This is a genomic window from Agrococcus sp. SGAir0287 (genome assembly GCF_005484985.1).
GTDB lineage: Bacteria > Actinomycetota > Actinomycetes > Actinomycetales > Microbacteriaceae > Agrococcus.
This window is the reverse complement of sequence record NZ_CP027942.1, coordinates 1,064,951-1,176,792: the sequence shown is the minus strand read 5'-3', so window position 1 is coordinate 1,176,792 and position 111,842 is coordinate 1,064,951. Positions and strand designations below refer to the sequence as shown.

The 111,842-nt window shown below is 73.0% G+C and carries 103 protein-coding genes, 2 tRNA genes, 1 other RNA gene and 2 pseudogenes (1 of these 108 cut by a window edge); 51 read left to right on the top strand and 57 right to left on the bottom strand.

From position 1 onward, the window contains the following. Positions 1–95, bottom strand: partial view of an LLM class F420-dependent oxidoreductase gene (locus tag C1N71_RS05540; RefSeq protein WP_137755499.1) — the start only. 721 nt of this gene lie to the left of the window's left edge; only the first 95 of its 816 coding nucleotides appear in the window; its start codon is at positions 93–95; its stop codon lies off the left edge, out of view. Between the two features lie 43 nt (positions 96–138). Between C1N71_RS05540 and C1N71_RS05535 the strand changes: the two genes are divergently transcribed. Beyond that, entirely contained in the window at positions 139–786 is a 648-nt protein-coding gene (locus C1N71_RS05535) for a CatA-like O-acetyltransferase (RefSeq protein ID WP_137755498.1), read from the top strand. On the opposite strand, the pseudogene ffh reads toward C1N71_RS05535, so the two are convergent. Beyond that, a pseudogene (gene ffh / locus C1N71_RS05530) lies at positions 783–2,332 on the bottom strand (signal recognition particle protein). The gene C1N71_RS05535 and the pseudogene ffh overlap by 4 nt on opposite strands. Positions 2,333–2,384: 52 nt before the next feature. Between ffh and C1N71_RS05525 the strand changes: the two are divergent. After that, on the top strand, positions 2,385–3,533 hold the full coding sequence (locus tag C1N71_RS05525) for a class I adenylate-forming enzyme family protein (RefSeq protein WP_175414117.1): 1,149 nt from the start codon (positions 2,385–2,387) through the stop codon (positions 3,531–3,533). A 23-nt stretch (positions 3,534–3,556) separates the two neighbouring features. Here the strand turns inward: C1N71_RS05525 and ftsY are convergent, their stop codons facing one another. Next, positions 3,557–4,426, bottom strand: coding sequence for a signal recognition particle-docking protein FtsY (gene ftsY / locus C1N71_RS05520; RefSeq protein ID WP_137755496.1), 870 nt, complete (start codon positions 4,424–4,426; stop codon positions 3,557–3,559). A gap of 250 nt (positions 4,427–4,676) precedes the next feature. Between ftsY and C1N71_RS05515 the strand changes: the two are divergent. From C1N71_RS05515 to C1N71_RS05505, 3 genes and pseudogenes are all read left to right on the top strand, one after another. Then, positions 4,677–5,606: pseudogene (locus C1N71_RS05515) on the top strand (TerC/Alx family metal homeostasis membrane protein); the annotation flags it as partial. Positions 5,607–5,950: 344 nt separating this feature from the next. Then, positions 5,951–6,778 carry a DNA-3-methyladenine glycosylase family protein gene (locus C1N71_RS05510; protein ID WP_137755495.1) on the top strand — a complete coding sequence of 276 codons (828 nt, stop codon included), beginning with the start codon at positions 5,951–5,953 and terminating at the stop codon, positions 6,776–6,778. 42 nt (positions 6,779–6,820) lie between these two features. Further along, on the top strand, positions 6,821–7,243 hold the full coding sequence (locus tag C1N71_RS05505) for an NAD(+)--rifampin ADP-ribosyltransferase (RefSeq protein ID WP_137755494.1): 423 nt from the start codon (positions 6,821–6,823) through the stop codon (positions 7,241–7,243). A gap of 132 nt (positions 7,244–7,375) precedes the next feature. On the opposite strand, the gene C1N71_RS05500 is transcribed toward C1N71_RS05505, so the two are convergent. After that, entirely contained in the window at positions 7,376–8,302 is a 927-nt protein-coding gene (locus C1N71_RS05500; protein WP_254678112.1) for a DUF817 domain-containing protein, read from the bottom strand. Beyond that, entirely contained in the window at positions 8,295–9,392 is a 1,098-nt protein-coding gene (locus tag C1N71_RS05495) for a class I SAM-dependent methyltransferase (RefSeq protein WP_137755493.1), read from the bottom strand. Before C1N71_RS05495 ends, C1N71_RS05500 begins: the two co-directional genes overlap by 8 nt. Positions 9,393–9,435: 43 nt before the next feature. Here C1N71_RS05495 and C1N71_RS05490 point away from each other — a divergent pair, with 43 nt between their 5' ends. From C1N71_RS05490 to C1N71_RS05480, 3 genes are all read left to right on the top strand, one after another. Beyond that, entirely contained in the window at positions 9,436–10,764 is a 1,329-nt protein-coding gene (locus C1N71_RS05490) for an FAD-binding oxidoreductase (RefSeq protein ID WP_137755492.1), read from the top strand. Between the two features lie 91 nt (positions 10,765–10,855). Next, a complete protein-coding gene (locus tag C1N71_RS05485) occupies positions 10,856–11,539 on the top strand; it encodes a hypothetical protein (RefSeq protein ID WP_137755491.1) in 684 nt (227 codons plus the stop codon). A 41-nt stretch (positions 11,540–11,580) separates the two neighbouring features. Next, positions 11,581–12,237, top strand: a complete 657-nt coding sequence (locus tag C1N71_RS05480; RefSeq protein ID WP_137755490.1) for a hypothetical protein — start codon at positions 11,581–11,583, stop codon at positions 12,235–12,237. 9 nt (positions 12,238–12,246) lie between these two features. Here the strand turns inward: C1N71_RS05480 and C1N71_RS05475 are convergent, their stop codons facing one another. Together C1N71_RS05475 and smc are read right to left on the bottom strand one after the other, a co-directional pair. Beyond that, complete coding sequence (locus C1N71_RS05475) at positions 12,247–12,492, bottom strand: DUF3072 domain-containing protein (protein ID WP_137755489.1); 246 nt, start codon at positions 12,490–12,492, stop codon at positions 12,247–12,249. A gap of 51 nt (positions 12,493–12,543) precedes the next feature. After that, positions 12,544–16,029 carry a chromosome segregation protein SMC gene (gene smc / locus C1N71_RS05470; RefSeq protein ID WP_137755488.1) on the bottom strand — a complete coding sequence of 1,162 codons (3,486 nt, stop codon included), beginning with the start codon at positions 16,027–16,029 and terminating at the stop codon, positions 12,544–12,546. 119 nt (positions 16,030–16,148) lie between these two features. Between smc and C1N71_RS05465 the strand changes: the two genes are divergently transcribed. The 3 genes from C1N71_RS05465 to C1N71_RS05455 all read left to right on the top strand — a co-directional run bounded on the left by C1N71_RS05465 (position 16,149) and on the right by C1N71_RS05455 (position 19,790). Next, positions 16,149–17,234, top strand: coding sequence for a GNAT family N-acetyltransferase (locus tag C1N71_RS05465; protein ID WP_137755487.1), 1,086 nt, complete (start codon positions 16,149–16,151; stop codon positions 17,232–17,234). A gap of 68 nt (positions 17,235–17,302) precedes the next feature. Continuing rightward, positions 17,303–18,709 carry an aldehyde dehydrogenase family protein gene (locus C1N71_RS05460; protein WP_137755486.1) on the top strand — a complete coding sequence of 469 codons (1,407 nt, stop codon included), beginning with the start codon at positions 17,303–17,305 and terminating at the stop codon, positions 18,707–18,709. A gap of 55 nt (positions 18,710–18,764) precedes the next feature. Beyond that, positions 18,765–19,790, top strand: coding sequence for an acyltransferase family protein (locus C1N71_RS05455; protein WP_137755485.1), 1,026 nt, complete (start codon positions 18,765–18,767; stop codon positions 19,788–19,790). A gap of 21 nt (positions 19,791–19,811) precedes the next feature. On the opposite strand, the gene mutM is transcribed toward C1N71_RS05455, so the two are convergent. From mutM to C1N71_RS05435, 4 genes are read right to left on the bottom strand one after another with little or no spacing between them, the layout of a single operon-like run. Continuing rightward, positions 19,812–20,672 carry a bifunctional DNA-formamidopyrimidine glycosylase/DNA-(apurinic or apyrimidinic site) lyase gene (gene mutM / locus C1N71_RS05450; protein WP_137755484.1) on the bottom strand — a complete coding sequence of 287 codons (861 nt, stop codon included), beginning with the start codon at positions 20,670–20,672 and terminating at the stop codon, positions 19,812–19,814. A gap of 3 nt (positions 20,673–20,675) precedes the next feature. Beyond that, on the bottom strand, positions 20,676–21,398 hold the full coding sequence (gene rnc / locus C1N71_RS05445; RefSeq protein WP_137755483.1) for a ribonuclease III: 723 nt from the start codon (positions 21,396–21,398) through the stop codon (positions 20,676–20,678). Beyond that, positions 21,398–21,601: a 50S ribosomal protein L32 gene (gene rpmF, locus C1N71_RS05440; protein ID WP_092506169.1), complete on the bottom strand. Its 204-nt coding sequence runs from the start codon at positions 21,599–21,601 to the stop codon at positions 21,398–21,400. The genes rnc and rpmF overlap by 1 nt, the downstream gene beginning before the upstream one ends. Positions 21,602–21,603: 2 nt before the next feature. Then, complete coding sequence (locus tag C1N71_RS05435; RefSeq protein WP_254678111.1) at positions 21,604–22,155, bottom strand: YceD family protein; 552 nt, start codon at positions 22,153–22,155, stop codon at positions 21,604–21,606. A gap of 67 nt (positions 22,156–22,222) precedes the next feature. On the opposite strand from C1N71_RS05435, the gene C1N71_RS05430 reads away from it, so the two are divergent. Further along, positions 22,223–23,707 carry an MFS transporter gene (locus C1N71_RS05430; RefSeq protein ID WP_137755481.1) on the top strand — a complete coding sequence of 495 codons (1,485 nt, stop codon included), beginning with the start codon at positions 22,223–22,225 and terminating at the stop codon, positions 23,705–23,707. Between the two features lie 20 nt (positions 23,708–23,727). On the opposite strand, the gene C1N71_RS05425 is transcribed toward C1N71_RS05430, so the two are convergent. Together C1N71_RS05425 and C1N71_RS05420 are read right to left on the bottom strand one after the other, a co-directional pair. Further along, positions 23,728–24,639: a DMT family transporter gene (locus C1N71_RS05425; protein WP_217496037.1), complete on the bottom strand. Its 912-nt coding sequence runs from the start codon at positions 24,637–24,639 to the stop codon at positions 23,728–23,730. Positions 24,640–24,666: 27 nt separating this feature from the next. Beyond that, on the bottom strand, positions 24,667–25,455 hold the full coding sequence (locus C1N71_RS05420) for an SDR family NAD(P)-dependent oxidoreductase (protein ID WP_175414116.1): 789 nt from the start codon (positions 25,453–25,455) through the stop codon (positions 24,667–24,669). Positions 25,456–25,520: 65 nt separating this feature from the next. Here C1N71_RS05420 and C1N71_RS05415 point away from each other — a divergent pair, with 65 nt between their 5' ends. The 3 genes from C1N71_RS05415 (at position 25,521) to metX (ending at position 29,332) form a co-directional block, all read left to right on the top strand. Next, entirely contained in the window at positions 25,521–26,678 is a 1,158-nt protein-coding gene (locus tag C1N71_RS05415; protein WP_254678110.1) for an acyltransferase family protein, read from the top strand. Between the two features lie 57 nt (positions 26,679–26,735). Next, complete coding sequence (locus C1N71_RS05410) at positions 26,736–28,043, top strand: bifunctional o-acetylhomoserine/o-acetylserine sulfhydrylase (protein ID WP_137755480.1); 1,308 nt, start codon at positions 26,736–26,738, stop codon at positions 28,041–28,043. 92 nt (positions 28,044–28,135) lie between these two features. Further along, complete coding sequence (gene metX, locus C1N71_RS05405) at positions 28,136–29,332, top strand: homoserine O-acetyltransferase MetX (RefSeq protein WP_137755479.1); 1,197 nt, start codon at positions 28,136–28,138, stop codon at positions 29,330–29,332. 385 nt (positions 29,333–29,717) lie between these two features. Here metX and C1N71_RS05400 read toward each other — a convergent pair whose 3' ends face one another. From C1N71_RS05400 to C1N71_RS05380, 5 genes are all read right to left on the bottom strand, one after another. Next, positions 29,718–30,878, bottom strand: a complete 1,161-nt coding sequence (locus C1N71_RS05400) for a glycosyltransferase 87 family protein (protein WP_137755478.1) — start codon at positions 30,876–30,878, stop codon at positions 29,718–29,720. 11 nt (positions 30,879–30,889) lie between these two features. Continuing rightward, a complete protein-coding gene (locus C1N71_RS05395; protein WP_137755477.1) occupies positions 30,890–31,927 on the bottom strand; it encodes a hemolysin family protein in 1,038 nt (345 codons plus the stop codon). Beyond that, complete coding sequence (locus C1N71_RS05390) at positions 31,924–33,246, bottom strand: hemolysin family protein (protein WP_137755476.1); 1,323 nt, start codon at positions 33,244–33,246, stop codon at positions 31,924–31,926. Before C1N71_RS05390 ends, C1N71_RS05395 begins: the two co-directional genes overlap by 4 nt. A 135-nt stretch (positions 33,247–33,381) precedes the next feature. Then, complete coding sequence (locus C1N71_RS05385; protein ID WP_137755475.1) at positions 33,382–34,815, bottom strand: GuaB1 family IMP dehydrogenase-related protein; 1,434 nt, start codon at positions 34,813–34,815, stop codon at positions 33,382–33,384. Positions 34,816–34,880: 65 nt separating this feature from the next. After that, positions 34,881–36,431 carry a bifunctional 3'-5' exonuclease/DNA polymerase gene (locus C1N71_RS05380; RefSeq protein WP_137755474.1) on the bottom strand — a complete coding sequence of 517 codons (1,551 nt, stop codon included), beginning with the start codon at positions 36,429–36,431 and terminating at the stop codon, positions 34,881–34,883. 138 nt (positions 36,432–36,569) lie between these two features. Between C1N71_RS05380 and C1N71_RS05375 the strand changes: the two genes are divergently transcribed. Further along, the gene (locus C1N71_RS05375; protein WP_137755473.1) at positions 36,570–37,076 is read left to right on the top strand and encodes an HNH endonuclease; all 507 of its coding nucleotides are present in this window, start codon (positions 36,570–36,572) and stop codon (positions 37,074–37,076) included. A gap of 109 nt (positions 37,077–37,185) precedes the next feature. Further along, a complete protein-coding gene (locus C1N71_RS05370) occupies positions 37,186–40,962 on the top strand; it encodes a multifunctional oxoglutarate decarboxylase/oxoglutarate dehydrogenase thiamine pyrophosphate-binding subunit/dihydrolipoyllysine-residue succinyltransferase subunit (protein WP_137755472.1) in 3,777 nt (1,258 codons plus the stop codon). A 367-nt stretch (positions 40,963–41,329) separates the two neighbouring features. Here C1N71_RS05370 and C1N71_RS05365 read toward each other — a convergent pair whose 3' ends face one another. The 3 genes from C1N71_RS05365 to C1N71_RS05355 form a co-directional block, all read right to left on the bottom strand. Next, the gene (locus tag C1N71_RS05365; RefSeq protein ID WP_137755471.1) at positions 41,330–42,031 is read right to left on the bottom strand and encodes a hypothetical protein; all 702 of its coding nucleotides are present in this window, start codon (positions 42,029–42,031) and stop codon (positions 41,330–41,332) included. A gap of 468 nt (positions 42,032–42,499) precedes the next feature. Beyond that, the gene (locus C1N71_RS05360) at positions 42,500–42,745 is read right to left on the bottom strand and encodes a zf-HC2 domain-containing protein (RefSeq protein ID WP_137755470.1); all 246 of its coding nucleotides are present in this window, start codon (positions 42,743–42,745) and stop codon (positions 42,500–42,502) included. After that, a complete protein-coding gene (locus C1N71_RS05355) occupies positions 42,745–43,314 on the bottom strand; it encodes a sigma-70 family RNA polymerase sigma factor (RefSeq protein WP_254678109.1) in 570 nt (189 codons plus the stop codon). Before C1N71_RS05355 ends, C1N71_RS05360 begins: the two co-directional genes overlap by 1 nt. A 70-nt stretch (positions 43,315–43,384) precedes the next feature. Between C1N71_RS05355 and aroA the strand changes: the two genes are divergently transcribed. From aroA to C1N71_RS05325, 6 genes are read left to right on the top strand one after another with little or no spacing between them, the layout of a single operon-like run. Next, positions 43,385–44,698 carry a 3-phosphoshikimate 1-carboxyvinyltransferase gene (gene aroA / locus C1N71_RS05350; protein ID WP_137755468.1) on the top strand — a complete coding sequence of 438 codons (1,314 nt, stop codon included), beginning with the start codon at positions 43,385–43,387 and terminating at the stop codon, positions 44,696–44,698. A gap of 10 nt (positions 44,699–44,708) precedes the next feature. Then, positions 44,709–45,740, top strand: coding sequence for a ribosome small subunit-dependent GTPase A (gene rsgA / locus C1N71_RS05345; RefSeq protein ID WP_137755467.1), 1,032 nt, complete (start codon positions 44,709–44,711; stop codon positions 45,738–45,740). Further along, the gene (locus C1N71_RS05340; RefSeq protein WP_175414113.1) at positions 45,737–46,180 is read left to right on the top strand and encodes a MarR family winged helix-turn-helix transcriptional regulator; all 444 of its coding nucleotides are present in this window, start codon (positions 45,737–45,739) and stop codon (positions 46,178–46,180) included. Before rsgA ends, C1N71_RS05340 begins: the two co-directional genes overlap by 4 nt. A 4-nt stretch (positions 46,181–46,184) precedes the next feature. Then, the gene (locus C1N71_RS05335) at positions 46,185–46,676 is read left to right on the top strand and encodes a DUF3817 domain-containing protein (protein ID WP_137755466.1); all 492 of its coding nucleotides are present in this window, start codon (positions 46,185–46,187) and stop codon (positions 46,674–46,676) included. Between the two features lie 21 nt (positions 46,677–46,697). Continuing rightward, positions 46,698–47,468 carry an inositol monophosphatase family protein gene (locus tag C1N71_RS05330; protein ID WP_137755465.1) on the top strand — a complete coding sequence of 257 codons (771 nt, stop codon included), beginning with the start codon at positions 46,698–46,700 and terminating at the stop codon, positions 47,466–47,468. Position 47,469: 1 nt separating this feature from the next. Next, positions 47,470–48,186 carry an SDR family NAD(P)-dependent oxidoreductase gene (locus C1N71_RS05325; RefSeq protein WP_137755464.1) on the top strand — a complete coding sequence of 239 codons (717 nt, stop codon included), beginning with the start codon at positions 47,470–47,472 and terminating at the stop codon, positions 48,184–48,186. On the opposite strand, the gene C1N71_RS05320 is transcribed toward C1N71_RS05325, so the two are convergent. Beyond that, on the bottom strand, positions 48,183–48,662 hold the full coding sequence (locus C1N71_RS05320) for a VOC family protein (protein WP_137755463.1): 480 nt from the start codon (positions 48,660–48,662) through the stop codon (positions 48,183–48,185). The two genes, C1N71_RS05325 and C1N71_RS05320, sit on opposite strands and share 4 nt — an antisense overlap. 65 nt (positions 48,663–48,727) lie before the next feature. On the opposite strand from C1N71_RS05320, the gene C1N71_RS05315 reads away from it, so the two are divergent. Further along, positions 48,728–49,018 carry a rhodanese-like domain-containing protein gene (locus tag C1N71_RS05315; protein ID WP_137755462.1) on the top strand — a complete coding sequence of 97 codons (291 nt, stop codon included), beginning with the start codon at positions 48,728–48,730 and terminating at the stop codon, positions 49,016–49,018. 94 nt (positions 49,019–49,112) lie between these two features. Here C1N71_RS05315 and ssrA read toward each other — a convergent pair. Both ssrA and C1N71_RS05305 read right to left on the bottom strand, forming a co-directional pair. Beyond that, positions 49,113–49,484, bottom strand: a transfer-messenger RNA (tmRNA) gene (gene ssrA / locus C1N71_RS05310). Positions 49,485–49,729: 245 nt separating this feature from the next. After that, a complete protein-coding gene (locus C1N71_RS05305) occupies positions 49,730–50,758 on the bottom strand; it encodes a 6-phosphofructokinase (RefSeq protein ID WP_137755461.1) in 1,029 nt (342 codons plus the stop codon). Between the two features lie 143 nt (positions 50,759–50,901). Here C1N71_RS05305 and C1N71_RS14925 point away from each other — a divergent pair, with 143 nt between their 5' ends. Beyond that, on the top strand, positions 50,902–52,338 hold the full coding sequence (locus tag C1N71_RS14925) for a hypothetical protein (protein ID WP_175414112.1): 1,437 nt from the start codon (positions 50,902–50,904) through the stop codon (positions 52,336–52,338). Between the two features lie 10 nt (positions 52,339–52,348). Here the strand turns inward: C1N71_RS14925 and smpB are convergent, their stop codons facing one another. From smpB to prfB, 5 genes are all read right to left on the bottom strand, one after another. Then, positions 52,349–52,825 (bottom strand): SsrA-binding protein SmpB, encoded by a 477-nt coding sequence (smpB, locus tag C1N71_RS05295; RefSeq protein WP_137755460.1) that lies wholly within the window; start codon positions 52,823–52,825, stop codon positions 52,349–52,351. A 70-nt stretch (positions 52,826–52,895) separates the two neighbouring features. Beyond that, positions 52,896–53,810, bottom strand: coding sequence for a permease-like cell division protein FtsX (gene ftsX / locus C1N71_RS05290; RefSeq protein WP_137755459.1), 915 nt, complete (start codon positions 53,808–53,810; stop codon positions 52,896–52,898). Next, the gene (gene ftsE / locus C1N71_RS05285) at positions 53,807–54,541 is read right to left on the bottom strand and encodes a cell division ATP-binding protein FtsE (protein ID WP_137755458.1); all 735 of its coding nucleotides are present in this window, start codon (positions 54,539–54,541) and stop codon (positions 53,807–53,809) included. The genes ftsX and ftsE overlap by 4 nt, the downstream gene beginning before the upstream one ends. Positions 54,542–54,605: 64 nt before the next feature. After that, complete coding sequence (locus C1N71_RS05280) at positions 54,606–56,021, bottom strand: 4-hydroxyphenylacetate 3-hydroxylase N-terminal domain-containing protein (protein WP_175414111.1); 1,416 nt, start codon at positions 56,019–56,021, stop codon at positions 54,606–54,608. Continuing rightward, positions 56,018–57,139, bottom strand: coding sequence for a peptide chain release factor 2 (gene prfB / locus C1N71_RS05275; protein WP_137755456.1), 1,122 nt, complete (start codon positions 57,137–57,139; stop codon positions 56,018–56,020). The genes C1N71_RS05280 and prfB overlap by 4 nt, the downstream gene beginning before the upstream one ends. A 183-nt stretch (positions 57,140–57,322) precedes the next feature. Here prfB and mvk point away from each other — a divergent pair, with 183 nt between their 5' ends. The 8 genes from mvk to C1N71_RS05235 all read left to right on the top strand — a co-directional run bounded on the left by mvk (position 57,323) and on the right by C1N71_RS05235 (position 65,316). Next, the gene (gene mvk / locus C1N71_RS05270; protein WP_175414110.1) at positions 57,323–58,273 is read left to right on the top strand and encodes a mevalonate kinase; all 951 of its coding nucleotides are present in this window, start codon (positions 57,323–57,325) and stop codon (positions 58,271–58,273) included. Beyond that, positions 58,270–59,238 (top strand): diphosphomevalonate decarboxylase, encoded by a 969-nt coding sequence (gene mvaD / locus C1N71_RS05265; protein WP_137755454.1) that lies wholly within the window; start codon positions 58,270–58,272, stop codon positions 59,236–59,238. The genes mvk and mvaD overlap by 4 nt, the downstream gene beginning before the upstream one ends. Then, on the top strand, positions 59,235–60,320 hold the full coding sequence (locus C1N71_RS05260; protein ID WP_137755453.1) for a phosphomevalonate kinase: 1,086 nt from the start codon (positions 59,235–59,237) through the stop codon (positions 60,318–60,320). Before mvaD ends, C1N71_RS05260 begins: the two co-directional genes overlap by 4 nt. Beyond that, entirely contained in the window at positions 60,313–61,383 is a 1,071-nt protein-coding gene (gene fni, locus C1N71_RS05255; RefSeq protein ID WP_137755452.1) for a type 2 isopentenyl-diphosphate Delta-isomerase, read from the top strand. Before C1N71_RS05260 ends, fni begins: the two co-directional genes overlap by 8 nt. Further along, positions 61,380–62,429, top strand: a complete 1,050-nt coding sequence (locus tag C1N71_RS05250) for a hydroxymethylglutaryl-CoA reductase (RefSeq protein ID WP_137755451.1) — start codon at positions 61,380–61,382, stop codon at positions 62,427–62,429. Before fni ends, C1N71_RS05250 begins: the two co-directional genes overlap by 4 nt. Next, positions 62,426–63,562 (top strand): hydroxymethylglutaryl-CoA synthase, encoded by a 1,137-nt coding sequence (locus tag C1N71_RS05245; protein ID WP_137755450.1) that lies wholly within the window; start codon positions 62,426–62,428, stop codon positions 63,560–63,562. Before C1N71_RS05250 ends, C1N71_RS05245 begins: the two co-directional genes overlap by 4 nt. A gap of 97 nt (positions 63,563–63,659) precedes the next feature. Further along, on the top strand, positions 63,660–64,040 hold the full coding sequence (locus C1N71_RS05240) for a hypothetical protein (protein WP_137755449.1): 381 nt from the start codon (positions 63,660–63,662) through the stop codon (positions 64,038–64,040). Between the two features lie 52 nt (positions 64,041–64,092). Next, positions 64,093–65,316: an MFS transporter gene (locus tag C1N71_RS05235; protein WP_137755448.1), complete on the top strand. Its 1,224-nt coding sequence runs from the start codon at positions 64,093–64,095 to the stop codon at positions 65,314–65,316. A gap of 76 nt (positions 65,317–65,392) precedes the next feature. Here the strand turns inward: C1N71_RS05235 and C1N71_RS05230 are convergent, their stop codons facing one another. The 8 genes from C1N71_RS05230 to C1N71_RS05200 form a co-directional block, all read right to left on the bottom strand. Then, positions 65,393–65,716 (bottom strand): nuclear transport factor 2 family protein, encoded by a 324-nt coding sequence (locus C1N71_RS05230; protein ID WP_137755447.1) that lies wholly within the window; start codon positions 65,714–65,716, stop codon positions 65,393–65,395. Between the two features lie 119 nt (positions 65,717–65,835). Beyond that, on the bottom strand, positions 65,836–66,303 hold the full coding sequence (locus tag C1N71_RS05225; protein ID WP_254678108.1) for a pilus assembly protein TadG-related protein: 468 nt from the start codon (positions 66,301–66,303) through the stop codon (positions 65,836–65,838). After that, on the bottom strand, positions 66,300–66,749 hold the full coding sequence (locus tag C1N71_RS05220) for a hypothetical protein (protein ID WP_137755446.1): 450 nt from the start codon (positions 66,747–66,749) through the stop codon (positions 66,300–66,302). Before C1N71_RS05220 ends, C1N71_RS05225 begins: the two co-directional genes overlap by 4 nt. Then, positions 66,724–67,116 (bottom strand): TadE/TadG family type IV pilus assembly protein, encoded by a 393-nt coding sequence (locus tag C1N71_RS05215; protein WP_137755445.1) that lies wholly within the window; start codon positions 67,114–67,116, stop codon positions 66,724–66,726. Before C1N71_RS05215 ends, C1N71_RS05220 begins: the two co-directional genes overlap by 26 nt. Then, complete coding sequence (locus tag C1N71_RS14920; RefSeq protein WP_175414025.1) at positions 67,116–67,259, bottom strand: hypothetical protein; 144 nt, start codon at positions 67,257–67,259, stop codon at positions 67,116–67,118. The genes C1N71_RS05215 and C1N71_RS14920 overlap by 1 nt, the downstream gene beginning before the upstream one ends. A gap of 65 nt (positions 67,260–67,324) precedes the next feature. Continuing rightward, a complete protein-coding gene (locus C1N71_RS05210; protein ID WP_137755444.1) occupies positions 67,325–68,260 on the bottom strand; it encodes a type II secretion system F family protein in 936 nt (311 codons plus the stop codon). Beyond that, positions 68,257–69,117: a type II secretion system F family protein gene (locus tag C1N71_RS05205; RefSeq protein ID WP_137755443.1), complete on the bottom strand. Its 861-nt coding sequence runs from the start codon at positions 69,115–69,117 to the stop codon at positions 68,257–68,259. The genes C1N71_RS05210 and C1N71_RS05205 overlap by 4 nt, the downstream gene beginning before the upstream one ends. Next, on the bottom strand, positions 69,114–70,346 hold the full coding sequence (locus tag C1N71_RS05200) for a CpaF family protein (RefSeq protein WP_137755442.1): 1,233 nt from the start codon (positions 70,344–70,346) through the stop codon (positions 69,114–69,116). Before C1N71_RS05200 ends, C1N71_RS05205 begins: the two co-directional genes overlap by 4 nt. Positions 70,347–70,472: 126 nt before the next feature. Between C1N71_RS05200 and C1N71_RS05195 the strand changes: the two genes are divergently transcribed. From C1N71_RS05195 to C1N71_RS05185, 3 genes are all read left to right on the top strand, one after another. Continuing rightward, a complete protein-coding gene (locus tag C1N71_RS05195) occupies positions 70,473–71,900 on the top strand; it encodes an AAA family ATPase (RefSeq protein WP_137755441.1) in 1,428 nt (475 codons plus the stop codon). After that, a complete protein-coding gene (locus C1N71_RS05190) occupies positions 71,866–72,795 on the top strand; it encodes a hypothetical protein (protein ID WP_137755440.1) in 930 nt (309 codons plus the stop codon). Before C1N71_RS05195 ends, C1N71_RS05190 begins: the two co-directional genes overlap by 35 nt. Before the next feature lie 339 nt (positions 72,796–73,134). Further along, the gene (locus C1N71_RS05185; RefSeq protein WP_137755439.1) at positions 73,135–73,335 is read left to right on the top strand and encodes a hypothetical protein; all 201 of its coding nucleotides are present in this window, start codon (positions 73,135–73,137) and stop codon (positions 73,333–73,335) included. 21 nt (positions 73,336–73,356) lie between these two features. Here the strand turns inward: C1N71_RS05185 and C1N71_RS05180 are convergent, their stop codons facing one another. The 4 genes from C1N71_RS05180 to C1N71_RS05165 form a co-directional block, all read right to left on the bottom strand. Beyond that, positions 73,357–74,202 carry a 3-hydroxyacyl-CoA dehydrogenase family protein gene (locus tag C1N71_RS05180; protein WP_137755438.1) on the bottom strand — a complete coding sequence of 282 codons (846 nt, stop codon included), beginning with the start codon at positions 74,200–74,202 and terminating at the stop codon, positions 73,357–73,359. Between the two features lie 74 nt (positions 74,203–74,276). Then, positions 74,277–75,104, bottom strand: coding sequence for an alpha/beta fold hydrolase (locus tag C1N71_RS05175; protein ID WP_137755437.1), 828 nt, complete (start codon positions 75,102–75,104; stop codon positions 74,277–74,279). A gap of 102 nt (positions 75,105–75,206) precedes the next feature. Then, a complete protein-coding gene (locus tag C1N71_RS05170; RefSeq protein ID WP_137755436.1) occupies positions 75,207–75,926 on the bottom strand; it encodes a flavodoxin family protein in 720 nt (239 codons plus the stop codon). A 67-nt stretch (positions 75,927–75,993) separates the two neighbouring features. Further along, positions 75,994–76,740 (bottom strand): SDR family NAD(P)-dependent oxidoreductase, encoded by a 747-nt coding sequence (locus C1N71_RS05165; RefSeq protein WP_137755435.1) that lies wholly within the window; start codon positions 76,738–76,740, stop codon positions 75,994–75,996. A 79-nt stretch (positions 76,741–76,819) separates the two neighbouring features. Here C1N71_RS05165 and C1N71_RS05160 point away from each other — a divergent pair. The 5 genes from C1N71_RS05160 (at position 76,820) to C1N71_RS05140 (ending at position 83,442) form a co-directional block, all read left to right on the top strand. Beyond that, positions 76,820–76,903 (top strand) — tRNA-Leu (locus C1N71_RS05160). A gap of 71 nt (positions 76,904–76,974) precedes the next feature. After that, positions 76,975–77,730 (top strand): DedA family protein, encoded by a 756-nt coding sequence (locus C1N71_RS05155; protein ID WP_137755434.1) that lies wholly within the window; start codon positions 76,975–76,977, stop codon positions 77,728–77,730. Between the two features lie 97 nt (positions 77,731–77,827). Beyond that, a complete protein-coding gene (locus C1N71_RS05150; protein ID WP_137755433.1) occupies positions 77,828–80,035 on the top strand; it encodes a glycoside hydrolase domain-containing protein in 2,208 nt (735 codons plus the stop codon). 74 nt (positions 80,036–80,109) lie between these two features. Continuing rightward, a complete protein-coding gene (locus tag C1N71_RS05145) occupies positions 80,110–81,384 on the top strand; it encodes a glycosyltransferase (RefSeq protein ID WP_137755432.1) in 1,275 nt (424 codons plus the stop codon). 678 nt (positions 81,385–82,062) lie between these two features. Beyond that, entirely contained in the window at positions 82,063–83,442 is a 1,380-nt protein-coding gene (locus C1N71_RS05140; protein ID WP_137755431.1) for an HNH endonuclease signature motif containing protein, read from the top strand. Positions 83,443–83,754: 312 nt separating this feature from the next. Here the strand turns inward: C1N71_RS05140 and C1N71_RS05135 are convergent, their stop codons facing one another. From C1N71_RS05135 to C1N71_RS05115, 5 genes are read right to left on the bottom strand one after another with little or no spacing between them, the layout of a single operon-like run. Then, on the bottom strand, positions 83,755–84,441 hold the full coding sequence (locus C1N71_RS05135) for a metal-dependent transcriptional regulator (protein WP_137755430.1): 687 nt from the start codon (positions 84,439–84,441) through the stop codon (positions 83,755–83,757). 9 nt (positions 84,442–84,450) lie between these two features. Then, on the bottom strand, positions 84,451–85,050 hold the full coding sequence (gene rdgB / locus C1N71_RS05130; RefSeq protein WP_137755429.1) for an RdgB/HAM1 family non-canonical purine NTP pyrophosphatase: 600 nt from the start codon (positions 85,048–85,050) through the stop codon (positions 84,451–84,453). Further along, entirely contained in the window at positions 85,047–85,769 is a 723-nt protein-coding gene (rph, locus tag C1N71_RS05125) for a ribonuclease PH (RefSeq protein ID WP_137755428.1), read from the bottom strand. Before rph ends, rdgB begins: the two co-directional genes overlap by 4 nt. 1 nt (position 85,770) lies before the next feature. Next, on the bottom strand, positions 85,771–86,607 hold the full coding sequence (gene murI / locus C1N71_RS05120) for a glutamate racemase (RefSeq protein WP_137755427.1): 837 nt from the start codon (positions 86,605–86,607) through the stop codon (positions 85,771–85,773). A gap of 10 nt (positions 86,608–86,617) precedes the next feature. Beyond that, positions 86,618–87,160, bottom strand: coding sequence for a GNAT family N-acetyltransferase (locus C1N71_RS05115; protein ID WP_137755426.1), 543 nt, complete (start codon positions 87,158–87,160; stop codon positions 86,618–86,620). An 83-nt stretch (positions 87,161–87,243) separates the two neighbouring features. Here C1N71_RS05115 and C1N71_RS05110 point away from each other — a divergent pair, with 83 nt between their 5' ends. Beyond that, positions 87,244–88,494: a nicotinate phosphoribosyltransferase gene (locus C1N71_RS05110; RefSeq protein WP_137757202.1), complete on the top strand. Its 1,251-nt coding sequence runs from the start codon at positions 87,244–87,246 to the stop codon at positions 88,492–88,494. Between the two features lie 30 nt (positions 88,495–88,524). Here C1N71_RS05110 and C1N71_RS05105 read toward each other — a convergent pair whose 3' ends face one another. The 3 genes from C1N71_RS05105 to C1N71_RS15140 all read right to left on the bottom strand — a co-directional run bounded on the left by C1N71_RS05105 (position 88,525) and on the right by C1N71_RS15140 (position 91,800). After that, complete coding sequence (locus C1N71_RS05105) at positions 88,525–88,794, bottom strand: DUF3039 domain-containing protein (protein WP_137755425.1); 270 nt, start codon at positions 88,792–88,794, stop codon at positions 88,525–88,527. Between the two features lie 85 nt (positions 88,795–88,879). Then, positions 88,880–90,322: a hypothetical protein gene (locus tag C1N71_RS05100; RefSeq protein ID WP_137755424.1), complete on the bottom strand. Its 1,443-nt coding sequence runs from the start codon at positions 90,320–90,322 to the stop codon at positions 88,880–88,882. After that, positions 90,298–91,800 carry an ABC transporter ATP-binding protein gene (locus C1N71_RS15140; RefSeq protein ID WP_254678107.1) on the bottom strand — a complete coding sequence of 501 codons (1,503 nt, stop codon included), beginning with the start codon at positions 91,798–91,800 and terminating at the stop codon, positions 90,298–90,300. The genes C1N71_RS05100 and C1N71_RS15140 overlap by 25 nt, the downstream gene beginning before the upstream one ends. 313 nt (positions 91,801–92,113) lie before the next feature. Here C1N71_RS15140 and C1N71_RS05090 point away from each other — a divergent pair, with 313 nt between their 5' ends. The 4 genes from C1N71_RS05090 to C1N71_RS05075 are packed head-to-tail and all read left to right on the top strand — an operon-like array spanning position 92,114 to position 95,318. Further along, a complete protein-coding gene (locus C1N71_RS05090) occupies positions 92,114–92,803 on the top strand; it encodes a phosphocholine cytidylyltransferase family protein (RefSeq protein WP_137755423.1) in 690 nt (229 codons plus the stop codon). A 60-nt stretch (positions 92,804–92,863) separates the two neighbouring features. Next, a complete protein-coding gene (locus tag C1N71_RS05085) occupies positions 92,864–93,691 on the top strand; it encodes an ABC transporter permease (RefSeq protein ID WP_137755422.1) in 828 nt (275 codons plus the stop codon). After that, positions 93,691–94,431 (top strand): ABC transporter ATP-binding protein, encoded by a 741-nt coding sequence (locus C1N71_RS05080; RefSeq protein ID WP_137755421.1) that lies wholly within the window; start codon positions 93,691–93,693, stop codon positions 94,429–94,431. Before C1N71_RS05085 ends, C1N71_RS05080 begins: the two co-directional genes overlap by 1 nt. Then, positions 94,428–95,318 (top strand): hypothetical protein, encoded by an 891-nt coding sequence (locus tag C1N71_RS05075; protein WP_137755420.1) that lies wholly within the window; start codon positions 94,428–94,430, stop codon positions 95,316–95,318. The genes C1N71_RS05080 and C1N71_RS05075 overlap by 4 nt, the downstream gene beginning before the upstream one ends. Here C1N71_RS05075 and C1N71_RS05070 read toward each other — a convergent pair. Next, on the bottom strand, positions 95,315–96,598 hold the full coding sequence (locus tag C1N71_RS05070) for a CDP-glycerol glycerophosphotransferase family protein (RefSeq protein ID WP_137755419.1): 1,284 nt from the start codon (positions 96,596–96,598) through the stop codon (positions 95,315–95,317). The two genes, C1N71_RS05075 and C1N71_RS05070, sit on opposite strands and share 4 nt — an antisense overlap. 64 nt (positions 96,599–96,662) lie before the next feature. Here C1N71_RS05070 and C1N71_RS05065 point away from each other — a divergent pair, with 64 nt between their 5' ends. Beyond that, positions 96,663–97,727, top strand: a complete 1,065-nt coding sequence (locus C1N71_RS05065) for a glycosyltransferase family 2 protein (RefSeq protein ID WP_368074140.1) — start codon at positions 96,663–96,665, stop codon at positions 97,725–97,727. Here the strand turns inward: C1N71_RS05065 and C1N71_RS05060 are convergent. Next, positions 97,724–100,330 carry a CDP-glycerol glycerophosphotransferase family protein gene (locus C1N71_RS05060; RefSeq protein ID WP_137755417.1) on the bottom strand — a complete coding sequence of 869 codons (2,607 nt, stop codon included), beginning with the start codon at positions 100,328–100,330 and terminating at the stop codon, positions 97,724–97,726. The two genes, C1N71_RS05065 and C1N71_RS05060, sit on opposite strands and share 4 nt — an antisense overlap. 180 nt (positions 100,331–100,510) lie before the next feature. Continuing rightward, entirely contained in the window at positions 100,511–102,148 is a 1,638-nt protein-coding gene (locus C1N71_RS05055; RefSeq protein ID WP_254678106.1) for a S1C family serine protease, read from the bottom strand. Between the two features lie 100 nt (positions 102,149–102,248). Between C1N71_RS05055 and C1N71_RS05050 the strand changes: the two genes are divergently transcribed. Then, the gene (locus tag C1N71_RS05050; RefSeq protein WP_137755416.1) at positions 102,249–103,457 is read left to right on the top strand and encodes an aminotransferase class I/II-fold pyridoxal phosphate-dependent enzyme; all 1,209 of its coding nucleotides are present in this window, start codon (positions 102,249–102,251) and stop codon (positions 103,455–103,457) included. Between the two features lie 16 nt (positions 103,458–103,473). On the opposite strand, the gene C1N71_RS05045 is transcribed toward C1N71_RS05050, so the two are convergent. Beyond that, positions 103,474–104,283 (bottom strand): carbon-nitrogen hydrolase family protein, encoded by an 810-nt coding sequence (locus tag C1N71_RS05045; protein WP_137755415.1) that lies wholly within the window; start codon positions 104,281–104,283, stop codon positions 103,474–103,476. Positions 104,284–104,356: 73 nt separating this feature from the next. On the opposite strand from C1N71_RS05045, the gene C1N71_RS05040 reads away from it, so the two are divergent. Beyond that, entirely contained in the window at positions 104,357–104,677 is a 321-nt protein-coding gene (locus tag C1N71_RS05040; protein ID WP_137755414.1) for a thiamine-binding protein, read from the top strand. Next, positions 104,674–105,381, top strand: a complete 708-nt coding sequence (locus tag C1N71_RS05035) for an AIM24 family protein (protein WP_137755413.1) — start codon at positions 104,674–104,676, stop codon at positions 105,379–105,381. Before C1N71_RS05040 ends, C1N71_RS05035 begins: the two co-directional genes overlap by 4 nt. A gap of 37 nt (positions 105,382–105,418) precedes the next feature. On the opposite strand, the gene C1N71_RS05030 is transcribed toward C1N71_RS05035, so the two are convergent. The 4 genes from C1N71_RS05030 to C1N71_RS05015 all read right to left on the bottom strand — a co-directional run bounded on the left by C1N71_RS05030 (position 105,419) and on the right by C1N71_RS05015 (position 110,232). Then, positions 105,419–105,760: a CHY zinc finger protein gene (locus tag C1N71_RS05030; protein WP_137755412.1), complete on the bottom strand. Its 342-nt coding sequence runs from the start codon at positions 105,758–105,760 to the stop codon at positions 105,419–105,421. Positions 105,761–105,828: 68 nt separating this feature from the next. Continuing rightward, positions 105,829–105,905 (bottom strand) — tRNA-Met (locus C1N71_RS05025). Between the two features lie 63 nt (positions 105,906–105,968). Beyond that, positions 105,969–109,064 carry a UPF0182 family protein gene (locus C1N71_RS05020; RefSeq protein ID WP_254678105.1) on the bottom strand — a complete coding sequence of 1,032 codons (3,096 nt, stop codon included), beginning with the start codon at positions 109,062–109,064 and terminating at the stop codon, positions 105,969–105,971. A gap of 103 nt (positions 109,065–109,167) precedes the next feature. Then, positions 109,168–110,232 (bottom strand): YlbL family protein, encoded by a 1,065-nt coding sequence (locus C1N71_RS05015; RefSeq protein ID WP_137755411.1) that lies wholly within the window; start codon positions 110,230–110,232, stop codon positions 109,168–109,170. Positions 110,233–110,315: 83 nt separating this feature from the next. On the opposite strand from C1N71_RS05015, the gene C1N71_RS05010 reads away from it, so the two are divergent. Continuing rightward, positions 110,316–111,680, top strand: a complete 1,365-nt coding sequence (locus tag C1N71_RS05010) for a zinc-dependent metalloprotease (RefSeq protein ID WP_137755410.1) — start codon at positions 110,316–110,318, stop codon at positions 111,678–111,680. Positions 111,681–111,842: the final 162 nt, after the last annotated feature.

Here is a 111,842-nt window from a genome sequence, read left to right as displayed (position 1 = left end):
TCGAGTCGACGCACGGCGTCGAGCGACTGCTGGAAGGTGGCGTGCTGCGGCGAGACCTGCACGCCGATGCGGGTGGGGATGTCGGTTGCGACCATGCGATCGAGCCTACGCGCGCCCCGCCCCGTCAGGATGGGGAGCATGGACGCACGCCGCATCGACCTCGACGCCTGGCCCCGTCGCGAGCACTTCGCGCACTACCGCGAGCGCGTGCCGTGCACGCATGCGACGACGGTCGAGCTCGACGTCACGGCGTTCGCGGCGACGCTCGCCGCGTCGAGCAGGAAGACCTACGTGGCCCAGATCTGGGCGATCGCCACGGTCGTGCAGCGGCACGAGGCGCTGCGGATGACGCTCGTCGACGGCGAGCCGGCGCTCTGGGACGTCGTGCATCCCGCCTTCACGGTCCTGCGCCCGGCGACCGAGGCCTTCGCGTGCGTGTGGGCGCCCTACGACGCGGACTTCGCGGCCTTCCACGCGGCGGCGGCCTCGGTGCTCGCGGAGCACCGCACGACCGAGGGGCTCTTCCCCATGGGGCCGCCGCCCGCCAACGCCTTCGACGTCTCGAGCCTGCCGTGGACGTCCTTCACCGGCTTCTCGCTGCAGGTGCGCGACGCGTGGGACCATCTCGCCCCCATCGTGACCCTCGGGCGATACGTCGAGCGCGGCGCGCGCACGATGCTGCCGCTGTCGCTGCAGATCCACCACGCCGCCGCCGACGGCGTCCACGTCGCGCGCGCGCTCGAGGACCTGCAGGCGCTGCTCGCCGAGCCGGAGTGGGCCCGCTAGCGTCCGCCGAGCATGCGCTGCAGGGCGGCCTGATCCTCGGGGCTCAGGTTCGCGAGGTCGGGCTGTTGCTGGCCGCCACCGAAGACGGATCCCTGCGCGGGTGCGGGCGCGACGGCGGGCTGCTGCGCGCGCTTGGCGGGGTTGCCCGACCGCTTGCCCTTCGACTGCTTCGGCTGCGGCTGCCGCTTGCCCATGCCGTGGGCGCCCGGCACGGGACCCATCCCGGGGATGTTCGGCATGCCGCCCTTCGCGACGGTCTTCATCATCTTCGCCGCCTGCTCGAAGCGCTGCATGAGCTGGTTGACGTCGGTGACGGTCACGCCGGCGCCCTTCGCGATGCGCAGGCGGCGCGAGCCGTTGAGGATCTTCGACTGCTTCCGCTCGCGCGGGGTCATCGAGAGGATGATCGCCTCCGTGCGCGCGAACTCGCGCTCGTCGAAGCCGTCGATCGCCTCGCGCAGGCCCTTCGCGCCGGGCAGCATCCCGAGCATCTGCTTGAAGTTGCCCGCCTTGCGCACCTGCTGGAGCTGCTTCAGGAAGTCCTCGAGCGTGAAGGTGTCGGTGAGCATCGCCTCGGCGACGCGGCGCGCCTCCTCCTCGTCGAACGACTTCTGCGCCTGCTCGATGAGGGTGAGGATGTCGCCGAGGTCGAGGATGCGGCTCGCCATGCGGTCGGGGTAGAACGGCTCGAAGTCGTCGAGGCGCTCGCCCGTGGAGGCGAACATGATCGGCTTGCCCGTGATGCCGCGGATCGACAGCGCTGCGCCGCCGCGCGAGTCGCCGTCGAGCTTCGTGAGCACGACGCCCGTGAAGTCGACGCCCTCCTGGAAGGCCTTCGCGGTGTTCGCAGCGTCCTGTCCCGTGAGCGAGTCGACGACGAACAGCACCTCGTGCGGGTCGATCGCCTTCCGGATGCGAGCCGCCTGCTGCATGAGGTCGGCGTCGATGCCGAGGCGACCGGCGGTGTCGACGATCACGACGTCGTGCTGCCGGCTGCGCGCGAGCGCGACTCCGTCGCGCGCGACCCGCACGGGGTCGCCGACCCCGTTGCCGGGCTCGGGCGCGTAGACCGCGACGCCCGCCTGGCCGGCGACGACCTCGAGCTGCGTGACGGCGTTGGGGCGCTGGAGGTCGGCGGCGACGAGGATCGGCGTGTGGCCCTCGCCCGCGAGGTGCTTCGCGAGCTTGCCGGCGAGCGTCGTCTTGCCCGCACCCTGGAGGCCGGCGAGCATGATGATCGTCGGCGGGTTCTTCGCGAGCTCGAGGCGGCGCTGCTCGCCGCCGAGGATCCCGACGAGCTCGTCGTTGACGATCTGCACGACCTGCTGCGCCGGGTTGAGGGCGCTCGAGACCTCCGCGCCGAGCGCGCGCTCGCGGATCCGCCCGTGAAGTCCTTCACGACGTCGAGCGCGACGTCGGCGTCGAGCAGCGCACGGCGGATCTCGCGGACGGTGCCGTCGATGTCCGACGGCGTCAGCCGACCCTTCGTGCGCAGCTTCGCGAGGGATTCGGTGAGCCGGGAGGAGAGAGAGCCGAACGCTGCCATGGTGCCTCCGATGGTACCGGCGCGGCGCGGCCGCCGTGGCTACGCTGGCAGCATGCGCCTCTCCCTCTCGCCGCGCGAGGCAGGAGCGCTGGCGAGATCGCTGCGCAGGCGCGGGCCGACCCTCGCCGCGCTGGCGGAGATGGCCGCCCATCGCTTCGGCTCCCGCACGGCGCTCGTCGTCGGCGAGGCGACCTGGTCGTTCGAGGACCTCTGGGGGGATGCCGAGCGGCTCGCTGCGCAGTGGCACCGCGAGGTGCTCGAGCGGCCGCGGACGATCGTCGCGGCATGCGACGGCGCCCCGCTCGTCCTGGCGGTGCTCGCCGCCGGCCGGCTGGGCCTCGACGCGTGGCTCGCGAATCCGCGCCGCATCGCAGCCCTCGACGGCGTGGCCCCGCGCGACGCGCTGCTCGTGCATCCGGGCGACGCGCCCTCGTGGCACGCGGGCCCCACGGTCGCCGCGAGCGACGTCCTCTCCTCCGCGCGCGTGCCGCAGCCGCGGATCGCCGGCACGCGCCGCGTCGGACGGCTCGTGCTCATGACGGCGGGCACGACGGGTGCGCCGACGCCGCACGTCACGAAGCCGTTCGGCGTGCGCGGCATGCGACAGCTCGAGGGCCTGCACCGCCGCGTCGGCATCGCGTCGACCGACACGGTGCTCGGCTGCGCGCCGCTGCACCACGGGCACGGCGTGCAGCTGCTGGCGGCGACCCTCCTCACGGGCGCGACGCTCGTCTCCTCCCCCGGCACGCGTGCGTCGACGCGGCTGCGCCTCATGGGCGAGCGCGGCGTCACCGTCGTGAGCGGCGTGCCGACCCAGCTCGAGCGACTCGTGGCCCAGGTCGAGGACTCCGGCGCGGCGCCGCCGACGCTGCGCCGCATCGTCTCGGGCTCCGAGCCGCTCGATGCCGCGCTCGTCGCGCGGCTGCACGCGGCGTGGGGCCCCGTCGTCATGAACGCGTACGGCACGACCGAGACCGGCACGGTCGCGGTCGCGACGCCCGACGACGTCGAGCGGCATCCCGACGCCGTGGGCCGTGCGCTGCCCGGCACCCAGATGGGGATCGTCGGCCACCCGCAGGGCTCGGACGCCGAGGGTCGCGTCTGGCTGCACGGCGCGGGCCGCACGGTCATCACCGACGATGCGGGCCGCATCGTCGACGGCAGCCTCACGCTGCTGGGTCGGCTCGACCCGCGCGAGTGAGGGCTGGCCGTCGGCGAGCGGCGTCAGCCGACGAGCTGCTCCACGAAGACGTGGGGCGTGAAGCCCGTGAGGTCGTCGATGCCCTCGCCCTGGCCGATGAGCTTGATGGGGATGCCGGTGCGCTCCTGCACGGCGAGCACGAAGCCACCCTTCGCGGACCCGTCGAGCTTCGTGATGACGAGGCCCGTCACGCCGGCGTGCTCGATGAACGCCTGCGCCTGCACGACGCCGTTCTGGCCCGTCGTGGCGTCGAGCACGAGCAGGACCTCCGAGATGGGCGCCTGCTTCTCGACGACGCGGCGGATCTTGCCGAGCTCGTCCATGAGCCCGCCCTTCGTCTGCAGCCGACCGGCGGTGTCGACGATGCACATCGCGATGCCGCCCGTCTTCGCCCGCTCGACCGTCTGGAAGGCGACGGACGCCGGGTCCTGCCCCTCGCGCTCGGGCCGCACGACCTCGGCGCCGGCGCGCTGCGCCCAGGTCGCGAGCTGCTCGACCGCCGCCGCGCGGAACGTGTCCGCGGCGCCGACCACCACGGACTGGCCGTGGCTCGACAGCAGCCTCGCGAGCTTGCCGATCGTCGTCGTCTTGCCGACGCCGTTCACGCCGACGACGAGGATCACGGCAGGTCGCTCCTGCAGGGTGAGCGTCGGGTCGTACGCGGCGAAGCGCTCCTCGAGGCGCTCGCGCAGCATGCGCCGCAGCTCGCGCGGATCGTCGATCACGAGCCGCTCGACGTCGGCGCGCAGCGCCTCGACGACCTCCTCGGCGATGTCGGGGCCGAAGTCGGCGGTGATGAGCGCGGTCTCGAGGTCGTCCCAGGTCTCGTCGGTGATCGTCTCCCGCTGGAACATCCCTCGGAGCGCGTTCGAGATCGACCACCGCTGTGCCATGCATCGATCGTAGGCGCTCGCCGCGGGACGTCCGGCGCGCGTCGTCGCCGGACCGGGGCGGTCGGGCGTATGCTGGGCCTTCGCGAAGGGGAGTATCCCGGTTGCGCCGTGATTCGTCATCACGAGCCCGAGGGCTCCGGTCACGGCGGCGTGCGTCAGCACGTGGGAGAGACGTTCGTCCGTCCCACGCACCCTCACGCCGCTCGGAAGGCCGCCCGTGACCACCTATCAGATCTTCGAGATCGTCTCCATGACGCTGCTCGTCGCCATCCTCGTCGCCGACCTGCTCATCGTCACGAAGCGACCGCACGTGCCGTCGATGAAGGAGGCGACCGCCTGGGTCGTGCTCTACGTGACGCTCGCCCTCGTCTTCGCTGGTGCGCTGCTGCTGCTCGGCGACGGTCAGCGCGCGGGCGAGTTCGTCACCGGCTGGCTGCTCGAGTACTCGCTGTCGATCGACAACCTGTTCGTCTTCATCATCATCCTCAGCCGCTTCGCGGTGCCGAAGGAGATGCAGCAGCGGGTGCTGATGATCGGCATCCTCATCGCGATCGTGCTGCGAGGCATCTTCATCCTCGTCGGCGTGCAGCTCGTCGAGCAGCTCTCGTGGGTCTTCTACATCTTCGGCGCCTACCTCGTGTACGTCGCGTGGAAGCAGGCGTTCGGCCACGAGGACGACGCGGGCGAGCAGGACAACCTCGTCACCCGCATGCTCAAGCGGCGCGTGAACTTCACCGACACGTGGAACGGCGGCAAGGCGACGCTCGTCGAGGACGGCGTGCGGTACATGACGCCGTTCGTGCTCGTCATCGTCGCCCTCGGCACGACCGACCTGCTCTTCGCGATCGACTCGATCCCGGCGATCTTCTCGGTGACGACCGACCCGTTCCTCGTCTTCGCGTGCAACATCTTCGCGCTCATGGGGCTACGCCAGTTGTACTTCCTGCTCGGCGGCCTCCTCGACCGTCTGGTGTACCTGCACTACGGCATCGCCGCGATCCTCGGCTTCATCGGCGTCAAGCTCGTCTTCCACGCCATGGAGGCGAACGAGCTGCCGTTCATCAACGGCGGCGAGCCCATCGCCTGGGTGCCGCACATCGAGACGTGGCACTCGCTGCTCGTCATCCTCGTGTCGATGGTCGTCGCCGTCGTCGCGTCGCTCGTCAAGCTCCGCATGGATGCGCGCAAGGGCGGCGACGGCTCGCTGCACCTCGGACCTGCGGAGGCCGAGCTCGGCGCCGACGGGCACTTCCACATCGTGGATGCGACGGGTGCGTCGTTCGCGAGGCCCCTCACGATCGAGCCGCGCACGCAGGGCCTCATGGTCGTGGACGCCGACGGCAAGCAGGCGCCCATCACCGACTTCGACCGCGACGTGCTGCGCGAGGCGGCCGTGGAGGACATGCCCGAGTCCGCGCGCGACGCCATCCGCGACGAGGCGCGCGCCGAGTTCGAGGCGAAGGACCGCGCGGACGGCGCTGCGGCTGCCCGCGCCGTGACCGACGAGGGGCCCGACGCGCGACGATGACGACGCGGCTCGATCCCGCGCCGATCCTCGCGTGGCTCGCCCCGCGCGCGATCGCCGGGATCGAGCACGTCGACGAAGCCGGCTACCGGCGCACGCTGCGGACGCCGAGCGGTGCGGTGGTGGCGTCGGCGACGGTCGAGCCCGCGTCGGCGACCGGCGTCGTCGTCGGCGGCGGCGACGAGGCGGCGCGCGATGCCATGGCGGCGGTCTTCGCGCCGACCGTCGATGCGGAGGAGGCGGACGCGCTGCTCGCGTGGGTCGCGCGGCGCCACGACCTGCCGCTGCTCGCCGCGTCGGTGCGCGCCGCTCCGCTGCTGCGGGCGGCGGGGTGCGCCGACCCGCACGAGATGGTCGTGCGCGCCATCGTGGGCCAGCAGATCTCGGTGGCGGCCGCGACCGGCCAGCTGCGGCTCCTCGCGGCGCTCGGCGACCCGCTCCCCGAGCCCGTCGACGGGCTGGACCGCGCCTTCCCGACGGACGCGCAGATCGCCGCGGGCGCCACGGCCGTCCTGCGCGGCCCCGCTGCGAAGGCCGAGGCCGTGGCGCGCGCCGCCGCGGCGCTCGCCGACGGATCGGTCGTCGTCGAGCGCGGCGTCGACCTCGAGCGCATGCGGGCACAGCTGCTCGCGCTCAAGGGCGTCGGGCCGTGGACGGCGGGCTACGTCTCGCTGCGGCTGGGCGACCCCGACGTGCTGCTGCTGGGCGACTCGGCCGTGCGCGCGGGGGCGCGGCGCCTCGGCGTCGGCGACCTCGCAGCCGTCGCCGCCGATGCCGCGCCATGGCGCTCGCACCTCATGCTGCACTGCTGGCGTGCCGCGTCCTGACCCGCCGGTCGCATCCGCCTCCGGTCGCAGTAGCGTGTGCGGGTGCGCGCTCCCGACGACGACGGCCCCTTCTTCCACGGCACGGCGGCGGCCCTGCCGCCCGGCGCGCTGCTGACGGCGGGCTTCCGCTCGAACTACCGACCCGACGTCGTCATGCGGCACGTGTACGTCACGGCCCTGCGCGATGGCGCGGGCCTCGCCGCCGAGCTCGCGGTCGAGCTGGTCGGCGGCAGTGCGACGCCGCACGTCTACGAGGTCGAGCCGACCGGCCCCCTCGAGGACGACCCCAACGTCACCGACCAGCGGTACCCCGGCAACCCGACGCGGTCCTATCGCACGACCCAGCCCGTGCGGATCGTCCGCGAGGTGCACGACTGGACGCGACTGACGCCCGAGGCGCTGGAGACCTGGCGCGAGCGCATCGTCGCGAAGGCGCCCGAGGAGCGCGGCGAGATCCTGAACTGACGCCGGCGACTCGCTGCCTGCGGACGTGCGAAGCCCCGGCCGGCTCATGCCCCGGCCGGGACTGCGACCAGCGTGCCGTGCTCGGCGCGCCCCTGCCGGCACGCCTCGCGGCGTGTCGCCGGATGCCGTCGGCTACCGGTCGGCGGCGATCGGCAGACCCAGCGAGTCCGACGTCGCCGGCGCCGCGTCCGGCGTCCTCGGTCGATGCACGAGCGTCACGAGCACGACGGAGATGATCATGAGCAGGAACCAGGAGACGACCTTCTGCGGCGACACCGGCTCCCAGCCGTCGACCTGGTTCGGATACGTCCAGGCGCCGACGGCCGTGCCGACGTTCTCGGCGATCCAGATCGCGATGCCGACGCCGACGAAGGGCACGAGCAGCGGCCACCGCCAGGCGCGCGCATGGACGCGGAAGTGCATGATCGTGCGACCCCACAGCAGCAGCACCGCGACGACCAGCACCCATCGCGCGTCCCAGACGACGTGGTGCGTGTAGAAGTTCGCATAGATCGCCGCCCCGAGCACGATGGTCGCCCACAACGGCGGGTAGCGCACGAAGCGCAGGTCGAACAGCCGCATCGAGCGCACCATGTACGAGCCGATCGCCGCGTACATGAACCCCGAGAACAGCGGCACCCCGCCGATCCGCAGCACCCCGTCCTCCGCGTAGCTCCACGACCCGACGTCGGTCTTGAACAGCTCCATGACGGTGCCGACGACGTGGAACAGCAGGACGACCCAGAGCTCGCGCACCGTCTCGAGCCGTGCGACGAGCATCCCGACCTGGATGCCGACGGCGACCACGACGAGCGCATCGTTCGGGGCGATCGCCGCATCCGTCGGCCACCACAGGCGCACGGCCACGATCGCGACGAGGATGAGGACGCCGAACACGCACGCCCACGCCTGCTTGAGCACGAAGACCCACGCCTCGACGACCCAGGGGCGCCAGCGTCCCGTGCTGCGCGCGAGGACGGCGGTCGCGCGCGCGTCGATCCAGCGCTCGACGACCGTCAGGTCGCGCGCGCGGCGCAGGGGGCGCTGTCCGTCAGCCACGCCTCGACGCCGTCACGGTGAACGTGGTGTCCCGCGCGATCTGCCGCGTGGGACCGACGACGCGCTCGAGCGCCGCCCGGTAGCGCAGGTGACCGTTCCACACGGCCCACAGCTCGCCGCCCGGCCGCAGCACGCGCGCTGCCGCCTCGAACATGCGGTGCGCGAGCCCGGTGTGCACGGCGGCGTCGGCGTGGAAGGGCGGGTTGAGCAGCACGACGTCGACGGCGCCGTCCGGCAGCGACGCGGCGGCGTCGTCGCGCACCGCGGTCATGCGAGCGCCGTTCGCGGCGGCCGTGAGCACCGTCGAGCGCACCGCAGCCGCGGATCGATCGGTCGCGGTGACCGTCGCGTGCGGCTGCGCGAGCGCCGCGGCGGTCGCGAGCAGGCCGGAGCCGCACCCCAGGTCGAGGATCGCCTCGGCGCGCGGCAGCCGGCGGATGCGCTCGAGCAGCATCCGGGTGCCGCGATCGACGCTCGTGCCGGCGAAGACGCCCCCGTGGGCGACGACCGTGAGCCCGACGTCGTCGTGACGCACGGTGCGCGGCCACGCGAGCGGCGGGAGGTCCTGATGCGGCTCGCGCGCGTGCAGCACCCTCGCCTTGCGATGGGCGAGCGTCGCCCGGACCTCGTGCAGGTGGCGGGCGAGGACGTCGTTCTGCGTCCGGGTCATGTGCTTGACGCGCCCGCCGGCGACGAGCTCGACCCCGGCCGAGGCGTGACGGGCCACGAGCCCCGCGATCTCGTCGAGCGCGTCGAGCGACCGCGGCAGCTGCAGCAGCACGACGCTCGCGTCGGCGACGAGGTCCGCATCGAGCGCGTGGTGCGCGAAGCCGGTCATGCCGAGCCGCGCGGCGTTCGCCTCCAGCGCCCGCTCCGACGTGATCGCATCCTGGTGCACGCGCACGCTCGTCGCGCCGGCGTCGAGCGCGCCGAGCGTGAGCGCACCGTGACGGTCGCCCACGACGACGACCTCACGACCGGGCACCAGGTGCGCCGCCTCCTGCAGGATGAGCGCGTCCGCGGCGTCATGCGCCTGCAGATCCGGCGACTCGACGTCGGGCCAGCGGCGCAGGGCGTCGAGGTCGAGCATCGCTCCAGCGTAGGCGTCGGTCGTGGGGCGTACCGTCATCCGCATGGATGAGATCGCGCTCGTCGCAGCGCTGCGAGCGAGGATGCGCGGCGAGGTCGTCGCGTCGGCCGACGAGGCCTGGCACGAGGTGCGGCTGCCGTGGGCGCGCGGCGTCGATCAGCGCCCGATCGCCGTGGCCACCCCGCTCGACGTCGACGACGTCGCGGCGGTGCTCGCCGTCGCGAGGGAGCACGGCGCGACCGTCGCGGTGCAGCCGACCGGTCATGGTGCGGTCGATGCGCTCGAGCACGCGATCCTCGTTCGCACGTCCGCGTTCGATCGCATCGAGGTCGACGTCGAGGCGCGACTGGCGCGCGTCGGCGCCGGCGTGCTGGTCGGCGACCTGCTCGCCGCGCTCGACGGCACCGGGCTCGTGGGCCCCACGGGCTCGAGCCGCATCGTGTCGGTGGCGGGCCTCGTGCTCGGTGGCGGGCAGGGATGGTTCGCGAGGCTCGGCGGGCTCGGCGGCGAGTGGCTGCGACGCGCGCACGTCGTGCTGCCCGACGGCTCCGCTCGCTGGCTCGACGACGGCGACGAGGCGATGCGACTGCTGCGCGGCGGTGCGGGACTCGTCGCGATCGCGACCGAGCTCGAGCTCGCGCTGCGTCCGGTCTCCGACCTGCGCGGCGGCGCGATCGACGTCGCCCTCGAGGATGCGGGAGCGATGCTGCGGGCCGCGGGCGGGCTCGTCGACGCCGAGCCCGGCCTCGCGCTCGCCGTCGCGCTGCTCGCGATGCCCGACGCGCCCGTGCTGCCGGAGGCGATCCGCGGGCGCAGCTGGTGCGCGGCGCGCGTCGTGCTCGCCGACGTCGACGAACGGGCGATCGCACCGCTGCGCGCCGCCGCCGCACCGCACCGCGACGCCGTGGCCCCGATCGCGCCCGGCGCAGTGCACACGATCTCCGCCGACCCGGAGGCGCCCGGCGCGTCCATCGGCTGGTCGGCGCTCGTGCCCCGCCTCGACGACGCGACGATCGATGCGCTCGTCGCCGCGAGGCAGGATCCGGCGCTCGCCCCGATCCTCGGCATCGAGGTGCGGCTCCTCGGCGGCGTCGAGGCGTCGCGTCCGTCGCTCGTGCCGCAGCCGACCGAGCGGTGGATCGTGTCCTGCATCGCCCCCATCCCTCCTGGCGCCGACGGCGAGGCGCAGCGCACGGCCGTCGCGAGCCTTGCAGACCGACTGGCCTCCGTGACGAACGACCTCACGCTGCCGACGTTCCTCGCCGGCGGACCGCTCTCACGTGCGCTGCCGCCGGATGCGATCGAGGCGCTGCGCACCTGGCGCGCCGAGCACGGCGGCGCCGTGCTCCACCCGAGCAGGCTGCCCGACTGAGGAACCGTGCGACGGCGGACGAACGAGTCGCATCGGAGGTTGTCTCGCGCGGGCGACAGCCCTCGCGCAGGATCGGTCCAGGAGGTCCACCATGCACCGTACGCTCCCCGACCGCAGGGTCGCCGCCACGCTCGTCGCCGCCGCTGCCGCCCTCATGCTGCTCGGCGGATGCGCCGCCGGCGCGGGTGGCGGCGCTCCGCCCTCGCTCGATCCCACCGCATCCGACGACGCGGGCTCGGGGGGCGATCCGACGACGGAGCTCGGCGCGCTGCCGCAGCCGCTGCCCGACGGCGAGGTGGTCGGGCAGGGCCTCGTGCTCGACGCCGGCGTGCCGGTGCTGTGCCTCGGCCCCGTCCTCGAGTCGGCGCCGCCGCAGTGCGGCGGCCTGCGGCTCGCGGGCTGGGACTGGTCGTCGCTCGACGGCTGGGAGGAGCAGTCGAACGTCCGGTGGTGCTCGTACGCCGTGCAAGGCACCTGGGATGGCGAGACGTTCACCGCCACGAGCGACCCCGTCTCGCTCGCGCTGTACGACCCCGCGCCGGTCTCGACGCCGGCGGCGGAGCCGGGGGTCACCGAGGTCGCTGCCCTCGAGCGCATCGCCGACGTGCTGCGGCAGGCGATGGGCGAGGCGCTGCTGGACGCCGCGCCGGTCGACGGCCGCCTCGACGCCACGGTGGTGTTCGACGACGGCACGCTCCAGGAGCACGTCGACGCCGTCTACGGCCCCGGCGTCGTCCGCATCGTCAGCGCGCTGCAGCCCGTGCAGGTGCCGTGAGCGCGGGTCCCGGCTCGAGCGACGCTCCCGCAGGTGGACGCGTGGGGGCCAGCATCGGCGCGCTCGCCGCCGCGGCGGCGAGCGTCGCGCTCCTCGTGCTGGTCGCATGCGCACCCGTGCAGCCGCAGGTCGGCGACGCCGCGCCATCCTCCGATCCGAGCGCACCGCCCAGCATCGCGGCCGACGTGCTGCCGGCGCAGGCGGTGCCGAGCGGCGAGGTGGGGGTGCGAGGCGAGGTGGTCGACGTGGACGGCGCACCCGAGCTCTGCCTCGGCCCGCAGTTCTCGATCGCACCGCCCTTCGCCTGCGGGGGCGCGCCGATCGTCGGGCTCGACTGGGGCGAGGTGGACGGCGAGGACGCCGTCGGCGACACGCGTTGGGCGACGATGGATCTTCGTGGCGTCTTCGACGGCAGCACCCTGACGCTGACCGCCGAGCCGACGCTCGCAGACCTCTCGGCATCCCCGAGCGGCCCGCCGCCGTCGTCCTCGTGGGAGCCGCCGAGCGATGCGCTGCTCGACGTCGAGGCCGCGGTCGTCGAGGAGCTCGGCCCTCGCGCGCTGAGCACGATCGCGATCGGCGACGTCGTGCTCCTCGCCGTGCTCTACGACGATGGGTCGCTGCAGGCGTACCTCGACGCTCGGCACGGCGAGGGCGTCGTCGAGGTCACGAGCCTCATGACCGACGTCGCGGGGTGAGGCGCCTCCTCAGCCGTCCTGGCCGCGGCCGGTCGCGGCCTGCAGGCGCTCGATGTGCTCCGACGCCTCCGCCTTCGTGAGATCGGCGGGCAGCTCCTCGCCCGCCTCGCGCGCGAGCGTGTCCAGGTAGCTGCGCTGCGCAGCCGTCATCGGCTCGTCGCCCGTCGTCCACTCGCTGGGATCCTTCACCGCGGCGTCCTGCGGGTCGGCGGCGCCGAGGGTCTCGCCCGGCTGCATCGTCTGGTCGTCCGTCATGCCTTCGAGGCTAGGCACGACCACCGACGACGGCGCGGGGTTGCGCGCGGGCTACGAGGCCTGCGCCCCCTCCTCGCGACGCGTGCGCTGCCCGACGACGACCGAGACGCCGTCCTGCTTCATCGAGACGCCGTAGAGCGCATCCGCGATCTCCATCGTGCGCTTCTGATGCGTGATGACGATGAGCTGGCTCGTCTCGCGCAGCTGCTCGAACACCTGCAGGAGGCGGCCGAGGTTCGCGTCGTCGAGCGCGGCCTCCACCTCGTCCATGATGTAGAACGGGCTGGGTCGCGCCTTGAAGATCGCGACCATGAGCGCGACCGCCGCGAGCGATCGCTCGCCTCCCGACAGCAGCGACAGCCGATCGATCTTCTTGCCGGCGGGCCGCACGGTGACCTCGATGCCGGTCTCGAGCATGTCATCGGGATCGGTGAGCGCGAGGCTGCCCGAGCCGCCGGGGAAGAGCACCGGGAAGATCTCGGCGAACGCGGCCCTCGTGTCCTCGAACGCCGCCGCGAAGATGCCCTCCATGCGCTCGTCGAGGTCGGCGATGATCTGCTCGAGGTCCTTGCGGGTCTTCGCGAGGTCGGCGAGCTGCTCGGTGAGGAACGCGTGCCGCTGCTCGAGTGCCGCGTACTCCTCGAGGGCGAGCGGGTTCACGCGTCCGAGCCTCGCGAGCTTGCGCTCCGCGTCGGCGAGCTCCCGCTGCCACGCCGCCCGGTCGAAGGCCTCGTCGGGGCCGTGCTCGGCCACGAGGACCTCCTCGTCGACGCCCAGCTCGGCGGCCGCGCGCTCGAGGAGCGAGGACAGGTGCAGACGCTGCTCGTACGTCTCCATCTCGAGGCCGTGGACGCGCTCCGTGAGCGCGTGGAGACGCTCGCGCAGCTCGGTCTCCTGCCTGCGCAACGTGCCGAGCGCCTCGGAGTTCTCCCGACGCGCGGCCTCGCGCTCGGCGAGCAGCAACCGCGCCTCGGACAGCGAGCGGTCGACGGCCTCGAGCACGGGCGGCAGCGCACCGGCGACGCGCTCGGCGGCGGCGCGCTGCCGCTCGCGCACCACGGCGCGCCGTGCGGCATCCTCCGCCGCCTGCCGCTGGGCGGCCATCTCGCGCTCGAGCGACGCGGCGCGCTCGCGCTCGACGCGCACGCGCTCCCTGGCCGTCTCGAGCTCGATGCGCAGCTCGGTCTCCATGCCGCGCTCGGCGTCGAGCTCCTCCACGAGCGCATCGCGCGCCGATGCGTCGAGGATGGGTCGCGGCGTCTGCTGGAAGTCGGCGAGCCGACGCTCGGCGGCCTCGAGCGCCGCGCCCGCCTCGGCGAGCCCCGCCTCCGCCTCCGCGACGGCCGCCTGCGCGCGCTCGCGCTCGGCGACGGCGGACTCGAGCCTCGCGCGCACACGCGAGCGCTCCTGCCCTCGCGCCGCCGACTCCGCGTCGTGCGCGCGCAGCGCCTCGAGCGCCTCCTGCGCCTCGCGCCTGCCCGACTGCAGCGCCTGGCGCTGCTCCTCGACGACGCCCGCCTCCTGCTCGATGCTCGCGCTGAGCGCCTCGAGCCGCGCGAGCGCGGCGTCGCGCTCGGCGACGAGCTCGAGGCGCGACGCGGCGTCCTTCGACCCGCCCTGCAGTCGGTGCTCGGTCATGACGTCGCCGTCGCGCGTCACGAGCGTGATCGGTCCGCCGAGGTCGAGATCCGCCAGCCGGGCGCCGACCTGGGCAGCGGCGCCCAGGTCGTCGACCACGAAGGTCCATGCGAGGAGCCCGTGGACGACCTCGGGCGCGTCGACGACGCTCGGCGCGTGCGTCGCCCCCGCGACGTCCGGCACCGTCGGACGCATGGCGCGCGCGTCGCCGACGACGACGTCGACGCGGCCGTGGCCACCATCCCGCGCGTGGCCGACGGCGGCGATCGCCGCGTCGCGACTCGTCGCGAGCAGCGCCTCGCCGAGCGTGCCGAGCGCGGCGGCGATGGCCGCCTCGAAGCCGCCGCGCACGCGGACGTGGTCGGTGACGACGCCGTCGATGCCGTCGAGCCCTGCGCCTGCGAGCGCCGCCGAGGCGCTCTGCGCGTCGAGCGCGAGCGAGAGCGCCGTCGAGCGCGCCGCGAGGGACTCGCGCTCCCGCTCGCGGGCGTGCAGCGCATCCCTCGCCTGCTCGAGCGCCGCCTGCAGCGCGGCGACGGTCTCGTCCGCCGCGCGCCAGCGCGCGCCGAGCGCCTCGGCGTCGCCGGCCTCGACCTCGTCGTCGCCCAGCGCATCCACCGCCTGCTGCGCCTCCACCAGCCGCGCCTGCGCGTTGTCGAGCGCCTGCCCGCGACGCTCGACCTCCGTCGCCCGTGCGCTGCGCGTGGATGCCGCGACCTCGACGCGCGAGCGGTGGGCGGCGAGCTCGAGGTCGTGCTTCGACACGAGCGCCGACTGCCTGGCGATCTCCTCGTCGAGCGCGTCGAGGGATGCGCGCGCGAGCGCGACCTTCGCCGCCTGGCTGCCGAGCTCGCGCTCGCCCGCCGACACGCGCTCCACGAGCAGCTCGGCCTCCGCGCGCACCGCCGCGACCTGGTCGGCGGTGACGAGCCGCGAGGCGTCCTGCTGCTCGACGGGCTCGCCGAGCAGCGCGAGGCGCTGATGCGCGAGCGTCGAGAGCGACTGCAGCCGCGTGCGCTCGCGCTCGAGGCCGTGCACGACCTGCCGCGCGCGATCGACGTCGTCGCCGACCATCGTCTCCTCGATCCGAGCCGCGCGCATGCGCGCCTGGTCGAGCTGCTCCTGCAGCACGATCCGCTCGCTCTTGCGCTCGGACTCGCTGCGCGCCGCCGACGCGAGCGACTCGCGCAGCCGCACGACCTCGTCGGCGATCAGCCGCGCCTTCGCCTCCCGCACGGCGGCCTGGATCGACTGCGCCTCCTTCGCGATCTCGGCCTGCTGGCCGAGCGGCTTCAGCTGCCTGCGCAGCTCGCCCGCGAGGTCGGACAGGCGCGTGAGGTTCTGCTGCATCGCGTCGAGCTTGCGCAGCGTCTTCTCCTTGCGCCGCCGATGCTTGAGGATGCCCGCGGCCTCCTCGAGGTAGCCGCGACGATCGGTGGGGCTCGCCTGCAGCAGCGCATCCAGCTGGCCCTGGCCCACGATGACGTGCATCTCGCGGCCGAGGCCGGAGTCGGAGAGCAGCTCCTGCACGTCGAGCAGCCGGCAGGACTCGCCGTTGATGGCGTACTCGCTGCCGCCGTTGCGGAAGAGCGTGCGGGAGATCTGCACCTCGGCGTACTCGATGGGCAGCGCGCCGTCGGCGTTGTCGATCGTGAGCTCGACGTGCGCACGCGACAGCGGGCCCGTCGTCGCCGTGCCGGCGAAGATGACGTCCTCCATCTTCCCGCCGCGCAGCGTCTTGGCGCCCTGCTCCCCCATCACCCAGGCGAGCGCGTCGACGACGTTCGACTTGCCCGAGCCGTTCGGCCCGACGACCGCGGTGACGCCCGGCTCGAAGCGGAAGGACGTCGCGCGTGCGAAGGACTTGAAGCCCTTGACGTCGAGGCTCTTGAGGTACACGCGGCTCCCGGGTGGATGGATCGGCTCCACCGTAGCGCCGGGGCGTCCCGTTGCCGCGCAGGCGGGCCGTCGCTACGCTGCAAGGCTGCCCTGCGAGCGCGGTGCGGCGAGAGGGAGCCATGACGATCGAGGTCCGCGAGATCGCGGTGCCGGCCGCCTACGACGACGGCTCGCCCGAGTGGGCGACGTTCGCCGACATGGTGGAGGTGCGCAACGCCGTCATGCGGCACCTCTGGGACGGCGACGCCACGCACGACATCACGACGCGCGAGGCGTACGGCACGGCATCGAGCCAGGAGGACGAGCGCATCGTCTACCTCGGCGGGTGGCTCGACGGCGTGCTCGTCGCCCGCGGCTACGTCGAGCTCTCCCGGCACGAGGCGCTCCACATCGCCGGCGTCGACGTGCTCGTGGTGCCCGAGGCGCGACGCCGGGGCGTCGGCACCGCCGTCTGGCGCGAGATCGAGCGCATCCTCGACGCCGACGGCCGCACGACGGTGCAGGCGTGGGTCGACCACCGACCTGCCGGCGGGCCCGCGCTCGACGCGCCGACGGGCTTCGGGAGCGTCCCGCGCGACGCGGCCGAGGTGCGCTTCCTGCTCGGTCTGGGCTTCCGGCTCGAGCAGATCGAGCGCATGAGCGAGCTGCGGCTCGACGAGGCGCGCGACGCCCTCGAGCGGCTGCGCGAGGAGGCGCGCGCCCACGCGCACGGCTACGCCGTCCGCACGTGGGCGGGTCGCACGCCGCCCGAGCTGCTCGACGACCTCGCCGTGCTGCATCAGCGCATGTCGACCGACGCCCCCGCCGCCGGCCTCGAGCACGAGGAGGAGGTGTGGGATGCGGGCCGCGTCGAGCGCGTCGAGGACGTCGAGGAGCGCCGCGGCCGGCAGATGCTGCGCGCCGTCGCCATCCACGAGGCGACCGGGCACGTCGTCGCGTTCACGACGCTCGTCGTCGCGAGCCCCGAGCGACCCGTCTACCAGCACGACACGCTCGTGCACGCCGAGCATCGCGGCCACCGGCTCGGGATGCTCGTGAAGGTCGCGAACCTGCTCGCGCTCGCGGACCGCATCCCCCTCGGCGCGCGCGTGCACACGTGGAACGCCGAGGAGAACCGGCCGATGCTGGGCGTCAACGAGGCGCTCGGCTTCCGCGCCATCGGCTACGAGGGCGCCTGGCAGCTCGTGCGCGACGGCGCCCGCTGACCGCGTCCGGGCAGGAAGCCTCGCTCGGGCACAGGGCGCGCAGGGTGCGGCGGCCTACCATCGACGGCATGACGACCGAGGTCACCGCACCGTCCGCGCCGCCCGTCTCCCCGACGCTCGCCGCCGAGCTGCGCCGGGCGGTGACGAGCGGCCGCACGCGCTCGGTGGCGTGGCGTCGCGCCCAGCTGGACGGCCTCGTGCGGATGCTGACGCAGAACCTCTCGCTGTGGGAGCGCGCGCTCGCCGCCGACCTCGGCAAGTCCGCCGACGAGACGCACGTGACCGAGGTCGCGCTCGTGCTCGACGAGGCCCGCCATGCGCGCGCGAGCGTCGGCAGGTGGATGCGTGCGCGACCGGTCGTCGCGCCGCTGGCGCTGCAGCCCGCCGTCGCGCGCGTGCGCCCCGAGCCGCTCGGCGTCGCGCTCGTCATCGCGCCGTGGAACTACCCCCTGCAGCTGCAGCTCGCGCCGGTGGTGGGCGCGCTCGCAGCCGGCGACGCCGTCGTCATGAAGCCCTCGGAGCTCGCGCCCGCCACGGCGCGCCTCCTCGCCGAGCTCGTGCCGGCCTATCTCGACGACCGCGCGGTCCGCGTCGTCACGGGCGATGCCGACGTCGCCTCCGCGCTGCTCGAGCAGCGCTGGGACCACATCTTCTACACCGGCGGCGAGCGCGTGGGGCGCATCGTGGCCCGCGCCGCCGCCGAGCACCTCACGCCGACGGTGCTCGAGCTCGGCGGTGCGTGCCCTGTGTGGGTCGACCGCACGGCCGACGTCGCCGTGGCGGCGCGCCGCATCGTGTGGGCGAAGCTGCTGAACGCGGGGCAGACGTGCATCGCGCCGAACCACGTGTTCGTCGACGCTCCCGTGCGGCAGCGCCTCGAGGCGGAGCTGCGCGCGGCGCTCGCCGAGCAGCAGCCCGATCCGCGGACCTCCGCCGACTACGGCCGCATGGTCTCCAAGTCCCACCTCGATCGTGTCGTCGAGCGCCTCGGCGACGGCACGGTCGTCGTCGGCGGCGAGGTCGACCGCGACGCACGCTACGTCGCGCCGACGCTGCTCGCGGACGTCGCGATCGACGCACCCGCGGTCACGGAGGAGACCTTCGGGCCCATCCTGCCCATCGTCCCGCTCGCGAGCGTCGAGGCCTTCGCCGCACTGCAGCGCGAGCGTCCGAAGCCGCTCGCGCTCTACGCGTTCGGCGACCGCGGCGTGCTCGACCGGCTCGAGCGCACGACCTCCTCGGGCGCATTCGGGCGCAACGTCGCCGTCGCGCACGTCATGGTGCGCGGCCTGCCGTTCGGCGGCGTCGGGGCGAGCGGTCACGGCGCCTACCACGGGCGCCGCTCGTTCGACCTCTTCAGCCACGCGAAGGCCGTGCTCGCGAAGCCCACGCGCCCCGAGACGCTCGCGCTGGTCTTCCCGCCCATCACCGAGGCGAAGCGCGAGGTCATCCGCCGCCTCGTCCTGCGCCGCTGAGCGCCCGGCCGGCGAGAGGCGCGATAGCGTGGAGGGAGCACCCCACGCGCCTCCCATGATCCAGCACGCCGAGCACGGACCCGCCACCGCGGCCCAGGCCGCCCGTGCCCGCACGACGTCGCGGTCGCGGCACCTCTGGATGGACGGGCTGCGCGGCCTCGCGATCGTGCTCATCGTCGAGCTCCACGCATCCGCGATCATGCGCATGCACGGCATCAACCCCTCGCCGGTGCTCGAGTGGCTCGACGTCGCGGTCTACCCGTTCCGCATCCCGATGCTCATGCTGCTGTCGGGGATGCTGCTGCACGCCTCGCTCGCGAAGGGCACCCGGCGCTACCTCGTCGGCAAGGCGAGGACTATCCTGTGGCCGTTCGCGGTGTGGTCGGTGCTGCTCGTGCTCGCGTACGACTTCATGCCGTGGTCGTCGCTGCTCGACGCGCTCGTCGCGCCGGGCAGCCACCTGTGGTTCCTGCACGCGCTCCTCGTCGCATACCTGCTCGCGCTGGCGCTGCGTCGCGTGCCGACGTGGATCTCGGCGCTCGGCGCGTTCGCCGCAGCCGGGATCGTCGCGCTCGTCGACCTGCCGACGTGGGCGATGCAGCTGCAGCCCGAGCGCCTGCTGATGATGCTCGGCTACTTCCTCGCCGGCGCGACGCTGCGCGCACGGTGGGACGTCGTCGAGGGATGGCTGCGCCGCACGTGGGTGCTCGTCGCGCTGCTCGCTGCCGCGGCGGCGCTCGTCGCGCTCTCCGTCGCGCCCGACATCCGCGTCTCGTACACGATGGCCGAGTACGCGCCCCTGGTCCTCGCGGGCGTGCTCGCGCTCGTCGCCGTCGCGATCCGCCTGCCGTGGACCTCCTGGCCGGCGCGAGCGCTGCGCGCGATCGGTCGCGACTCGATCGTCTTCTACGTGACCCACTGGTTCGTGCTCATGGCGCTCGTGTGGCCGCTGTGGCTCGTGCCGGACTTCGTGCCGCTCGACGTGCAGGTGCTCGCCGTCGCGACCTCGCTGCTCGCCGCGGCAGGGCTCGCATGGCTCTCGCACCGCATCCGGCTCGTCGGGCTGCTCTTCCGCCTCTGACGCGACGCGCGGGACGTCGGGTCAGGCGAGCCCGCGCGGTCGCCGCTGGCAGCGCGGGCACCGGTACGACGACCGGTTCGACCACGACTCGCGCACGATCGGCGTGCCGCAGCGGGCGCAGGGCCTGCCCGCCTGCCCGTAGGCCTGCAGGCTGCGGGAGAAGTAGCCCGACTCTCCGTTGACGTTGACGTACTGCGCGTCGAACGACGTGCCGCCCTCGGTGAGCGCGCGCTCGAGCACGCCCTGCACCTCGGCGAGCAGGTCGCGGCCGCGCGCGCGAGAGAGGCGCTCGGCCGGCGTGAGGTAGTGCAGCCGGGCGCGCCACAGCGCCTCGTCGGCGTAGATGTTGCCGATGCCCGAGACGAGCTGCTGATCGAGGATCGCCGCCTTCACGCCCTGCCTGCGTCGGCGCAGGCGCGCGACGACCGCATCCGCGTCGAAGTCGGGATCGAGCGGGTCGCGCGCGATGTGCGTCGCGTGGTCGGGCACGCCGTCGACGAGCGGCCGCACCGACATCGAGCCGAAGATGCGCTGGTCGGCGAAGTGCACCGCGACGGCGCCGTGCAGCGGATGCTCGAGCTGCAGGCGCACGCGCGCGTGCCGCTCGAGCGCGGCACCCGGCTCGCGCAGCAGGACCTGCCCGGACATGCCCAGGTGGATCGAGAGGGCGCGCTCGTCGTCGAGCGGCACCCAGAGGAACTTGCCGCGTCGCTGCGGCATCGCCATCGTGCGCCCCAGCAGCGTCGCCTCGAAGTCGCGCGCCCCGGCGTCGTGGCGAGCGACCGAGCGGTCGTCGAGCACCTCGACGCCGACGATCGTCGCACCGGCGACCGCGGGGGCGAGGCCGAGGCGCACGACCTCGACCTCGGGCAGCTCCGGCACGCGTCAGCCTCGCTCGACGGCCGCGTCGGCGTCGCCGTCGTGCAGCATCGTCCACGCCGTGAGCGCTGCCGACATCTCGGCGGCCTTCTTGCTCGTGCCCTCGCCGGTCGCGACGGCCTCGCCGTCGATGCGGACCGTGGCGGTGAAGGTGCGCGCGTGATCGGGGCCCGTCGCCGTGATCGCGTACTCGGGGCTGCCGCGATCGAGCCGCGCGCTCAGCTCCTGCAGGTGCGTCTTCGGGTCGAGGGCGGCGCCGGATCGCTCCGGATCGTCGAGCAGCGGGCCCACGAGGCGCAGCACGAGCGCGGCGGAGGCCTCGTGTCCGAGGGACAGGTAGGCGGCACCGAAGATCGCCTCGAGGGCGTCGGCGAGGATCGACGACTTGTCGCGACCGCCCGTCGTCTCCTCGCCACGGCCGAGGAGCAGATGTCGTCCCAGACCGATGCGGCGCGCGACCTCGGCGAGCGCGACGGTCGAGACGACGCCGGCGCGCCGCTTCGCGAGCTCACCCTCCGACAGGTCGGGATGCCGATCGAAGAGCTCGATCGTGATGGCCTGGCCGAGGATCGTGTCGCCCAGGAACTCGAGGCGCTCGTTCGTCGGGATGCCGCCGTGCTCGAACGCGTACGACCGATGCGTCAGCGCCAACGCCAGAAGCTCGGGGTCGATGTCGACCCCGAGCTCGGCGTGCAGATCGGCGTGGGCGTCCACCCGATCGGACGTCATCAGACGTCGGCGACCTTGCGGCCCTTGTACTCCATGAAGAGCGGCGTGCCGGCCGAGTCCTCGACCACGCGAGCGCGGTGCGGGAGGCTGTAGACGGTGCGGCCGTTCTCGACGGTCTTCACGAGCGTGGGGACCGACGCCTTCCACTGCGAACGGCGCGAGTGCGTGTTCGCACGCGACTTCTTCCGCTTGGGCACTGCCATGGCTACTCCTTCTCGGGCGCGCGCGTCTGCGCGGCCTCGTCGTCATCGAGGAGTCCGGCCAGGGCAGCCCATCTCGGGTCGAGCTGCTCGGGCGGGCTCCATTCCGTCCCAGGCGCGAGCCGCTCCCCCGTGATGGGGTCGAGACCTGCGCAGTCAGGCCGGTCGACGGGGTTGAACGGCAGTGCCAGCACCACCGCATCCCGGACGACCTGCTCCAGGTCGATGGCGTCATCGACCACCTGGAACTCGGAATCCTCCGAGCGATCATACGCGAACAGCTCGATGAAGTCGACTTCGACGGGCAGGCGGAATCGCAGGAGGCAGCGAGAGCACTCGGCGTCGGCCGTGACGCTCGCGGAGCCGGTGGCGAGGATGCCCTCGTGCACGCTCTCGAGACGCACGTCGATCCCGACGGGCTCGGCGGCGGGCACGGCGGCCAGCCCCTCCCCGACGCGATCGGCGAACGCGGCCTCGAGGTCGTGCTCGCGCATCTGGCCCGGCTTGCCGACGAGATCCCGGATCCCGATCTGGAACGGCGTTGCATGTGCGGACACGCCCTCCAGCCTACGAGGCCGCGCGCCCTTCCACGTGCACCCCCGCTCCGCGTGCCAGGATGCGCGCATGACGAGGGGCACCCGACCGCGCACGACGAGCCTGCGCACGGCCATCCCGGTCGCGCTCGTGGGATGGCTCGTGTGCGTCGAGCTCGTGAGCGGCATGCTCCAGGGCTACTACGTCACGATCTCGACCGAGATCGCCAGGCACCTGTCGATCGTCGACGCCGACCTCAACTGGTTCGAGGCCGGGCAGCTGCTGCTCTCGGCGCTCTCGGTGCCGGTGCTCGCGAAGCTCGGCGACATGCACGGGCACAAGCGCGTGCTGCTCGCCTCGACGGTCGTCGTCGCGGGTGCGAGCTGGTGGATGGCCTTCGCCGGCGACTTCTGGAGCTACCTCGTCGCCTTCTCGCTGCAGGGCATCTACGCCGTCTGGCTGCCGCTCGAGATCGCCCTCATCTTCGACCGCGGCCGGCGCACGGGCCGTGCGGCCTCCGAGACGCGACGTGCGGCGGGCCTGCTCGTCGTCGGGCTGGAGACGGGGGCGATCCTCGGCGCCCTCGGCGCGGCGCGCGCCCATGCCGCCTTCGGCGAGGCGATGGTGCCGACGCTCCTCGTGCCCGCGGTCTTCGTCACGCTCCTGCTGCCGGCGATCTGGCTGGGCGTGCCCGAGTCCGAGCCCCTCCCGGACCGTTCGCTCGACGCCGTCGGCTTCTCGCTGCTGGCGCTGTCCCTGCTCACCGTGACGTCGGGCCTGACGTTCCTGCGGCTCATGGGCGCAGGCGCGCCGGTGCCGTGGATCCTCGTCGGCGCGGGCGTGCTGCTCATGCTGCCCTTCGGCAGGTGGGTGCTGCGCCGGCCGGACCCCGCCATCGACCTGCGCGTGCTGCGCCGCCCGGAGATGTGGCCCGTCCAGCTCACCGCCGGCCTCGTGGGCGTGAGCCTGCTCGGCGCGCAGACGCCGCTCGCGACCTATGCGGGCACGGATCCCGACGAGGTGGGCTACGGCCTCGGGCTCGACGCGAGCGGTCGCTCGATCGTCATCGGCGTCTACCTGCTCTCGCTCATCGTCGGCGCGATCCTGCTCGCCGTCCTCTCGCGCCGGATCCGCCCGAGGCTGCTGCTCATCGTCGCGGCCAGCCTCGTCGGCGTCGGCTACCTCGCGCTCGTCGTCGCGCACGACACGCTGCTGCAGATGCTCGCGTGCCTCGTGGTCGCGGGCATCGGATGCGGTGCGCTCGTCGGCGCGATGCCCGCCGCGGCCGCGGCAGCCGCACCGCGAGGGCAGACGGGCGTCGCGACGGCGCTCACGAACACGACGAAGACGATCGGCGGCTCCTTCGCCTCGTCGATCTTCGCGATCGTGCTCGCGACGGGCGCCGTCGGCACCGCGGCCTCGATCGGCGGGTACGTCACGGTGTGGGTCGTCTGCGGCGCCACGGCGCTCGTGGCCGCGGTGGCGCTCGTCGCCGTGCCACGGCTCGCGTTCGCGGACCCCGACCCGGTGCCGGATGCGGCCCAGGAGCCGCCCGCACCGTCGCCGGCGCGCTGAGCACGCGCGGCGCGCGGACGTCAGGCGGCGGGCGCCTCGGCGACGGCGTCGCGCCTCCTGCGCGGTCGCAGCCGCGAGATCGTCACGCCGCCGAGCGCGAGCGCGCCGCCGACCAGCGCGAGCGCCGTCGGCGCCTCGCCGAGCACGAGCCACGCGATGAGGGTCGCGAGGGCGGGGACGACGAGCGTCGTCGCCGCAGCGGGCCCGGCACCGGAGTGCTGCAGGACGTACGCCCAGGTCGAGAACGCGATCGCCGTCGAGCCGACGCCGAGCGCGAGCGCCGCGACGAGCGCGCCCGTGGAGGCGGCGGGCACCTCGACGAGGGCCTGCGGGGCGAAGGGCAGCGTGGCGACGAGGCCCGCGGCGCAGCCCACCCACGTCGCAGCGACGGGCTCGACCGTGCGCAGCGCGACCTTCTGCGTCAGCACCCCTGCCGCGTAGAGGACGGCCGCGAGGAGGCCGAGCGCGATGCCGAGGCCGTCGATCGACGGCGCGCCGCGCGAGCCGAGGGCGATGAGCACGACGCCGGCGAACGCGACGACGAGCCCGACGACGAGCGGGCGCGGGAAGCCCTCGCCGAACAGCACGCCGGCGACGACGGCGACGAGCAGCGGCGCGACGTTCACGAGCATGGCGGCGGTGCCCGCGTCGAGGTGGTGCTCTGCCCAGTTCAGCACCACGGTGTACGCGGCGAACCAGAAGACGCCGTAGGCGAGCACGAGCACCAGTCCGCGGCCCCGCGGGAGCGCCGGCCTCGCGATCGCGGCGATGACGAGGAGGACCGGCAGCGCCGATGCGAGGCGCACGAGGGCGAGCGGGCCGGGCGAGAGCTCGTCGCCCACGGCACGGATCGCGACGAACGCGAACGCCCACAGCAGCACCGTCACCCCCGCTGCGACGAGGACGAGCGGCTTCGACGCGGTGGAGGTCACCCCTCCATCGTGGTCGGGACTGCGACGTCAGTCGGCATCCACCTCGTCGACCTTGGCCTGCAGCGGGCCGCGGTGCACCATCCAGGCGTGCGTCTGCGCGACGGGCTTGATGACGACCTCGTCGATCGACACGTGGCCGGGCAGCGCCAGCGCGTCCGTCATGACCTGCGCGACGTCGTCGGCCGTCAGGGGATCCTGCACGCCCTGGTAGACCGCGTCGGCCTTCGCCTGGTCGCCCTGGAAGCGCACGAGCGAGAACTCCTCCGTCCGCACCATGCCGGGGCGCACCTCCATGACGCGGATGGGCTCGCCGTGCACCTCGAGGCGCAGCACGTCGACGAGCGCCTTCTCGGCCGCCTTCGCCGCGTTGTAGCCGGATCCGCCGACGTACGGCATGGTCGCGGCGATCGAGGTGACGACCTGGATCGTCGCGTAGGAGCCGTCGAGCGTCGTGCGACGCAGCTGCGGCAGGAGGCCCGTGAGCACGCGCTTCGTCGAGAGCACGTTCATGTCGAACATGCCCTGCCAGTCGTCGAGGGTGGTCGCGGGGATGGGTGCGGAGCCGAGCGCGCCGCCCGCGACGTGCACGAGCGCCGTGGCGCCGAAGGTCGTGGCGGCCTCGACCAGGCGCGCGACGTCGTCGTCGTCGGTGAGGTCGGCGACGAGCGTCTCGCAGCCGGTCTCCTCGGCGAGCGATGCGAGCCGCTCGGCGCGGCGTGCGACGGCGAGCACCCGCCAGCCGCGGCCCGCCGCCTGCGCGGCCACCGCCCGTCCGATGCCGCTCGATGCTCCCGTGACGACGATCCGCTGCTCCATGCACCCATCGAACCACGTCGTGGCAAGCCATCGAGGGCGCCGGGATCCGCTGCCAGGATGGTGCCGTGACCGACCCCGTGCAGGCGCGACCCAAGCGCCGCGTGCCCTACTGGGACAACGCGAAGTGGCTCGCGATGGTGCTCGTCGTCGTCGGCCACACGATCCAGCCGCTCGCGCTCGAGAGCGACGTCGCGCTCGTGCCCTACCTCGTGATCTACGCGTTCCACATGCCGTTCTTCGGCGTGATCTCGGGCTACTTCACGACCGACAAGCCCGGCGCGAAGCAGTACGGGCGCGTCATCGGCGACCTCATCGTGCCGTACGTGATCTTCGAGACGATCTGGTCCGTCATCGAGTCGCTCGTCACGGGCACGCCCTCGTTCAACCCGGTGACGCCGTCGTGGACGCTGTGGTTCCTGCTCGCGCTCGCGGGCTTCCGCGTCGTGCTGCCGGTGCTCGCCCGCCTGCGGTGGCCGCTGCTGTGGACGGTGCTGCTCGCGATCGTCATCGGCTACTTCGACGACGTCGACCAGACGTTCTCGATGATGCGGGCCATCCAGATGCTGCCGTTCTTCGTGCTGGGCTGGGAGCTGCGTCGCCGCGACGTCATGCGGCTGTGGTTCGAGCGCAGGTCGGTGCTCGTGCCGCGCATCGCCGCCGTCGCCGCCTTCGTGATCGTCGCCGCCGTCGCAGCCTTGCTCCCCGACCTCTGGCGCGAGCTGTCGATCCGGCACTGGCTCTTCCTCGACCGCGCCTACGCCGAGGTGCCCGAGCTCGGCGACGGCGGCGTCGCCTGGTACTACGGCACCGTGCGGCTGGCGATCATGGTCGTCACCACCGCGCTCATCGCCGCGGCGCTCGCGCTCGTGCCCCGCCGCACCACGGTCTTCACGGCCTGGGGCGCCGCGACGATGACCATCTACCTGCTGCACACCTTCGTGCTCTACTGGCCGCGCGAGTCGGGCTGGCTGCGCGACCACGCCGACCAGTGGTGGTCGCTGCCGCTCGCGATCGTCGCCGGCGTCCTCATCACCGTCGCGCTGTCGACGCGGCCGGTGCGGGCCGCGACGCGCTGGATCGTCGAGCCGAACGTGCGCTGGCTGCTGCGCAGGCGGGACAAGGACGACGGCGCGCCGCGCACGGGTGCGACGCCGACGCAGCCGCCGCCGACCGCTCGCGCCCGCTCCGGGGCGACTGTGACGGACGGTGACGGCGGGCGTTGAGCCGCGCGGAGGCGCCTCCGTAGCCTCGAGCCATCATCCGGCACCGAGGAGGCAGCCATGAGCGAGTGGGCTTTCGAGACCAAGCAGGTCCACGCGGGCGCCCAGCCCGACCCCACGACGAACGCACGCGTCACGCCGATCTACCGCACGACGTCGTACGTCTTCAACTCCACCGAGCACGCCGCGAACCTCTTCGGGCTCGCCGAGTTCGGCAACATCTACTCGCGCATCATGAACCCGACGCAGGACGTCGTCGAGCAACGCGTCGCAGCGCTCGAGGGCGGCACGGCAGCGCTGCTGGTGTCGTCGGGGCAGGCTGCCGAGACGTTCGCGGTGCTGAACATCGCGCAGGCGGGCGACCACATCGTGTCGTCGACGTCGATCTACGGCGGCACGTACAACCTCTTCAAGTACACGCTCGCCAAGCTCGGCATCGAGGTGACCTTCGTCGAGGACCAGGACGACCTCGACGAGTGGCACCGCGCGGTGCGGCCGAACACGAAGCTCTTCTTCGCCGAGACGATCGGCAATCCGCGCATCAACATCCTCGACATCGCGGGCGTCGCGTCGGTGGCGCACGAGGCGGGCGTGCCGCTCATCGTCGACAACACGATCGCGACGCCCTACCTCATCCGTCCGCTCGACCACGGGGCGGACATCGTCGTGCACTCGGCGACGAAGTTCATCGGCGGGCACGGCGCCGTCATCGGCGGCGTCATCGTCGACGGCGGCCGCTTCCGCTGGTCCGAGTCCGACCGATTCCCGGGACTCACCGAGCCGGACCCGAGCTACCACGGCGCCGTCTTCGCGCAGGCCGTCGGCGACGAGATCGCCTACGCGATCAAGGCGCGCGTGCAGCTGCTGCGCGACATCGGCGCGTCGATCTCCCCCGACTCGGCATGGCAGATCCTGCAGGGCCTCGAGACGCTGAGCCTGCGCATCGAGCGCCACGTCGAGAACGCCAGCGCGATCGCCGCCTTCCTCGAGCGCCACCCGGCGGTCGCGAGCGTCAACTACGCGAGCCTCGACTCGAGCCCGTACAAGGGCGCGGCGGACCGGTACGCGCCGAAGGGCGTCGGCGCCGTGCTGTCCTTCGAGCTCGTCGGCGGCGTGGCGGCCGGGCGCGCGTTCGTCGAGTCGCTGCAGCTCTTCAGCCACCTCGCGAACATCGGCGACGTGCGCAGCCTCGTCATCCACCCCGCCTCCACGACCCACTCGCAGCTCACGCCCGAGCAGCAGCTCACGACGGGCGTGACGCCCGGCCTCGTGCGCCTCTCCGTCGGGATCGAGCACGTCGACGACCTCATCGCCGACCTCGCCGCCGGCCTCGAGGCCGTGCAGGCGACGAATCGCGAGGCCGCGTAGGCGCCACCTCCCGCACGGATGCCCCGAGCCTGTCGACGCACGGCTCGGGGCATCCGCCGTAACACGACCCGCGCGCACGCGAGGATGGATGCATGGACTGGCAGCTCTCGGACGACGTCCAGCCGTCGGCCCGCGTCCCCTCGCACCTCCTGCTCGACCCCACCCCCGTGCCCGTCACGGGAGCGTGGCGGCCGGGCGACGATCCCGGCGCGCGTCGATTCGCCCGCGTCGGCGACGTCGTCACCGAGCACGGTGCGACGATCCCCAACGTCGTCGTGGCGTACGAGACGTGGGGCACCCTGAGCGCGAGCCGCGACAACGCGATCCTCGTGAACCACGCGCTGACGGGCGACAGCCACGTCGTCGGCCCCGCCGGTCCCGGTCACGCGACGAGCGGCTGGTGGGCGGGCGTCGTCGGCCCGGGACTGCCGCTCGACACCGACCGCTGGTTCGTGGTCGCGGCGAACATGCTCGGCGGCTGCCAGGGCACGACGGGGCCCGCGACGATCGGCCCTGATGGGCGCGAGCTCGCCTCGCGGTTCCCGAGGGTCACGATCCGCGACCAGGTGGAGGCGCAGCGCAGGCTCGCCGACCACCTCGGCGTCGAGCGGTGGCACGCGGTCGTCGGCGGCTCGATGGGCGGCATGCACGTGCTCGAGTGGGCCGTGACGCATCCCGAGCGGGTCGGCAAGGCCGCCGTGCTCGCGGCTCCCGCGCTGTCGAGCGCCGATCAGATCGCGCTCAGCGGGCTGCAGCTCGAGGCCGTGCAGTCGGATCCGAACTGGCTCGGCGGCGACTACTACGACCAGCCCGACGGGCAGGGACCGCATCGCGGCCTCGCGCTCGCCAGGCGCATGGCGATGGTGAACTACCGCTCCCCCGACGAGCTCAACCGTCGCTTCGGACGCGGCTGGCAGTCGTCGGTCGACCCCGACCACGGCGGCCGCTACCAGGTGGAGTCGTACCTCGACGTGCACGGCAACCGCTTCACGCGACGCTTCGACGCCGGCAGTTACGTGCGCCTGGTGCTCGCGATGTCGTCGCACGACCTCGGTCGCGGCCGCGGAGGCGTCGAGGCGGCGCTCGAGCGCATCACGGCCGAGACGCTCGTGGTCGGCATCGACTCCGATCGGCTCTTCCCCGTCGCCGACCAGGAGCGCATCGCCGCGGGGCTGCGCACCTCGGTCTCCGGTGCCGCGCCCGTCGTGCTCGCGAGCGAGTTCGGCCACGACGGCTTCCTCATCGAGACGGATGCGGTCGGCGCGCTCCTCGCCGACCTCGTCGGCTGACCCCGCACCAGCCGGTCGAGGAGCGCGCGCCCTTCGCGACGGCTGCACGCCGCGCTCGCCGCCTCCTCCGGATCCGCTTCGCGAGCACGCGTCACGAGACCACGCGACCGCCGCTCCCGACCGAGCCGCGCGCGTGGTCGCGTCGAGCGGGCACCTCGCACGGTCTCATGACGGCTGCAGCCGTCGGCTGCGGCCTCCTCGACCAGCGGGTGGTGGAACCCACCCACGATGGGGACGCGCCGCTCGACAGCTGGTCGAGGAGCGCGCGAGCGCAGCGAGCACGCGTCACGAGACCACGCGACCGCCGCTCCCGCCCGGTCATGCGCATGGTCGCGTCGCGCGGGCTCGTCGCGTGGTCTCCCTCCTCGACCAGCCGATGGGCGCGTCAGCGAGCGCCGGCGACCTGCGGCAGCCGCAGCAGCCGCAACGCGGCGAGCCCCAGCAGCACGAGGTATCCGGCGTTGCGCAGGGTGAGCACGACGAGGCCGATGGCGTTCTGCCCCACGACCTCGCCGTAGAGCCACGGGTAGCAGAGCTGCGTGAGGCCGCAGAGCACGACGATCACGGCGACGCCGTCCCAGGCGCGGATGCCGACGAGCAGCAGCGCCGGGGCGATCAGCCAGATGGCGAACTGCGGCGATCCGACGGGGTTCGTGACGATGAGCGTCGTGACGAGCGCGACGGCGAGCCACGCACCCGCCTGGTCGCGATCGACGCCGCGGCGCACTGCCAGCACGCCGAGGCCTGCGACGAGCAGCGTCGCCACGACCAGGATCGGCGTCGCGACGGCGGCGACGGCGTCCGCCGCGGGCGTCTGCAGCTCGTACGTCAGCTGCACGTCGTCGTAGCCGAGCGGCGCGCCCAGCCAGTGGAAGGGCGTCGCGAGCACGGCCTCGATCTGCAGGCCGCGCTCCCCCTGCCAGGTGAGGAACGACAGCACGTTGCCGCCGGCGCCGAGGGCGAGCGCGACGAGCATGACGACGGCCGTCACGCCCGCCGCGACCGCGACGGTCACGAGCCGCGCGGGCCGCACGACGAGCTGCGCGAGCCAGAGGACGCCCGGCCAGATCTTCGTCCATGCGCCCACGGTGAACGCGGCGGCAGCGAGCGCATGCCTGCCCGACCACGTCGCCACGACGCCGGCGACCGCGATCGGCATCGTGATGGAGTCGATGCGTCCGACGACGATGGGCCCCAGCAGCGCCATGAGCGCGAGCCACGTCCACGCCGGCGCGAGCCCGTGCGGATGGCGCAGCAGCAGCCAGAACGCGATGCCGTCGAGCACCGTCACGACGACGAGCCACATGCCCGGCAGCGCCGCGGGCCCCGCGATCGCGGAGGCGGCGATCGGCAGCCACGCGAGGATCGGGTACACCCACGGCTCGTCGATGCCGACGACGTCGCCCTGCATCGCGCGCGACGCCCACCACGGGTAGACGCTGCGCACGTCGCCGAACGCGGTCGACACGTCCGGGTGGTTCAGCGCCGCGACGAGGCCGTGGACGGCGACGAAGGCCGCCCACGGCAGCAGCCGCGAGCGCAGCACCGCGCCGCCGCTCAGCCGAGCCGCCTCGTGGCGTCGCGGACCTCGCCGACGAGCTCCTCGATGCAGTCCTCGAGGAAGAGCACGCCCGTCGTCGCACCCGACTGGTCGAACGCGCGCGCGACGTGGCTGCCGGAGGAGCGCATCCGCTGGATGGCGTCCTCCACCTCGCCGCCCGCGTACAGCGACGCGAGCTGCCGGATCCGCTTGGCGGGGATGGGTGCGGTCGGATCGTCGGTCGTCAGCACGTCCTTGAGGTGGATGTAGCCCGTCGGCTCGCCGGACTCGTCGACGATGACGTAGCGCGAGAAGCCGTGCTCGCGCACCGCGGCCTCCACGTCGTCGGTCGACGCGTCGTCGGAGAGCGTCACGAGGCCGTCGAGCGGGATGGCGACGTCGCCGACCGTGCGCTCGGTGAACTCGAACATCTTCGAGATGGCGCCGGTCGGGTCGACGAGCAGGCCCTCGCGCTTCGAGGTCTCGACGATCGTCTCGACCTCGTCGAGCGTGAACGCGCTCGCCGCCTCGTCCTTCGGCTCGACGCGGAAGAGCCGCAGGATGTGGTTCGCGATCCAGTTCATGGCCCAGATCACGGGACGGAACACGCGCGAGATCAGCACGAGCGGCGGCGCGAGCAGCAGCACGGCGGCCGTGGGCAGCGTGAAGGCGGCGTTCTTCGGCACCATCTCGCCGAACACGACGTGCAGGTAGGTCACGATCACGATCGCGAGGCCCAGCGCGATGCCGTCGACGGCGATCTCCGGCAGCCCGATGGCGCCGAGCGGGACGGCGAGCAGGTGATGGATGGCGGGCTCGCTCACGAGCAGGATGAGCAGCGAGCACACGGTGATGCCGAGCTGGCACATCGCGAGCATGAGCGAGACGTGCTCCATGGCCCACAGCGCCGCCTTCGCCGCCCGCGAGCCTCGCTCGGCGCGCGGCTCGACCTGCGAGCGCTTCGCCGAGATCACCGCGAACTCCGAGCCGACGAAGAAGGCGTTGACGACGAGCAGCACCACGAGCCACACGATGCCGGCGACGTCGGAGCTCATCGGGTCACCTCCTCGGACTCGGCGGTGCGGACCCACCGGATGCGGTCGATCCTGCGGCCGTCGAGGCGCTCGACGCGCAGCACCCCGCCGTCGACGGCGACCTCGTCGCCGACGACGGGCAGGCGACCGAGCTCGGCGACGACGTAGCCGGCGACCGTCTCGTACGGCCCTTCCTCGGGGATCTCGACGCCCGCGCGCTCGCGCAGCTCATCGGGGCGCAGGAGCCCGGGGAACGCGACCCATCCGGGTGCGCGCACGATCTCCGGGCGGAGCCGGTCGTGCTCGTCGCTCACCTCGCCGACCATCTCCTCCACGAGATCCTCGAGGGTCGCGAGGCCCGCGGTGCCGCCGTACTCGTCGACGACGATCGCCATCTGGTAGCCGCGCTCCTTGAGGTCCGAGAGCAGCTGCGGCAGGCCGACCGTCTCGGGCACGCGATGCGGCTCCTCGGCGATCGCGAGCACGGGCACGTCGCCGCGGCGCTCGCGCGGCACCGAGACGGCCTGCTTGACGTGCGCGATGCCGACGACGCGGTCGAGGTCGTCCTCGTACACCGGGAAGCGCGACAGCCCCGTCGTGCGGGCGAGTTCGAGCACGTCGGCGACGGTGCGCTCGCGGTCGATGGCCTCGACGCGCGGGCGCGGCGTCATGACGTCGCCGGCGGTGAGCTCGGACAGCCGCAGGGTGCGCGACAGGAGCGTCGCCTGGTCGGCGTCGAGCAGACCCTCCATCGCGGAGCGGCGCACGAGCGACGAGAGCTCGTCGGCGGTGCGCGCGCCCGAGAGCTCCTCCTTCGGCTCGATGCCGATCGAGCGCAGGATGCCGTTGGCGGAGCCGTTGAGCAGCAGCACGGCCGGCTTCAGGAGGAAGGTGAAGGCGCGCTGGAACGGGGTGACGACCTTCGCGGTCGCGAGCGGCACGGCGAGGGCGAAGTTCTTCGGCACGAGCTCGCCGACGATCATCGACAGCAGGGTCGCGAGCGCGATCGCGATCGTGAGCGAGACGCCCGGTGCGATCTCGTCCGGCACGCCCCATCCTTCGAGCACGGGCGCGAGGAGGTGCGAGATCGCCGGCTCCATCGTGTAGCCCGTGAGCAGCGTCGTGAGCGTGATGCCGAGCTGCGCGCTCGACAGGTGCGTCGAGGTCTGCTTCAGCGCCGCGATGACGCCGGCGTGGTTCGCCTCGCCGCGCTGCTGCTGCGCCTCGAGCTCGGAGCGGTCGAGGTTGACGAGCGAGAACTCGCTCGCGACGAAGTACCCGGTGCCGACCGTGAGGACGACGCCGATCAGGATGAAGAGCCAGGGCAGCTGCTCGATCATCGGATGCGTCCGATGGGCACGGGAGCCTGGCGGGGGGTGCTGGGGCGTCCGCCCCAGGGACTATGGTGCTCGTCGCTCACCGCAGCATCGTACTGCCCCCGTGCCGCGTGCGTGCCGCATGCGCGGCGCGCGCGCTCACCAGGAGACGGGCAGCGCCTTGCCCTCCTCGTAGCCGGCGGCCGACTGCACGCCGACGACGGCGCGCTCGCGGAACTCGGCGATGGACGAGGCGCCCGCGTACGTCGCGGACGAGCGCACGCCCGACGTGATCATGTCGAGCAGGTCCTCGACGCTCGGACGCAGCGGATCGAGCAGGATCGTCGAGGACGAGATGCCCTCGGCGAAGAGGGTCTTCGACGCGAGCTCGAAGGCGGGCAGGTCGCCGAAGCGCCCGCGCACGGCCTTCGTCGACGCCATGCCCCACGACTCCTTGTAGAGTCGCCCGCGCTCGTCGCGCTGCAGTCGGCCCGGCGCCTCGATCGTGCCGGCGAACCACGAGCCGATCATGACGCTCGACGCGCCGGCGGCGAGCGCGAGCGCCACGTCGCGCGGGTAGCGGACGCCGCCGTCGGCCCACACGCGCGCGCCGAGCCCGATGGCCTCCTCCGCGGTCTCGAGCACGGCCGACAGCTGCGGGCGACCCACGGCGGTCATCATGCGCGTCGTGCACATGGCGCCTGGCCCGACGCCGACCTTGAGGATGTCGGCGCCAGCCTGCACGAGGTCGCGCACGGCGGATGCCGTGACGACGTTGCCCGCGACGATGGGCACGTCGACCGCGGCGCGCACCGCCTCGATGGCGCGCAGCATCCCGCCCTGGTGACCGTGCGCCGTGTCGATGACGACGACGTCGGCGCCGGCGTCGACGAGCGCGCTCGCCTTGGCGCCGGGGTCGCCGTTGATGCTGACGGCCACGGCGACGCGCAGCCGGCCCTCCGCGTCGAGCGCGGGGCGGTACAGCGCCGAGCGCAGCGCGGTGCGCGGGCTCACGGTGCCGAGCACGCGGCCGTCCTCGACGACGGCGGCGAAGTCGACGCCGCGCGCGTGCACGGCGTCGAAGGCCGTGCGCGCGTCGACGACGTCCTCGGGACCGAGCGGCTCGATCGAGCCGTGCAGGAGGTCCCCGATGCGCGCGTCCGGCAGCGCCTGGCCCAGGCGCCGGGCTGCGATCGCGCCGACGTACGCGTCGTCCCGCACGACGACGATGCCGTGCCCCTCGACGGCGGGCACGCGCAGCAGCACGTCGGCGACGAGCTCGTCCTCGGTCGCGAGCTGGGCGGAGGCGAGCTCGACGGGCTGCGCCTTCACCCAGGCGATCGCCGCGATCGTGTCGTCGAGGTCGTGGTCCTGCGTCAGCACCGCGAGGCCACCGCGGCGCGCGAGCGTCGCCGCGAGCAGCGGGCCCGTGACGGAGTTCATGTTCGCCGCCACGATCGGCAGCGTCGCACCCGTGCCGTCGTCGGGCGCGAGGTCCACGGCCATGCGGCTGCCGACGTCCGAGCGGCTCGGCACGAGGAAGACGTCCGAGTAGGTGAGGTCGTGCGGCGGGGGCGGCTGCAGGAAGCGCATGCCTCCACGCTACGCCGGGCGCGCTCGTGCGGGACCCGCGTCCGCCACGGGCGTCGTCCCGGCGATCAGTCGTTCGCGGCGCCGTAGTCGTCGACGATGCGCGCGTCGACGGGGAACGCGATGGGGAAGGTGCCGAAGAGCATCCGACCCGCACCGTCGGCCGCGGCGCGGATCTCGTCGGCGACCGCCTCCGCCCGCTCCTGGGGCGCGTGGACGATGACCTCGTCGTGCAGGAAGTAGACGAGCTCGCCGCCGCCCGCGCGCAGGCTGCGCCGCAGCAGCGCCATCCAGCACAGCGCCCACTCGGCGGCCGAGCCCTGCACGACGAAGTTGCGCGTGAAGCGCCCCCAGGCGCGCTCGCGCGAGATGACGTCGCGGTCGGCCATCCCCTCCGGCCCCTGCGGCATCGGCGGGCTCGTGCGGCCGAGCCACGTGCGCACGAGGCCGCCGCGCTCCCCCGTCGCCGCCGCCTCGTCGACGACGCGCATCGCTCGCGGATACGCGCGGCGCAGGTTCGGCACGAGCCGGCCGGAGTCGCCCGACGTGCCTCCGTAGAGCGCCCCGAGCATCGCGACCTTCGCCTTCGGCCGCGACTCCACGACGCCGTCGTCGACGAGCCCCTCGTACAGGTCGCCGACCGCGGCCTCGGCGAGCGCCTCGTCGCGCGCCATCGCCGCCAGCACGCGCGGCTCGAGCTGCGCGGCGTCCGCCACCACGAGCCGCCAGCCCGGATCGGCGACGACCGCGCCTCGCACCTGCTTGGCGATCTGCATCGCGCCGCCGCCCGCGGTCGCCCAGCGCCCGGTCACGACGCCCGCGGGCACGTACTCGGCGTGGAAGCGTCCATCGCGCACCCACTCGTCGGCCCACTGCCAGCCGTTCGCCGTCCACAGCCGGTAGAGGCGCTTGTACGCGACGAGCGGCTCGACGACGGGGTGATCGACGTCGCGCAGCTCCCACCGCGACGTCGAGCGCACGTCGAGACCCGCCGCGCGCAGCGCACGCAGCAGCTCGGGCGCCGAGTCGATGCTCACGTGCTGCCCCAGCTCCGCGTCGACCTCGTCGGCGAGCGCCTGCAGCCTCGACGGGCGCCCCGCGATCGGTCGCGGCCCGAGCGCCTCGGCGAGCAGACGATCGTGCTCGGCGGCGGACCATGGCAGGCCGACGTGCAGCAGCTCCTCGGCGATGAGGGCGCCGGTCGACTCGGCGCCGAGCAGCATGCGCATCGACGCGTCGCCGGCGACGGCGGCCTCCTGCCGCGCGAGCTCGGAGGCGACCGCCGCCACCGTCTCGGGCGCCTCCTCGAGCGAGAAGAGCGCACCGTCGGGTGCGCGCAGCCGACGAGTCCATCGCGCGTCGAGCGTCATGCGGCCGGCGTCGGCGAGGATGCGGTGGCACAGCCGCAGGTCGCGAGCGCGCTCGATGGCGACGCCCGCGGCGAGGAGCGTCGGCACGACGCGCGACGAGTCCTGCCACACCCACCGCGGTCGCTCGGGCTCGAGGGCTGCCACCGCAGCGGGCAGGTCGTGGACGCGGCGGCGCTCGCGCAGCGCGCCGTCGTCGCCGACGAGGGCGACCTCCCACGCGTCGCCGTCGGGCGCGACCACCGCATCCACCCCTCCACGCTAGGCGGCACCCACGACGCCGCCCGACGCAGTGGTCGGGTGACGCCCTGGATGAACACGCCGTGAATCCGTGCGCGGATGGGCATGACGACGGGCCCGTCGTGGTGCACGATGGGATCGGAGGATGCGATGCAGGCCCAGGTGGTGGTGCTGAACGCGACGCTCGAGCCGATCGGCGTCGCCTCCCTGCAGCGCGCGGTGGCCTTCGTCGTGAAGGAGCGGGCGCAGATCATGCTCGCCTCCGAGGGCACCATCCGCTCCGAGAGCTTCGAGATGCCGGTGCCGAAGGTCGTCGTCTTCAACGACTACGTCGCCGTGCCGCACACGCGCATGTACGACCGCATGCCGTGGACGCGCCGCGGCGTGCTCGAGCGCGACCGCCGCCGCTGCGCCTACTGCGGCGGCCACGGCTCGACGATCGACCACATCCAGCCCGTCTCCCGCGGCGGCGGCTCGACCTGGCTCAACACGATCGCCGCGTGCGTCGGGTGCAACGGCCGCAAGGGCGACCGCACGCCCACCGAGGCCTCGATGCCGCTGCAGTTCGAGCCGCGCGTCGTGTGGCGCCGGGAGGTCGTGATGCTCGCGGTCGAGGCCGCGGGCGTCGACCTCGCCGCGCTCGGCATCGGCGCCTGACGCCGCGCGCGAACGTCCCCGACGGATCGGGAAGCGCGCGTAGGATGGACGACGGCGTCGACGAACGACGTCGACAAGCATGCCCCCGGTGAGATGAGGCGAAGGATCCGTGGCAGCCGCGAGCAGCGACTTCGGAGCGAACGAATGGCTGGTGGAGGAGCAGTACGAGCTCTTCAAGCAGGACAGGTCGAAGGTGGCCGAGTCCTGGTGGCCGATCCTGGAGCGCTACGCAGCGCAGCAGGGAGGCGGCACCACCACCGCGACCACGGCGCCGCCCGTGGCTGAGACGCCCGCAGCGCCATCCGCGCCGCAGTCGGCTCCGCCCGCGCCCGCCGCCCCCAAGGCTCCGACGGCACCGGCCGCCGCGCCCGCGGCCCCGGCGAACGCGCCGGCCGCGCCCGCGCAGTCCGCGCCCCCGCCCCCGCCGGCGCCCACGAAGCCCGCCCAGCGCCCCGACGGGTCGATCGCGGCGCGCACGACGAAGACGCCCGCGAAGCCCGCCCCCGTCCCCGCCGACCGCGACAAGGCGGACGCCAAGGCCGACGAGGCGAAGGCCGACGAGCCCACGGTCACGCCGCTGCGCGGCATGCCGAAGGCGCTCGCGCACAACATGGACCTGTCGCTGGCCGTGCCGACCGCCACGAGCGTGCGCACCGTGCCCGCGAAGCTCATGATCGACCAGCGCATCGTGATCAACAACCACCTGCGGCGCACGCGCGGCGGCAAGATCTCGTTCACGCACCTCATCGGCTACGCGCTCGTGCAGGCGCTCAAGGCCTTCCCGAGCCAGAACGTGTCGTACGCCGAGATCGACGGCAAGCCGTCGCTCGTCGCCCACCCGCACGTCAACCTCGGCATCGCCATCGACCTGCCGAAGCCCGACGGCACGCGCGCGCTGCTCGTGCCGAGCATCAAGCGCGCCGACACGATGGACTTCGCCGAGTTCATCGGCGCCTACGAGCAGCTCGTGAAGAAGGCCCGCGCGAACAAGCTCGAGGCCGGCGACTTCGCAGGCACGACGATCTCGCTGACGAACCCCGGCGGCATCGGCACCGTCCACTCGGTGCCCCGACTCATGCAGGGCCAGGGCTGCATCATCGGCGCCGGCGCGCTCGACTACCCCGCCGAGTTCCAGGGCGCGAGCCAGGAGCGGCTCGCCGACGCCGGCATCGGCAAGACGATCACGCTGACGTCGACCTACGACCACCGCGTCATCCAGGGCGCAGGGTCCGGCGAGTTCCTGAAGATCGTCCACGGCCTGCTGCAGGGCGAGGACGGCTTCTACGACCGGATCTTCGCGGACCTGCGCATCCCCTACAAGCCGATCGTCTGGTCGCAGGACGTGTCGGTGCACGAGGCCGACGAGCTGTCGAAGACCACGCGCGTCACGCAGCTCATCAACTCGTACCGCGTGCGCGGCCACCTCATGGCCGACATCGATCCGCTCGAGTACGTGCAGCGCACGCACCCCGACCTCGAGATCGAGCAGCACGGCCTGTCGTTCTGGGACCTCGACCGCGAGTTCGTCACCGGTGGCTTCGGCGGGCGCCGCTCGGCGCAGCTGCGCGACGTGCTCGGCGTGCTGCGCGACACGTACTGCCGCACCATGGGCGTCGAGTACATGCACATCGCCGACCCCGCGCAGCGGAAGTGGTTCCAGGACCACCTCGAGGTGCCGTACGTCAAGCCGACGCACGACGAGCAGATGCGCATCCTCCGCAAGCTCAACGAGGCCGAGGCGTTCGAGACCTTCCTGCAGACGAAGTACGTCGGCCAGAAGCGCTTCTCGCTCGAGGGCGCCGAGTCGATGATCGCCTTCCTCGACGCCCTCATCCAGGGCGCGGCGGAGGCGAGCCTCGAGGAGGTCGTCATCGGCATGCCGCACCGCGGCCGCCTCAACGTGCTCACGAACATCGCGGGCAAGACGTACGGCCAGATCTTCCAGGAGTTCGAGGGCGCCGCCGTCATGCAGGGCTCGGGCGACGTGAAGTACCACCTCGGCACCGAGGGCACCTTCGTCGCCGCCGACGGCTCCGAGATCCCCGTCTACCTCGCCGCGAACCCCTCGCACCTCGAGGCCGTGAACGGCGTCCTCGAGGGCATCGCGCGGGCGAAGCAGGACCGCATCGGCGACGGTCGTCGCTCGGTGCTCCCCGTGCTCGTCCACGGCGACGCGGCCATGGCGGGCCAGGGCGTCGTGTTCGAGACGCTGCAGCTCTCGCAGCTGCGCGGCTACACGACGGGCGGCACGGTGCACCTCGTCGTGAACAACCAGATCGGCTTCACGACGCCGCCGTCCGAGTCGCGCTCGTCGATCTACTCGACCGACGTCGCCAAGGCGATCGGCGCGCCCATCTTCCACGTGAACGGCGACGACCCCGAGGCCGTCGTCCGCGTGGCGGAGCTCGCGTTCCAGTACCGCGAGGAGTTCAAGCGCGACGTCGTCATCGACCTCGTCTGCTACCGCCGCCGCGGGCACAACGAGGGCGACGACCCCACGATGACGCAGCCGCTCATGTACTCGCTCATCGAGCGCAAGCGCTCGGTGCGCACGCTGTACGCCGAGAACCTCGTCGGCCGCGGTGACATCACCGAGGACGAGTACGAGGAGGCGCAGAAGGACTTCCAGGACCGCCTCGAGCGGGCGTTCATGGAGACCCACGCCGCCGCCACCGGCTCGATGCCGATCCCGACGCAGATGCCCGAGGCGTCGATGTCGGGCACGCCGAGCGACACCGGCATCTCGCGCGCCGCGATCGAGGCGATCGGCGACGCGCACGCCAACGCGCCCGACGGCTTCACGGTGCACACGAAGGTGCAGCAGGTGCTGAAGAAGCGCGTCGACATGAGCCGCGACGGCAACGTCGACTGGGCGTTCGGCGAGCTGCTCGCGCTCGGCTCGCTGCTCATGGAGGGCACGGCGGTGCGCATGTCCGGCCAGGACACGCGCCGCGGCACGTTCGTGTCGCGCCACGCGGTCATGCACGACAAGGTCAACGGCCAGGAGTGGCTGCCGCTCGCGAACCTCTCCGAGGACCAGGCGCGCCTGTCGATCTACGACTCGCTGCTGTCCGAGTACGCCGCCATGGCGTTCGAGTACGGCTACTCCGTCGAGCGCGAGGACGCCCTCGTGCTGTGGGAGGCGCAGTTCGGCGACTTCGTGAACGGCGCGCAGATCGTCGTCGACGAGTTCCTCTCGTCCGCCGAGCAGAAGTGGAACCAGTTCTCGTCGCTGACCCTGCTGCTGCCGCACGGCTACGAGGGCGCCGGCCCCGACCACTCGTCGGCGCGCATCGAGCGCTTCCTGCAGCTCGCGGCCGAGCAGAACATGATCATCGCGCGTCCGTCGACGCCGGCGTCGTACTTCCACCTGCTGCGCCGCCAGGCGTATCAGCGGCCGCGTCGCCCGCTCATCGTGTTCACGCCGAAGGCGATGCTGCGCCTGCGCGACGCCGTGAGCCCCGTCGAGGCGTTCGAGTCGGGCACCTTCCAGACGGTGCTCGACGACGCGAAGGTCGACTCCTCGAAGGTCCGCCGCGTGCTCATCCACTCCGGCAAGATCCACTACGACCTCGCCGCCGAGATGGCGAAGCGCGAGATCGACGACATCGCGCTCGTGCGCCTCGAGCAGCTCTACCCGCTCGACGTCGACGGCATCAACGCCGTGCTCGACCGCTACGACGGCGCCGAGCTCGTGTGGGTGCAGGAGGAGCCGCTCAACCAGGGCGCCTGGCCGTCGGTGCACTTCGCGCTGCCGCGCCACCTCCACCACGGGCGCACGCTGCGCGCGATCGGCCGCACGCCGTCGGCGAGCCCCGCGACGGGCTCCCCGAAGCGCTCGGCCGCCGAGCTCGCGCAGATCCTCGACGAGGCGCTCGGCGCCTGACCGCGCTGCAGCGAGAGCCCGCCGTCACCTCGTGACGGCGGGCTCTCGCTCGTGCGGCCCGCGTCGCGTCCCCGCGTCAGCGGTGCGTTTCGCAGGCGATCGTGGGGGTCGAAGGGAAGATGCCCCTCCGCCACCCGCGATCGCCTGCGAAACGCAAGGCCGGAGGGGAAGCAGACGGTCGAGCGCGACGAGCGATCGCCGGTGACGGCGCGTGCTCCCAGCGGCGTGAGGCGTGGGGCTACCCGCTCGCCGACGTCGAGCGCCCGGTCGTGGAGTCGGGCTCCCGATGATCGTGCGGATCAGTGATAGCCGACCCGAACTCGCCGTAGCACGGCAGCGGGCACGCCCACCTCGCGCCGGGCTCGTCCTACGGCTGAGCGATCGTGTAGTCCGTGAGCACGACGAAGGCGCCGAAGGGATCGATCTCGACCCCGGTGAGGTCGGAGAGCTGAGGTGCCATCGCGGGGTCCACGCCGTTGAAGTAGATCGTTCGAGTCTGGGAGCCGTCGGCGGCGAGTGGCTGCGAGTACACCTGTGGGCCTGCGATGTCGCCACCGGGCGGAGCGTATCCGTTCGCAGTCCTCCACCAGTCGAGATGCGCCCCCGGCGCCGGCCCATTGACGTTGTCGCTCCCCAGCAGTGCGATCGAGAGCGCGCCGATGCGCGGGCTTCCATCCGCGTTCGCGGATGCATCGACTGGTGCGTACATCGTGACCACGCACGACACGATGAGCCCGTCGAGGGCCGCGGGGATCGCGAAGTCACCGCGGGGCGCCGCCTGAGCGAGCACCTGCTCGTCCGAGCCCTCGAACGGGAACGACGTCGAGGGCACCAGAGGGTTCGTGTTCAGGTGCACGACGTACTCGTCGCCACACTGAGGCGGCATCGCGTCGGCATCGGCGCGGAACGCAGAGGGCGACGGGGACGGCGGCGACGAGGATTGTGCGGATGACTGGCTGGACGCCGGAGTCGCCGATGGCGCTGACGACTCTCCAGCACCTCCCGCGTCAGCACACCCTGCCAGGAGTGCCAGCAGCCCGACCGGCCAGATCATCGAGCGCTTGCGCATGTCGCCTCCGTTCGCTTGCCCCACCAGCATCGCCGGGCTGGCTGGACAGCAGCCGCACATCGCGTTCGCACCCCGCCTGCCGCGTGAAGTCGCCGCGTAGGAAGACGACACGACCGAGCGAGCCCTGGGCCCTCGCCAACCCCGAATGAGCCGTTCCCCGCGCCGATGCCCAGAGAATCTGACGCTCAGCGCGGGGATGGAACGTCGGCACGGGAGGATGACGGGAACGGGCACATGGCGCGAGCCGTCGCGGTCGGCGCACACGGAGAAGGGCCGCGGAGAGCATGAGTCGCCGGGGCCCTTCACCCTCTGCCGGCGCCCTGGCCGAGGCCTGGGCCCTTCCGGTGGAGGGCGCCTCCGTGAGGAGGTTCGATCATCATGGAGCGCCGTCCGACGCCTCGCAAGACGTCGGGGCGAAGTCGTCTCGACGACGACGTGAAGGTCGAGGGTTCGTCGCTGCGCGCGGCCTCAGCCGTGCGTCGCCTGCACGGCGCGCAGCCGTGCGAGCACCTGGTCCTTGAGCTCCTCGGGAGCCGTCTCCTTGCACGCCTGCTTGAGCGCCATCGTCAGCTGCACGCCGACGGTGTGCTCCTCGGCGCAGTCGGTGCAGCCGTCGAGGTGCGCACGGATGTCCGCCGCATCCTCCTTGCGCAGCTCGGCGTGCAGGTACTCCTCGAGCTCGGCCTTCGCCTTGTCGCAACCGCAGTCGCCCATCAGCGCTTCCCTCCTGCCGTCATGCCCTGCTCGCGGGCGTAGTCCGCCAGCAGCTCGCGCAGCTGCCGCCTGCCACGGTGCAGGCGGCTCATCACGGTGCCGACGGGCGTCTTCATGATCTCCGCGGTCTCGGCGTACGACATGCCCTCGACGTCGACCCAGTAGACGACCATGCGGAAGTCCTCCGGGATCGACTGCAGCGCGTCGCGCACGACGCCCGCGGGCATCCGGTCGATCGCCTCGGCCTCCGCCGACCGCGAGCGCGTCGCGGTCGTCGACTCGCCGACGCCGATCTGCCAGTCCTCGAGGTCGTCGAGCGGCGCCTCGAACGGCTGCCGCTGCCGCTTGCGGTACTGGTTGATGTAGGTGTTCGTCTGGATGCGGTACAGCCAGGCACGCAGGTTCGTGCCGGGCGTGAAGGAGTCGCGGGCGGCGTACGCCTTCGCGTACGTCTCCTGCACCAGGTCTGCCGCATCCTGCGGGTTCCGCGTCATGCGCATCGCGGCCCCGTACAGCTGATCGGTGTACTCGAGGGCCTCGGCGATGAACGCGTCGGAGTCGTCTGCCATCGGCGACGATGATACGCGCGTCAGCACGCTGGTCCCGGTCATGCACCCTCCCCTTCGTAGGATGGAACGGATGACCCAGGCGACGCATTCCCGCGCGTGGGCGGCGCCGACCGCCACCGCACCGCTCGACGCCGTCGTGCACCTGCCCGGCTCGAAGTCGCTGACGAACCGCGAGCTCGTGCTCGCCGCGCTCGCCGATGGGCCGAGCGTGCTGCGCGCGCCGCTGCACTCGCGCGACTCGGCGCTCATGGTCGACGCGCTGCGCGCGATGGGCGTCGGCGTCGAAGAGGTGGGGTCGGGCCCCTTCGGCCCCGACCTGCGGGTGACGCCGGGCGCGCTCGGCGCCGCATCCGTCGACTGCGGGCTCGCTGGCACCGTCATGCGCTTCCTCCCGATCGTCGCAGGGCTCGCGACGGGCGCCGTCGCGTTCGACGGCGATCCGCACGCCCGGCTGCGCCCCAACGCGACGACGATCGAGGCGCTGCGCGCGCTCGGCGTGCGCGTCGAGGACAACGGCACGGGCACGCTGCCCTTCACCGTGCACGGCACCGGAGCGGTGCGCGGCGGCGAGCTGCACGTCGACGCGAGCGCCTCGAGCCAGTTCGTCTCGGCGCTGCTGCTCGCAGCGCCCCGCTTCGACGAGGGCCTCACGCTGCGCCACACGGGCGAGCGCCTGCCATCGCTCCCCCACATCGACATGACGATCGCGACGCTCCGGGCCCGCGGCGTCGAGGCCTCGTCGCCCGAGCGCGGCGTGTGGCGCGTCGAGCCCGGCACCGTCGCCGCGATCGACGTGACGATCGAGCCCGACCTGTCGAACGCCGCGCCGTTCCTCGCCGCCGCGCTCGTCGCCGGCGGTCGCGTGACCGTCGCGGGATGGCCGCGCACGACGACGCAGGTCGGCGCGGAGCTGCCCGGCCTGCTCGAGCGCCTCGGCGCATCCGTCGCCGTCGACGGCGACCGCTGCACCGTCGATGGCGGCGCGGGCGTCGCGGCAGCGCCCCTCGCCGGCGGCGCGATCGACATGGCGCACGCCGGCGAGCTCGCCCCCACGATCGCCGCGCTCGGCGTCTTCGCCGACGCGCCGCTGACCATCCGCGGCATCGGCCACATCCGCGGGCACGAGACCGACCGCATCGACGCGCTCGTCGACGACCTCGCGCGGCTCGGCGGCGAGGCGACGGGCGACGCCGACTCGATCACGGTGCATCCCGGTGAGCTCCACGGCGGCGCGTGGGCCGCGTACGCCGACCACCGCATGGCGACGGCGGGCGCGCTGCTCGGCCTCGCCGTGGCGGGCGTCGAGGTCGACGACATCGGCGCGACGGCCAAGACCATCCCCGAGTTCCCCGACCTCTGGCAGCGCATGCTGCTCGGCCGATGACGGCGGCGCCGTGAGCTGGCTCACCGACGAGCCCGACGATCCGTACGAGGAGTACGACGAGTCGTCGGTGCGCGAGCGCCCGAACCCGAAGGCCAATCGCCCGCGCACGAAGATCCGACCCGAGCACGCCGACTCGACCGACGGCGTCGTGACGGCGGTCGACCGCGGCCGGTACACGGTGGTCGTGCGCGACGGGAAGCCAGACGAGGCGGTCGTGACGGCGGCGCGCGCGCGAGAGCTGCGCAACCAGGCGATCGTCGCGGGCGACCGCGTCGACGTCGTGGGCGACACGAGCGGCGAGGAGGGCACGCTCGCGCGCATCGTGCGCATCCAGCCTCGCACGACGGTGCTGCGCCGCTCGGCCGACGACACCGACGAGTTCGAGCGCGTCATCGTCGCGAACGCCGACCTCATGCTCATGGTCGTCGCGGCGCGCGACCCCGAGCCGCGGCCGCGGCTCGTGCACCGCTACCTCGTCGCGGCCTACGACGCGGGCATCACGCCGATCCTCGTCGTCACGAAGACGGACCTCGCGGACCCGGCGCCGCTCCTGGCGCACTTCGAGGGGCTCGACATCGAGACGTGGCGCTCGCGCTCGGACGAGCCGCCCGCCGAGGCGCTGCGGGCCAGGCTCGACGGGCACGTCACGGTCGCCGTCGGCCACTCGGGCGTCGGCAAGTCGACGCTCGTCAACGCGCTCGTGCCGGATGCGCGGCGCGCGGTGGGCCACGTCAACGCCGTGACGGGTCGCGGGCGGCACACGTCCTCGTCGACGCAGTCGTACCGGCTCGGCGCCGGCTGGGTCATCGACACCCCGGGCGTGCGCTCCTTCGGCCTCGGGCACATCGACGTCGCCTCGATCCTCAAGGCGTTCCCCGACATCGAGGCCGTGAGCGAGGACTGCCCGCGCGGCTGCACGCATCTCGCGGACGCCCCGGACTGCGCCATCCAGGAGGCCGCCGACCGCGGCGAGCTCGACCGCACGCGCGTCGAGTCCGTGCAGGGGCTGCTCGCGACGCTGACGGCGGAGGACCGCTGGTGACCCAGCGTCGGCCGAGCCCGGTCGTCGCGATGCTCGCGCTCTCCAGCACGTGGGAGTCGCGACTGACCGCCGCGCTGCGCGACCTGGGGCTCACGACGCGTCGGCTCGGGCTGCTCGCGCATCTCGACGCGCTGCCCGACCTGTCGTTCTCCGAGCTCGCGCGCCGCACGGGCATCACGGTGCAGTCGGCGCACGCCGCCGTGCGGCAGCTCGCCGACGACGGACTCGTCGACGACGCGACCGCGCACGCGGGCTCCGCGTCGGCGCTGCGCCTGACGGATCGGGGGCGCCAGGTGCTGCGCGTCGCGCAGGAGCGCGTCGCAGCGCTCGACGCGGCGCTCGCGCTGGAGGAGCCGGCGCTCGCCGCGGCGCTCACGGCGGCCCGTCCGCCCGAGGCGGACGACGCGCAACCCGCCGACGCCCACCTTCAGGTAGACTGAAGGCATGACCGCCGCCGCGCCGACCGCATCCCGCTCCCCCTTCGCCTCGCCGCACGCCCTCTACCGCGTCGTCGCGATCGCCGAGGCCATCTCGTGGACGCTGCTGCTCGGCGGCCTCGCGCTGCGCGGCGTCGCCGGCATCACGATCGGCGTGTCGATCGGCGGCGCCATCCACGGCTTCGTGTTCCTGTCCTACGCCGCCACCGCGGTGCTCATGACGATCCACCAGCGCTGGCACGCCGGCGTCGCCGTCGTCGCGATCGCGGCCGCCATCGTGCCCTACGCGACCGTGCCGGTCGAGCGCTGGCTGCGGCACAGCGGCCGCCTCGACGGCGCGTGGCGGCTCGAGGCGACCGCCGACCCCCGCGATCGTCGACCGCTCGATCGGCTCGTGCGCACGCTGCTGCGGCACCCTGTCGTCTTCGGCATCGGCGCGATCGTCGTCGTCGCGATCGTCTTCACGGTGCTGCTGATCGTCGGCCCTCCCGGCCGCTGACGCCCCGCTAGCGTGGATGCCGTGCACCACGCCGACGACCTCGCCCTCGCCCTCCGGATCGCCGACGCCGCCGACGCGATCTCCATGGATCGCTTCCGTGCGAGCGACCTGCACGTGACGACGAAGCCGGATGCGACGCACGTGACCGACGCCGACCAGGCGGTGGAGGCGCGCATCCGCGAGATCGTCGCGGCGGAGCGCCCGGACGACGCCTTCTTCGGCGAGGAGACCGGCACGACGGGCGACAGCCCGCGCCAGTGGATCGTCGACCCCATCGACGGCACCGCCCACTTCCTGCGCGGCGCGCCCGTGTGGGCGACGCTCGTCGCCCTCGTCGTCGACGGCGAGGTCGTCGTGGGCGTGTGCTCGATGCCGGCGCTCGGCCGACGCTGGTGGGCGGCGCGCGGCGACGGCGCGTGGACGTCGCCCGGCGAGCAGCGCCTCACGGTCTCGGCGCTCGGCACGCTCGCCGACGCGGCGATCTCGTACAACTCGATCCAGGGATGGGATGGTGCGGGCTACCTCGACGAGCTCGTCGCGCTCCAGCGCGACGTCTGGCGCGCCCGCTCCTACGGCGACGCATGGAGCTACATGCTGCTCGCCGAGGGCGCCCTCGACGCCGTCGCCGAGTTCGACCTGAAGCCCTACGACATGGCGGCGCTCGTGCCGATCGTCGAGGAGGCGGGCGGGCGCTTCACGTCCGTCGACGGCGAGCCCGGGCCGTGGCACGGCTCGGCCCTCGCGACGAACGGCGTGCTGCACGACGAGCTGCTCGCGCGGCTGGCGCGCTGACGTGGCCGTCGCGCTCGTCACCGGTGGCAGTCGCGGCATCGGCGCCGCGACCTGCCGGCGACTCGCGACCGCCGGCTTCGACGTCGTCGTGGGGTTCGTGCAGGATGCCGGCGCCGCGGACACCGTGGTCGCCGAGGTCGAGTCGCTCGGCCGACGCGCGATCTCGAAGCGCGTCGACGTCGTCGACGAGGGGTCGCTCGACGCGTTCGTCGCCGCCGGTGCCGCGCTCGGTCCGATCACGGCCGTCGTGGCGAACGCCGGAGTGGCGCGTGCGGTGGGCTCGCTCGTCGACAACGCGCTCGACGACATCCGCGCCGACCTCGACGTCAACCTGCTGGGGGTCGTCGCCACGTGCCGTGCCGCGCTGCCCGCGATGGCCGACGGCGGCGCGATCGTCGTCGTGTCGTCGGTCGCCGCTCGACTCGGCTCGCCCGGCACCTACGTGCACTACGCCGCCGCGAAGGCGGGCGTCGAGGCGTTCGCGCACGGGCTCGCGCTCGAGGTCGCTGGCCGAGGCATTCGCGTGAACGCCGTGGCACCGGGCACGACGTGGACCGGCTTCCACCGCGACCCGCAGCGCCCCGCGACGGTCGCCGCCTCCGTGCCGCTCGGGCGCGCGGGCCGGCCCGACGAGATCGCTGCCGCGATCGCATGGCTGCTCGGGCCCGACGCGTCGTACGCGACCGGGTCGGTGCTCGAGGTGTCCGGCGGGCTCTAGCCCTCGCCGCCGTGCGCGCGCTCGAGCTCGCCGACGTCGATCTTCCGCATCCCCATCAGCGCCTGCGTCACGGCACCGGCGTTCGGCCCGGACATCAGCCGGCCCATCGACGACGGCACGATCTGCCACGACAGGCCGAACCGGTCGACGAGCCAGCCGCACTGGCTCTCGCGCCCGCCGTCGGCGAGCAGGGCCTCCCACAGCCGATCGATCTCGGCCTGACCCTCGACCTCGATCACGAGCGAGACGGCCTCCGACAGCGGGAAGGCCGGCCCGCCGTTCAGGAGGGTCACTGCGTGCCCGCCGATCGTGAGGTCGACCGTGAGCGCCTGGCCGGCCATGCCGCCGGGGAACGCCGCGTCGTCGGGATACCGGCTCGTCTGCAGGATCTCGCTGTCCGGCACGAGCGAGACGTAGAGCGCCGCCGCGTCCTCGATGCCTCCGTCGAACCACAGGCTCGTCGCGACCCTCGTCATCCCAGACCCCTCTCGTCGCCCGTGAGCGTACGCCCGTCGACGTGCGCGCGGATAGGGTCGGAGGCATGCGCGAGATCTCCGTGGACGCCATCGCCGCCGACACCGACGTGCCCGTCGTCGACGTGCGCGAGCAGGACGAATGGGACGCCGGCCACGTGCCGCACGCCATCCACATCCCCATGGGCGAGATCGTCGAGCGCCTCGACGAGGTGCCCGACGGCGCCGCGATCATCTGCCACTCCGGCGGCCGCTCGGCGCGCGTCGTGCAGTACCTCGAGTCGCAGGGCCGTGTCGCTGCGAACGTCGTCGGCGGCACCTCGGCGTGGATCGCCGCGGGCCACGACGTCGCCCGCTGACGCCGGCGCCGCCTCCCGCCGAGCACGGCGAAGGGCCGCGGACGAGACGTCCGCGGCCCTTCGTGGCTCCTTCGCGCGTGACACGCACCGACGGTGGTGGAGATGGGGGGAATCGAACCCCCGTCCATCGCTCGGACCGTGCGGCTTCTCCGAGTGCAGTCTGAGTCTCTTCGTTCTGCTCGGCCCCTACCTTTGCCCCAGACACCTAGGTAGACGGGCCCAGTCACAGTTCGAGTCCCGCGAGTCCCTGTGACGCAGGCTCGCAGCGAGTCCCCTAGATGACGCCGAGGTCCAGGGCGGGGACGGACCTGGTTCGACGGACTTCAGGCTCGCTTAGGCAGCGAGGGCGAAGTCGGTGCGCTTGGAGTTGGCACCTATGGGTTTCCAGGGATCGTTCACGAGATGACCCTGGGTCCTCGACTCGCTTCCCGCAGCGACTGAGGCGATGTCGAAACCGATCATCCCCGTGGCTGCGGTGCGTGTCACGCGCTGTGGAGTTGCCAAGCCGCCCGATCTCGCGATCCGCGGCAGCCCTCCATCCTACGGGGCGGGCGCCGACACGGCAACCGAGACCCGGCCCTTGGGGTGCGAGCGCAGCGAGCCTCGAAAGGGTCGACCGAAGCAGGCGGGCACCTTTCGAGGCTCGCTGCGCTCGCACCTCGAGGAGCGGTTGGGAGGGCAACCCAGGATGGGAGGTGGGTGTGTCCGCCGTCAGCCGAAGAGCAGCTCCGCCTCGTGGTACCGGTGCTCGGGCACGACCTTGAGGCCCGACAGGGCGTCGGCGAAGGGCACGCGCACGATGTCGGTGCCGCGCAGGGAGACCATCTGGCCCCATGCCTGGTCGTGCACCGCCTCGATCGCGGCGAGGCCGAAGCGCGTCGCGAGCACCCGGTCCGCCCCCGTCGGCGCGCCACCGCGCTGGATGTGCCCGAGCACGGTCGAGCGCGACTCGATGCCCGTGCGGGCCTCGATCTCGGGCGTGATGAGCTCGGAGATCCCGCCGAGCCGCGGACGGTTGAACGCGTCGAGGCCCTTGTGGGAGTGCGCCTCCCCCATGCCCGTGAGGCGGAACCCCTCCGAGACGACGATGAGCGGCGCGCGGCGACGGTCGTACACCTGCTGCGCCCACTCGCAGATCTCCTCGATCGAGCGCGGCTGCTCGGGGATGAGGATCGCGTGCGCGCCGACGGCCATGCCCGCGTGCAGCGCGATCCAGCCGACGTGGCGGCCCATGACCTCGAGCACCATGCATCGCATGTGCGAGTCGCCCGTCGTGCGCAGGCGGTCGCCGGCCTCGGTCGCGATCTGCACGGCGGTGTCGAAGCCGAACGTGTAGTCGGTGGCGTCGAGGTCGTTGTCGATCGTCTTCGGCACGCCGACGATGGGGATGCCGGCATCGCTCAGGCGCTTGCCGGCCGCGAGCGTGCCCTCGCCACCGATGGCGAGCACGGCGTCGATGCCGAGCCGCTCCATCGTCGCGGCGATGTTCGCGGGCCCGCCCTGGTCGCCCTCGAACGGGTTGGTGCGGCTCGTGCCGAGGATGGTGCCGCCCACGCGCGAGATGCCGCGCACCGACGAGCGGTTGAGCACGCGCACGTCGCCGGCGACGAGGCCGCGCCAGCCGTCGCGGATGCCCACGAACTCGTGGCCGTGCTGCTTGATGCCGCCGAGCACCGCTGCTCGGATGACGGCGTTGAGACCCGGGCAGTCGCCGCCGGAGGTGAGGATGCCGATGCGCATGGCTCCATCCAACCCTGCGTGCGCCGAGCGTGTCGAACCGAGCGGGGCGTGGGCACCTCTCCCCATCGCACGCGCAGACGGGGGTGCCTACCCTGGAGGGACCCGGCCGCTCCCTGGGCCGGACGACGACGGACGGCACGCGCATGGCAGACGAGAGGGCACCGGGCCCCAGCCCCGCCTACGACCCGTGGCAGCAGCCGGAGCGGGCCGGCCTGGACGCGGGACCGGCGACCGGCCGGCAGCCGGGACAGGAGCCTCCACGGCAGCCGGGCGGGCCGCAGCCGGGAGCGCCCGTGCGCAACCCGGATGGCTCGTGGACCGTCGAGGTGCACCCGCCGAGCGCCGGCCAGCCTCCCGCCTCCTCCGCGTATCCGCAGCCGCGCCGTCCGCTCACCGCACCGACGCCCGTCCAGCCTCCCGCGCCCTGGATGCAGCAGCAGCAGCCGCCGTCGATGCCGCCGGCATCCGCGTCCGAGCCGGCGCGTCCGCGTCGCGGGCCGCGCATCGGCCTCATCCTCGGCATCGCGCTGCCCGTCGCCGCCGTCGCGATCGGCGGCCTCGTCGCCGCGCTCGTCGTGCCCGGGGTGCTCGTGGACCGGGATGCGCAGGCGGCGGCCGACGACTACGCGGCGCAGGTCGCCGACTGGGAGTCGGTGTACTCCGACACGGCGCTCCAGCCGCTCGCCGAGCTCGACACGGCGTCGTTCGACGCCGGGCTCGCGACCGCCGCGGCGAGCATGGGCTCGGGCTCGTACGACGACGTACCCGCCGACGCCGCCGCGCTCGAGTCCTCGTGCGCCGACCTCACCGGCCTGTCGGGCCACGCCGCGATGCTCACGGCGCCCGCGCCGTCGCTGCGCGTCGTCGAGGGCGGCGAGCGCAACGACGCGTACGCGCAGGCGCTCGCCGATCAGACCGCGGCCGGCGCGCGGTACGACGCCGCCGCCGCGCTCGCCGACCAGGTCGCGGCGCCCTTCGACGCCATCGACCGCGCCTGCGGCCTCCTGCTCGCGCAGGCCGCCGCGGACGCGCAGCTCGCGACCGACTACGCCGCCTACCTCGCGACCCTCACGGTGCCGCAGGGCGGCACGGAGCGCTTCGACGTCGACGCGACGCGCTGGATCGAGTTCACCTGCAACGCGTCGATCGGCTGCGCCTCGTTCGTCGATCGCGCCGCCCGCGCCGCGTCGGCCGACGCGTGGGATGCCGCGTTCGTCCGCTACAACCAGGCGATGGCGCAGTCGTACCGCGACCACTGCCCCACCGCCGACCTGCAGGCCGCCTGCGACGCCTGGGCTGCGATGCACGACCAGGGCGTGCAGCTCGCCGCCGCCGTGAGCGCCGCGTACCGCGACGAGGACGTCACGGGTGGTGCCGCCTACGGCGGCGACGCCATTCCCGCGCCCGACGCCGCGGCCGCGCTCGACGCGTTCGTCGCCGGCGACGAGGCCGCCTTCGCGTCGGCATCGGCGACGACGTCGTCGGCGACGGGTGCCACGACGATGCTCGGCGCCATCAGCACGCTCGTGCGCACCGAGGGCCAGGCGATCCGCGACGCGGCATCGGCCGTGCGGGCCTGACGAGCGCGGGCTACTCGCCCAGGCGGTTCCGCGTGCGGATCGCGCGCTCGGCCTCGCGCTTGTCCTGCCGCTCGCGCAGCGCCTGCCGCTTGTCGTACTCGCGCTTGCCCTTCGCGACCGCGAGCTCGACCTTCGCGCGTCCGTCCGAGAAGTAGAGCGACAGCGGCACGAGCGTGTAGCCGCCCTGCGACACCGCCGCCTGCAGCTTCTCGATCTGGTGCTTGTGCAGCAGCAGCTTGCGCTTGCGACGCGGCGGATGGTTCGTCCACGTGCCCTGCCCGTACTCGGGGATGTGCACGGCGTCGAGCCAGGCCTCGCCGCGATCGACGTACGCGTAGCCGTCGACGAGCGACGCGCGACCGGCGCGCAGCGACTTCACCTCGGTGCCGGTGAGCACGAGGCCCGCCTCGTAGCGGTCCTCGATCGTGTAGTCGTGCCGGGCCTTCTTGTTCTGTGCGACGACCTTCTGACCCTGCTCGCGTGCCATGATCGCCTCCTGTGCTCGGACCTCGTGGGCAGCCCGTCAGCGTAGCACGCAGGCGTCGCGACGCCGCGGCTCAGACCTTGAGGTACCTGCGGATCGCGACCGCCGCGGCGAGGCCCGCGAAGAGCACGCCGAAGGCCACGAGCCCGGGCGCGACGACGAGGGCGTCGTCGAGCGAGACGACCGCGACGGTGCGCAGCGTCTGCGCGACGTAGCCCTGCAGCACGCCCTGCACGAGCGCGACGATCGCGCCCGCCGCGAGCAGCGATCCGACGAACGCGGCCGTGACGCCCTCGAGGATGAACGGCGTCTGGATGAAGCGGTTCGACGCGCCGACGAGGCGCATGATGCCGAGCTCGCGGCGCCGGGAGAACGCGGAGAGCCGGATGGTCGTCGCGATGAGGAGCACGGCGGCGACGAGCATGAGCACGGCGATGCCGACGGCGGCGAGGCTCGCGGTGTTGAGCACCGAGAAGATCGGCTCGAGCAGCGCGCGCTGGTCGCGCACCTCGAGCACGCCGGGCATGCCCGCGGTCGCCTCGCCGATGACGTCGGCGTCGGCGGGCGTCACGGGGCTCACCCACAGCGCCTCGTTCATCGTGTCGGCCGTCGCGAACTCCGCGGTGGTCGTGCCGCCGAACTGCTCCATGAACCTGGCGTACGCGGCGTCGCGGTCCTCGAACTCGACGCCGTCGACGTACTGCGCGACGGCGGGCGACGCGAGCGCGTCGCGCACCGCCTGGATCTGCTCGGGCGTCGCGGCCGCCTGCGAGCAGGTCTCCGTCTGATCGATGTCGTTGCAGAAGTAGACGGCCACCTGCGCGCGGTCGTACCAGAAGCCCTTCATCTGCGTGATCTGCATCTGCAGCAGCACGGCGGCGCCGACGAACGTGAGCGAGATGAAGGTCACGAGCACGACGGCGACGGCCATCGAGAGGTTGCGGCGCAGGCCCGTCCAGACCTCCTGCAGCACGAGGGCGACCCTCATCGCGCCGCCCCCAGGCTCGCTGGCTCGGTCGCGATGGGCACGGGCGACGTCGTCGCGTACGAGCCGACGAGCTCGTCGCGCATGACACGGCCGGCGTCGAGCTCGACGACGCGCTTCTGCATCGCGTCGACGATCGACGAGTCGTGCGTCGCCATGACGACGGTCGTGCCGCCCTCGTTGATGCGGGCGAGCAGCGCCATGATGCCGGCGCTCGTGGCGGGGTCGAGGTTGCCCGTCGGCTCGTCGGCGAGCAGGATCGGCGGCTTGTTGACGACGGCGCGCGCGATGGCGACGCGTTGCTGCTCACCGCCGGAGAGCTCGTGCGGCAGGCGGCTCGCCTTGCCCGCGAGCCCGACGATCTTCAGCACGTCGGGCACGGCCTCCGAGATGAAGCCGCGGCTCTTGCCGAGCACCTGCAGCGTGAAGGCGACGTTCTCGAACACCGTCTTCGACCGCAGCAGGCGGAAGTCCTGGAAGACGACGCCGAGGTTGCGGCGGAAGTACGGCACCTTGCGGCTCGGGATCGAGCGCAGGCGCTGGCCGAGCACGTGGATCTCGCCCTTCGAGGGCTGCTCCTCGCGCAGCACCATGCGGATGAGCGTCGACTTGCCGGAGCCGGAGGCGCCGACGAGGAACACGAACTCGCCCTTGGCCACCTCGAGGGAGACGTCGGTGAGCGCCGCCCGCGCTGAGCGGGGGTAGGTCTTGGAGACCGCGTCGAACCGGATCACCCGACGAGGCTACGACCGGCGGCGCGCACCGCCCGGGCACGCCCTCGGCGCGGCGCGGATGCGCTCAGGACCCGCGCTGCCACTCGGCGACGCGCCCCGTGGCACGCGCGAGCCCGAGGATGCCGACGTGCGTGCGCTCGGGCTGACCCCAGTGGCTGCGCTCGTACAGCTCGTGCCGCGCACCGAATCCCGTGCCGATCGCATCCCACAGCGCACCCATGACCGCGAGGCGCTCGCCGGCGTCCGCGCCGGCGGAGCCGCGCAGCAGCGGCGCGAGCCCGGGATGCGCTGCCAGGCCGTCGGCGGGCACGGGCAGGTGCGCGAGGCCGGAGGCGACCGCGGTCTCGAGCGTCACGCGCATGCGGCTGTAGGCGTCGGGCGCGTACGCCGAGAAGGCCAGCGCCGGCTCCACCCCGGGGCCCCATGCGCGGCCGCCCTCGAGGCCCTCGTCGCCGACGGGCGCCGCCTGCTCGATCATGGCGTCGCGCATGCCGCTCACGACGTGGCGGAAGGCGATGACCTCGCCGAGCGCCGCCTGCACGCCGCGGATGGATGTGGTGCCCATGATCTCGGTCGCGCGCACGGCGAGCCCGGCGATCCACTCGAGCTTCGCCTCGAGGCGCGTGGCCGACTGGAACGCGAGCCGCGCGTTCCAGCCCACGGCGCCGCGGTTGTGGCCGAGCATGGTGTCGGCGTCGCGGATGAGCACGTCCTCCCACGGCACGAGCACGTCGTCGAAGACGACGAGCGCATCGTGCTCCGCGAAGCGGGTCGCGAGGGGCTGGTCCGCGTGCGCCGGCGCCGTGCGGGCGTAGAGGCGCAGGCCCGGCGCACCGACGGGCACGGTGCACGCGATGGCGAAGCCGTCGTCGCGCACCTCGCCGCCGAAGTGCGACACGAGGATGCGCTGCGCCGTCGCGGCGCCCGTGACGACGGCCTTCGCACCGCGCAGCACGAGTCCGTCGGACTGCTCGCGCACGATGTGGAGGAACACGTCGGCGACCTCGTCGGGCGGCAGGTCGCGGTCGACGGGCGGGTTGACGAGCGCCTGCACGTGGTGCACGACGCCGCGCTGGTGGGCCACGAGCGCGCCGCGCACCGCATCCGCCTGCGCGCCGTAGAAGGATGCGTGGGCCGCCATCGACGTCAGATGCGACGCGAGCGTCTCGGGCGTGCGGCCCAGCCAGCCGTGCGTCATGCGCTGCCACGCGCGGATCGCCTCGCGCTGGGCGCGCAGGTCGGCGCGCGAGCGCGGGATCGCCGAGAACGCGTGCGTGCGCACGCCCTCGGGCGTCGTGGCGAGCAGCACGTCGGCGTCGGGGCCGTGCATGGCGTCGTAGAGCGACGCGATGGTCGCGGCGGTGCCGGCGAGCGCAGGGTGCGCAGGCACGGATTCGACGCGCTCGCCGTCGAGGACGACCGTGCGACCGTCTCCGAGCGACGCGAGGTACTCGGCTCCGGTCTGCGGCCGATCGGTCACGAGTCGGCCTGCTCCTGCTGCTGCTGCTTGCGCCAGCGGATGCCCGCGGCGATGAACCCGTCGAGGTCGCCGTCGAAGACCGCGGAGGGGTTGCCCACCTCGTGCTCCGTGCGCAGGTCCTTCACCATCTGGTACGGCGCGAGCACGTACGAGCGCATCTGGTCGCCCCACGACGCGGTGATGTTCCCCGCGAGCTCCTTCTTGCGCGCGGCCTCCTCCTCGCGCTGCAGCAGCATGAGGCGGGACTGCAGCACGCGCATGGCGGCGGCGCGGTTCTGGATCTGCGACTTCTCGTTCTGCATCGACACGACGAGACCGGTCGGGAGGTGCGTGATGCGCACGGCGGAGTCGGTCGTGTTGACGCTCTGGCCGCCGGGGCCGGACGAGCGGAAGACGTCGACGCGGATGTCGCTCTCGGGCACCTCGACCTCGTCGACCTGGTCGAACAGCGGCACGACCTCGACGGCGGCGAACGACGTCTGGCGCTTGCCCGCGGCGCCGAACGGGCTCATGCGGACGAGCCGGTGCGTGCCTGCCTCGACCGAGAGGTTGCCGAACGCGTAGGGCGCGTCGACCTCGAACGAGGCGGACTTGATGCCGGCCTCCTCCGCGTAGGAGGTGTCGTAGACGCGCACGCTCATGCCGTGCTGCTCGGCGTACCGCAGGTACATGCGCAGCAGCATCTCCGCGAAGTCGGAGGCATCGACCCCGCCGGCGCCCGCGCGGATCGTGACGACGGCGGGCAGCTCGTCGAACTCGCCGTCGAGCAGCGTCTGCACCTCCATCTCGGAGATCGTCCGCGACAGCGCCGCGAGCTCCTTGCGCGCCTCGGCGCGCGAGTCCTCGTCGTCCTCCTCGTTCGCGAGCTCGACCAGCACCTCGAGGTCGTCGATGCGCCGCTCGACCTCGGCGAGCCGCTTGAGGCGCGACTGCCGGTGGCTCAGCGCTGTCGTGACCTGCTGCGCCTTCGCGGGGTCGTCCCAGATGTCGGGAGCGCCCGCCTGCTCGCTGAGCTCGGCGACCTCGCGCTCGAGGCGAGGGACGTCGGCCACGGCGGCGATGTCGGAGTACGTGCTGCGCAGATCGGCGATCTCGCCGGCGATGTCGAGGTCGGCCATGATGATCCAGCCTAGCGAGCGGCGCTCGCATCATCGCACGCCCTCGCGCGTCGCGCGCGCATGCGACGCGGATGGCGCCGCGCGCTAGCATTCGACTCGCATGGACCACTTCAGCCGCGACGCCGTCGCCCCCGTCCCGGAGCCCCGGAGGACGTCGGGCGTGCCCGGCGCGGGCGGCATCGCATGACGAGCATCTCCAGCGGCATCCGGGACACCGCCACGGCGACGGCGCACGCGAAGGCGATCCTCGTGGGCGAGCACTCGGTCGTGCACGGCGCCCCCGCCATCGCGACGCCGCTCGACGCGCTCACGATCACGGCCACGGCATCCCTCGCCGCCCGCGGCACCACGACGCTCACGACCGACGACTACACGGGCGCGCTCGACGACGCACCCGTGGGCCTCGCGCCGACCGTCGCCGCCGTGCGGCTCGCGATGGCGCACGTCCACGCCGCGCCGCTCGACGTCGACGTGCGCAACGAGGTGCCGCTGTCGGCCGGGCTCGGCTCCAGCGCGGCGACCGCCGCGGCCATCGTGCGGGCCATCGCGCGCTGCGCGGACGTCGACCTCGACGATGCGACGCTGCAGTCGCTCGTGCACCAGGCGGAGCAGGTCGCGCACGGCCGACCCTCGGGCCTCGACGCCCGCACGGTCGTCGCGCCGGGACCCATCTGGTTCCAGGCGGGCGCATCCCGCCCGCTGCCCGTCGGCGCGCCGGTGACGATCGTCGTCGCGGACTCCGGATCGCGCGGCTCGACGCGCGAGATGGTGGCGCACGTCGCGTCGCTGCGCCGCACGGACCCCGAGCGGCTCGACGCCGCCATCGCGACGCTCACGCAGGTCGTGCACGACTTCGCCGCGGCGCTCGCGTCGGGCGACGTCGCGGCGCTCGGCGCCGCGATGGCGACGGCGCACGGCGAGCTGCGCGGCCTCGGCGTGAGCACGCCGCAGCTCGACGCGCTCGTCGCCGCTGCGATGGCCGCCGGCTCGGCGGGCGCGAAGCTCACGGGCGGCGGCGGCGGCGGATGCGTGCTCGCGCTCGCGCCGACCGCGCAGGACGCGCCGGCGATCGCGGACGCGCTGCGCGCCGCAGGCGCCCGGGCGACGTGGACCGCGACGGTGGAGCCCACATGACGCAGCGTGCCACGGCGGTCGCGCACCCGAACATCGCGCTCGTGAAGTACTGGGGCAAGCGCGACGCCACGATGAACCTGCCGGCGACGGGCAGCCTGTCGATGACGCTCGACGTCTTCCCCACGACGACGACCGTGACGGTCGACGCCGCCCTCGACGCGGACACCCTCGAGCTCGACGGCGAGGAGCGCACGGGCACGCCGCTCGACCGCGTCGCTCGATTCCTCGACCTCGTGCGCGCGATGGCGGGCAGCACGGCGCACGCGCGCGTCGTCACGACGAACGCCGTGCCGACGGGTGCCGGCCTCGCCTCCTCGGCCTCGGGCTTCGCCGCCCTCGCGGTCGCCGCGGCCGCCGCCTACCACCTCGACCTGTCGCCGCGCGAGCTCTCGCGGCTCGCTCGCCGCGGGTCCGGCTCCGCCTCTCGCTCCATCGTCCCGGGCGTCGCGGTGTGGCACGCGGGCGACGACGACGAGACGTCGTTCGCGGAAGGCACGCCGGCCCCGGACATGGCCATGGTCATCGCGACGGTCGAGGAGCGCGAGAAGCCCGTCTCGAGCCGGGTCGCGATGGTCCGCACGGCCGAGACCTCCCCCTTCTTCCCCGCCTGGGTCACGAGCACGGCCGAGACCCTCGAGCGCATGGTCGACGCCTGCGCGGCCGGAGACCTCGACCTCGTGGGGCGCATCGCCGAGACGAACGCGCTGCGCATGCACGCGCTCATCCAGTCGTGCGACCCGCCCATCCGCTACCTCACGGCCGCGAGCCTCGGCGTGCTCGACCGCGTCGAGGCCCTGCGCGCCCAGGGCGTGCTCGCCTACGCGACGATCGATGCCGGGCCCAACGTCGTCGTGCTGTGCGCGCCCGACGACGCCGAGCGCATCGCCGCCGACCTCGCGGACGTCGCCTCGACGCTCGTCGCGCGCCCCGGTCCCGGCGCTCGCCTCGTGGAGACGATCGCGTGATCACGACGCACGCTCCCGGCAAGCTCTTCGTCGCCGGCGAGTACGCCGTCGTCGAGCCCGGCCAGCCGTCGGTGCTCGTCGCCGTCGACCGCTTCCTCACCGTCTCGGTCGACGAGTCGGATGCGTTCGGCCAGGTGCACTCGGAGGCGTACGGCCGCCTCCCCGTGCGGTGGACGCGCGACGCGACCGGCGTGCGCATCGACCGCACGACGCCCTACGACTACGTCCTCGCGACCATCACGATCGTCGACCGGCTGCGCGCCGAGCTCGGCAGGCAGGACTCGTTCTTCGACCTGCGCATCGCGAGCGAGCTCGACGACCGCGGCGGGCGGAAGTTCGGCCTGGGCTCGTCGGCGGCCGTCACCGTCGCCACGGTGCAGGCGCTCGACGAGTTCTACGACCTCCGGCTGAGCGCGATGGAGCGCTTCCGCCTCGCGATGCTCGCGACCGTCTCCGTGGTGCCGACCGCCTCGGGCGGCGACCTCGCCGCCTCGACGTTCGGCGGCTGGATCGGCTACTCCTCCCCCGACCGCGACGCCCTCGTGCGCCGCCTCGGCGAGGGCGCGGCGATCGGCGACGTCCTCGCCGAGCCGTGGGAGGGCCTCCACGTCGCGCGCATCGAGCCGCCGGCCTCCGCGCGGCTGCTCGTGGGCTGGACGGGCGCGCCCGCATCGACCGAGCGCCTCGTCGACCGCGTGCTCACGATGCGCGAGACCGGCGCGCAGGTGCACCGCGACTTCCTCGCCGCGAGCCGCGACCAGGTGAGCCTGCTCACGACGGCGCTGCAGTCCGACGACGTGCCCGCGGCGCTCGACGCCATCCGCGCCTGCCGCTCCCTGCTGCGCGAGCTCGGCGCCGCCGCCGGCATCGACATCGAGACCGATCGCCTGCGAGCCCTGTGCGACGCCGCGGAGCGTGCGGGCGCCGCCGCGAAGCCCTCGGGCGCCGGCGGCGGCGACTGCGGCATCGCGCTCGCGCCGCTCGACGCCGACGTCCAGGCCATGCATCGCGCATGGGAGGCCGACGACGTGCGGCACCTCACGCTCGCCGTCACGCCCCCGAGGAGCGACGTCGATGGGTGAGCGCAAGGACGACCACGTGCGCATCGCGCTCGAGCAGGAGCGCGACCGCCGCGGCAGCCGCAGCGAGCTCGACGACGTCGAGCTCGTGCACCACGCCCTCGACGGCATCGACCCGTCGCGCGTGACGCTCGGCGTCGACGTCGCGGGCCTCGCGTGGCCGTCGCCCGTCTACGTCAACGGCATGACGGGCGGCACGGCGCACACCGGCGAGGTCAACCGCACGCTCGCGATCGCCGCGCGCGAGGCGGATCTCCCCATCGCCTCGGGCTCGGTGTCGATCGCGCTCGACGATCCCTCGCGCGCGTCGTACTTCCGCGTGCTGCGCGACGAGCACCCGGACGGGTTCGTGCTCGCGAACGTCGGCGCCGACCGCTCGCCCGACGACGCGCGGCGGGCGGTCGAGCTGCTCGACGCGGACGCCCTGCAGGTGCACCTCAACGCGGCCCAGGAGCTCGTGATGCCCGAGGGCTCGACGCGCTTCGACACCTGGGCGCCGTCGATCGCCGCGATCTGCGAGGTCGTCGACGTGCCCGTGATCGTCAAGGAGGTCGGCGCAGGCCTGTCGGGTCGCACCGTCGCACGCCTGCGCGACCTCGGCGTCGACGTGGCCGACGTCGGCGGCACGGGCGGCACCGACTTCGTGCGCGTCGAGAACGACCGTCGCGCCGCCCGCGACTACGCGTACCTGGGTGGATGGGGGCTGTCGACGCCCGCGTGCCTGCTCGACGCGGGCGGCGCCGGGCTGCAACTGCTCGCCTCGGGCGGCGTCCGCCATCCGCTCGACGTCGTCCGCTGCCTCGCGCTGGGGGCGCGCGCCGTCGGCGTCGCGAGCCGCTTCCTCGCGGTCGCCGTCGAGGGCGGCGAGCAGGCGCTCGTCGACGAGATGCGCCAGTGGCGCGACCACGTGCGCGCGATCCTCGCCCTCGTGGGCGCCGCATCCCCCGCCGAGGCCGTGCATGTCGACGTGCTCGTGCGCGGCCGCCTGCGCGAGCTCGCCGAGCTGCGCGGCATCGACGTGACGACCCTGGCGCGCCGCCGCGCCGTCGACGGAGGCTCCGCATGAACGACGTCACGCCCATCCCCACCTCGTGGGTCGGGCCCATCCGCATCTCCGGCAACGCCGTGACCGACGAGGTGACCGTGCCGCTCGCGACCTACGAGTCGCCGCTGTGGCCGTCGGTCGGGCGGGGCGCGCGGATCTCGCGGCAGGTCGAGGGCGGCATCCAGGTGACGGTCGTCGACGAGCGCATGACGCGCTCGATCCTGCTGCGCGCCGACGACGCCGCCACGGCCGTCGCCGCGTCGCGCACGATCGTCGACCGCACGGACGACCTCGCGATGGTCGTCGAGGCGCAGAGCCGTTTCGCGCGCCTCATCGACGTCGACACCGAGGTCGTCGGCAGCCTGCTGTTCGTGCGCTTCGCCTTCTCGACCGGCGACGCCTCCGGCCACAACATGGCGACGGCCGCGGCCGAGTCGCTCATCGATGCGATCCTCGCCTTCGCGCCCGAGCTCGAGTACGGCTCCATCTCGGGCAACTGGTGCTCGGACAAGAAGGCGACGGCCGTGAACGGCCTGCTCGGCCGCGGCCGCTCGGTCGTCGCCGACATCCTCATCCCCCGCGACCTCGTCTCCAGCGGGCTGCGCACGACGCCCGAGCGGCTCGAGGCGCTGAACACCGGCAAGAACCTCGTCGGCTCGACGATCGCGGGCGCCCTGCGCTCGGCGAACGCGCACTACGCGAACATGCTGCTGGGCTTCTACCTCGCGACGGGGCAGGATGCGGCGAACATCGTCGAGGGCTCGCAGGGCATCACGTACGTCGAGGCGCGGGAGGCGGGCGTGTACTTCTCGTGCACGATGCCGAACCTCATCGTCGGCACCGTCGGCAACGGCAAGGGCGGCGGGCTGCCCGTCGTCGAGGACGCGCTGCAGCGCATCGGCTGCCGCTCGGGCGGCGCCCCCGGCGCGGATGCGCGCAGGCTCGCAGCCCTCGTCGGCGCGACCGTGCTGTGCGGCGAGCTGTCGCTGCTGGCAGCCCAGACCAATCCGGGAGAGCTCATGGCGACGCATCGCGTGCTGGAGCGTGGAGAGCGGAGGAACGCATGAGCGTCGGCATCGACGACATCCAGATCGCGACGGGGCACCACGTGCTCGACCTGTCGCTGCTGGCGGAGGCACGGGGCGTGGACCCGGCGAAGCTGTCGATCGGGCTCGGGCAGCTCGCGATGAGCATGCTCGCGCCCGACGAGGACATCGTGACGATGGCCGCCGCGGCCGCCGCGCCGATCGTGGAGCGCGTCGACGCGAGCCGCATCCGCTCGGTGCTCGTCGCGACGGAGTCGGGCGTCGACCAGTCGAAGGCGGCCGGCGTGTTCGTGCACCGCCTGCTCGACCTCCCCACGACGACGCGCGTCGTCGAGCTGAAGCAGGCCTGCTACGGCGGCATCGCCGGCGTGCAGCTCGCCGCCGACCAGGTCGCGCGCCGCCCCGACGACCTCGCGCTCGTCATCGCGACCGACGTCGCCCGGTACGACCTCGCGTCGCCCGGCGAGCCGACGCAGGGCGCGGGCGCCGTCGCGATGCTCGTCTCCGCCGACCCCCGGCTCGTCGAGCTCGACGCCGTCAGCGGCCTGCACACGAGCGACGTCGACGACTTCTGGCGCCCCAACGACCGCACGACGGCGCTCGTCGACGGGCATCTGTCGACCTCCGCGTACCTCGACTCGCTCGAGGGCGCCTGGCGCGACCTCGACGCCCGCGGCGGACGCTCGCTCGCCGAGGTCGACCAGCACCTGTACCACCAGCCGTTCACGAAGATGGCGCGCAAGGCGCACGCGCGCCTCGGCGAGCTCGTCGGCGACGGCATCCCCGCGCTCGACGAGGCCGCGCTCGACGTCGGCGCGAGGCTCGGCAACGCGTACTCGGCGTCGCTGCCCGGCGCGCTCGCGGGCCTGCTGGAGTCGGGCGATCGCTCTGGCCAGCGTCTCGGCATGTTCTCGTACGGCTCCGGCTCCGTCGGCGAGTGGATGACGGGCGTCGTCCGCGAGGGCGCGGGCGTGCACGACGCCGGCGTGCGTCGCGCGATCGATGGACGCGTGCCGCTCGACGTCGCCGCCTACGAGCGCCTCCACACGGAGCACTCGGCATCGAGCGAGGACCGAGAGCTGCCGCGCGTCACCACCGGCCCGTTCCGCATGTCGGGCGTCGTCGGCGGCGCGCGTCGCTACGAGCGAACCTGACGTTCGTCAAGGGGGCATCGAGACGGCGTGGAGCATCCAGCCAGCGGGAGTACGATCGTGCAGTCACTGCAAGTTCCTCTTCCCCAAGGTGGATGCCATGAGCGATCAGCTCCAGCAGGTCCCGACGGCCCAGTCCGTCGACTCGGTGCCCGTCGAGGTCCAGCGCATCATGCGCACGGGCACGATCTGGACGGCGGCGGGCGTGCTCGCGCCGGTCATCGGCCTGGGCCCGCTCGTGGCGGCGGGATGGCGACCGGCGGACCTGACCGGCGGCGTGGAGCTCGTGTTCTGGCTCGGCACGCTCGTCGCGACCGCTGGGCTCGGCCTGCTGATGTGGGCCGGCTGCCCGGTCATGGCGTACACCGTCGAGCAGGCCTACTGGCAGAAGAAGCACTCGATCCGCATCGGCATCTGCATGAACCTCCTGGGCATGGCGCTCGTGGGGCTCGTCGTGCTGCTCTCCCCCGCCGTCGGCTGAGCGGGGTGCCTGCGGCCTCCTGCGCGCACGCAACCTCCCTGGGCGTCGCCGCGTGAGCGACGCCGAGCGCTTCCCGTTCCGCAAGGTCGCGGTCGCGGCCTACCTGCCGACCGTCCTCTTCGCCATCGGCGAGGGCGCGATCATCCCGTACATCCCCGTCATCGCTGGCGACCTCGGCGCGAGCCTCGCGGTCGCGGGGCTCGTCGCGGCGATGATGGTCGTGGGCGAGCTGCTCGGCAGCGTGCCAGGCGGCATCCTCGTCGGGCGGCTCGGCGAGCGGGCCGTGATGATCTACGCGGGCCTCGCGACGATCCTCGCGCTGTCGCTCGCGTGGTTCGCGACCGAGCCGTGGATGCTCGGGCTCGCGATCCTCGTCACCGGCGTCGCGACGGCGATCTTCGCCCTCGCGCGCCATGCCTTCATGACGACGTACGTGCCGTACCGCTACCGCGCACGGGCGCTGTCGGCGCTCGGCGGCACCTTCCGGCTCGGGCTCTTCATCGGGCCCCTGCTCGCCTCGGGCGTCATCGCGCTCGGCGCCCCCGTGCAGGTCACGATCTGGCTCTTCGTGGGCGGCTGCCTCGCGGCCGTCGTCGTGCTGCTGTTCCTGCCCGATCCGCAGACGACGTTCGAGTCGGGCCGCGGGCACGAGGGCGCCGAGACCGTCGAGCGCGAGACGGTGCGGCTCGGCGACACGCTGCGCCGCTACGCGCGCACCCTCGGCACCGTCGGGGTCGGCGCGGCGATGCTCGCGCTCGCCCGCAAGGGCCGCGACGTCATCGTGCCGCTGTGGGCGGTGTCGATCGGCGTCGACGCGACGACGACGGGCCTCGTCGTCGGCATCGCCGGGGCGGTCGACTTCCTGCTGTTCTTCGTCTCCGGACTCGTCATGGATCGCTTCGGCCGGCTGTGGGCGGTGCTGCCCTCCCTCGTGCTCATGGGCGCGGGCTTCACGACGCTCGCGCTCACCCACGACGGCACGGCCGCGTTCGTCGGCCTGCTCGTCGGCGCCGGCCTCCTCGCCGTCGCGAACGGCATGTCCTCGGGCATCCTCATGACGGTCGGCGCTGACCTCGCCGACCGCGCGAACCCCGCGCCGTTCCTCGGCGCCTGGCGCCTGACGACCAACGCAGGCGGCGCGATCGCGCCGCTCGGCATCGCGGCGCTCATCCAGGCAGCGTCGATCGTGACTGCGGGCTTCGCGCTCGTCGGCGCCTGCGCGATCGGCGCGGTCGTGCTCGTGCGCTTCCTGCCGCGCGATCGCCCGAGCGGCTGAGCTCCGCCGACCGGGGGACGGGAGCCAGTGCCGAGCGCTCGCGACCATCGTCTGTCGCGCGTCACCGCCCGCCGGCTCAGCCCTCGCGGATCGTCATCGACGCGATCCGGTCTCCGCGCATCGCGAAGACGAAGCGCGAACGGCCGTTCGCGTGCGTGCTGCGCCAGTCGCCGACGATCGTGACCTCGTCGCCGGCGACCGTCACCTGCTCAGGGGTCAGGGTGCCCTGCGAGCCGATGAACTCGACGTCGCTCCACCGCTCGATCGCATCGCGACCCGTGAAGGTGCGACCCCAGTCGTCGACGAACCCGTCATCGGTGAACGCGGCGAGGAACGCCTGCGAGTCGTGCCGGTTGACGGCCTCGACGAAAGCCGCGACGGGCTCGGGGATGCTTGCCATGACGGGTCCTCTCGATCGGTGGGTCCAGGGTGCCAGGAGAGCGATCGATGCGCAGCCCGATCGCGGGCGCGATACCGCGAGCGTGGGATCGCGCACGGGAGCTCGCGATCCGGCCGCGCTCAGTCGAGGAACACCGACCTCGCCGTGACCGTGACGTCGAGCGGGATGCCCTCCGGCAGCAGCAGCGAGACGATCGGCGGGCGCCACGCGGCGGCGACGGTCACCTCGGCGGTCTGCGCGTCGAGCGACTGCGCCGCGACGAGCCGCACCTCCTCGAGCTCCGTCGGGGCCGATGCGAGCCACGCCGCCGCCGCCTCCTCGACCGCGTCGTCGGCCAGCCGCGGCGACGGCGACTCCCCGTCGAACGCGACCTGCGAGAGGGCGAACGCCTCCGCCCCGTGGAGCGCGGCGCCGTCGGCCAGCGTGAACAGCCGACGCCGCTCGACGAGCAGCGCGGTCGCGGCGACGACGAGGACGATGAGCGCGAGCGCCAACGCACCGTAGAAGATCGTCAGCAGCAGCGTCGAGCCGCGCTCGTCCCGCGCGAGCGAGCGCAGCCGGTCTCGCACCGCGCTGCCCCGGGTCACGGCCGCAGCTCCGACACGGGCTGCGCCGCCTGCGCCGCGATCGGCACCGACAGGCCCACGTCGAGGTCGAGCACGGGCGGCACGAGCGGCAGCGGGACCGTCGTCTCGACGGCGACCTGCACGACGCCGCCGCGCGTCGTGCAGTCCGACGGCGTCGGCGTGCACGCGACCTCCACGGCGGACGGGTCGAGCCCGAGGTCGGCGAGCGCGACCGCGATCGCAGCGTGGGCCGCCGCGAGCGCGTCCGCATGCGACTCGGCGGTCGCGACGACCCGCACGGCCTGCCTCGCAGCGCCCTCGGTCGCGAGCGTCGCCGCCTGCAGCTGCGCCATCGCGAGCACGAGGTAGACGAGCGGCACGGTGAGCAGCATGCCGATCGTCAGCAGCTCGACCGACGCCGAGCCGTCGTCGCCCGCGAGGTCACTCCAGCGTCTCGAGCGCGGCACTGCCGTGCACCTCCAGCGTCGTGGGGCCGACGAGGCCCAGGATCGGCAGCGGCGCCTCGATCGTGAGGCGGAGGGCCGGATGGCCACCGACGGTCGTCGTCGTCGCCGTCACCGATTGCGCGTAGTCGGCACCGACGGCCGTCTCGACGAGCGCCTGCGCCCGGGCGATGCCCGCTGCCGGCGACGATCCCGCGAGCGCGCCGTAGCGCGCTCCCTCGGCGGCCGCGTCCTGCAGCACGTTGCGCACGTGCAGACCGAGCGCGAGCTGCATGACGGAGAGCACGACGAGCGTCAGGAGCCCCACGACCATCGCCGTCTCGGCCACCGCCGAGCCGCGATCGTCGCCGAGCGCTCGCAGCCGTCGCATCAGAAGCCCGTCACACGCTCCATCGCCTGCTGGAACACCTGCGTGAGCGCGGGCCCCGCGACGCCCCAGATCACGATGACGAGCCCCGCCGTCATCAACGTGACCAGCACCCAGCCGGGCACGTCGCCGCGCTCCTCATCCACCAGTCGACTCCACCATCGGCGCATCGCCATCTCCTCTCTCGTCGATCCGCGAGCCCCACGGCCCGTCAGAACCCCACCTGCAGCACGTGGAAGCCCGGCCACAGCGCGAACGCGACCGTCGTCGGCAGCAGGCCGAAGACCAGCGGCACGAGCATGGCGATCTCCTTGCGACCGGCAGCCTCGAGCAGATCGCGGCGCGAGGCATCGCGCGCATCCTGCGCCTGCGCCTGCAGCGTCTGGGCGAGCGGCGTGCCGCGCTCGAGCGCACCGCGCATCTGGTCGACGCAACGCGTGACGCCGGGATGCTCGAGCTCGGTCGCCAGCCGCTCGAGCGCGTCCGAGAGCGAAGCGCCCGACGCGGCGTCGGCGACGACGCCCGCGATCTCGCCGGCGAGCTCGCCGGTGCCGATGCGCGCGACGCGACGCAGCGCATCGCCGAGCCCCTCGCCTGCGGCGAGGCTGAGCGCAAGGAACTCGAGCACCGTCGGCAGCTCGCTCGCGATGCGCGCCATGCGTCGTCGCACCGCGCGCTGCAGCAGCCAGTCCGCGAGGAGCGCGCCGCTCGCGGCCGTGACGACGAGCAGCGCGATCGGCACGGCGGGCGCCGCCCCACGCACGAGCGCGAGCGCACCCACGGCCGCCCCGACGATCGCGCCGATCAGTCCCCAGACCAGCTGCCGCGCTCGGAATCGCTCGAGCGTCAGCGGGCTGCGCGCACGACGCAGCCTGGCCGCGACCGCGCCGGGCGAGCCGAGCAGCGCATGCACGACGGGCGAGAGGCGATCGCTGACCGGCGCGGCGACGACGCCGACGACGCGCGTCGGATCGACGGTGCGGCGAGCGACGAGGTCGCGGGCGCCGGCCGAGACGTCGAGGACGTACGGCGCCACGCGATGCAGGAGGCGCGGCCGGCGCAGCACCGGCACGAGGCTCACGAGCGACCACAGCCCGAGGCCGAGCGTCGCGCCGAGGACGAGCGAGAGGCCGAGCTCGCCGGTCATGCGAACCACCTGCCTTCCTCGGGCAGCCGGCCCAGGCGCACCATGACGCGATAGGCGACGACCGTCACGACGAGGCCGCCGGCGACGATCGCCACGCCGCCGGGCGTGTTGTACGCCGCGGCGGCCTCGGGACGCGTGGACAGCAGCAGCAGGACGAGCCACGGTGCGACGACGCCGAGTCGCGCGGCGCTCACGACCCACGACTGCCGCGCCTCGAGCTCGCTGCGCACGGCGAGGTCGGAGCGCAGGTACGCGGCGAGGTCGCGGAGCACGTGCGCGACCTCCGAGCCGCCGACGTCGCGCGCCATGCGCAGGGTCTCGAGGATGCGGTCGGCGACGGGATCGGCGAGGCGATCCTTCAGGCGATCGAGCGCGTAGGCGAACGAGCCCGTCGCGCGATGGTCGGCCTCGAAGGCTCGGAACGCCTCGCGCGTCTGCGCGGGCCCCGCCGTGGCGAGCGCCGCCACCGCGTCGGGCAGCGCGAGTCCGCTGCGCACGCCGGACACGAGGTGGTCGACGACGTCCGGCCAGACGAGCGATCGTGCGCGGCGACGGCGGCGCGCGCGCCAGGCGACGGCGGCGAACGGCAGCGCGAGCCCCGCGAGGCCTGCGGCGAGCGCGACGGGCACCACGGGCGTGATCGCGAGCGCGACGCCGGCCGCGATGACGCCTGCGAGCCCGGCGACGACGACGACCGCGGCGAGCGGCACCTCGTGCAGCCCCGCCTGCGTCAGCCGGTCGCGCACGCGCGACGGGCGCGATGCGTCGTCCTCCGCGCGCGCCTGCCGCGGCCACAGCCACGGCGACGCGCAGAGCACGAGACCGAGTCCGAGCACGGCACCGAGCAGCCACGTCATGCGTCGTCCCTCGCGAGCAGCGCGGCCACGTCGATGCCGGCGGCCTCGTACTTCGACGTCCTCGCCGGATGGCCGCCCGTCGGGCGCAGCAGCCCTCCGACGGTATGGAACATCTGCGACGCCTCGATGACGTGCCCGTGCGTCGTGCCGGTGGGCGCGAGGATCTCGGTCACACGACGATTGCCGCGGGCATCCATCGCGCAGTGCACGACGAGGTCGACGCACGCCGCCACGGTGGGCACGACGAATCCCGCGTCGATGTTGCGCCCGGCGAGCAGCGGCAGCGTCGTGAGCTTCTGCAACGCGTCCCGCGCCGAGTTGGCGTGGATGGTGCCGGCGCCGGCGACGCCCGAGTTGAGCGCGATGAGCAGGTCGAGCGCCTCGGGCCCGCGCACCTCGCCGACGACGAGGCGATCGGGCCGCATGCGCAGCGACTCCTTGACCAGCTGGCGCAGCGTGATCTCGCCCGTGCCCTCGAGCGACGGCTGGCGGCACTGCAGGGCGACGACGTCGTCGACCTGCGGGTCGAGCTCGAAGGTCTCCTCCACCGTCACGACGCGATCGCGCGGACGACCCGCGCCCACGAGCGCGCCCAGCAGCGTCGTCTTGCCGGCGTGCGTCGCGCCCGACACGAGCACGTTGGCGCCGGCGACGACCGAGCGCCGCAGGAACGTCGCGGCCTGGTGGCTGAGCGTGCCGAGCTCGACGAGTGCGTCGAGGGATGCGAGGCGGCGCGAGAACTTGCGGATGTTGATGCTCATCGCGCCGCGGGCGACGTCGCCGGATGCGACGTGCAGGCGGGAGCCGTCGGGCAGCGACGCGTCGACGAACGGCATCGACAGGTCGACGCGACGACCGGTGGTCGACAGCATGCGCTCGACGAGGTCGCGCGTCTCCTGCGGGGTGAGGCGCACGTCGAGCTCCTCGCTCTCGCCACCCCGCGCGACGAACACGCGCGCGCCCTGGTTGATCCAGAGCTCCTCGATCGCCGGATCGTCGAGGTACGGCTGCAGCACCCCGTAGCCCGTGATCGCCGCGAGCACCGAGCGCGTCGCCTCCTGCTCGTCGTCGAGCAACGGATGCGCGCCGCCGAGCGCCCGCTCAGAGTAGTGCCGCACGGCGTCGCGCACGTACCGGTCCGCGAGATCGCCGCTCGCTCTGAGGTCCACGCCGTCGCGCCGCACGCGGTCGCGCACCATCTCGGTGATCGCGACGACGGCTCGAGTCATGGCACGAGAGCACAGCACAGGCACGGACCAGGCGTCTGCGACTGTCCACAGGCGGCTAGCGGCTAGGGCCCATGGACACAGGCCGCGTAGGTCATACCTTGCGGCTGTTCATGCGAGAGTGGCGGCATGAGCGAACGCGCTGTACCCCTTGTCGAGTCCGTGGAAGTCGACCACCTCTTCGGCCGGCGCTCCTATCGTCTCGACGCTCCGCTGCAGAGCCTCAGCGGTGGTCGGCTTGTCCTTCTTCACGGACAGAACGGGTCAGGCAAGACCACTATCCTCCGGCTGATCTGGCATACGTTGAGTCCCGCTGATGCTCGAGGTCACCGCACATTTCTTGCTCGAACACCCTTCCAGCGGCTGCTAATTCGGCTTGCTGATGGATCTCAGATCGAAGTTGAGAAATCTCGAGGGCTCGTGGGCGATTTCGTTTTGACCGTGCGAGAGCAGGGCGAATTCCTCACGGCCGTCGACTACGCCGTGGACGCGGAATTGTCCGTACCCACGCGGTCTCGGCGACGCACGATCGGTAATTCGAACGCACGTGAGTACGTACTCGATGATGAGAACGTGCGCATCGTCTATGACGATGATGGGCTCCCGTTCGTCGAGACGGCTTTCGATCGTGCCGAGCGAATCTACCTAGACTTTCTGCAACGGCAAGTCCGAACGCCACTTTTCCTCGCCGACGATCGCGAACTGCACTCCGACGACCCAGATCTCGATCGAGCTCGTGAGCGTCTCCAGATCGAAGAAGACCCGCGCGCGCGCAATCGCCCGCGTAACATCCAGCCGACGACGACGAGTGAGATCAAGGTCGCCATTCAGCGAGTGAACCAGATCATTCGCGGTCTGACTTTCGGTGGCCAGAATCTCGGGTCCGAGAATGCGAACGCGCTCTACGAGGCTGTTCTCCGCCAGTTTGTTGCTGCCGGTGAGGCGAACGACGACTCAGCGGAGGCGATGGTTGTATACGACAACCTTGCGGTCATTGCTGAGGCGTCTCCAGGGTTTTCTGCATACGGACTTGCTCCCGGATTCGACGCGGAGGAATTCCGATCACTACTTGATCAGGTCGACACGCAGAGCTCAGCAATCGGCGGGCTTGCCCGCAGGGTTATCGCCCCCTATCTCGTCAGCGTAAGCGCAAGATACAACGCATTGCGCGAAGCATTTGACCTGATCGATTCCCTTGTTCCCTCCATAAACAGGTTCCTGGAGGGCAAGACTGCGAGATTCAACCCGGGTTACGGACTATACATCGAAGCCGAGGGTGGTGATCACCTTGCTGTCGAGCAATTGTCTTCAGGGGAGAAGCAACTGTTCATGTTGCTCTGCACAACTTTCTTGGCTCGGTGGGATACGCGTGTGTTTATCATTGATGAACCCGAACTGAGCCTCGGGGTTGAATGGCAACGCAAGCTTCTCGACGCACTTCTCGATATCACATCCGGCACGGATGTACAGTTCTGGGTCGCGACCCACTCGATCGAAATCGTGACGAGTCACCCTGACTCACTTGTGCAACTTCGTGGTGTCGGCCGAATTGACTGACACCTCCACGCGCAGGTCGGTGGCCGAACTGGCCACGACTTATCTGCTGCACCCCGCAATCCATGACGTCCTCTTCGAAGGGCGTTCAGATGCGCGGCGCTTTCAGGGATACATCGACGAGCGGATCGGGCGGGGCCGGGTGCGCTGCTACGCAGTCAGTGATCGAGTTCATATCCCTCGCACGCAGGTCGAGGAGGCGGGCGAAGTTAACAATAACCGCGGTAGGGTTATTGCGACATTGCGCGCGATTCCACCTGGCGACCCCGGTAGCGGCTCCCTGCATGGCGTTGTGGATTTGGACTTCGATGAGCTTTTGCCCCACTCCGCTTACCCCGAGCGCCTATTCACCACTGACTTTCCTGCCGTCGAGAACTACTCCCTTCGAGCACGCCCGCTTCGTAAATACCTCTTGCAGGTAGATCGAGGCGATATCGACGAAAACGAACTTCTGCGCACACTCACACCGGCGTGGAAAGTCCTCTTCACCTACCGGGCCGCCCTGCTCGAGCAGGATGAGAACCGCAGCCTTCCTGGGGACATAGCATCGTCACTGCTACTTGATCCACCGCGATTCGATGTTGCGGACCTCATCCGGCGGACGTCCCCCACTCCTGACGCGAGGGCAGCCACTTGGCTTACGGACCGCCAGGCGTTGCTCCACAGTCAAGCGCCGCCGGACGGTCTCTCGACAGTCAGAGGTCACGACATTGCACCTGTGCTTATTCGCGCCTTGAAGCTCAAGAACGAGCACGCAACGGTCGCGAGCGCCGAGACCGCGCTCTCCCTGAGTGTTGAGTTCATTGACCTAGACGGCGAGACCCTGTTCCAACTTCTGATCCGCTCTCTCGAGGACGCGCTGCGGCCGACTCCAGAAGCGCAAAAGCGGACTGAGTAGACGCCGAAGCCCGTGATCGCCGCGAGCACCGAGCGCGTCGCCTCCTGCTCGTCGTCGAGCAACGGATGCGCGCCGCCGAGCGCCCGCTCAGAGTAGTGCCGCACGGCGTCGCGCACGTACCGGTCCGCGAGATCGCCGCTCGCTCTGAGGTCCACGCCGTCGCGCCGCACGCGGTCGCGCACCATCTCGGTGATCGCGACGACGGCTCGAGTCATGGCACGAGAGCACAGCACAGGCACGGACCAGGCGTCTGCGACTGTCCACAGCCGCACTACCACGAGGGATGCCGAGCGCGCATCCGGGGCCTCGTGGATGCCCCATGGGGGTATCGTGCGGAGCATGAGCAGGAAGCAGGCCCTCGCCCGGGGGACACGCGTCGTCGCGGTCCTCGACATCGGCGGCCTCGACCGACCGTTCGTGCCGCGAGGCACGACGGGCGTCCTCGAGGAGGCGACGTCGCCGACGACGAGCCTGGTGCTCTTCGACGGCATCGGCCCCGTCGACGTCGACGACGACGTCGAGTTCGCCGCCGCCCGCTAGGGCGGCTGGCCGGCCGCGACACTACCCGTCGCGGAATCGACGCGCGATCCGCGCCCGATCCGCATCCGCGACCTCGCGCGGCACGGCGCCGAAGTCGCCCTCGGCGAGCGTGCCGACACGTCGCGCCGCAGCCGCCTCGCGCAGCATCGCGGGCGCCTCGGTCGCATCGCCGAGCGACGGGAGGAGCCGATCGGCGACGGCCTCCCACACGTCGAGGCCGCCGAGCTCCATGACGCGCAACGGGCCGACGGCCGCCCACCGCGGGCCGAGCCCGTGCCGCACGACCGCGTCGACCTGCTCGCGCGTCGCGACGCCCGTCTCGACGAGGTGCATCGCCTCGCGCACGAGCGCCGCCTGCAGGCGGTTGCCGACGAAGCCGTCGACCTCGCGCGCGAGCGCGACGGGATGCTTGCCCGCTCCCTCGAGCAGCGCGACGACCGCATCCACCGATGCTGCGGGCGTGCGCGGATGCGGCACGACCTCGACGAGCGGCACGAGGTCGGCCGGGTTGAACCAGTGCGTCACGAGCAGCCGACCCGGGTCGGCGAGGTGCTCGGCGAGCTGCGAGGGCGTGAACGTCGACGAGTTCGACGCGAGGATGCCCGTCGTGCGCGGCTCGACCTCGGCGAGCAGCGCGTGCTTGACGTCGAGGCGCTCGGGTGCCGCCTCGAGCACGAGGTCGGTGCCCTCGACCGCCGTGGTGAGCGCGTCGACCGCGATCGCCGGCGTCCCTGCAACCGCCTCCGCGGCGCGACCGGGCTCGGGGTCGTAGGCGCGCACCGCGTGCCCCGCCGCGGCGAGCGTGCGCGCGATCGCTGCGCCCATGAGCCCCGACCCCAGCACCGCGATCCGCCACGTCGTCGTCATGCTCCGACGCTAGCGACCCGCACGCGACGGAGGGCGGCGACCGATCGGTCGCCGCCCTCCCTGGCTCGCGAGCGTCAGACGTCGACGCCGGGCGCCTCGTCGCCGAGGAACGCGAGGAGCGCCGCGTCGAACTCGTCGGCGTGGCTGACGTTGAGCCCGTGCGGCGCGTCCTCGATGACGACGAGCTGCGAGTGCGCGATCGCCTCGTGGGTCCGCTTGCCCGACCCCTCGAACGGCACGGTGCCGTCGCCGTCGCCGTGGATGACGAGGGTCGGCACCGTGACGGCCGCGAGGTCGCCGCGGAAGTCGGTCGTCGCCCACGCGTCCATCGCAGCGACGGCGGCCGTCTGCGACGACTGCAGGCACATCTCGTACGCGTCCTTCAGCTCGCCGTCGCCGACCTTCACCTGGTCGCCGACCGAGAAGAAGCCGCGCACGAACTCCTCGAAGAAGGCCTCGCGGTCCTCCACGAGCCCACCGCGCAGCTGCTGGTAGAGCTCGTCGTCGAGCGGGCCGTCGGGGTTGTCGTCGGTCTTGTGCATGGACGGGGTCACCGCTGCGGCGAAGACGACGGAGCGGATGCGGCTCTCGCCGTGACGCGCGACGTAGCGGGCGACCTCGCCGCCGCCCATCGAGAAGCCCACGAGGCTCACGTCGACGAGGTCGAGGTCCGTGAGCACCGACTGCAGGTCGTCGGCGAACGTGTCGTAGTCGTAGCCGTCCTCGGGCTTGTCCGACTGGCCGAAGCCGCGCCGGTCGTAGTCGACGACGCGGTAGCCGGCCGCCGTGAGCGCGCGACGCTGCTGCTGCCACGACTCGCCGGACAGCGGCCAGCCGTGGATGAGCACGACGGGGCGGCCCTCGCCGCCGGAGTCGGTGATGTGGAGTCGGACGTCGGCCATGGTGTGGCTCCTTCGCTCGTGATCGGGGTCGATGGTGGTTCGTGATGCGCACATGCGGGGTTTGCGCGCGGCGCGGGCCTTGACGCGGCGAGCGGCGCGCGGCTAGCGGTACTCGGGGTTCTGGAAGCCCCAGCGGGAGCCCTGCTCCCACTCCTCGGGCAGGTTGCCCTCCGCGGGGATGCCGCCCGCGTCGCGCAGCATCGCCGCCATGTGCATGAGGTTCCAGGCCATGAAGGTGATGTTCCTCTTGGTGAAGTCGTTGTCGAAGCCCGCGCGGGAGCCGTCGTCGAGCTCGTCGCCGTACGACGGGCCGGGGCCCGCCTCACCGATCCAGCCCGCCTCGGCGTTCGGCGGGATCGTGAGGCCGAGGTGCTGGAGCGCGTGCAGGATGACGCCGGTGCAGTGCTTGAGGCCGTCCTCGTTGCCGGCGACGAGCGCGCCGCCGACCTTGCCGTAGAACACGGCCTGACCCCGCTCGTTCGTCTCGCCCGAGTGCGCGTAGAGCCGCTCGATCGCGAGGCGCGTCTGGCTGGAGTTGTCGCCGAGCCAGATGGGCCCGGCGAGAACGAGGATGTCGGCGGCGAGCACCCGCTGCCAGATCTGCGGCCAGTCGTCGCGCTCGGCACCGTGCTCGGTCATGTCGGGCTGCACGCCCGGCGCGACGTGATGGTCGACGAGGCGCACGACGTCGACCTCCACGCCCTGCTCGCGCAGCACGTGCGCGCTCGCGTCGATGAGCGTGTCGGTGTGGCTGGGAGCGGGCGACGGCGTGAGGGTGCCGTTGATGTAGAGGGCGCGGAGGCCCCCGAATCGAGTCGTCATGCCTCCACGCTCTCTCCCCGACCGCGTCCGGCGCGCGGCCTTGACGGATCGCGAGCGCCGCCGAGCCTCAGTCGCGGTACGCGTTGATGAGCGCGCCCTGCCAGCGATCGGGCACGAGCTGCAGGCCCTTCCCGATGGCCGCGAACGCGAGGTTGGAGTGCACGACCGGCTGGTTGCGGCGCAGGCCGCGCACGCCGCGGCGCGCGATGTCGTCGGCGCTCGCCCACATCCACGCCGGGCCGTCCTCCTCGATGCCCATGCGCTCGTGGAACTCGGTGTGCACGAAGCCCGGGCACAGCGCCGTCGCGCGGATGCCGTCGTGCGCGTAGCGCGAGCGCAGCGACCGCGAGAGGTTCACGGCGTGCGCCTTCGACGCCGAGTACGAGCCGTACGGGATGAACGCCGCGAACGACGCGACCGTGAGGATCCAGCCGCGGCGGCGCTCGCGCATGCCCGGCAGCGCAGCGTGCGCGAGGCGCAGCGGCACGAACGACAGCAGCTCGTGCAGCCGTCGCTCGTCGTCGATCGAGGACGCGTGGAAGGGTGCTGCGAGCCCGAATCCCGCGTTCGACACGAGGATGTCGACCGGCCGCTCGCGCAGCGCGACGCGCTCGGCGACCGCCTCGAGCCCGTCGTGCGTGAGCAGGTCGGCGGCGAGCACCTCCGTGCCGGTGTCGAGGGATGCGGCGACCTGCCGCAGCCGCGACTCGTCGCGCGCGACGAGCACGACGTCGACGCCGACGCGGGCGAGCTCTCGAGCGATCGCGAGCCCGATGCCCGACGACGCTCCCGTGACCAAGGCGGTGTGACGCATCCGCCCATCGAACCAGGCTCGTCCCGTGCGCGCGCCGCCATAGGGAAGCGAGAGGGAGGGCCGATACGATGAGCCCGCCGCGGGAGTGGTGGAACTGGCAGACACGCAGGATTTAGGTTCCTGTGCCCGCGAGGGCGTGGGGGTTCGAGTCCCCTCTCCCGCACGACTGCCGCATCGCCATCCTCTCCCCGGGGACGGCGCCACCCGCCGGCAGCGAACGTCGAAGGAGTCGGGGTGCATCACCTGCCAGCCAGCGCGCTGTTCGACGTCGAGGGACTCATCACGGGCGCGGGCGCCTGGGCGCTCGTGCTCGTCTGCACCATCGTCTTCGTCGAGACCGGCCTGCTCGTGGGCTTCCTGCTGCCCGGCGACACGCTGCTCATCATCACGGGCGTGCTGTCGTACTCGGGGGTGATCGACCAGCCGGTCTGGGTGTGCATGCTCGCGATCTGGATCTGCGCCGTCGCCGGCGACCAGCTCGGCTACCTCATCGGCTACAAGGCGGGGCCACCGATCTTCCAACGCAGGTCGTCCGGGCTGTTCTCGCACAAGACGATCGAGCGCACGAACGGCTTCTTCGTGAAGTACGGCCCGTGGGCCGTCATCGTGGCCCGGTTCATCGGCATCGTGCGCACGTTCATGCCCGTCGCGGCGGGCGTGGGGCGCATGCCGTACCGCCGCTTCCTGCGCTACGACATCCTCGGCGGCCTGCTGTGGGGCGGCGGGCTGACGCTGCTCGGCTGGGGCGTCGCCCACATCCCGGGCGTCGCGGACCTCGTGACGCAGTACATCGACCTCGTCATCCTCGGCGTCCTCGCCGTCGCGCTCTGCTTCATCGTGATCCACGCGATCCACGCCCGGCGCGAGGTGAACGAGGAGCGCCGGCGCGGCACCGACTCGGGCCCCGTGGCGACGCTCGACCTGTCGGACCAGGTCGCGCCCGATGCCGTGCGGCGGGCGCGAGACGAGCGCGGCGACCAGCCCGCCTGACGCGCGAGGCGGGCGCTCGACGCCGCCGCGATCGACCCGTCCCAGATGGTCATGCTCGCGTAACACGTGCGACACAGCCACGGGTCACAGTGACTCCATGGTGCGCACCGCCGACGTCGACCCGTTCCTCGGGACCGCGCCGACGGACCTGCCCGCGCCGTCGGGCCTCGCCGCCACGTGGTGGTGGCCGAAGCCGCAGATCGGCAACACGCATCCGGGCGCGACCGCCCCGCTCGGAATGGTCTCGGCGTGCGCGTACTCGGGTGCGTATCCCACCGGCTACGGCCGCTTCGACCTCGCGACCGAGGGCATTCCGCCCGCGATCCGCGCCGACCACGTCGCGAGCGGCTTCACGCACTTCCAGCAGTCGGGCACGGGCGCGATCCGCAAGTACTACAACTACTTCCGCGTCACGCCCCTCACCGAGCCGCTCGACGGACTCGGGCGGCAGTTCGAGCTCGTCGACGAGCAGGCCTCCCCCGGCAGGTACGCCGCACGGCTCGACAACGGCGTGCTCGCCGAGCTCACCGCCGGTCCGAAGTCGGTGGTGCACCGCTACACGTTCCCGCGCCACAAGGATGCGCGCATCGTCATCGACTGCTCGATCGGCGGCCTGCAGATCCCCTTCGGCGAGACCGTGCCGCTGCGAGCCAGGCTCGAGCTCGTCGCACCCGGCGTCGCCCAGGGCGAGATCGTCGTCGAGGGTGCGCCGCTCGCCGTGCACGTCGAGGTGCGCAGCCCGAGGTGGCGGCAGCTGCTCTGGTACGACCGTCGCCTCATGCCGGGCGGCTCGCGGCTCGACTTCGATTCCATCCGCCCCACGACGCTGCGGCCCTTCGGCATGATGTGGGCCGGCCCGACCGAGCAGGGCGACCAGATCGAGGTCGCGATCGGCTTCTCGCTGCGCGGCCCCGAGCAGGCGCGGGCGAACCTCCACGCCGACTGCGGCGTCGCCCCCGACGGGCGCTTCGACGACCGCCTCGCGGCCACCGAGGCGCTGTGGGCGGATGCGCTCGGCCGCATCGAGATCGACGCGGGCACGAGCGCACGGGAGCGGATCTTCGGCACGGCGCTCTACCACTCGCTCGTGAAGCCGGCCTTCGCCGAGGACGAGAGCCCGTTCTGGCCGCGCGACGGCGACTTCGTGTTCGACCTGTGCACCATGTGGGACATCTACCGCACGCAGCTGCCGCTGCTCACGGCGCTCGCACCCGATCGTGCCGTCGCGCTGGCGAACTCGCTGCTCGTCACCGCCGAGGAGGAGGGCAACTTCCCGATCGGCTACCGCATGGCGCGCGGTGCCGACCGGTTCGCGCGGCAGGGATCCGCGCTGGCGCACACCTTCATCGCCGACCTCGCACAGCTCGGGGTGGAGGGCGTCGACTGGGAGCTGGCGATCGTGCACATGCTCGCCGACCTGCGCCGCGGGTACGGCGAGGACCTGCTGCGCGGCGGCATCGCGCATCCCGTCACGCACCACCTCGACCTCGCGTTCGGCTACCACTGCACCGCCCGCGTCGCGCGGCTGCGGGGCGACCGGAGGCTCGCGAACGAGCTCGACGAGGTCGCCGCCCGCTGGGTCGACGCGTACGACCCGCAGACGGGTCTCGTGCTCGACTCGACCTACTACGAGGGCGGCAGGTGGAACTACTCGTTCCGCCTCATGCACGACATGGCCGCGCGCATCGCGATCGCCGGCGGCGACGACGCGTTCGTCGGGCTCCTCGATCGGTTCTTCGGGTTCGGGGCCGAGCCCGTGCGGCAGCCGGGCGTCGCGCCCGGCGCGGAGGAGCTGCTCGCCGGCTACGCGCTCGGCAGGTTCGAGGGCCTCAACAACGAGCCCGACATGGACGCGCCGTGGGCGTACCACTACGCCGGGCGACCCGACCGCACCGCCGAGGTCGTGCACGCGGCGCTCGAGCATCAGTTCGGCACGGGCCCCGGCGGCCTGCCCGGCAACGACGACTCGGGCGGCATCTCCTCCTGGTACGTCTGGGCGACGCTCGGGCTGCTGCCCGTGGCGGGTCAGAACGTCACGCTGCTGTCGACGCCGTCCGTGCGCGAGGCGCACCTGCGGCTGCCGGGCGGCGACCTGCATCTGGAGACGACGGGATTCGTCGAGCCGACGCGGGACTCCCCCGCGCAGCACGTGCAGTCGGTGCACCTCGACGGCGTCGAGGTGCGCGGCTCGTCCATCACCACCCGCACCCTCCACCGCGGCGGCCATCTGCGCGTCGCGCTCGGGCCCGAGCCGAACGGCTGGGGCACGACCCACCGGCCGCCGTCGAGACCCGACACCGCGTGACCGCCCGCCGCAGCCGGCCCACGAGCCGCAGCGCCCACCGACCCGCAGCGCCCACCCAGACCACAGGGGGATCCATGTCGCATCAGACCCATCGCCGGCTCGTCATCGTCGTGCGCGCCGATCCCGTGATCTGCGGCCACTCCGTCGAGGCCCGCAACCTCGCGGAGGCGGCGCTGCAGCGCGGCTTCGACGACGTGCGGATCGTGACGTGGCCCATCGACCTGCTCGAGGCGGCGGGGCTGCCGCTCAAGCCGCTCGACACGATCTCGCCCTACTCGCCCGGCATCACCGTCGAGCGTCCCGCGCCCATCGGCGACTACAAGATCGTCGACGGCCGCTTCACGTCGGGCGTCGTCGGCCGCCTCGTCGAGCTCTTCACCGACGGGGTGCCGACCGTGTGCATGTCGCTGTACCTGTCGCCGCACACGCTCTGCGTCGCGGAGGCCGTGCGGATCGCGCAGTCGACGGGCCTGCCGGTGCGGCTCGCGACGATCGCCGAGGCCGTCGGCAGCGACGTGACGAACGTCGTGCGCGCGGCCGTGGCCGAGGACCGCTTCGGCGCGGCTGCGCAGGTGCTCGCGTCGTACCTCTCGCAGGACGTCCCCGTGGCGGTCTCGGAGTACACGCGCGACGTCATCATCGAGGAGGCCGTCGCCGTCGACGAGCGGCACGGCACCGACTTCGCGGAGCAGTGCCGCAGGCGCATCTCGATCTCGTACCCGGCGATCGACACGGCCTCCTGGCTCGCGCTCGACCCGGCCGAGACCGAGCGGGTGCTCGCGCGGCACGGCCTCACGAAGGGCCGGTACGTGCTCTCGCTGTCGCGGCTCATGCCCGCGAAGGGCATCGACGACCTCATCGCGGGCTTCTCGACCTCGGAGGCCGCCGCGGGGCTCGACCTCGCGATCGTCGGCCGAGGGCCATCGGAGGCCGACCTGCGGGCGGTCGCGGCCGCGTCGCCCGCGGCGTCGCGCATCCACTTCCTCACCGACGTCTCGGATGCCGAGAAGCCGCACATCATGTCCGCGTCGGCCGCGTACGTGCTCGCGACGAAGCCGACGGAGCAGTTCGTCGAGACGTTCGGGATCACGCTCGTCGAGTCGATGCTCGCAGGCGGTGGCCCCGTGATCACGACCGACTGCGGCGGCACGCTCGAGGCCGTCGGCGACACGGCGATCATCGTGGAGGCGGGATCCTCGGCGGCGATCGCGACGGCGCTCGACGAGGCGCTGTCGTACTCGCCGGCCGAGCTCGCTGCGCACGTCGTGAAGGCGCGGGCGTACGCGATGCGATTCGACCGCCTCGCGGTGTTCGACCACCTCTTCGAGCGGGTGCTGCAGCCGGCGTAGGTGAGCGAGGCTGGTGCGTCGGTGACCGAGGCTGGTGCGTCGGTGACACAGGCTGGTGGAGGGGGACTCTTCGAGGTCTGCCCGTCCGCCCAGCTGGTCGACGAGGCTCCGAGCCCCTCGGCGAGGAGCCGTCACGAGACCACGCGACCCGCCCGCCCGACGCCACCGCCCGCGTGGCTGCGCGTCCCCGAACCGCTCCTTGAGGTGCGAGCGCAGCGAGCCTCGCAAGGAGCACCCGACCCGGCCTACCCAACCCTGGGGACCGACTCGAGCAGCCTGCCCACCCGCTCCTTGAGGTGCGAGCGCAGCGAGCCTCGAAAGGAGCACCCGACCCGGCCAACCCAACCCTGCCGACCGACTCGAGCAGCCTGCCCACCCGCTCCTTGAGGTGCGAGCGCAGCGAGCCTCGAAAGGAGCACCCGACCCGGCCAATTCAACCCTGCCGACCGACTCGAGCAGCCTGCCCACCCGCTCCTTGAGGTGCGAGCGCAGCGAGCCTCGAAAGGAGCACCCGAGCCTCCCGACCCGGCCAACCCAACCCTGCCGACCGACTCGAGCAGCCTGCCCACCCGCTCCTTGAGGTGCGAGCGCAGCGAGCCTCGAAAGGAGCACCCGAGCCTCCCGACCCGGCCATGCGCGCCGGGGTTCCGTGTCGGTGGTTGCTGGCAGAGTCGGGTCATGGCGCAGGAGATCGACGGCACGGCACCGGGTCCTGACCCTGCCGCGCTGGCCGCGATCGAGGCGAACGCGCTCTCGCAGCTCGCCGCGCTCCGCTCGGGCAGGCAGGCGCTCGAAGCGTACGAGCTGCGGCTCCTCGCGTCCCTCGGGCATCTCGCGCTCGAGCGTGCCGGGGGTGGGTCGAGCGAGCGGTCGGCGATGGAGCTGCGATCCATCGCCGCCGAGATCGGCGTCCAGGCGCGCGTGTCGGATCGCACGGTCGAGCGGCAGATCGGCGATGCGATGCACCTGGTCGACACGTGGCCGCTCGTGCTCGACGCGTTCGCCGACGGACGCATCAGCCGCGGCCATGTGCGCGCGATCACGGAGGCAGGCTCGGTCCTCTCGTCTTCCGACGTGACCGCGGAGCAGCGCGCCGCCTACGAGGAGCGGATGGTCGCCCTCGCCGAGACGACCACGCCCGCCCGCGTCGCGAAGGCTGCCCGGAAGGCTGCGGATGCGCAACTGGCCGAGCCGCTCGTCGACCGCCACCGCGCCGCCCGCGACGACCGACGGGTGACGATCGAGGCGGCCGACGATGGGATGGCGTGGATCGGCGCGTACGTGCCCGCGATCCTCGCGCACGGCATCGACCGTCGCCTCCGCGCCGGCGCCCGCGCCAAGCCGAAGGACGACCCGCGCACCATCGACCAATGGCGCGCCGACGCATTCTGCGAGCTGCTCCTCACCGGCACCGGCACCGGCACCGGCACCGGCACGCCCACGATCGAGCGCACAGGCGGCAGCGGAGGACTCGAGCACGGCGGCGCCGGGGTCGAGCATGCTGGGCTGCTCTCCACGATCCGCCCGGTCGTGCAGGTCACGATCCCCGTCACGACCCTCACCGGACGCGACGACGCACCCGGCACCCTCGACGGCGCCCAGCCCATCGACGCGGAGACCGCCCGCATCCTCGCCGGCGTCGCCACGACCTGGGAGCGACTGCTCACCGACCCCATCCGCGGCACCGTGCTCGAGGTCGACACCTACCAGCCCACCGCCGCCCAACGTCGGCTCCTCATCGCCCGCGACCAGCACTGCCGATTCCCCGGCTGCGCATCCCACGCACGCACCGCCGACCTCGACCACACCATCGCCTGGGACCACGGCGGCACCACGGCGCTCGGCAACCTCGCCCACCTCTGCCGACGCCACCACACCCTCAAGCACGCCACCGCCTGGACCGTCACGCAACCCGAACCCGGCGTGCTCGACTGGCGCTCACCGCTGGGTGAGGACTACGTCGACCGACCACCACCCAACGGGCCGAGATTCGTCGAGGTGCACGAGCCCCCACTCGATTCGGCGGTCGACCCACCCGACTCCGAGCTGCCCTTCTGACGCGGACGTCGCTCAGTCGTCGACGTGCTCCCGCGCGCAAGGCTCGGGCGCGGGCTTCGCTCGGTTCGCCGAGATCGCGATCCAGAAGATCGACGCGATCGCGCCGCCCATGATCATCGAGACGGGGTCCATGGCATCGACGGTAGGTGCGTCAGCCAGCCGGCACCTCCGCCGGACGGCGGAGCGCTCACCTCCTGCACGTCGCGCGTGCCCGTGAGGTCGAGCGCATGCCCGTGCGACGGCCAGGGCTGCCGCCACGCACCGACGCCGGCTGGACCCGCCCCGTGTACGAGGACGAGGTCGCGCAACACCTCAGCCCTCGTGGTGGTGCTCGGGCTCCTGGCACGGCGCCGAGAGCCAGATCGACGCGGCGACGTCGTCGCCGATCGTGTGCTCCGCGCCGTCGACCTCGATCGTCAGCCCGCCCGTGAATCGGCCACGACCGACGTAGCGCACGCGCTCGTCGAGGTCGAGGCCCTGGTCGGCGAGGAAGCGCAGCAGCTCGGGATCCGCATCCGAGATGCGCACGACCGCGCCGACGTAGCCCTCGTGCGCGTCCGCGAGCAGCGTCGCGCGCGGCTGGCGCGTCGTGCCGTCGGCGGCGGGGATCGGGTCGCCGTGCGGATCGCGCTCCGGATCGCCGAGCGCGTGGGCGATCGACTCGACGAGGCGATCGCTCATGCCGTGCTCGAGCACCTCGGCCTCGTCGTGCACCTCGTCCCACGCGTATCCGTGCTCCTGCACGAGCCACGTCTCGATGATGCGGTGCCTGCGCACCTGCCGCAGCGCGAGCGCCCGCCCCTCGTCGGTGAGCGCGATCGTCCCGTACGGACGATGGTCGACGAGCCCCTGCTGGCTGAGCTTCTTCACCATCTCCGTGACCGTCGATGCCGCGAGCCCGAGGTTGGTCGCGAGGCGCGAGGGCGTCACGGGCTCGGGCTGCCACTCCGTGTAGGCGTAGATCGCCTTCACGTAGTCCTCGACGGCCGTGGTCTGCATGGCTGGAGGCTATCCCCGCGTCGGCTCGGCTGCCTGCAGCGCCGCAGCGAGCGCACGGAAGGCGCGGCGGCGGTGGCTGAGCGCATCCTTCTGCTCCGCCGTCAGCTCGGCGGCCGACACGGGCGCGTCGTCGGGCTGGAAGATCGGGTCGTACCCGAAGCCGCCCGATCCCGCGGGCGCCTCGAGCACGGAGCCGCGCCAGACGCCCATCTCGACGAGCTCGCGCTCGCCGTCGACGTAGGCGGCCGCGCACACGAAGGCGGCGCCGCGATCCGTGCGCCCCTCCATGTTCCGCAGCAGCAGCTCGAGGTTGTCGCGGTCGTCGCGCGTGCCGGCGTAGCGCGCCGAGAAGATGCCTGGCGCGCCCTCGAGCGCGTCGACGGCGATGCCCGAGTCGTCGGCGATCGCGGGCACGCCCGTCTCCTCGAACGCCTCGCGCGCCTTGATGAGGGCGTTCTCGGCGAACGTGACGCCGTCCTCGACGGCCTCGGGGCCCTCGTACGCCTCGAGCATCACGTCCGGCAGGTCCTCGGCGAGGATGCGCTGCAGCTCGGCGACCTTGTGCGCGTTGTGCGTCGCGACGACGACGCGACCGACGGTGCCGCTCATGCCAGCACCTCCCGCTGGATCTCGGCGAGCTCGGCGCAGCCGGCGGTGGCGAGGTCGAGCAGCGCACCGAGCTCCGTGCGGTCGAACGGCGCCGCCTCGGCGGTGCCCTGCACCTCGACGAACAGGCCGCGCCCCGTGACGACGACGTTCATGTCCGTCTCCGCCTTCGAGTCCTCGACGTACGCGAGGTCCAGCATCGGCTCGCCGCCGACGATGCCGACGGAGATGGCCGACACGGAGTCGACGAGCGGGTTCGCGGACGCGGGGATGCGGCGCTCCGCCTTCGCCCACGCGATCGCGTCGGCGAGGGCGATGTAGGCGCCGGTGATGGATGCGCAGCGCGTGCCGCCGTCCGCCTGCAGGACGTCGCAGTCGACGACGATCGACAGCTCGCCGAGCGCCTTCATGTCGACGACGGCGCGCAGCGAGCGGCCGACGAGGCGCGAGATCTCGTGCGTGCGACCGCCGACGCGGCCCTTCACCGACTCGCGATCCATGCGCTCGTTCGTCGAGCGCGGCAGCATCGCGTACTCGGCGGTCACCCAGCCCTTGCCCTTGCCCGCCATCCAGCGCGGCACGGTCGGCTGCACGGATGCGGTGCACAGCACCTTCGTGCCGCCGACGGCGATGAGGGCCGACCCCTCCGCCTGCGACGACCAGCCGCGCTCGATCGTCACGGGGCGCAGCGCATCCGCCGTCCTGCCGTCCTTGCGTGCCATGTCAGATCCTCTCCGGGAGCTCGATGACCCCCGTCTGCGTGAACTCGACGTGCGTGACCTCGGGGCCGAGGAAGCGACGCGCGAGGCGCAGGAACGGCGCCTGCGCCTCGGTCGTGGCCTCGAAGGCGTAGGTCGGCCGGCTCGACGGCGGGGCGAGCAGCCCCGAGTCGGACAGCCGGCGGTACACGTCGGATGCGGTCTCCTCGGCGCTCGAGATCAGGCGCACGTCCGGTCCCATGACGTAGCCGATCGCGCCGGCGAGCAGCGGGTAGTGCGTGCAGCCGAGCACGAGCGTGTCGATGCCGGCCGCGCGCATGGGGTCGAGGTGGAGTCGCGCGGCGGCGAGCACCTCGTCGCCCGTCGTGACGCCCGCCTCCACGAAGTCGACGAACGGCGGACAGGCCTCGGCCTCGACCTGGTGGAGGCCGGCGCTCGCGAACGCGCGCTGGTAGGCGTGCGAGCGGATGGTGCCGACCGTGCCGATGACGCCGATCGACCCCGTGCGCGTCGCACGCATCGCCGCCCGCACCGCGGGCTGGATGACCTCGACGACGGGGATGCCCATGCCCTGCTCGTAGCGCTCGTGCGCGACGTCGAACATCGCGGCCGAGGCGGTGTTGCAGGCGATGACGAGCATCTTCACGCCCTGCTCGACGAGCGTGTCGAGGGCTGCGAGCGCGAGCCTGCGCACGTCGTCCTGCGACCGCGGGCCGTAGGGACCGTTGGCGGTGTCGCCGATGTACGTGATCGACTCGCCGGGCAGCTGGTCGATGATCGCGCGAGCGACGGTGAGTCCGCCGAGCCCGCTGTCGAAGACTCCGATCGGGCGCTGCTGCACGCCGACCAGCCTAGCCGCGGGCCGCGGACGGCCCGGTCCGCAGCATGCGTCGCATCGGCACGTGGTTCCACGTCGGACCGGTCGTCGTCTCCTCGCCCCACAGCGCGAACCCGCGTCGCTCGTAGAACCTGCGGGCGCGCTCGTTGCCGCTGATGAGCCACAGGACGGTCGGCTCGTCGTCGAGCACGAGCGCGAGGAGCCGATCCGCGAGCCCCGTGCCGTGGTGCTCCGGAGCGACGTACAGGGTGTCGAGCGCGCGAGCGGCCGGAGCGTCCCCGACGTCGAGGATCGCCTCCCAGGGCATGGGGCTCGCCGTCGTCGACGCGGCGCCGACGACCGCGCCCTCCTGCCAGGCGACGGCGTAGCGGCCGATGCCCGTCGCGAGCTCGTCGTGGATCTCGTCGACGAGCTCGGGCATCCGCGCGAGCTGCGCCGCCTCGAAGCCGTCCTGCACGAGTCCCGCGTAGGTGCGGGCGCGCTCGATGGCGACGAACCGCGCCCACGCCTCGGCGTCGGCGATCGACAGGGGCTCGACGCGGGGTGCTGCATGCATGACCGAACCAGCCTAGGCATGCATAGGCTGGCCGGGTGACCACCGCGACCACGGCGCTGCAGACCGACCGGTACGAGCTGACGATGATCGACGCGACGCTCGCGAACGGCCGCGGGCTGCGGCCGAGCGTCTTCGAGGCGTTCGCGAGGCGGCTGCCGGGTGCGCGACGCTACGGCGTCGTCGCGGGCACGGGCCGCCTCCTCGACGCCATCGAGCGCTTCCGCTTCGACCACGCCGACCTCGCCTTCCTGCGGCGCGAGCGCGTCGTGAGCGACGCGACGCTCGACTGGCTCGCCGACTACCGCTTCTCCGGCGACGTGCGCGGCTACGGCGAGGGCGAGGCGTACTTCCCCGGCAGCCCGCTGCTCGTCGTCGAGGGCACCTTCGCCGAGTGCGTCGTGCTCGAGACGCTCGCGCTCTCGGTGCTCAACTACGACTCCGCGGTCGCGAACGCCGCGACGCGCATGGTGCAGGCGGCGAAGGGGCGCCCCGTCGCCGAGATGGGCTCGCGCCGAGCCAACGAGGATGCGGCGGTCGCGGCCGCGCGCGCCGCGTACATCGCGGGCTTCTCCGCCACCTCGAACCTCGCGGCGGGCGCGACGTGGGGCATCCCCACGATGGGCACGGCGGCGCACTCGTTCACGCTGCTGCACGACAGCGAGGAGGAGGCGTTCGCCGCGCAGGTCGCCGCGCTCGGCACGGGCACGACGCTGCTCGTCGACACGTACGACATCGAGCAGGGCGTCGAGACGGCGGTGCGGGTGGCGGGCACGGGCCTCGGCGGCGTGCGCATCGACTCCGGCGACCTCGTCGAGACGGCGCAGCGCGTGCGCGCGCAGCTCGACGCGCTCGGCGCGACGGGCACGCGCATCACCGTGACGAGCGACCTCGACGAGCACGCGATCGCCGGCCTCCGCGCGAGCCCCGTCGACGCGTACGGCGTCGGCACGAGCGTCGTCACCGGCTCCGGCTCCCCCGCCGCCGGCATGGTCTACAAGCTCGTCGCGCACCAGGCGGACGACGGCTCCTGGGTCGACGTCGCGAAGCGCTCCGACGGCAAGGCCTCGCACGGTGGCGAGAAGACGGCGGTGCGCACGCTCGTCGACGGCGTGGCGACGGAGGAGACCGTCTTCGTCGGCGGCGAGCCGGACACGACGATCGGTCGCACGCTGCAGGTGCCGCTTGTGCAGCAGGGCGTCGTCGTCGACGAGCACCGCGGCCCCGCGGGCGTCGCCGCGGCGCGGGAGCGCTGCGCAGCGGCGATCGCCGAGCTGCCGAGCGACGCGACGAGGCTCGCCCGCGGCGAGCCCGTCATCCCGACCGTCTTCCGGTGACGCGCTCGGCCCGACGCGACGGGCCGAGCCTCACTCGTCCTTGAGGCCCTCGTAGATCTCCTTGCAGGTGGGGCAGATCGGGAACTTCTCGGGGTCGCGCCCCGGCGTCCACTTCTTGCCGCACAGGGCGCGCACCGGCTTGCCGGTGATCGCCGACTGCAGGATCTTCTCCTTCTTCACGTAGTGCGAGAAGCGGTCGTGGTCGCCGTCGTCGACCTGCTCCTGCCGCAGCAGCTCCTCGAGCTCGCGGTCGAGCACGTCGGTGCCGCCGGGCGTGCCTGGCGTGGAGGGATCGCTCATGCGCCCAGTCTCCCACGGTCGCCCCACGCGTCGCGGGGCCTTGCGACGGCGCTCGAGGATGCCGGCCCGCGGGCGGTCGCGACGCTCAGTCCCGCATCGCGCTCGAGAGCACCTCGGGGCCACGACGGTCGAGGATCCAGCCGCCGATGATGATGCCGAGCACGACGACGACGAACGCGTAGCCGGCGCCCAGCCAGCCCCACATGGCGTCCGGCGCACGAAGGTCGATCGCCTCGAGCACGACGGGCACGACGATGGGCGCTGCGACGCCGGCGGACGCGAGGAGCGCGCCGGCCTGCGTGAACGCCGCCGTCCACGACTGCGACGCCGGCGCCTGGAAGACGCTCGCCTCGGGGCCCGAGACCGCGTACGGCCAGGCGGCGCTGACGACGGACGAGACCGCGAGGCCCGAGCCGAGCAAGGCGATCGCCGCACCGAGCACCGGCGCGACGAGGGACTCGTCGCCGTGCACGCGCACGCCGATGACGGCTGCCGCGACCACGAGCGCCGTCGCGACGACGGCGAGCGGCAGCACGCGCCCCAGGCGGTCCTGCCAGCCGGGCACGCGGGCGGCCAGGTGCATCCACCAGGCGGAGCCGTCGTAGGCGGTGTCGTCGTGGATCGACCAGCCGACGAAGAGCGCGAGCACCCCGACCGGCAGCAGCGTCCACGTCTCGCGCGGCATGCCGGCGAGCCACAGCGGCGTCGCGAGCAGCACGGGCAGCGCGACGACCGCGATCGCGATCGCGTGGTAGCGGCGGTCTCGCGCCCAGCCGGTGAGCGTGCGCGCAGCGACGACGGCCCAGGGACGCGCCGGCACCACTCGGAGGAGCCCGAGGTGCGCGCGCAGGCGCGGGCGTCCGACGCGCGCCATCCGCCACGCGACGATGGCGAGCCAGAGGCCGGCGAGCACGACGATCGATGCGATGGCGACGAGGATGCGAGCGGGGACGAGCAGCCAGCCGGTGGAGGCCGCGAAGGGCGAGCCCGCCAGCGTCGCGATGCCCGCCTCGAGCCCGGCCACGAGCGGTGCGAGCGCGAGGGCAGCGAGCACGACGAGCACGGCCGCCGCCGTCCAGGGTCGCGTCTCGCGCGCCGAGCCGACGTCGACCACGAGGCGCACGAGCGCGGCGGTGACGGCGAGCAGGAGCGCGGCGAGTGCTCCGAGCGGCGACCCCTCGTCGATGCCGCATGCGATGCCGACGCCGAGCGCCACGATCGTGATCGGCGAGACGAGCGCGCCGATCGCCGTGCCGAGGGCGACGGGCGCGGGCGTCGCGATGCCACGGAAGGCGCGCGGATCGAGTGCGGCGTCTCGGGCGCCGAGCAGCCCGACGCCCGCGGCCACGACGACGACCGCGGTCGTCGCGAGCACCGACGGCAGCATGCCGCGCACGGCGATCGCGATGATCGCCGCCGCGAGCACGACCGCGACGATCCACGGCAGCGCCGCGCGGGCGATGCCGCGCGGGTCGCGACGCAGCGACGCGAGGGCCGCGAGCCTCAGTCGAGCGATGGCGAGAGCCACGGCAGCTCCTGATGCGGCGACGAGCCGACGAGACGGGCGAAGCGATCCTCGAGGCGCATGCCGTCGCGGACCTCGTCGATGGGGCCGGAGGCGCGCACCACGCCGTCCTGCAGCACGACGACGTGGTCGCAGGCGCGCTCGACGAGCGCCATGTCGTGGCTCGTGAGCACGACGGCACCGCCGCGCCGACGCAGGTCGGCGAGGATCGACAGGATCGTGTCGGTCGCGACCGGATCGATCGACTCGAACGGCTCGTCGAGCACGACGACGCGCGGCGCGTGGATGAGGGCAGCGGCGATGCCGATCAGCTGCTGCATGCCGATGGAGTAGTCCGACACGAGGCGATCGGCGTCGGGCGTGAGCTCGAACCGCTCGAGCAGCGTCGCGGCCCTCGTGATGGCCTCCGCACGGGGTACCCGCCGCAGCATCGCCGCGTGGACGAGCAGCTGCCGTCCCGTGAGCCGGTCGAAGAGCCGCATGCGATCGGGCACGACGCCGAGCAGCGACTGCACGCCGCGCGCGCGCACGTCCCGGCCGCCCACCTGCACGGTGCCCGTCGTCGGGCGCATGAGACCGCTCGCGATGGACACCGTCGTCGACTTGCCCGCGCCGTTCGGGCCCACGATGCCGTGGCACTCCCCCGCACGCACCTCGAGAAGCACGTCGTCGACCGCGAGCGTCGTGCCGAAGCGCCGGGTGACGCCCTCCAGCCGCAGCACGACGGCGGGCCGGGCGTCGGCGTGCGACGCCGTGGAGTCGCTCGGCGCGGCGACCGGCGACTCGTCGATCGCCGACTGCACGCCCACGACCTCGACGGGCTCGTCGTCGGGATCGCCCTCGTCCTCCGTGGGCCTGGCGAGCTGGGACTCGGGCTCGGGCTCCTCGCCGACACGCTCGACCACGGGGTCCGCGACGTGCTCGACCACGGGGTCGGCGATGCCGACGGGCGCGGGCTCGGGCTCAGGCGCGGGTTCCTCGGCGGCGCCCTCGACCACGGGATCGGCGATGCGGACGGGCTCGGGCTCTGGCTCGGGCTCGTGGACGGGCTGCGCCTCGTCCGCCGGCTCGGGGTCGCCGTCCGGCTCGGGCTCGCTGGCGGGCTCTGGCGCAGGCTCCTCGGTCAGGTCCTGCTCGTCGATCGACGCGGGCGTCGCCTCGGGCTCGACGTCGTCCGTCGACGTGGGCGCCTGCGCCTCGCGCTCGGCGGACTGCACCTCCTCGACGACGACGTCCTGGTCGTCGTCGACGGGCGCGTCGGCTGCAGGCTCGGGCGTCGCGGCAGCCGGCTCGGGGGTCGCGGGAGCCGCCTCGGGCGCCGACCCCGCAGCAGCCTGCGCCTGCGCCTTCGCCTGCGCCGCCTGCCTCGCCCGGTTGCGAGCGCGCGTGGCGGCCGCCTTGCGCGCGGCCTCGCGCCGCCGCTCGGCCTGCTCCTCGGGAGTCAGCTCCGCGAACGGTCGTCTCTGATCTCCGGCACCCACGGCATCCACCGTATGGGGTACGGCCTGGAGGTTCGCCGCCGCGCCGACGCCGGGCGTCGCAGACGTCCACCACCACCGACGCGCGACCGCTCGCGGTGGCTCGCCGTGTCCGCGCGGGACGTCGGGCTCCATGGCCAGAGCGTACGCATCCATCCACGGCTCCGACGCGCGCGCAACCCCTCTGGCTGCTCGACGCGACCGGCTGGTACCCTGGAGGACGGCACAGTGAGGTGTCTCCCAGGTGCGACCTGGGTGAACGTCAGGGGAACAGGCCATGATCGGGCCGTCCCGCACCACCGCATTGGAGAAGGCAATGACCACGCAGATCGTGATCCTGGCAGCCGGCATGGGCTCGCGCCTGGGCCGTTCGCTGCCCAAGAGCCTGACGGTGCTGAACGACGGCCGCACCATCATGCAGCAGCAGGTGGAGAACATCCACGCCGCCTTCGACGACGCGCGCATCACGACCGTCGTGGGCTACAAGGCCGACCACATCATCGACGCGTTCCCCGAGAACACGTACGTCTACAACGACGAGTACGACGTGACCAACACGTCGAAGTCGCTCCTGCGCGCGCTGCGCGCGTCGAAGCCGGGCGGCGTCCTGTGGATGAACGGCGACGTCGTCTTCCACCCCTCGCTCCTGGCACGCGTCGCCGAGCGGGTCGCCGCCGACCAGTCGACGGTCGCCGTCGACACCTCGAAGGTCTCCGACGAGGAGGTCAAGTACACCCTCGACGCGCGTGGCGACATCGCGGAGCTGTCGAAGACCGTGAAGGGCGGCCTCGGCGAGGCCATCGGCATCAACTTCATCTCGTCGACCGACAAGGCCACGCTCATCCGCCACCTGCAGCGCTGCGACGCGCAGGACTACTTCGAGCGTGGCATCGAGACCGCGATCGCCGAGTCCGGCATCCGGGTGCAGCCGCTCGACATCTCGGACCTGTTCGCGGTGGAGGTCGACTTCGCCGAGGACCTCGACCGAGCGAACCTCTACGTCTGATCGCACTCGACGCCGGTCGCCTCGTGGCGACCGGCGTCGCTGCGTGTCCGGCGACCTAGGATGACGAGGGTGACCGCCCCGACGCACGCTCGCGACTCCTGGTCGCCCGCTCGTCGCTATCGGCACAGCCTGTGGCTGCTCACGTCCCGCGACCTTCGGGTGCGGTACTCCACGTCGTTCCTCGGCTACCTCTGGTCGGTGCTCGATCCGCTCGCGATGAGCGCGATCTACTACTTCGTCTTCACCGTCGTCTTCCAGCGCGACGTCGGCTACGAGCCGTACATCGTGTTCCTGCTGAGCGGTCTGCTGCCGTGGATGTGGATGAGCGGCGCCGTGTCGGACTCGACGCGCGCCTTCATCAAGGAGGCCCGGCTCATCCGCTCAACGAAGGTGCCGCCGACGATCTGGGTCGCGCGACTGACGCTCGCGAAGGGCATCGAGTTCGTCGCGTCGTTGCCCGTGCTCGCCCTGTTCGCGGTGATCGCGGGCGCGACGCTCGGCTGGGACCTCGTGCACGTGGGCTGGGAGATCGTGCTCTTCCCCCTCGGCATCGTGCTGCAGGCGGCGCTCGTGCTCGGCATCGGCCTCATCGTCGCGCCGCTCACGGTCTTCTTCCGCGACCTCGAGCGCGCCGTCAAGCTCGTGCTGCGGTTCGCGTTCTACGCGACGCCCATCATCTACGACCTCGGCGACCTGCCCGCGAGCCTGCAGACGCTCGGCGCCCTCAACCCGCTCGCCGGCATCCTGTCGATCTACCGCTCGACGTTCTTCCCGGAGGCGCTCGACTGGACGGCCGTCGGCATCTCCGCCGGCATCACCGCGCTCGTGCTGCTCGTCGGCATCCTCGTCTTCCGCCGCAGCATCGGCGCCGTGCTGAAGGAGGTGTGATGGCCGCCGTCATCGAGGCGTCGAGCCTCGGCATCCGCTTCAAGCGCACGCGCTCGTCGCGCCGCTCCTTCAAGGACCTCTTCGCCGGGGGCGCCAGGCGCACGCGGCCGGGTGAGTTCTGGGCGCTGCGCGACGTGTCCTTCCGCGTGGAGGCGGGCGAGGCGATCGGCGTCGTCGGCCGCAACGGCCAGGGCAAGTCGACGCTGCTGAAGCTCGTCGCGGGCGTCGTCCTGCCCGACGAGGGCTCGGTGGCGGTGCACGGCGGCGTCGCCCCGCTCATCGAGATCACGGGAGGCTTCGTCGCCGACCTCACGGTGCGCGACAACGTCTACCTGACCGCGGGGCTGCACGGGATGACGAAGGCCGAGATCGATGCCGCCTTCGACGAGATCATCGGCTTCGCGGGCATCGAGGACTTCGTCGGCACGCCGTACAAGCACCTCTCGAGCGGCATGAAGGTGCGGCTCGCGTTCTCCGTCGTGTCGCGGCTCGACGAGCCGATCCTGCTCGTCGACGAGGTGCTCGCCGTGGGCGACAAGGCGTTCCGCGAGCAGTGCTACCAGCGCATCGAGGCGATGCTGGCCGAGGGCCGCACGCTCTTCCTCGTCTCGCACAACGAACGTGATCTCAAGCGCTTCTGCACCAGGGGCCTCTACCTCGACAAGGGCTCGCTCGTCATGGACGGTCCCATCGAGGATGTGCTGGAGCGATACGGACGAGACCACGGGGGGAAGGCATGAGCGACGCACGCCGGGAGCCGCAGATCCAGCAGGACATGGGCTGGCTCGTGAAGACGATCGACGCGGTGGTGCAGAAGCAGCGACCGCTCGTCGTGAACCATCTGCGCGAGGTGCGCAGGAAGAATCCGCAGCTCACGCCCGAGCAGCTCATCGCGCGGCTCGAGAAGCAGTACCTCGCCGCCGTGTCGACGTCGGGCGCCGCCGTCGGCGCGACCGCCGTGGCACCGGGCGTCGGCACCGCGGCATCCCTCGGCCTCACGGTCGCCGAGACCGTCGCGTTCCTCGAGGCGAGCGCCTTCTTCGCGCAGGCCGTCACCGAGGTGCACGGCCTGCACGTGCAGGATCCCGAGCGCGCGAAGGCGCTCGTGATGTCGCTCATGCTCGGCTCGGAGGGCTCGTCGCTCGTGCGGCGCGTCACCGAGCAGTCGCTCGGCCGCGGCGCGGGCGGCGACGCGTTCTGGGGCCAGCTCATCACGACGACGCTGCCGTCGGGCTTCGTGGCGAACACGATCGTCGACTACCTGAAGCGCGCGTTCCTCAAGCGCATGACGGCGCAGACGGGTCGCTCGATGCTCGGCCGCGCGCTGCCGTTCGGCATCGGCGCGGTCGTGGGCGGCGTCGGCAACCACATCCTCGGCCGCCACATCGTGCGCAACGCGCGCGACGCCTTCGGGCCGCCGCCGGCGTGGTTCGACCCCGACCTCGAGCCGCTGCCGAAGGCGCAGCGGCCCAAGCGGCTGAAGCCGGGGTCGGCGAGCGAGCGCATCCAGCACGGGTACGAGGCGAACCGGAGGCCGGGCTTCGGCGGACGCGCGCTCGATCGGCTGCGGCGTCGCGGCGACGACGAGGCGCCCGGCGCGGACTCGGACGCTCCTCCGACGTCCTAGGGCGTCGGGCCGTCGTCCTCCGGCGCGTCGTCGTCGACCTCGACCTCGAACGCATCGGTGCGGTGCCGCTCGGCGTGCTCCGCCCAGATCGCGAGCAGCCGTTCGATCGCCGCGTGGAAGCGGGCGGTGGCGCTGCCGTGGGAGGTGTCGCCGAAGTAGTGCGTGCTCCAGCGCTCGAGGCGCTCGAGGGCCTCGGCGTCCTCCGCGACGCGATCGATCTCGGCGAGCGGATCGGCGATGCCGGCCTCGAGCCACTCGCAGGCGCCGAGGTAGCCGCGCTCGTCGACGTCCGCCTCCGCGGAGACCGGACGCGTGATGAGGATGGGGCGGCCGACCGCGAGGCGGTCGTAGACCATGGCGGAGACGTCGGTGATCGCGACGTCGGCGTCGGCGAGCTGCCAGCCGAGCTGCGGGCCGTCGTCGTGCACGTGCTGCGCCGCGGGGTCGCGACGGTTCGCGGCGGCGATCATCGCGACGATGCGCTCGTGCGCCGCGCGGTAGCCCGCGTCGAGCACGCCCGAGCGCGGATGCGGCCGGTACACGAGGCGGTGCCGGTCGCTCGCGAGCACCGCCTCCGCCAGGTCGACGCCGTGCGAGGCGATCGAGCCGTAGGCGGCGGCGGGGCGGTCGCCCTCCCACGTCGGCGCGTAGAGCACGACGCGGCGCCCGTCGGCCGGATACGGCACGGGACCGGCGAAGTGATCGGCCTGCGGCCTGCCGATCTCGAGCGTGCGCCGCTCGAGGTCGTAGTCCCACAGTCGCGCCCCGAGCCGGTCGCGCGCCGCCTGCCCGGCGACGAGCGCGTAGTCGTACGCCTTGAACTGGTTCGTGGTCATGTACATCTTGTCGGACTCGCCGTGGTTGATGAACACGTGCCACATGCGCCCGTAGCGCATCATCTGGAAGTTCTTGGCGTTCTGGTTCACGTACAGCACGAGCCGCGGTCCGCGGTGCTCGAGGAACGCCTCGATGTCGGCGACCTGCGTCACCGAGAACACCGGCAGGTCGGTCTCCTGCCACAGCTGCAGCGCGGCGCCCGGGCTGCGGGCGAGGATGCCGACGGGATGCGTGCGCGCGAGCTCGGCGAGCGGCGCGTACCACTGGCGCAGCTGGTAGAGGTTCACCGGCCCGTCCGCGTAGTAGACGACGATCTCGACGTCGCGCGGATGCACGGTCTCGTGGCGAGCGCGGACCCGGGCGACCTCCGCGCGGTTGCGTCGCGAACGCAGCCCGTTCCGAAGCAGTCGGCGGGCGGCGGCGAGGTCGCGTCGCAGCGGCATGGTCTCCAGCCTACGAGAGCGGCGCGTGCGGCTCGGCACCGGGGACCTCTGCCATGCTGGCTCGGTGACTGGAGAGCGTGCGTGGCCGGGCGTCTCGTACGTGATGCCCGTGCTCAACGAGGCGCGCTACCTCGCCGCGGCGGTCGAGACGGTCATGGCGCAGGACTACCCCGGCGAGCGCGAGCTCGTGCTCGCCCTCGGTCCCTCGAGCGACGGCACCGACGCGGTCGCCGAGCGCCTCGCCGCCGAGGATCCTCGCATCCGGCTCGTGCCGAACCCCGGCATGGACATCCCGATCGGCCTCAACCTCGCGATCGCCGCGAGCCGGCACGACGTCGTGATGCGCGTCGACGCGCACACGCAGATCCCGACCGAATACACGCGCATCGCCGTGCGCGCCCTCGAGGAGTCGGGAGCGGCGAACGTCGGCGGCCTCATGCTCGCGACGGGCGAGACCCCGCTGCAGCGCGCCGTCGCGCGCGGCTACCGGTCGCGCATCGGGCTCGGCGGCGGCTCGTACCACGTCGGCGGCGAGGCGGGACCGACGGAGTCCGCCTACCTCGGGGTCTTCCGCCGCGATGCGCTCGAGGCCGTCGGCGGGTACGACGAGACGCTGCGGCGCGGCGAGGACTGGGAGCTCAACTACCGCCTGCGGCAGGCGGGGCATCTCGTGTGGTTCGACCCCGCGCTGCAGGTGACGTACTGGCCCCGCGAGACGTGGGCGAAGCTCGCCAGGCAGTTCCACTCGACCGGGGTGTGGCGCGGCGAGCTCGTGCGACGGATCGGCGCGAGCAACGGCGTGCGGTTCTTCGTGCCGCCTGCGCTCGTGGTCGCCGTGGCGCTGTCCGTGCTCGTCGGCCTCGCGACCGCGATCGTCGCGCTCGTCGCCGCGGTGCCGGCGTGGCTGGCGGTCGTCGCGACGCTGCTCGGCCTCGCGCCGCTCGCGTACCTGCTGCTGCTCGCGCTCGCGGTCGTGACGACGCCAGGATCGCTCGGCGATCGGCTGCGGTTCGCGGGCGTGATCGCCGTCATGCACCTCGCCTGGGGCACCGGCTTCCTGCAGGGCGTCGTGCGCGGCGCCGGCACGAATCGTGACACGTCGCGCAGCGAGGGCGGGCCGACGCGCTAGAGGATGCCCTCGTCGAGCATCCTGCGCACGACGCGCTCCCCCGCGTGCCCGTCGTCGAGCGGAGCGAAGCGCTCGTGCCAGGCCGCGCGACGCTCGTCCCAACCGTCCCCGGGCCCCGCGGCGAGCACGGCGTCGACGAGGTCGTCGAGCGTGCGCGCGAAGGGGCCGGGCGCCGCCTCGGCCAGGTCGAACGTGAAGCCGCGCAGGCGATCGCGGTAGTCGTCGAGGTCGGGCACGGCGAAGACGGTCGGCAGCTCGATGGCCGCGGCGTCGAACATGACCGACGAGTAGTCGGTGACGAGCACGTCGGCCGCGGCGAGCAGCTCGGCGACGTCGGGGTAGGTCGTGGCGTCGACGACCCCCTCGCTGGAGAGGTCGAGTCCCCCGCCCGTGCGGGACCTCGCGTGGCCGCGCACGACGACCCGCCAGCCCTCGCCGAGCCGAGCCGCGAGCGCCGCGACGTCGACGTGGTCGACCTCGGCGACGCGGTCGTCGCGCCAGGTGGGCGCGTAGAGCGCGACGCGCGCGTGGCGAGGCACGCCGAGCCGCGCGCGGATGCCGTCGCGGTCGCCGGCGCGCACGGCGTCGCCGCGCGGGTAGCCGAGCTGCCACACGGGCCCCCGGAACGCGTAGGCGGCGCGCAGGTGCTCGGCGGCGAAGGCGTTCTGCGCGAGCAGCACGTCCCATCGACGCCCCTCGAGCACGGAGGCGACGCGGGTGCGCAGGCTCTGCCCGTCGCGCTCGAGCGCGAGTCGCTTGAGCGGCGTGCCGTGCCAGGTCTGCACGACCCGCTGATGCCGCATCCGGCGATGCCGCTTCCGCAGCCAGTCGTTGACGACGAGCGCACGCGCGCCGCCGCGCAGCCGCCACCAGGCCTCGGTGCCCTCGACGACGCGCACGGCGCCCTCCGGGATCGGCACGGAGCCGTCGACGGTGGACCAGGCGCGCGCGACGTCGGGCGCGATGGCCGCGAGGGCGCGATCGATGCCGGCCGGATTGCACGCGGCGGCCGTGCCGTAGAACGCCTCGAGCATCACGGCGCGCTGCGGCCGAGGGCTGCCGAGGTGGCGGCGCTGCATCGCGCGCTGCGCGCCAGGGGCGCGCTCGGCGTCGGTGAGGGGCGGCGCGAGCACGATGGCGATCGACGCCTCGCGCGCCTCGATCGCGATGCGCGCGTCGAGCGCGAGCTCGGTCCGCGGCAGGGTCGTCGGCGGCGCGAGCGCGATGCGAGCGCCCGCGTCGTCGAGCAGCTCGACGACGTACGCGTCGCTCGGCAGCACGAGCCGCGGGCCGCCCCAGCGCGAGCGCGTGAGCGGCAGCGACGCCTCGAGCCCGTCGCCCGCAGCCAGCTCGCCGGCGATGGTCTCGCGCCCGCTGCGCAGCCGCACCGCTGCCGGCCGGGTCGCGCCCGGATCGATCCGCAGGCGCATCCGCTCGCCCTCGCGCCACACGGCGCGCACGGAGGCGGGCGCCTGCGGCTCGGCGGGCGCCTCGCTGAGCCCGCGGCCGGCGTCGATCGCCCGCAGCACGCGCTGGGTCGAGCCGCCGAACGCCGTCACGTGGTCGGCGACGAGTCGTCGGGCGTGCGCGAGCCGCTCGTCGCGCGCCGGCCCGGGCTCGGCGACCTCGCTCGCCCACGCGAGCAGCCCGTCCCACGTCCGCGCGTGCCGACCGCCCGAGAACGTGGCGTAGAGGTCGTAGAGCCCGCGCGACGCGGCGTACGACGCGAGGTCGGGCGCGAGCAGCAGCGTGGGGATCGCGAGCGTCGCGGCGTCGTAGGCGATCGACGAGAAGTCGGTCACGAGCAGGTCGACGCCGGGCAGCGCGGGCGTCACGTCGGCGAGGAGGTCGTGGCCCAGCAGCCCGATGCGCTCGCTCGCCGCGGCGCCGGCGGCGTAGTCGCCGAGGCCGTGGGGATGCGAGCGCACCACGAGGCGCGCGTCGTGCGCGTCGAGCCACGCGGCGATCCGTCGCCACTCGTCGGCGGTCGGCACGGCGGGATCCGCGGCGCCGTCGCGCCACGTCGGCGCGTAGAGCACCGTCGCGCGGCCGCGCGCTCCCGAGCGGTCGAGCAGCGCCGCCGCGGCCGCGCGCGCCGCGGGCTCGTCGCCGCGTGCGAGCACGTCGACGCGCGCGTCGCCGAGCACGCGCACGACGTCGTCGCCGATCCCGAGCGCCGAGCGCATGCGGCTCGCGGCGCGCTCCGAGGCGACCGGGAGCAGGCGGATGCGCGACGCCGAGCGCCGATGCGCCTCGCGCAGCAGCCGCCGCACGGGGGCGACGTCGGGCACACCCGCGATGCGCAGCCAGCCCGGCGCGTCCCGATGCAGGTGCTTGAGCGGGATGCCGTGCCAGAGGTGCACGACGAACGCACCGTGCACGCCCGCGCGCGACACGTCGCCGAAGCCGTGCGTCACGACCACGACGCCGGCCCGCAGCGTCGCGACGAACGCGCGCCAGCCGCGCGCGCTGGCGAGCCCGTGCGCGGCGGCGTCGGCGACCTCGCGGTCGCTGCGCGCGATCCACACGACCTCGTCGCCGCGCGCCTGCGCGGCGAGCGCGAGCGGCAGCGCCCCTTCGCCGACGCCCGAGCCGCAGCCCACGACCCAGCGGCGACGGTCGCGCGGGACGACGAGCGACGCCGCTGCGCCGAGCGCGACGGCCGGCAGGGCGAGCAGCGTGCGCAGGGTGCGCCGCGAGACCTGGAGTGCGATGCCGCCAGCATACGAGGACGCGGCGCGGCATCGCCTCGAAGCGATGCCGCGCCGCGTCTCGTGTCGTCGTCAGAGCGTGCCGAGCGTGACCGACACGTCCTGCTCGGAGCCGCCGCGAAGGATCGTGAGCGTGACGGTCGAGCCGCCGGCCTCGGCGCGGATCTGCGCCGTGAGGTCGGTCGCGCTGCCGACGGGGGTGCCGTCGACGGCGGTCACGACGTCGCCCGACTGGAGGCCGGCCGCCGCCGCGGGGCCGCCCGCGGTGATGTCCGCGAGCTGCGCTCCCGTGCGACCGACGCTCGCGTCCGTCACGTCGGAGACCGACGCGCCCAGGAGGCCGTGCGTCGCCGTGCCCGTCGCGACGATCTCGTCGACGACGCGCTGCACGAGCGAGCCCTCGATCGCGAAGCCGATGCCGATGGAGCCGGCCTGCGACGACGAGTCGGAGGATCCCATCGAGGCGATCGCGACGTTGACGCCCATGAGCTGGCCGGCCGCGTTCAGCAGCGCGCCACCGGAGTTGCCTGGGTTGATCGACGCGTCGGTCTGGATGACGGGGATCGAGATCGTCTCCTGCGCCGCCTGCGTGCCCTGCTGGCTCCAGAAGCCGAACGGCGACTGCTGCGCCTGCGGCGACTGCTGCTGGTCGGTCGCGCTCGACGAGATCTGCAGGCCGCGGTTCACGGCCGACACGATGCCGTCGGTGACGGAGTTCGACAGCCCGAGCGGCGCGCCGATCGCGATCGCCGTGTCGCCGACGGCGACCGAGCTCGAGTCCGCGAACGTGATGACCGGCAGGTCGGCGTCGACGCGGAGCACTGCGAGGTCGACGGTCGGGTCGGTGCCGACGACGGTCGCGTCCAGCAGCCGCCCGTCGCTCGTCTCGACCGTGATGGTCGCGTCCGAGGCCTGGCCGTCGAGCGTGACGACGTGGTTGTTCGTGACGATGATGCCGCCCGCCCCGACGACGACGCCCGATCCCGTGCCCGAGCCGGCCGACGACGTCGCCTGGACGGTCACGACCGAGGGCGAGGCCTGCTGCGCGACGTCGGCGATCGTCGTGGGGTCCGTGGCGCTCGCACCGGTGATCGTCGCCTCGCTCGTGGCCGACGTCGACGAGCCGCCCTGCTGCGCCACGAGCGTCGCCGCCGTCGCGCCGGCCGCGCCGCCGAGCACCGTGCCGCCGAGCAGGCCCGCGAGGGCGAGCATCGCGACGGGGCGCGAGCGTCGACGCCGCGGCTCGGGCGCGGCCGCGGCGCCGAAGCCCGCACCGGGCCCGGACGGCGTGCCGGGGGCGTGCGCGTACGATCCGGGCGCCTGCTGGTGCAGCGACGACGCGGCGGGCTGCTGCCACGTCGATGCCGGCGGCGCTGCGTGGTGCTGCGGGCCACCGTGGTGCTCGGGCGTCGCGGCGGCGCGGTGCCACAGGCGCGGGTGGTGCTCGGCGGCCTGCGCCTGCGCCGGGTCCTGCTGCTGCGGCGCCGACGGCGCCCGATGCCACAGGTGGGGCCGGTGCCCGTGCTCGGGGCTCGACGGCGCCGCCGGTGCGGCGGCCGCGTCGGCGTCCGTGGCGGACTGCTGCTCGTGCGCCATCGGCGGCGGCGGCACCTCGCGCGAGGGCTGCCCCCAGGCGGCGTCCTGCTGCGGCTCGTGCGGCCAGCCGGTCGCGTGGTCCTGCGGCTCCTGGCCGCGCTCCTCGTTCGTCATGACCACCATGGGACGCCTCCCACCAGTGCGATCCCTATGCGTCGTCCATGCCGCGGATTCGGTTCCTGGGCGCGCGCTGCACGTCGACTACCGTGGGGGCATGAGCGATGCACCGTGGCAGCGGACGGCGGCGGCGGCCGGGCTCCTGGGCAGGGACGGGACGCTCGCGTCGACGATCTTCGCAGAGATGACCGCCCTCGCCACGCGCACGGGCGCCGTCAACCTGGGGCAGGGCTTCCCCGACTTCGACGGCCCCGCGGTCGTGCTCGAGGCGGCGCAGCGCGCCATCCGCGACGGCGTCAACCAGTACGGCCCCGGCCGCGGTCACCCCGACCTGCTCGAAGCCGTCGCCGAGCATCATCGCCGCTGGTACGGCCTCGGCACGACGACCGCCGAGGTGCTCGTGACCGCCGGCGCGACGGAGGCGCTCGCCGCCACGATGCTCGCCTACCTCGAGCCGGGCGACGAGGTGGTCGTCTTCGAGCCCTACTACGACGCGTACGCGGCGGTCGCGGGCCTCGCGGGGGCGCGCATCGTGCCCATCCCGCTCACGCCGCCGACGTTCGAGCCCGACCTCGAGCGCATCGAGCGCGCCTTCACGTCGCGCACGCGCATGGTGATCGTGAACTCGCCGCACAACCCGACGGGCATCGTCTTCGACGAGGACGTGCTGCGCGAGATCGTGCGCTGCGCCGAGCGCCGCGACGCCCTCATCGTCACCGACGAGGTGTACGAGCACCTCGTCTACGACGGACGGCACGTGCCCATCGCATCCATCGACGGCGCCCGCGATCGGCTCGTGTCGATCGGCTCCGGTGGCAAGACGTTCTCGACGACCGGCTGGAAGGTCGGCTGGCTCGTGTCGACGCCCGAGCGCGTCACGCAGATCGTCTCGGTGAAGCAGTACCTGACGTTCGTGAACGGCGCGCCGTTCCAGCCTGCGATCGCCGCAGGGCTGCGCATGGACGACGAGGCCTTCGACACCCTCGCGGCCACGTTCGCCCGCAAGCGCGACCTGCTCACCCGCGGGCTGCGCTCGGTCGGGTTCACGGTGCCGGATGCGCAGGCGGGCTACTTCGTGCTCGCCGCCGGCTCCGACCTCGGGTTCGCCGACGCCACCGACCTCGCCAGGCGCCTGCCGGAGCTCGCGGGCGTCGTCGGCGTGCCGCTCGCACCCTTCGCCCGCGCCTCCCGGCGCGACCTGCGGCCCTGGATGCGGTTCGCGTTCTGCAAGCGCGACGAGGTGCTGCGCGACGCGGTCGACCGGCTCGGCGCGCTGCGCGGGCTCGCGGAGGCGACGCCCGCCTGACGCGGCAGCTCGCGCTTCAGCCGCCGACGACGCGATGGCGGCGGTTCGCGAGCGACGGGTTGCGCTCGCGCACGCTCGCCGTGCGCGCGGGATCGATGGGCGCGAGCGCGATGCCCTCGGCCTCGCCGAGCTGTGCGAGCGCGACGCCCATGGGGTCGACGACGAGCGAGCGTCCCGCGCCGATCGGCGGCGCGTGGTCGGCCGCGACGACGTGGACGGTGCTCTCGATCGCACGCGCCGTGACGAGCGTGACCCAGTGGTGCTCCTTGAGCGGACCGCGCACCCACTCGGCCGGCACGACGAGCACGTCGGCGCCCGCATCCACGAGCAGGCGCGACTGCTCGGGGAACCGCACGTCGTAGCAGGTCTGGATGCCGATGCCGTGGCCGTCGACGTCGATCACGGGCCGCTGGGCGGGGTCGCCGGGCGTGAGCCAGTCGGACTCCCGCGCGCCGAACGCGTCGTAGAGGTGCACCTTGCGGTACGCGGCGAGCAGTCGCTCGCCGTCGACGGCGACGACGGTGTTCGCGACGCGCGTGCCGTGGTCGATGCGCTCGACCAGCCCGGCGACGACCACGGCACCTGCCGCGGCCGCAGCCTGCTGCAGCGTCGCCACGAACGGGCCGTCGAGCGGCTCGGCGACCGTCGGCGCGAGCGCGGCCATGTCGGCGGCGAACGCCTGCGAGTACTCCGGCAGCACGACGAGGCGCGCGCCGCGCTGCGCGGCAGCGGCCACGAGCCGCGTCACCGCCGCACGGTTCTCGGCGGGGTCGGCGCCCGGCGCCCACTGGACGGCGGCGGCGAGGAGGGTCGACGGCGTGGCCATGCGCCCCAGCCTATGCAGCGGCCTCGGGCCGCAGGCACGAGAGGATGAGCGCGAACCGAACGAAGGGAGCGACATGCTCGTCGCATTCTCGGTCGCGCCAGGGACGGCGGGACCCGACGGCTCCGTGCACGACGCCGTCGCGAAGGCCGTGCGCATCGTGCGCGAGTCGGGCCTGCCGAACCGGACCGACGCCATGTTCACGACCATCGAGGGCGAGTGGGACGAGGTCATGGCCGTCGTGAGGGCCGCGACCGACGCCATCCTCGAGATCTCGCCGCGCGCATCCCTGGTGCTGAAGGCCGACATCCGGCCAGGATGGTCCGGCGAGCTCGGCGGCAAGGTCGAGCGGCTCGAGCGGGCGCTCGAGGGTCCAGGGGCCGAGGAGGATCGATGAAGAGCGAGCTGTTCTCGCAGGCGTACCACGAGAAGCAGACCCAGGAGCGCTGGGTCAAGCAGTCCGAGCGGATGATGCGCGTCAACGTCACGGGCACCGACGTCATCGCCGCCAAGGGCTCGATGGTCGCCTACCAGGGGCAGATCCAGTTCCACCACGAGGGTGCCGGCTCGGTCGAGAAGTTCCTGAAGAAGGCGCTCACCGGCGAGGGCGCGCCGCTCATGCGCATGCAGGGCCAGGGCGAGGTCTTCCTCGCGCGCGACGCGCAGAACATCTTCACGGTCACGCTCGAGAACGAGGGGCTCACGGTCAACGGCGAGAGCCTCCTCGCCTTCGACCACTCGCTGCAGTGGGACATCAAGATGCTGCGCGGCGGCGGATTCATGGCCGGCGGCCTCTTCAACCTCGAGATCGGCGGCTTCGGCACCGTCGCGGTGACGTGCGACGGCGAGCCGCTGCTGCTCGACTGCTCGCAGCAGCCGACGTTCGTCGACCCGCAGGCCGCGGTGTGCTGGTCGGCGAACCTGCAGCCGCAGGTCGTGAACTCGATGAACATGCGCTCCCTGCTGCGCGGCGGCACCGGCGAGGCGTTCCAGCTCGCCTTCCACGGCCCCGGCTTCGTCGTCGTGCAGCCCTCCGAGGGGCGCCCGCAGACGACGGGCCAGAACGGCGGCGGCTCGAGCGGCGTGAGCCTGTTCGGCTAGCCGCGGCACCGCATCCGTCGGCCCGTCTCCCCCGCGCTCAGGCGCTGGGAGGCGGGCCGTCGAAGTACCGGTGCCAGTGCAGCGCGCAGCCGGGGTTGAACGGCGCTGCGCACGCCGGGCACGCGTCGGCGAGGCCGTAGGCGTCGATCGTCAGCAGGTGCCCGCAGACGCCGCACATCGCCCCGACCTCGGCGCGTGCATCCGCCGGCCACGTCGTCGCCGGGTGATCCGCTGCCTCCGCATGGCAGGCGTCGCACGGGTAGAACGCGTCGCAGCACGCGAAGCGGATGGCGACGACGTCGAGGGGCGACGACCAGTGGACGCAGCGGGTCTCGTCGTCGATCACGGGGCCGAGCACGGGAGGTCGGGACTGCTGCATCCGCTCCCCTCCGTCGGCCATCGTGCCAATGCAGAAGGCCCGCCATCAGGCGGGCCTTCTGCGTCACATGGTTGCGGGGACAGGATTTGAACCTGCGACCTCCGGGTTATGAGCCCGGCGAGCTACCGAACTGCTCCACCCCGCGGCACGAGATACGACTCTAGCACGGCTTCGAGCCCGTCTCGAACCACGGGGTGGATGCGTTCGCCTACGGCGTTGTGGCGGCATCCTCCGCCGGCAGCCCGGAGAGCTGCTCGATGAGCGAGTTCGCCTCGGTCACGGCCTGCTGCAGCCGCTCGTCGGCCTCTGCGGCCGCGACGAGGTCGTTGTCCGCGTAGGCCGCCTGCCGGTCGTCGAGCGCCGTCGCAGCCTCCTGCAGCGCCGCCTGGAGCTGCGCCTGGAGGTCGCCGCTGGCCTCGCCGCCGGTCCCGCCGGTGCTGCCATCGCCCTCGCCGTCGCCCTGGCCCGGCTCGACGGGATCGACGCCCGCGTCGGGGGCCACGGCACCCGAGTCGCCGCCGAACAGCGCGTCGAGCGCTGCGTCGAGGGTCTCCTCGAAGGCGATCTCGTTGCCGAAGGACACGAGCACGCGCTGGAGCACGGGATACGAGGTCGAGCCGGTCGACTGCAGGTAGACGGGCTGCACGTAGAGCATGCCGCCGCCGACGGGCAGCGTCAGCAGGTTGCCGTAGACCACCCGCGACTGCCCCTGCTGGAGGATGTTCAGCAGGTTGCCGACCGTGGCGTCGGTGTCGAAGTTGTTCTGCGCCTGGCCCGGGCCCGGGATCTGCTGATCCTCCGGGATGTTCTGCAGCGTGAGCTGCCCGTACGTGTCGGACACCTCGCCGTCGGTCGATCCCGCGTCGGAGTTGACGGACAGGTACCCGTAGAGCAGCTCGCGGTCGCTCGACGGCGGGATGAACGTCGTGTAGAGCGAGTACGCCGGCGCCTCCCCGTTGATGGCCATCGTCAGGTAGTACGGCGGCTGGTCGGTGTCGTTGCCGTCGGCGTTCGTCGGGTTCTCCGGCGTCGTCCAGACGTCGTTGCCGGAGTAGAACGCGCTCGCGTTCGTGACGTGGTACTCGCCGAGGATGGCGCGCTGCACCTTGAAGAGATCCGCCGGATAGCGCACGTGGGCGAGCAGGTCGCCCGACATCGCGCTCACGGGCTGCAGGGTGCCGGGGTAGATCTGCTGGTACGCCTGCAGGATGGGGTCCTCGGGGTCCCACGCGTACATGGTGACCGAGCCGTCGAACGCGTTGACGACGACCTTCACCGAGTTGCGGATGTAGTTGATCGTGTCGTTCGCCGTCACCGTCGGGTTCGGGTTCGACGAGTCCTGGATCGCCGCCGCGAGCGACGTCTGCGCCGAGTACGGATACTGCGACGACGTGGTGTAGCCGTCGACGATCCACACGAGCTCGCCGTCGACGACCGTGGGGTACGGGTCCTGGTCGAGCGTCAGGTACGGCGCGACCTGCTGCACGCGGTCGAGCGGGTTGCGGTTGTAGAGGATCTGCGAGTCGTCCGCGACGGCGTTCGAGAAGAGGATCTGCTCGGACTGGAACTTGATCGCGTAGACGAGGCGCGAGAGGAACCCGCCGACCTCCGGGCCGCCGTCGCCCTGGTACGGAGTGACGGTACCCGCGCCGATGTTGCCGTCGGCGCCGTCGGCGGGCGGCTCGGGCGCGTCGGGATCCTGCGACGCGTCGGGATCCGCGGAGGCGGAGGGATCCGTCGAGGCTGCGGGGTCCTCGCTGGCAGCCGGGTCGTCCGACGCGGTCGGGGCGTCCGACGCGGTCGCGTCGTCCGACGGGATGACCGCCGGCTCTGCCGACTCGTCCTCCTGCGTGCCGCCGCCGACGATCGAGTACTCGGGGCTGTTCTCGCCGAAGTAGATGCGCGGCTCGAAGTCGCCCAGCTGCCCCGTCTGCGGGATGCCCGACTGCAGGAAGACCGGCCGGCCGTCCGCCGCGCGCTGGTTGCCGTACGCACCCACGAGGCCGTAGCCGTAGGTGTAGACGATGTGCTGGTTGTACCAGTCCTGCTGCGCGAGGAACTCGGGGTTCAGCTCGCGCAGTGCCACGACGGCATCCTGCGTCTGCCCGTCGATCTGGTAGCGGTCGACGTCGAGCGACTCCTCGAACGCGTAGTACTGGCGGAGGCCCTGCAGCGCCGAGAACGCGACGCCCACGACCTCAGGGTCCTGCAGGCGGATGTTCGCCGTCGTCGCCTGGTCGGCCGCGAGCGCGCCCGCCTCGGGGTTCGTGGCGATGTCGACGTCGACCTCGGTCATGTCGTCGACGCCGTAGGCGGCGCGCGTCGCATCGATGCTCGCCTGGATGTACGGCTGCTCGAGCGTGCCGGCCGACGGGTCGACCTGGATGCGCTGGATGATCGCCGGGTAGCCGAAGCCGATGATGATCGAGGCGACCACGAGCAGCGCCGTGCCCACGATCGACAGGCGCCAGCGGCCGATGATCGCCGTGATGACGAAGAAGACCGCGACGAGCGCCGCGATCCCGGCGATGATCTGCATGCCGGGGATGCCGGCGTTGGCCTCGGTGAAGCCGGGGCCCGTGGAGACCTCGCCGCCGAGCGAGGACGACGTGAGCGTCTGATACTGGCTGAGCCACTGGCTCACCGCGAACGCCGCCATCCACAGCGCGACGATGACGCCGATCTGGATGCGGGCGCTGCGCGAGATGCGCAGCTCGCGACCCGTGACGCGAACGGCGCCGTAGAGGTACGCGGTCGCGATCGTCGCGAGCCCGCACGCGAAGAGCACGGCGAGCACGAACGAGACGATCTCCTGGTACAGGGGGAGCTCGAAGACGTAGAAGCCGGCGTCGAGGCCGAACTGCGCGTCGGTCTGACCGAACGGCTGGCGGTTGAGCCACAGCAGCGCCGTGTCCCAGCGCGACGCGGCCGCGAGGCCGGCGAACAGGCCGAAGACGGCGGGCACGACCCACATGGCGAGCCGGCGCAGCGGTGCGACGAGCTCCTGGTAGCGGTCGAGCTGGCTCGAGAGCTGCGCGTACATGGGGCGCGAGCGGAAGGCGACCTGCATCGCGATCGCGAGCGGCACGGCCATGCCGAGGAACCCGATGGCGAACATCGTCGCCATCGCGAGCCAGCGCACCTGCAGCACCTGCACGAAGCCGAGCTGGTCGAACCAGAGGACGTCGGCGTAGAAGCCGGAGAAGAGCATGAAGCCCACCACGATCGCCGCGACGACCGCGAGCGTGATGATGAGGGGCGAGCGGCGCAGGGCTGGCTGCGCAGGACGAGCGGTGTCGGACACGAGTCTCCAGGGTCGACGAGGGGTTCCCGCATCCTATCCGCGGAGCCTATGGCCCCCGTCGGCGCGTCCGCCGAGGGCGCAGCCCGCGCATCCGCGCCCCGCGTCAGCCGGCGGTGCAGGTGGGCAGCGCGTCGACGTCGCCGCCTGCCGCGACGGTCTCGATCGCCGTCATCGCGTCGTCGAGCGTGTCCACGGCGACGACCCGCAAGCCGTCCGGCACGTTGCCGACGACCTCGCCGCAGTTCTCGACGGGTGCGAGGAACCAGTCCGCGCCCGAGTCGAGGGCGCCGTGCATCTTCTGCTCGATGCCGCCGATCGGACCGACGTCGCCCGTCGCGGAGATCGTGCCCGTGCCCGCCCAGTCGACGCCGCCCGTGAGGGATCCCGGCGTGAGGCGGTCCACGATGCCGAGGGCGAACATCATGCCCGCGCTCGGCCCGCCGACGTTCGGCAGCTCGATGGAGACGTCGATGGGGAAGGTGAACGCGTTCTGCGGCACGATGCCCACGAGCCGCTGGCCCTGCTCCTCGATCGGCTCGATCGTCACGGTCAGCCGCTCGCCGTCGCGCTCGACGTCGAACGTCGAGGCGCCGTCGACCGCGGCGATCGCCTCGCGGATCGAGTACACGTCGTAGGCGGTCTCGCCGTTCACGGAGAGGATGCGGTCGCCCACCTCGAGCCGCCCCTCGGCGGGGCTGCCCGCGAGCACCTCCGCGATCGTCACCTCCGCGTCGATCTCGTACCCCTCGTGGAGGAGCGCCGCGGCGATCGCCGCGGCCTGCGACGACTGCATCTCGACGCGGCCGGCCTCGTTCGACTGCTCGATCGTCTCGTCCGGCGCGTACACGGCATCCATCGGCAGGATCTCGTCCGCGGGGTCGAGGAAGGCACCGGCGACCTCCACCCACGTCAGGGGCCGCTGCGGGTTCCCCGCGATGGAGACGGTGAGCAGCGTGAGCGAGCCCTCGGAGTCCGGATGGTCGAGGTCCGCGGGCACGGTGATGAGGGGGCCGGCATCGGTCTCCCCGAGCGTGTCGAACGTCGGGCCGGGCTGCTCGACGACGTACGGCGACGGCAGGAAGGCCATGCCCAGGAGCGCCCCGAGGGAGGCGAAGACCGCCGCCCAGCCGGCGATGGCCGAGCGATCGCGGCGTCGGGGGAACAGCATCCCGGCCTCCTGTTCGCCATCGGCGCAGGCTCGCGTGGCCGCGCTCGGCCCGCCCGGCGCGAGCCCGGCGCTAGCGTAGTGGCATGGCCGATCAGTCCCCCGACCAGGACCCGGATCGCGATCCGGAGGACGAGCTGCGCGACATGCTGCAGCAGTTCCTCGGCGGGCAGATCGATCCCCAGCAGCTCGGCGCGGCAGCCGGCATCCCCGCCGACCCCGCGCTGCTCCAGCAGCTCATGGCGCAGCTGCAGAGCGCGTTGCAGCGCACGGGCGACGGCATCGACTGGTCGGTCGCGCGCCAGCAGGCGCTGCAGGTCGTCAGCCGCGATCCCGGCTCGGTCTCGAGCGAGGAGCGCGAGGCCGTGCAGCAGGCGGCGCGCCTCGCAGCCACGTGGCTCGACGTCGTCACCGACATCGGCACCATCTCCGAGATCACCCTCCTGTCCCGCCAGCAGTGGGCGGAGGCGACGATGCCCGTCTGGCAGGAGATGAGCGAGCCCGTCGCCTCCTCCATCGCCGACGCGCTCACCGACGCGATGCGCCAGCAGGCGCCCGAGGAGGCGCAGGCGATGATCGCCGGCGCCGGCAGGCTCCTGCGCAACGTCGGCGGCACGCTCTTCGCCATGCAGCTCGGGCAGGTCGTCGGCCGCCTCGCGAGCGAGGTGCTCTCCGGCGGCGACGTGGGCTTCCCGCTGCTCGACGAGCAGGCGGCGATCCTGCCCGTCAACCTGCAGGGCCTGCCCGAGAGCCTCGAGATCCCCGCCGACCAGGTGCACATCTGGCTCGCGACGCGCGAGCTCGCGCACGCGCGGCTCTTCCACCATGCGAAGTGGCTGCGCCTCCATGTGCTGTCGCAGGTGCGCGAGTACGCCGAGGGCATCCGCATCGACGTCGAGCGGCTCGAGGAGCTCGCGAGCGAGCTCGACTTGTCGAACCTGCAGAACCCCGAGCAGCTGCGCGAGGCGCTCTCGTCGGGCTCGCTCATCCCGCCGAAGTCCGAGGAGCAGCTGCTGAGCCTCGCACGCCTCGAGACGACGATCGCGCTCGTCGAGGGATGGGTCGACGCCGTGACGACGGAGGCGACTGCGAGGCTTCCCCGCCGCGACGCGATCGCGGAGGCCGTGCGTCGCCGCCGCGCGACCGGCGGCCCGGCCGAGCGCGCCTTCGGCACGCTCGTCGGCCTCGAGATCCGCCCGCGCCGGCTGCGCGAGGCGTCGGCGTTCTGGCGACAGGTGACGGAGTCGGTCGGCGCCGAGCGGCGCGACGCGCTGTGGGCGCATCCCGACCTCCTGCCCACCTCGGAGGACGTCGACGACCCCTCGCGCCTCATCGCGAGCCTGCAGGGCGGCGCGCCCGAGCCGGACGACGTCGACCGCGCGCTCGAGGACCTGCTCGCCGACGACCGCGACGATCGCCCGCACGAGCGCGAGGACGGCACGGCCGACTGAGCGCTCCGGCGGCGGCTGTGGACAGCCGCGCGCCCGCGCCCGCCTGCCTGGGCATCCTCTCGGGCATGCTGCGCCTGGATCCCGCCCTCCCGATCATCTGGACGTCGCCGAGGAGCCTGCGGCTCGGCGCGCAACGCGCCGTCGTCACGCTCGACGACGTCG

Bases quoted from the DNA above. Each gene is read 5' to 3' on its own strand.
- C1N71_RS05535 (WP_137755498.1), top strand. From the start codon at position 139: ATGGACGCACGCCGCATCGACCTCGACGCCTGGCCCCGTCGCGAGCAC.
- C1N71_RS05525 (WP_175414117.1), top strand. From the start codon at position 2,385: ATGCGCCTCTCCCTCTCGCCGCGCGAGGCAGGAGCGCTGGCGAGATCG.
- ftsY (WP_137755496.1), bottom strand. From the start codon at position 4,426: ATGGCACAGCGGTGGTCGATCTCGAACGCGCTCCGAGGGATGTTCCAG.
- C1N71_RS05510 (WP_137755495.1), top strand. From the start codon at position 5,951: ATGACGACGCGGCTCGATCCCGCGCCGATCCTCGCGTGGCTCGCCCCG.
- C1N71_RS05495 (WP_137755493.1), bottom strand. From the start codon at position 9,392: ATGCTCGACCTCGACGCCCTGCGCCGCTGGCCCGACGTCGAGTCGCCG.
- C1N71_RS05490 (WP_137755492.1), top strand. From the start codon at position 9,436: ATGGATGAGATCGCGCTCGTCGCAGCGCTGCGAGCGAGGATGCGCGGC.
- C1N71_RS05485 (WP_137755491.1), top strand. From the start codon at position 10,856: ATGCACCGTACGCTCCCCGACCGCAGGGTCGCCGCCACGCTCGTCGCC.
- C1N71_RS05475 (WP_137755489.1), bottom strand. From the start codon at position 12,492: ATGACGGACGACCAGACGATGCAGCCGGGCGAGACCCTCGGCGCCGCC.
- C1N71_RS05465 (WP_137755487.1), top strand. From the start codon at position 16,149: ATGACGATCGAGGTCCGCGAGATCGCGGTGCCGGCCGCCTACGACGAC.
- C1N71_RS05460 (WP_137755486.1), top strand. From the start codon at position 17,303: ATGACGACCGAGGTCACCGCACCGTCCGCGCCGCCCGTCTCCCCGACG.
- C1N71_RS05455 (WP_137755485.1), top strand. From the start codon at position 18,765: ATGATCCAGCACGCCGAGCACGGACCCGCCACCGCGGCCCAGGCCGCC.
- rnc (WP_137755483.1), bottom strand. From the start codon at position 21,398: ATGACGTCCGATCGGGTGGACGCCCACGCCGATCTGCACGCCGAGCTC.
- rpmF (WP_092506169.1), bottom strand. From the start codon at position 21,601: ATGGCAGTGCCCAAGCGGAAGAAGTCGCGTGCGAACACGCACTCGCGC.
- C1N71_RS05430 (WP_137755481.1), top strand. From the start codon at position 22,223: ATGACGAGGGGCACCCGACCGCGCACGACGAGCCTGCGCACGGCCATC.
- C1N71_RS05420 (WP_175414116.1), bottom strand. From the start codon at position 25,455: ATGGAGCAGCGGATCGTCGTCACGGGAGCATCGAGCGGCATCGGACGG.
- C1N71_RS05410 (WP_137755480.1), top strand. From the start codon at position 26,736: ATGAGCGAGTGGGCTTTCGAGACCAAGCAGGTCCACGCGGGCGCCCAG.
- metX (WP_137755479.1), top strand. From the start codon at position 28,136: ATGGACTGGCAGCTCTCGGACGACGTCCAGCCGTCGGCCCGCGTCCCC.
- C1N71_RS05395 (WP_137755477.1), bottom strand. From the start codon at position 31,927: ATGAGCTCCGACGTCGCCGGCATCGTGTGGCTCGTGGTGCTGCTCGTC.
- C1N71_RS05390 (WP_137755476.1), bottom strand. From the start codon at position 33,246: ATGATCGAGCAGCTGCCCTGGCTCTTCATCCTGATCGGCGTCGTCCTC.
- C1N71_RS05385 (WP_137755475.1), bottom strand. From the start codon at position 34,815: ATGCGCTTCCTGCAGCCGCCCCCGCCGCACGACCTCACCTACTCGGAC.
- C1N71_RS05375 (WP_137755473.1), top strand. From the start codon at position 36,570: ATGCAGGCCCAGGTGGTGGTGCTGAACGCGACGCTCGAGCCGATCGGC.
- C1N71_RS05365 (WP_137755471.1), bottom strand. From the start codon at position 42,031: ATGCGCAAGCGCTCGATGATCTGGCCGGTCGGGCTGCTGGCACTCCTG.
- C1N71_RS05360 (WP_137755470.1), bottom strand. From the start codon at position 42,745: ATGGGCGACTGCGGTTGCGACAAGGCGAAGGCCGAGCTCGAGGAGTAC.
- C1N71_RS05355 (WP_254678109.1), bottom strand. From the start codon at position 43,314: ATGGCAGACGACTCCGACGCGTTCATCGCCGAGGCCCTCGAGTACACC.
- aroA (WP_137755468.1), top strand. From the start codon at position 43,385: ATGACCCAGGCGACGCATTCCCGCGCGTGGGCGGCGCCGACCGCCACC.
- C1N71_RS05335 (WP_137755466.1), top strand. From the start codon at position 46,185: ATGACCGCCGCCGCGCCGACCGCATCCCGCTCCCCCTTCGCCTCGCCG.
- C1N71_RS05320 (WP_137755463.1), bottom strand. From the start codon at position 48,662: ATGACGAGGGTCGCGACGAGCCTGTGGTTCGACGGAGGCATCGAGGAC.
- C1N71_RS05315 (WP_137755462.1), top strand. From the start codon at position 48,728: ATGCGCGAGATCTCCGTGGACGCCATCGCCGCCGACACCGACGTGCCC.
- C1N71_RS05305 (WP_137755461.1), bottom strand. From the start codon at position 50,758: ATGCGCATCGGCATCCTCACCTCCGGCGGCGACTGCCCGGGTCTCAAC.
- C1N71_RS14925 (WP_175414112.1), top strand. From the start codon at position 50,902: ATGGCAGACGAGAGGGCACCGGGCCCCAGCCCCGCCTACGACCCGTGG.
- smpB (WP_137755460.1), bottom strand. From the start codon at position 52,825: ATGGCACGCGAGCAGGGTCAGAAGGTCGTCGCACAGAACAAGAAGGCC.
- ftsX (WP_137755459.1), bottom strand. From the start codon at position 53,810: ATGAGGGTCGCCCTCGTGCTGCAGGAGGTCTGGACGGGCCTGCGCCGC.
- prfB (WP_137755456.1), bottom strand. From the start codon at position 57,139: ATGGCCGACCTCGACATCGCCGGCGAGATCGCCGATCTGCGCAGCACG.
- mvk (WP_175414110.1), top strand. From the start codon at position 57,323: ATGACGAGCATCTCCAGCGGCATCCGGGACACCGCCACGGCGACGGCG.
- mvaD (WP_137755454.1), top strand. From the start codon at position 58,270: ATGACGCAGCGTGCCACGGCGGTCGCGCACCCGAACATCGCGCTCGTG.
- fni (WP_137755452.1), top strand. From the start codon at position 60,313: ATGGGTGAGCGCAAGGACGACCACGTGCGCATCGCGCTCGAGCAGGAG.
- C1N71_RS05250 (WP_137755451.1), top strand. From the start codon at position 61,380: ATGAACGACGTCACGCCCATCCCCACCTCGTGGGTCGGGCCCATCCGC.
- C1N71_RS05245 (WP_137755450.1), top strand. From the start codon at position 62,426: ATGAGCGTCGGCATCGACGACATCCAGATCGCGACGGGGCACCACGTG.
- C1N71_RS05240 (WP_137755449.1), top strand. From the start codon at position 63,660: ATGAGCGATCAGCTCCAGCAGGTCCCGACGGCCCAGTCCGTCGACTCG.
- C1N71_RS05230 (WP_137755447.1), bottom strand. From the start codon at position 65,716: ATGGCAAGCATCCCCGAGCCCGTCGCGGCTTTCGTCGAGGCCGTCAAC.
- C1N71_RS05215 (WP_137755445.1), bottom strand. From the start codon at position 67,116: ATGCGACGGCTGCGAGCGCTCGGCGACGATCGCGGCTCGGCGGTGGCC.
- C1N71_RS05210 (WP_137755444.1), bottom strand. From the start codon at position 68,260: ATGACCGGCGAGCTCGGCCTCTCGCTCGTCCTCGGCGCGACGCTCGGC.
- C1N71_RS05205 (WP_137755443.1), bottom strand. From the start codon at position 69,117: ATGACGTGGCTGCTCGGTGCCGTGCTCGGACTCGGTCTCGTGCTCTGC.
- C1N71_RS05200 (WP_137755442.1), bottom strand. From the start codon at position 70,346: ATGACTCGAGCCGTCGTCGCGATCACCGAGATGGTGCGCGACCGCGTG.
- C1N71_RS05195 (WP_137755441.1), top strand. From the start codon at position 70,473: ATGAGCGAACGCGCTGTACCCCTTGTCGAGTCCGTGGAAGTCGACCAC.
- C1N71_RS05185 (WP_137755439.1), top strand. From the start codon at position 73,135: ATGAGCAGGAAGCAGGCCCTCGCCCGGGGGACACGCGTCGTCGCGGTC.
- C1N71_RS05180 (WP_137755438.1), bottom strand. From the start codon at position 74,202: ATGACGACGACGTGGCGGATCGCGGTGCTGGGGTCGGGGCTCATGGGC.
- C1N71_RS05175 (WP_137755437.1), bottom strand. From the start codon at position 75,104: ATGGCCGACGTCCGACTCCACATCACCGACTCCGGCGGCGAGGGCCGC.
- C1N71_RS05170 (WP_137755436.1), bottom strand. From the start codon at position 75,926: ATGACGACTCGATTCGGGGGCCTCCGCGCCCTCTACATCAACGGCACC.
- C1N71_RS05165 (WP_137755435.1), bottom strand. From the start codon at position 76,740: ATGCGTCACACCGCCTTGGTCACGGGAGCGTCGTCGGGCATCGGGCTC.
- C1N71_RS05150 (WP_137755433.1), top strand. From the start codon at position 77,828: ATGGTGCGCACCGCCGACGTCGACCCGTTCCTCGGGACCGCGCCGACG.
- C1N71_RS05145 (WP_137755432.1), top strand. From the start codon at position 80,110: ATGTCGCATCAGACCCATCGCCGGCTCGTCATCGTCGTGCGCGCCGAT.
- C1N71_RS05140 (WP_137755431.1), top strand. From the start codon at position 82,063: ATGGCGCAGGAGATCGACGGCACGGCACCGGGTCCTGACCCTGCCGCG.
- C1N71_RS05135 (WP_137755430.1), bottom strand. From the start codon at position 84,441: ATGCAGACCACGGCCGTCGAGGACTACGTGAAGGCGATCTACGCCTAC.
- rdgB (WP_137755429.1), bottom strand. From the start codon at position 85,050: ATGAGCGGCACCGTCGGTCGCGTCGTCGTCGCGACGCACAACGCGCAC.
- rph (WP_137755428.1), bottom strand. From the start codon at position 85,769: ATGGCACGCAAGGACGGCAGGACGGCGGATGCGCTGCGCCCCGTGACG.
- C1N71_RS05115 (WP_137755426.1), bottom strand. From the start codon at position 87,160: ATGCATGCAGCACCCCGCGTCGAGCCCCTGTCGATCGCCGACGCCGAG.
- C1N71_RS05110 (WP_137757202.1), top strand. From the start codon at position 87,244: ATGATCGACGCGACGCTCGCGAACGGCCGCGGGCTGCGGCCGAGCGTC.
- C1N71_RS05105 (WP_137755425.1), bottom strand. From the start codon at position 88,794: ATGAGCGATCCCTCCACGCCAGGCACGCCCGGCGGCACCGACGTGCTC.
- C1N71_RS05090 (WP_137755423.1), top strand. From the start codon at position 92,114: ATGACCACGCAGATCGTGATCCTGGCAGCCGGCATGGGCTCGCGCCTG.
- C1N71_RS05085 (WP_137755422.1), top strand. From the start codon at position 92,864: ATGACGAGGGTGACCGCCCCGACGCACGCTCGCGACTCCTGGTCGCCC.
- C1N71_RS05080 (WP_137755421.1), top strand. From the start codon at position 93,691: ATGGCCGCCGTCATCGAGGCGTCGAGCCTCGGCATCCGCTTCAAGCGC.
- C1N71_RS05075 (WP_137755420.1), top strand. From the start codon at position 94,428: ATGAGCGACGCACGCCGGGAGCCGCAGATCCAGCAGGACATGGGCTGG.
- C1N71_RS05070 (WP_137755419.1), bottom strand. From the start codon at position 96,598: ATGCCGCTGCGACGCGACCTCGCCGCCGCCCGCCGACTGCTTCGGAAC.
- C1N71_RS05055 (WP_254678106.1), bottom strand. From the start codon at position 102,148: ATGACGAACGAGGAGCGCGGCCAGGAGCCGCAGGACCACGCGACCGGC.
- C1N71_RS05050 (WP_137755416.1), top strand. From the start codon at position 102,249: ATGAGCGATGCACCGTGGCAGCGGACGGCGGCGGCGGCCGGGCTCCTG.
- C1N71_RS05045 (WP_137755415.1), bottom strand. From the start codon at position 104,283: ATGGCCACGCCGTCGACCCTCCTCGCCGCCGCCGTCCAGTGGGCGCCG.
- C1N71_RS05040 (WP_137755414.1), top strand. From the start codon at position 104,357: ATGCTCGTCGCATTCTCGGTCGCGCCAGGGACGGCGGGACCCGACGGC.
- C1N71_RS05035 (WP_137755413.1), top strand. From the start codon at position 104,674: ATGAAGAGCGAGCTGTTCTCGCAGGCGTACCACGAGAAGCAGACCCAG.
- C1N71_RS05030 (WP_137755412.1), bottom strand. From the start codon at position 105,760: ATGCAGCAGTCCCGACCTCCCGTGCTCGGCCCCGTGATCGACGACGAG.
- C1N71_RS05015 (WP_137755411.1), bottom strand. From the start codon at position 110,232: ATGCTGTTCCCCCGACGCCGCGATCGCTCGGCCATCGCCGGCTGGGCG.
- C1N71_RS05010 (WP_137755410.1), top strand. From the start codon at position 110,316: ATGGCCGATCAGTCCCCCGACCAGGACCCGGATCGCGATCCGGAGGAC.